Genomic DNA, 109,825 nt, shown 5'->3' with positions numbered 1-109,825 from the left:
GGCGCAGCCCCCTCAGTCGGCTTTGCCGACAGCTCCCCCGTAAACGGAGGAGCACCGGAGGCGAAGCTTACGCTCCTCCTCCCGCGAAGCGTGGTGGAGGGGGCGTCGGCCTAGATTTTTTCCGCGGGACTCAGCCGGTTGACGTGGCCCATCTTGCGACCGGGGCGCGTCTCCGCCTTGCCGTAGAGATGCAGGCGCGCGCCGGGCTCGGCGGCGATCTCGGCCCAGCGGGCGGCGTCGTTGCCGATCAGATTTTCCATCGTCACGTCGGAGTGGCGTTCGATGTCGCCGAGCGGCCAGCCGGCGACGGCGCGGATGTGCTGCTCGAACTGCGAGACGAGACATGCATCCGTGGTCCAGTGGCCGGAGTTGTGGACGCGGGGCGCGATCTCGTTGACCAGCAGCACGCCGCCGGGTGTGGAAAACATCTCGACCGCGAGGATGCCGACGTGATCCAGCGCCTCGCCGATCTTCTCGGCCATGGCGACGGCCTCGGCGGCGATCTCAGGCGTGACGGCGGCGGGGATCGTGGTGGTGGCGAGGATGCCGTTGATGTGGCGGTTCTCGCAGATGTCGTAGGCGCGCATGGCGCCGTCGCGGGTGCGGGCGAGGATGACGGAAATCTCGCGCTCGAAGGTGACGAAAGATTCCAGGATCGCCGGCTGCTCGCCGATCGAGCGCCAGGCGGCGACCAGATCGTCGCCGGAGCGGATGATCGCCTGGCCCTTGCCGTCGTAGCCCATGCGACGCGTCTTGAGCACCGCCGGGCGGCCGGTGCGGGCGAGCGCCGAGTATATGTCCTGCTGCGCGTTGACCGGCGCGAAGGTCGGCACCGCGATGCCGAGCTCGCCCATCAGGCGCTTCTCGTGGAAACGGTCCTGGGCGACTTCGAGGCTGCGCTGGCGCGGGAACACGGCGACGCGCTCGGCGAGGAAGCGCACCGTGGCAACCGGCACGTTTTCGAATTCATACGTGACGACGTCGACGGACTGCGCGAAGGCGGCGAGCGCGGCTTCGTCTTCGTAGGGCGCGACGGTGCGCGCCGCGGCGACGGCGAACGCCGGGCTTTTCGGATCCGGGCAATAGATGTGGCACGAGAGGCCGAGCTCGGCGGCGGCGGTCGCGAGCATCCGGCCGAGCTGGCCGCCGCCGAGGATGCCGATGGTTGCGCCGGGGGCCAGCATCCGTTCCGGGGCGTTCGCCATCAGCGCGGGTCGTCGGTCGGGCGTTCGCCGACGCTCGCCGATTGCGCGGCGCGCCACTTGTCGAGCGCGGCCGCGATTTTCGTATCGTGCAGCGCAAGCACGGCGGCGGCGAGCAGCGCGGCGTTGATCGCGCCGGCGCGGCCGATGGCGAGGGTACCGACGGGAACGCCGGCCGGCATCTGGACGATGGAGTAGAGGCTGTCCTGGCCGCCCAGCGCCTTGGTCTCGATCGGCACGCCGAACACCGGCAGCGGCGTCATCGACGCGACCATGCCGGGGAGATGCGCCGCGCCGCCGGCGCCGGCGATGATGACGGAGTATCCCGCATCGCGCGCGCCCTTGGCGAATTTCACCAGCCGCTCCGGCGTGCGGTGGGCCGAGACGATGCGGTTGTCGTGCCCGATGCCCAACGCATCCAGCGTGTTCGCCGTTTCCTTGAGGATCGACCAGTCGGACTGGCTGCCCATCACGATGGCGACGGGCGCTACCCGGGGGGCCTTCGCCGCCTTGGCGCGGGCAGGGCGAGGCGTCGTCTTCTTGGCCATCAACGATTCGCAATTCAACGGGTTGGGGCGGCGGAGCGCGGGATTATAGGTGCGGGGAGCCCTGCCGCAACCGGATCAGGCAATGATGTCGGGCAGCAGGCGGTCTTCCAGCGCCGAGATGCGGTCCTTCAGCACCAGCTTGCGCTTCTTCATGCGCTGAATCTGGATTGTGTCGGGCCTTACTGATTCCGCCATCGCCAGAATTGCGGCGTCGAGGTCGCGGTGCTCCTGCCGAAGCTCGGCAAGTTCCCGCCGCACCTCGCGTTCTTCCTCGTCGGTAAGCCGCCGCCCGCCTGAACTCATGGCCTGAAATTTCTACCACGCTTGAAGAATACGGGCGCCTTGCCCATGTCAAATTGAGGCCAAAGTTCCGGCTTTGGATAGTGGCCGCCGAAGGTTCGACACGCGGTTTTCGGTGTGTCACAGTAGCAAGTCTAGTCAACAGGGAGGCCCCGCTGATGGCTATGGAAATGCACCTTGCGGAACTTGAGCGTCGCCATCGCACGCTGGAGAAGCAGATCGAGGACGCGATGCACCACCCGGGCATCGACACGCTCGCGCTCACGGAACTCAAGCGCCGCAAACTGTTGCTGAAAGACGAGATCGAGAAGCTGAGGACCGAGTCGGTCCACTAGGCGTCGGGCAGGCGGGCGGCGCTACGCGGCTGCGCGCTTCGGCTCCGAGGCGAACGGACTGAGGCCCAGCCACGCCTGCATCGAATTGGCGACGGCCCGGTCGCCGGTCCACTTGAGATTGCCGGCGGCGGCTTCCTTCCGCACGGTGCTCAGCCCCATCCATATTTCCGTCATTGCGGTTAGCGACGCCTCGACGGTGAGGTCGGGATCGACGCCGGGATCCTCCTGCGTGATCTCGACGTCGCCACGCTCCACGATCAGCCACCAGCGCCGGCGCGCCGGCGTAAGCTCGGGATAGCGGACGTGGATGACGGCCTGCTTCTTGGGCATGTGGCCGGGGTCGACGTTGCGCTTCATGTCGAGCATCAGCAGGAACGGGTCGAGATTCTGCAGCGAGAGATGCTTGCTCATCCAGCGCTGGCCCCAGATGCCGAAGGCCTCGACGACCATGCGCAGATCGCGCCCGGCGTCGGTGAGCTGATAGGAGTTGCGGTCGGCGCCACGCTCGATGATGCCGGCAGCCTCCAGCTCGCGCAGCCGCTTCGACAACAGCGTCGGCGACATGCGCGAGACGCCCTTGCGCAAATCGTTGAAGCGGGTCGAGCCCGCGATCAGCTCGCGGAGCAGCACCACCGTCCAGCGCGAAGATAGGAGCTCAGCCGCCATGGCGACTGGGCAGAACTGACCGTATCCGGCTTGCGCGTTCATGTCGTGCCCTCCACCAAGCCCGGCAGCGTAGCGCTGCAGCCGTGGGGTGTACCAGTACATAAACTGTATCGCCTGTCCGGTACATAAAGTGGAGTTGTGGACGGTCCGGTGTCCGGCGAAGTCTCCGCCATTCGCTCGCGATCAGGCGAGCGGCCAACGACGGAGACGACGCATGACACTCAACCGCTACGTCATCGAGCGCATCATCCCCGGCATCGGCGGCTCCACCGAGGCGCAGTTCTGCGGCATCTCGGAGCAGTCGAACGCGGCGCTCGCCAAGCTGGCGCCCAAGATCCAGTGGGTCGAGACGTTCGTCGCCGGCGACCGCACCTTCTGCGTCTATCTCGCCACCGGCGAGGACATGATCCGCAAGCACGCCGAGATCAGCGGCTTCCCGGCCGACCGCATCATCGAGATCAAGACGATCATCGACCCGACGACTGCGGTCGCGGCCTGACCGCGACTCGATCCGACCTCACCCACGACACGGAGAACGAACATGAGCAGCCTCAAGCATGCATCAGCCTTCGCCGTCTTCTCCCTGATGGCGATCGCCACGGCGTCCGCCGCCGGCAATCCGCTCGCCGACGCCGTGCGAGTCGCCAACGATCGCTTCAAGGACGTGGCGGTCGCGGTCAAGGAAGGCTACGGCCCGATCCCCTGCGCCAGCGGCATCGACGGCGGCGCGATGGGCATCCACTACGTCAGCGGCGATAACCTCAAGGACGGCGTCATCGATATCGCCAAGCCGGAGGCGGTCATGTACGAGCCGACCGCCGACGGCAAACTGAACCTGATCGCGGTCGAGTACATCAGCTTCAAGGGGCCGGCGTCGCTCGACGGACACCTGTTCAGCTTCACCAATGCGCCCAACCGCTACGGTCTCGACCCGTTCTACGAACTGCACGTCTGGGCGTGGAAGCCGAACTCCATGGGCGCGTTCGCCGACATGAACATGGACGTCTCGTGCGATGCGATGCCGCCCAAATAGCCGGGCTTCGCATTTGGCATCAGATCGAAGCAAAGACGATCATCGGCCTGCCTCTGCGGCGCCGGCATGATGGTCGCAAGCGGCCCGGTCCAGCTCCGGGCCGCTTCTTTTCCGCGGCGTGCCAGCGCGGCCCGTATTGTAAAAGCACGCGCGGCGTGGCAACGCGGGCCTGATGTTCCAGCGATTCATCCGGAGCGGGGCGGCGGGCGGCATCGTGCTGATGGCGAGCGCGGCACTGGCGCTCGTCGTCGCCAACTCGCCGCTGGCGTGGGCGTACTTCGCGGCGCTGCGCGCCTACCTCGGTCCGCTCAGCGTCCTTCACTGGATCAACGACGCGCTGATGGCGGTGTTCTTCCTGCTGGTCGGGCTGGAGATCAAACGTGAGCTGGTGGTCGGGCAGCTTGCATCGTGGAAGGCGCGCGCGCTGCCCGGCTTCGCGGCGCTCGGCGGCATGGTCGTGCCGGCGCTGATCTATGTCGCGCTGAACGCGGGCTCGCCGGAGACGCTGCGCGGCTGGGCGATACCGGCGGCGACCGACATCGCTTTCTCGCTCGGCGTACTGGCGCTGCTCGGCGACCGCGTGCCGGCGTCGCTCAAGGTGTTCCTGACGGCGCTGGCGATCCTCGACGACCTCGGCGCGGTGGTCATCATCGCGGTGTTCTACACGGCCGATCTGTCGCTGTTGATGCTCGGTCTCGCGGCACTGGTGCTTGCGGCGCTCGTCGCGCTCAACGTCGCGGGCGTGCGCGCGCTGTGGGCGTATCTCGTGGCGGGCGCGGTGCTCTGGTTCTTCGTCCTGAAATCGGGCGTCCACCCGACCATCGCCGGCGTGCTGCTCGCCGCGACCGTCCCGATCGCCGGCGGCACGCTGGAGAAGCTGGAGCATCTGCTGCAGCGCCGGGTAGCGTTCCTCGTGCTGCCGCTGTTCGGCTTCGCCAATGCCGGCGTGGCACTGGGCGCCTCCGGCCTTGCGGCGCTGGGGCATCCGGTTGCGCTCGGCTCGGCGGTCGGGCTGTTCCTCGGCAAGCAGGTCGGCGTGTTCGGCGGCGCGTACCTGACGATCCGGGCGCGGCTTGCGGCGATGCCGGCCGACGCGACGTGGCGGCAGGTTTACGGCGTGGCGATTCTCTGCGGCATCGGCTTCACGATGAGTCTGTTCATCGGCCTGCTCGCCTTCACCGCCGACACCTACCATGACGCGACCAAGATCGGCGTGCTCGCCGGTTCGGTTGCCTCGGCGATCGTCGGTTGGCTGGTGTTGCGTTTTGCGGGCCGGCGTGCGCCTTAGGCCGACAACGTGCTGCCATCGAAATCGGGAACTGTCATGAAGCTTTACAACGCCAATAGCTCGCCCAATGCGCTGCGTGTTCGCCTGGTGATTTACGAACTCGGCATCGAGATCGAGAAGATCGACATTGACCTCCGCGGCGGCAACCGCACGCCCGAGTACCTGAAGCTCAATCCAAACGCCAAGGTGCCGGTGCTGGTCGACGGCGATCTCGTCCTCTGGGAGTCGCGCGCCATCAATGCCTACCTCGCCGGCAAATTTCCGGAGAAGGGGCTGTATCCCGCCGAGCTCAGGCATCGCGCCATCATCGACCAGTGGTCGTACTGGCAGGCGATCCATCTCGGCCCGGCGATGCAGAGGGTGGCGTTCGAACGGGTGATGAAGGCTGCGTTCGGGCGCGGTGCGCCGGATGAGGCGGTGATCGCCGCCGAGATGAAGAACGTCGACCAGTTCCTCGACGTGCTCGAGGTCGGACTCGGCCACGGCAAGGACTGGATCGCCGGCGCGCTCAGCATCGCCGACTTCGCGATCGCCACGACCTTCAACAATCGCGTCAAGGCGGGCATCTCGCTCGACACGCGGCCGAAGGTGGCGGCGTGGATCGGGCGGATGGAGCAACGGGCGTCGTGGCAGAAGGCGGTCGGCGAAATCCCGCCGCCGCCCACGCCCAAGGCCTGACCTCAGACGTAGGCCGCGATGCTTTCGACGGTGAGGTAGATGCCGAGCAGGAAGAACGCCGCGTAGATGATCTTGTAGAACGGCTCGGCCTCGACCTTCTTCACCAGCCAGACGCCGACGAACGTCGCCGGAATCGAGATCGGCAGCAGCACCGCCGATGCCTTGAGGTTCTCCGTGTCGAACTGGCCGAGGAAGAAGTACGGCACCGTCTTGAACGCGTTGATGATCGCGAAAAGCAGCACGCTCGTGCCGGCGAACACGCGCGGCTCGAGGCGGAGCGGCAGCGTGTAGATCTGGAACGGCGGCCCGCCGGCGTGGCTGACGAACGAGGTGAAGCCGGTGACGATGCTCCAGAAGGTGCCACGCACGGGATCCTGCCCGCGCGGCTCCGGCCGGTGACGGTGGCGGAACCACCAGTTCAGAGCGAAGGCGATCGAGGTGAGGCCGACGATCAGGCGCACCTCCGACTCGGTCACCCATGCGGCCGTCAGCCAGCCGATGAGCACGCCGACGACGGCGCCGGGCAGCATGATCAGCATCGTGCGGCGGTCGAAGACGCCCCAGTAGGCGATGACCGCGACGATGTCGGACAGCACCAGCACCGGCAGCGTGATGCCCGCCGCCTGCACCGGCGAGATGACCAGCGCCAGGATCGGCACCGCGATGAGGCCGACGGCGGTGAAGCCGCCCTTGGACAGGCCGAGGATGATCATCGCCGGCACGGCGGCGACGTAGAACCAGGGATTGTCGAGCATGGGGGCCGGCGCGTGTGGCGGGAGGCCGACAAACTAAGCCGGCGATGCGATTCCGGCAATGCGCGTCACCGTGTAGGATGGCCGCAGATCAATCGGTTCAAAGGGGAACAGGTTCCGTGCATCTGCTTGAAGACAAGGTCGCGATCGTCACCGGCGCGGCGCGCGGCATCGGCAACGCCATCGCGCGGCGTTTCTTGAGCGAGGGCGCGCGCGTCGTGGTCGCCGACGTCAACGACGAGGCGGGCGCGGCGGCGGTGAAGGAGATGGGCGCGCTCGGCAAGGACCTCGGCGCGCTGGGCTCGGTGCGCTACGTCAATTGCGACGTCGGCGATTCCGCCGCGGTCGCGCGGCTGCTGGCGGCGACCATCGAGGCTTTCGGCCCGGTCGATATTCTGGTCAATAACGCGGCGGTGCTGGCGGCGCGCGATTTCCTCGATCTCGAGGAAGCGGAGTTCGATCGCGTGCTGCGCGTCAACCTCAAGGGCGCGTTCCTGGTCGGGCAGGCGGTGGCGCGGCACATGGTCGAGCGCGTCAAGGCGGGCGAGAAGCCCGGCACGATCGTCAACCTGTCGTCGGTCAACGCCGTCTTCGCGATCGCCAACCAGGTGCCCTACTCGGTGTCCAAGGGCGGCATCAACCAGCTCACCAAGGTGATGGCGCTGTCGCTTGCCGAACACGGCATCCGCGTCAACGCCATCGGGCCGGGCTCGATCAATACCGAGATGCTGAAGGCGACGATGGCCGATCCGGCAGCGCGGGGCCGCATCCTGTCGCGGACGCCGATGGGGCGCATCGGCGAGCCGTCCGAGATCGCGGCGATCGCGGTGTTCCTGGCGTCCGACGAGGCGAGCTACATCACCGGCCAGACGATCTACGCCGACGGCGGCCGTTTGCCGCTCAACTACACGGTGCCGGTGAAGGGCTAGCCGAAGCTAGCCTTCGTCCTCGTCTTTCGGCGCCTTGTTCATCGACTTCAGCTTGGCGAACACGGCGCTTGCCTCGTCCGCAGCCTCGCGTTCCGCGCTCCGCTCGGGGCGGCTCGCGGCGGCGGCCAGCGCGGCGGCGGCAGCGGTCGTGGTCGTCTCGGAAGCCGGCAGCAGCGTCGCGCCTTCGGCCGGGGCCGGGGGCTGCGGCGAATTTTTCGCCGCCTTCTCGACCTCGAAATCGAGATCGATCTGCGAGCAGAGGCCCAGCGCGACCGGATCGGTCGGCTGCAGGTTGTTCGAGTTCCAGTGCGAGCGGCTGCGGATCGATTCGATCGTCGGCTTGGTGGTGCCGACGAGACGCATGATCGCCGCGTCCTTCAATTCGGGATGGTTGCGCAGGAGCCAGAGGATCGCGTTCGGGCGATCCTGACGGCGCGACACCGGCGTGTAGCGCGGGCCCTTGCGCTTCGACACCGGCGCGCGGACGCGCGGCTCGTGCACGCCGAGGCGAATGGCGGAATCGGCCTCCGCCTTCTCGATGTCCTCGCGCGTGAGCTGGCCGGTGAGGACCGGATCGAGGCCCTTGATCGACTGCGCGGCCTCGCCGTCGGCGATCGCCTGCACTTCGAGCGGATGCAGGTGGCAGAAGTCGGCGATCTGGTCGAACGACAGCGAAGTGTTGGCGACCAGCCAGACGGCGGTGGCCTTGGGCATCAGCGGGGTGGCGGTAGTCATTCTGCTAATTCTCTCCCGGTCGCTCACCGGGTTTTCCGCCCGGCGAACCCCAAACGTTGAGGATTTTGTTGTGGGATTGGCGTGTATATAGGGCGCTCACGGGCGGGACGCAAACCCAACCTTCGCCGTCGAGACCCTTTTGGGCACGCCTTCATATTGCGCAGTCCGGGCGCGGCGGCTTGTCATTCGAAGGCGTTCCCCCACCCTCCCCGCAAGGGGGAGGGAGGACAAACAACTCTGTCGGAGTTGGACGACCAGCCGGAGAAGCCGGAGCAGCCGGCCGGGTGGGGCGCGCGTTGTCAGCCTTGGAGTGCCTGCCGGATGGCGATCTCCACCGGCGAATACGCTCCGTCGGTGCGCGACAGCGACAACGGTTCCCTTGGCAGCAGCGGTGGCTGCGCCATGAAGCGGGGACGAGTGCCGCGATGTGGCTGGGCTGCATGCACCAGGAACGGGTGGCAGAGATAGACCGTGCCGGCATCGCCGGTCCCGAGCACCACCGGATGATGCGCCGTTCCGGCGAAGCCGTCGGCGGCGAGTTCGCGCAGCGTCAGGCCGGCCTCGCCGGCTGGCGCCAGTTGCCGCGCAATGTCGTGATGGGAGCCGACGCGAATGCGCGGCGGTGCATCGCGCTCGCCGACGTCTGAAAACAGGAACAGCATCAGCAAGGCGCGGTCGCGCGAGGTCACGTTCACGCGCCACGACATGAAGTCCGCCGCGTGCTCCTGCCAGCCGAAGCTGGCGTCGACGTGCCAGCCGTCGTCGCCTGGATTCTCCGCCGAGGGAAAGCGCACCGGGAAGGTGCCGAGCGCGCCGCGCGGCAGCCAGCGGCCCGCGCCGACCAACTGATCGAAGGCCTTGTGCAATACCGGCGTGTTGGCGGCGGCGCGGAAGGGGGGCTGGCTGTACTGGTTGAGGCGGATGACCGGCTTCGTCCACGTCGCCGGATCGTGCGGATCGCACCCGGTGTCGGCCCACAGGATGGCGCGGCCGGCGTCGGCAGTTTCGCGCGGGAAGGCGCCGTCGATGCGGACGTAGCCGTCGGAGATGAATTGATCGACTTGCGCTGGCGACAGCGCGCTGGACGGATCGGGCATGACAGCTCGCAATTTCGTATTCGCCGCGATGGACGGCAGAAGGGCCGGCGCGGCGCGCGGCTCGATGGCGTGCTCAGGGGCGACTAGGCGACGCGGAACACAGCGAAATGGAACGAACGCATCATCATGAGCCCGCGCAAATAGCGGTGGTGTCCGGCAGCGTCAAGCGTCAGGAAACCGTCAGGACGGTCTTGCCGAAATGCGCACCGTCCTCCATCCGTGCGTGGGCATCGGCGACGCGGGCAAGCGGATAGGTCGAGTCGATCACCGGCGCGATCTTGCGCGCCTCGAACAGCGGCCAGACGTTGTCGTGCACCGCCCGCGCCACCTCGGCCTTGAACGACACGGAGCGCACGCGAAGCGTCGAGCCGGTGTGGGTCAGCCGCTTCATCATCAGCACGTGGATCGGGACCACGGGCCGGCCGCCCAGTTGGGTCGCGATCTGGATGACGCGGCCATCCTCCGCCGCGGCCTCGTAGTTGCGCGCGACATAGTCGCCGCCGACGATATCGAGGACGACGTCGGTGCCGCGCCCGCCGGTGGCCTCCCTGACGCGGGCGACGAAATCTTCCGTGCGGTAGTTGACCGCGACGTCGGCGCCGAGCGTCACGCACGCAGCGCATTTCTCCGCGCTGCCGGCGGTGGTGATGACCTTCGCGCCGAAGGCCTTGGCGAGTTGGATCGCGGTCGTGCCGATGCCGGAGCCGCCGCCGTGGATCAGCGCCGTCTCGCCGGCGACGAGCCGTCCGCGCTGGAAAAGATTCGGCCACACCGTGAAGAATGTCTCGGGGATCGCGGCGCCTTCGATGAACGAGAAGCCGCGGGGGGAGCGGCAGCGCGTTCGTCTCATCGACCGCGACGAATTCGGCATAGCCGCCGCCGGCGACGAGGCCGACGACCGCGTCGCCGAGCGCGAAGCGCGCCGCATTCGGCCCCAGTGCCACCACCTCGCCGGCAAACTCCAGCCCAAGAATATCGGAGGCGCCGGGCGGCGGCGGGTACTTGCCCTGCCGCTGCATCACGTCCGGCCGGTTGACGCCGGCGGCGCGGACGCGGACGAGAATCTCGTCGTCGTGGGGAACCGGCAGCGGCCGCGTCTCGGCGACCAGCGCCTCCGGCCCGCCGGGAACGGGCGCGACGATCGCGGTCATGGTCGGGGGCAACGTCATCGTCCGGGTCTAGCGCATCGGCGCGACCCTCGGCTACTTTTCGGCCATGCCGCTGTTCGACGAAGAAGCGCCGAAAAAGAAACTCGCCCACGAGATCGGCGAGGACCTTTCCAAGCTGTCGCTCGATGAGCTCGCGGCGCGCGTCGCGGCGCTGAAAGCGGAGATCGCGCGGCTCGAGGCGGCGGCCGAGGCAAAGAAGGCCAGCGCGGCGGTCGCGGCGTCGTTTTTCAAGCGGTAGTGGCGGTCCCGCAACGGTACTGCGGCCAGGCAAAACGGCGCAATTTCAGGACATCCTCGGCAATTCCACTAAGCCCGTTAACCATTTCTTAAGCTTTACGCGGCTTAACTCATGCGTCCAGTCATCTGGATTTCGAGTGGCTCCGTCCACTCTGTTTGACGCCTCCCTGTTTAAACTTTCGAAGAGCCGCCTCGTGCGGCTCTCTTTTTGCGTGCTGCGCCCGTTCGCTGCTCGCGTTTCTTAATCATCCTGATGACGGCCTGTGGATTGCTGTGGACAGCCGTCCGCGCCTGGCTGGCCCGAGGCTTGCGCACTCCCTCCCATGGTGTTCCGATGCGGAACGCGAGTGGGGTGTGTGGCGTATGAGTGACGAGAGATCCAAGGCCGTTTCCGGGCTGCTTGGTCCGGAGCCGGTTGCCTTCGGGCGCCGGCTTGCGGCCTCCGATACCTTCAAGGCGATGTTCCGCGAGGGCATGGCGCTGGTCGAGGAGACCGCGACCTACCTCGACGGGGAAGGGCGCCGCCAATCGCATAACCTGCCGCGCGCGGTTTCGCTGGCCTACGCCACGGAATCCATGCGCCTGACGACGCGGCTGATGCAGCTTGCGTCGTGGCTGCTGCTCCAGCGCGCCGTCAACGAGGGCGACCTCAGCGTCGCCCAGGCCAACAACGAACGGGCGAAGGTGAAGCTCGGCGGCCTGTCGACGCAGACCGAGGGCGCCATCTGGGACGAGCTGCCGGAGCGGCTGAAGACGCTGATCGACCGGTCGCTGCGCCTGCAGGAGCGGGTCATCCGCCTCGACGAGGCGCTGCGCGACGGCGGGGCCGCCGAGACCGTGGAAAACAAGGTGCGCCTCGACCAGAGCCGCATCGCGGAAGCCTTCAGCGGCAAGTAGCAACGAAAAGCCCCGGCGCGATGGCCGGGGCTTGGAACTTCCAGCGCAGGGCTTTGCGCCTTACTTCGTCGTATCGATGAAGCCCTTGAACTTGTTCTTGAAACGCGACACGCGGCCGCCGCGATCGACGATGTGCTGGCCGCCGCCGGTCCACGCCGGATGCGTCTTCGGGTCGATGTCCAGCGTCAGCGTCGCGCCCGGCTCGCCGTAGGTCGAGCGGGTCATGTACTCGGTCCCGTCGGTCATCACGACCTTGATCTCGTGATACTCGGGGTGGATGTCTTTCTTCATGGCAGCCTCGGAAAACCGCGGATTTGTTGGGCCGGCCGCTTGAGCCGGCAGCTTGGGGCAGGGGTATAGCGTCGCTTGGCGCGGGTGGCAACCTCGCGGCCGCCGCGCGGAATGTGGCCGCTCCGTCGCAGCCCTTCACTGTCATCCTTCGGCGAGGCCGAAGGCCTCGACCGGAGGACCAGTCTCGGCTCACGTCGATCGGAGATGTTTGAAGCTGGTCCTCCGGTCGGCGCTTCGCGCCGCCGAAGGATGACAGCGGAGGCGAGGCGGCGACCGGGAAGCCGTTGCCGGCTCGGCGCGTGCTGCGGCACACCCCTCCCCAAACCGCCTTTGGCGGTTTGGCCCTCCCACAGGGGGAGGGCTCAACAAGCGGAGTCTGGGTCGGGCAACGGGATGAACTCTCCCCTTGTGGGAGGGTCAAAACTGCGAAGCGGTTTGGGGGATCTCTCCTCCGATGGACCTTCGCGCTGAAGGATGACAGCGGAGGGGAGGTGGCGCTTGGGAGATGCGTTCATCGAGCGTGCTGCGGCACACCCCTCCCCAAACCGCCTTTGGCGGTTTGGCCCTCCCACAAGGGGAGGGCTCAACAAGCGGAGTCTCGGTCGGGCAACGGGATGAACTCTCCCCTTGCGGGAGGGTCAAAACCGCGAAGCGGTTTTGGGGAGGGGTGTCTTTCCTCCGCGTCGAAGTCCTGCCTACCGCTCCGTCACCTTCAGCTCGATGCGCCGGTTCTTGGCGTAGGCCTCCGGCGTGTCGCCTTCCTCGAGCGGCTGGAACTCGCCGTAGCCGGCGGCGACCAGGTGCTGCGGTGCGATGCCCTTGGAGACCAGGAACTGCACGACCGAGATGGCGCGCGCCGCCGACAGGTCCCAGTTGGAGCGGAAGCGGCCGCCGGTGCCGGAGATCGGCTGCTTGTCGGTGTGGCCGTTGACCTGCAGCACCCACCCGATGTCGGCCGGTATCTCGGCGGCCAACTGGGCCACCGCGTCGGCGACCTTGGACAGTTCGTCGACGCCCTCCGGGCTGATCTGGTCGGAGCCGACCGGGAACAGCACCTCGGACTGGAAGACGAAGCGATCGCCGACGACGCGGATGTCGGGGCGGTCGCCGAGAATTTCGCGCAAGCGCCCGAAGAAGTCGGAGCGGTAGCGCGACAGTTCCTGCACGCGCTGCGCCAGCGCGACGTTGAGGCGCCGGCCGAGGTCGGCGATCTGCGTCTGGCTCTGCTTGTCCTTGTCTTCCGATGCAGCCAACGCCGTCTCGATCGCGGCGATCTGCCGGCGCAATGCGGCGATCTGCTGGTTGAGCAACTCGACCTGCGCCAAGGCGCGCTGGCTCACCTGCTTCTCGGCGTCGAGCTGGCCGGTCAGCGCTGTGATCTGGCCGCCGGCGCTCGCGGTCGCGGACGATTGCGCATCGAGCAGGCCTTGCAGGCGCGCCTTGTCGTTCTCGGCGGTTGCGAGGCTCGCCTGCAGGCTGACGAGGTTGTCGCTGACCTCGCTCTTCGACGCCTTCTCCAGCGCCAGCATCTCGGTCAGCTCGGCGATCTGGGCGTTGAGCTGCTGCAGCACGGTGTCCTTGCCGCTGATTTCGCGCGACAGCAGAAACTGAACGAGGGCGAAGATCGAGAGAAGGAAGATGAAAACCAGCAGCAGGTTCGTCAGCACATCGACGAAGCTCGGCCAGTAGTCGGCCCGCGGGTTGATGCGCCGGGCGCGGGCGGCCACGGGCTACTCCGCGGCCTGCGACGGCGGGGCGGGGGTCTGCAGGGCCTTGGCGATGGTCTCGAGCAGCGCGTGGACTTCCTTGTTCTGCTCGCTCTGCGTCTCGACCCAGCTCCGCACCACCTGCTGCTCGCTGCGCATGTGCTGGACGAGGCCCTGGATGCCTTCGGCGAGATTGGCCATCGCCGTGGTGGCGCGCTGGGTGCCGCCCGCGTCTCCCGTCGGCGGCGGCAGCTTGCTGCCCTCCTGGATGGTGCGTGACAGCCGCTCGATCGCGACACGCAAGTCTTCCGCGGTGGTTGTGCTGTCGCCGCGCGCGTCGAGGATCTCGGGGTCGAGGTCGGTGACCGTCGACAGCCAGTCCTCGAGGTCGTTGTAGAACATGTTCTGGCCCTGGCCGGCCTGCAGGTCGAGGAAGCCGAGGATCAGCGAGCCGGAGAGGCCGAAGAGCGAGGACGAGAACGCGACACCCATGCCGACCAGCGGTGCGGCGAGCCCGGCCTTGAGGTCCTCGAAGATGACGCCGGTGTTGGCCGACGACACATCGAGATTCTGGATCGTCGCGGCGACGGCGCCGACGGTCTGCAGGAGGCCCCAGAAGGTACCGAGCAGGCCGAGGAAGATCAGCAGGCTGGTGAGGTAGCGCCCCATGTCGCGGTCTTCGTCGAGCCGCATCTGGATCGAGTCGAGGATCGAGCGCATCGTCTGTGTCGAGATCGCCATGCGGCCGATGCGGTCGCCGAGCAGCGTCGCCATGGGCGCCAGCAGCACCGGAGGGCGCTCAACCTCGATGCCGGGCTCGGCGATGCGGAACGTGTTGACCCAGCGGATCTCGGGGAAGAGGCGGAAGATCTGCCGGTACGACAGGCCGATGCCGATGACGAGCACGGCGATGATGACGCCGTTGAGGCCGGGGTTCGCCTTGAAGGCGGTCAGGATCTGCGCGTAGAGGATGAGGGCGATGAAGGCGGCGATGATCAGGAAGATCGTCATCCGCCAGAGGTAGACCTGCGGGCTCGCAAGCTTGTACGGGTCGTACTCGCGCTGGCGGCTTCCAAAAAAGCGCAACGGTTGTGCCTCTCGCGTCCCCCGCGGCGAAGGTAGCGTGATTTGCCGGGCTAGAGAAACGCCAAAATCACCGGCGTCCCCGGCTACGCGCGCTTCGCTTCCTTGAGCTTGGCGCCGAGCGCGGCGTGGATCGTCTCGTTGGCGGCGAGGATCGAGCTTTCGTTGGCCATCTCGACGCTGCCGTCCGGCGTCGAGACCATGCCGCCGGCCTCGCGCACGATGACGATGCCGCCGGCCGTGTCCCAGTACGACAGGCCGTGGTCCCAGTAGGCGTCAAGGCGGCCGGAGGCGACCCAGGCGAGGTCCATGGCGGCGGAGCCGGTGCGGCGGATGCCGGCGACGGCGGTGCCGACGGTCTCGATCTCGGCGAGGGTGCCGCGGCTGCCGCTGATCGAGGGCAGGCCGGTCGAGACGACGGCGTCGGCGAGTTTCTTGCGGCCGGCAACGCGCAGGCGGCGGTCGTTGAGGAAGGCGCTCTGCCCACGCTCGGCGACGTAGAGCTCGTTGAGGATTGGATTGAAGATGACGCCGGCGACGAGCACGCCCTCGCGCTCCAGCGCCAGCGAGACGGCAAACAGCGGAATGCCGTGCAGGAAGTTGGTCGTGCCGTCGAGCGGATCGATGATCCAGCGGTTGGTCTTGTCCGTGCCGTCGATGACGCCGCTTTCTTCGGTGAGGAACGCGTAGCCCGGCCGCGCCTTCTGCAGCTCACGGACCAGCGTCTCCTCGGCCTTGTGGTCGGCGGCGGAGACGAAGTTGCCGGGTCCCTTCAGCGACACCTGCAGATTTTCGACCTCGCCGAAATCGCGCGCCAGCCCGCGCCCAGCCTTCAGCGCGGCGGCGACCATGACGTTGAGCAGTGCGGAGCGGGCCATTTCATTTTTCCGGCGGGAGGCGAGGGCGGCTTCTCCCACCACAGTTCGGGGGTGGGTTCAAGTCGCGGGCTGATCGGCGTCGGAGGCAAGGCCTAGCGCGTCGGCGAGGAGGAGAGACACCCCTCCCCAAAACCGCTTTGCGGTTTTGGCCCTCCCACAAGGGGAGGGCTCAAGCGGAGTTCGGTGAAGCGAGGTGTTTCACCAAGGATGAACCCTCCCCTTGTGGGAGGGTCAAAACGCCGAAGGCGTTTTGGGGAGGGGTGTCTTTCGGCTGGGAGCTAATCCGCCGCCGGCCAGCGCTGCGCCGCGGCCAGTGCCTGCTGGCGCTCGTCGTCCGTCAAACTGGCGACGACCTGGTCGAGCAGGGCGTCGTCCTTGCCGGCCTGCTTGGCGAGGAAGTGCCACTTGGCGGCGGCGACGTGGTCTTCCTTGATGCCGCGGCCGGTGGCGAGCAGGCGGGCGAGACGGTTCTGCGCGATCGGGCTGCCGACGTCGGCGGCCTGCTGGAACCACTTGGCGGCCGCCGTCTCGTCGGCCGCGGTGCCGACGCCGTTGAAGAGGCGGATGGCGTACTCGACCTCGGACGGAATCTGGCCGAGGCGCGCGGCCTCGGCGAACCACTTGGTCGCCGCGGCCTGGTCTTCCTTGACGCCTTTGCCCTCCTCGTAGAGCTGGGCGAGCACGTACTGCGCGTCGGCGTTACCGCCCTCGGCCGCCTGCTGGAAGAGCTGCGCAGCGCGCGACAAATCCTGCGGCCGGGCTTTGCCCTGGAGGTAAAGCAGCGCGAGGCTGTAGGTGGCGGAGATGTCGCCCTTGCCGGCGGCCTTCTCGAAATAATCGGCGGCCGTGGCGCCATCGGCCGGCACGCCGCGGCCGTCGAGATACATGTTGCCGAGCGCGAACTGGGCGTTGGCGTCGCCGCCGTCGGCGGCAAACTTGTACCACGACACCGCCTGCACGGGATCGCGCGGGACGCCGTAGCCGCCCTCGTAGATGAGGCCGAGCAGCGTCTGCGCTGCGGTGTCGCCGGCCTCGGCGCGCCGGATCGCGAGGCCAAAGGCGGAGAGATAGAAGCCGCGCTGGAAGGCGCCGTAGGCGCTGTCGACGCCGGGCGGATCGGGCGGCGCGGGGGCCGCGGCGGTGCCGCCCACGGTCGGCACGCCGGGCGGCGGTGCAGTACCGCCGGTGGTGACTGTCGGGATGGTCGGTATCGCGGGCGCCGCCGCGGCGTCCGGTGGCGCCGAGTCGGCGGGCGGCGGGGCCGGCGCGGTATCGACCGGCGGCGTGTCGCTCGGCGCGGGCGGGGTGCCGGCGCCGGCGGCGGTGTCCGGGCGGAGATGCGGCAGCGGCCAGTCGACCGTGCCGTCGGCCGAGCCCGTGTCGGTGCCGGCAGCGTCGGGGAAAAGCACGATCGGAGCCGGGCCGTTGTCGGCCGGCGGCGGTGCGGCGGCGGGGGCCGGCGTGGTGACGGCGGGCGCTGGCGCCACGGGTTGCGGCTTGGGCTTCGGTTTCGGCTTCACCGGCGTCGTATCGTCGGCGGGCGGCGTCAGCACCATCGGCCCATCGCCCGCGCTTTGCGCGTGCGCGGTGCCGATCGCGGCGCCGGCCGCCAGCAGCAGGGCGAGCAGGAGACGCGTCATGCCGCCGGCTCCACGACGCTCGCCAGCCGCTCGGCGACTTCCGCCACCGCGGCGGCGGGACCCTTGGCGTGCTCCCACACCGCGGCGGAGAGCGCGACGAACTCGATGCCGGCGCGCGATGCTTCATCGACGGAGGCGACCACGCGGCCGCCCATCACGATCGCCGGGATGACGGCGACCTCCGCCCACCACGCGGCGAGGTCGAGCGAACGCGGGAAAATTTCGTCGGTCATGTCGCCGTCGATGCGGCCGAAGAAAAGGTAGTCGGGCTCGGCCTCGGCCAGCTCCATCGCGTCGTGGCGCGAGGGAATATTGCCGGCGCCGACGATCTTCTTTTTGCGGAACGATTCCAATGCTGCTTGCACATCGCCAAGCCCGGTCTCGACATGGACGCCGTCGGCGCCCGTGCGCGAAGCGACGCGCGTATCGTTGAGGATGAGGGAGGCGACGCCGCGGTCGGCGGCGATCGGCACCAGCGCCTCGGCGTTGCGCTGCAGGTTGGTCGCGTCGCCGGTGACGATGAGGGAGGCGACGTCGCCGCCGGCCAGCGCGTCCGCCAATCGCGGCGCGAACGCAGCGGCGTCATAGACGGGCGGCGTCACGAGAACGAGGCGGGTGCGGACGTCAGGGTTCGGCATTACGGCACTTCACTTCCCGGTCGGCGGGGCCGGTCCGGTCGCCCAAGTCTCGTCGCCCGATCTGACCCAAGCTTGCCCGGTCCGGCACTCCAAATATAGCTGATATTTGAAGTTGTTGACCGGATTTATGCGGCCTGCTTCTCGAGGTCGGGCGCCCAGCGGCCGGATGCCGCAAGGCTGTTCATGCGGACGCGGTGGAGGAACGCCTTCTGCGCGGCCGGCACGTTCTCGGCCTTGCCGGCCCAGGCCTTGATCGCGGCGGCCTGCAGGGCGCGGCCGTACGAGAAGGTGAGGTGCCAAGGCAGCTTGCCGGCGTTGTTCATCAGCGACAGGTGCTCGGTCGCCTGCTGGTCGGACTGGCCGCCCGACAGGAACGCGATGCCCGGCACTTCCGCCGGCACCACCGCCTTCAGCAACTGCACCGTCTTCTCGGCGACGTCCTTCGCGGCCAGTTGCTTCGGCGAATTCTTGCCGGCGACGATCATCGACGGCTTCAGCACGATACCGCGCAGGTTGACGTTGGCGATCTTCAGCTCGTCGAACACGGCGCGCAGCGTCTTCTCGGTGACGGCGTAGGTCGTATCGGCGTCGTGGGTCGCCGGCGCGCCGTCCATCAGCACCTCGGGCTCGACGATCGGGACGATCATCGCCTCCTGGCAGAGGGCGGCGTAGCGGGCCAGCGCATGGGCGTTGGCGTGGATCGCGTCGGTCGAGGGCATGCCCGGACCGATGTTGATGACGGCGCGCCACTTCGCGAAACGGGCGCCCAGTTCGTAATATTCCTTGAGGCGGTCGCGGAGGCCGTCGAGGCCCTCGGTGATGACCTCGCCCGGGGCCAGCGCCAGCGGCTTGGTGCCGGCATCGACCTTGATGCCGGGGATCGAGCCGGCGTCAGTGATCAGCTTGACCAGCGGCGTGCCGTCCTTGGACTTCTGGCGCAGCGTCTCGTCGAACAGGATGACACCGGAGACGAAATTGCGCATGGCCTCCGCGGAGCGGAAGAACAGCTCGCGGTAATCGCGGCGCGTGTCCGGGGTCGACGGGATGCCGAGCGCATCGAAACGCTTGGTGCAGGTGGCGTTGCTCTCATCGGCGGCGAGGATGCCCTTGCCGGGGGCAACCAGGCGGGCGGCGATGTCTTCCAGGCGTTCGGCGGCCATGTACGCATTTCCCTCAAATGAAACCCGGCGGCTTTATAGACGAAGCGGCGGGGATTTCCATATCGGGATGGTGGCGCGGGGCGGAGGGCGCCCTGCCATCCTCTCCACTGTCATCCTTCGGCGAGGCCGCAGGCCTCGACCGGAGGACCAATTACCGCGAACGCGGAGGAGAGCGGTCCTCCGGTCGCGCTTCGCGCCGCCGAAGGATGACAGTGGAGGGGAGGCAGTGAATTAGAGGCGAAGGGTGAGGGGGCGCCGATCGCCCTTACAAATCTACCCGGTACTGGATGAACCCCGACAGCACCGCGACCTTGTCGTAAAGCGCCTGGGCCGTCTTGTTGGTCTCGTGGGTGTGCCAATAGAGCCGTTCGGAACCGGCCTCGCGGGCTTGCTCAACGACGGCGGCAATCAGGGCGCGGCCGACGCCGTGGCCGCGGGCTTCCGGCAGCACGAACAGGTCCTGCAGGTAGCAGCTATCGTGGATCGACCAGCCGGAGCGGTGGAAGAGATAGTGCGTGATGCCGACCAACTGGCCGCCGAGGAAGGCGCCCAGCGCAAACATCGGCTCCTCGGGATCGTGGAAGCGCGTCCATGTCGTGTCGGTGGTGACCGGCGTGAGTTCGGTCTCATAGAAGCGGAGGTAGCGCTGCCACAGCGGCTCCCATGCCGCGCGGTCGTCCGGCGTCAGCCGCCGGATGTCAGGCGCGGTCATGCCTTGCGGCGCAAAACTTCGACGCCGGGCAGGGCCTTGCCCTCGAGCCACTCGAGGAAGGCGCCGCCCGCCGTCGAGATGAAGCTGAATCCATCGGCGGCGCCGGCGTAATGCAGCGCCTGCACCGTCTCGCCGCCGCCCGCCACCGACAGAAGTTTCCCAGCCTTCGTGCGCTCGGCCGCGTGCTGCGCGGCGGCGACGGTCGCCTTGTCGAACGGCGGAATTTCGAATGCTCCGAGCGGGCCGTTCCACACCAGCGTCGCGGCGCGGTCGATCCATGCGTTGATCTCGGCGATCGACTTCGGCCCGACGTCGAGGATCATCTGGTCGGCGGGGACGGCGTCGACGCTGACCGTGGTTGCGGCGGCGCCGGCCTTGAACTCGCGCGCCACGACCGCGTCGACGGGCAGCACGATGGTCGAGCCGGCCTTGGCGGCGGCGGTGTTGATCCTGGCGACGGTGTCGAGGAGATCGGGCTCGGCCAGCGACTTGCCGATGGCGATGCCCTTGGCGAGCAGGAAGGTGTTGGCCATGCCGCCGCCGATGACCAGCGCATCGACCTTGCCGACGAGATTTTCGAGGATGGTGATCTTCGACGAAACCTTGGCGCCGCCGACGACGGCGACCACCGGGCGCTTGGGCGAGCCCAGCGCATTTTCCAGCGCCTCGATCTCGCGCTGCATGGCGCGGCCGGCGTAGGCGGGCAGGTGGTTCGCCAAGCCTTCGGTCGAGGCGTGGGCGCGGTGGGCGGCGCTGAAGGCATCGTTGACGTAGATGTCGCCGAGTTTTGCCAGTTCGGCGGTGAACAGCGTATCGTTCTTTTCCTCGCCCTTGTGGAAGCGGGTGTTCTCCAGGAGCAGCACGTCGCCGTCCTTCATCGCGGCGACCGCCGTCTCCGCCGGGAGGCCGACGCAATCGGCGGCGAAGGCGACCGGGAGACCCAGCACCTGCGCCACCGCGGGCACCACCTGCTGCAGCGAGAATTGCGGGTCGGGACCGTCCTTCGGCCGGCCGAAGTGGGCGAGCAGGATCGCCTTGCCGCCCTTCCTCGATATTTCCTGGATGGTCGGGGCGACGGCGCGGATGCGGGTGTCGTCGCTGACCTTGCCGTCGGCCATCGGCACGTTGAGATCGACGCGGACGAGGACGCGCTTGCCGCGGACGTCGACGTCATCGAGGGTGCGGAAGGCGGTGCTCATCTCAACTCTCCTCGGATGAACCGAGCCACTGAAGTTAGTTTGTCACCTCTCCCTGCAAGGGAGAGGGCTTCCGAATTTGGCGAGCCGTAGCGAGCCTAGGGAGGAAGGGCGAGGGTCGGGGCCCATCGCCTATAATTTCCGCCTCTGACCCTCGCCCCATTGGCAGCGTGGCAGCGACCTACAGCAGCTTGCCCATCGCGATGGCCGTGTCCGCCATGCGGTTCGAGAAGCCCCACTCGTTGTCGTACCAGGAGACGACGCGGACGAAGTTGCCGTCGATGACCTTGGTCTGGTCGACGGCGAACGTCGAGGAATGCGAGTCGTGGTTGAAGTCGGAGGAGACCAGCGGCTCGGCGGTCCAGCTCAGGATGCCCTTCAGCCGGTTCGTCTCCGAGGCCGTCTTGATCGCCTGGTTGATCTCGTCGACCGTGGTGGCGCGCTTGGCGACGAACTTGAAGTCGATCAGCGACACGTTCGGCGTCGGCACGCGCATCGAAGAGCCGTCGAGCTTGCCCTTGAGTTCCGGGATGACCAGGCCGATTGCCTTGGCGGCGCCGGTCGAGGTCGGGATGATATTGAGCGCCGCGGCGCGCGCGCGGTAGAGGTCCTTGTGCATCGTGTCGAGCGTCGGCTGGTCGCCGGTGTACGAGTGGATCGTGGTCATGAAGCCGTGCTCGATGCCGATCGCCTTGTGCAGCACCGACGCGACCGGCGCCAGGCAGTTGGTCGTGCACGAGGCGTTCGACACGACGACATGCTCCTTCGACAGCTTGTCGTCGTTGACGCCGTAAACCACGGTGAGGTCGGCATTGTCGCCGGCGGTCGAGATCAGCACGCGCTTGGCGCCGGCCGTGAGATGGGCCGAGGCTTTGTCCTTCGACGTGAAGATGCCGGTGCATTCCAGCGCGACATCGACGCCCAGCTCCTTGTGCGGGAGCTGCGCCGGATCCTTGACCGCGGTGACCTTGATCGGACCGCGGCCGATATCCATCGTGTCGCCCGCGACCTTCACGGGGTGCGGGAACTTGCCGTGCACCGAGTCATGGCGGAGCAGGTGGGCGTTGGTCTCGACCGGGCCGAGGTCGTTGATGCCGACGACTTCGATGTCCGTGCGGCCCGATTCATAGATGCCACGCAGCACCAGACGCCCGATGCGGCCAAACCCGTTGATGAAAACCTTGACGGCCATGTCTCTTCTCCAGACTCTAATCTTTATCCGTTGTGCTTCTTGGCGACGGCGTCGGCTACCGCTTCGGCCGTGATGCCGAAGTTGGCGTAGACGTCCTTGTAGGGTGCGCTCGCGCCGAAACTGTGCATGCCGACGAACAGGCCGTCGGAATTGATGATGGCGTCCCAGCCGAAACGGACCGCGGCCTCGACCGCGATCTTGATCGGTGCGTCGCCGATGACGGCTTTCCGCGCCGCTTCCGGCTGCTGCAGGAACAGCTCCAGCGACGGCACCGAGACGACGCGCGCGCTGATGTTGCGGGCGGCGAGCAGCTTCTGCGCGGCGATGGCGATCTCGACCTCGGAGCCCGAGGCGAAGATCGTGGCGCGGGCGGCGCCGCCGGCGGCGGGCGAGACTTCGTAGGCGCCGGTGGCGCAGAGGTTCGAGGCGTTCGGCGTGGTGCGCGCCGGCGTCAGGTTCTGGCGGGTGAGGGCCAGCACCGAGGGACCGTCGATACGCTCCAGTGCGAGCTGCCAGCACTCGGCCGTCTCGATGGCATCGGCGGGGCGGAAGACGCGCATGTTGGGCATGCAGCGCAGCGCCGCCAGATGCTCTACCGGCTGGTGCGTCGGGCCGTCTTCGCCCAGCCCGATCGAGTCGTGCGTCATGACGTAGACGACCGGGATGCCGGCGAGCGCGGCGATGCGCATCGCGGGCCTCGCGTAGTCCGTAAAGACGAGGAATGTCGCGCCAGCCGGCTGCAGGCCGCCGTGGATGGCGATGCCGTTCATGGCGGCCGACATGCCGTGCTCGCGGATGCCGTAGTGGATGTAGCGGCCGCCGTAGCGCGACGGCTGAATGTCGTCGAGGTTCTTGGTCTTGGTGTTGTTCGACGGCGTCAGGTCGGCGGAGCCGAGGATCAATTCGGGCATCGCCGGGGTGATGACCTCCAGCGCCAGTTCGCTCGCCTTGCGGGTCGCGACGGTGGGCTTTTCGGCGGCGAGCTTGTCCTTCAACGCAGCGATGGCCTTGGCCAGTTCCGGCGGACGTTTGCGGGCGAGGCGGCGTTCGAACTCGGCCTTCTTGGGCGAGGCGGCGAAGCGCTTGTTCCACGCTTCGTGCGCGGGCTTGCCGCGGGCGCCGGCGGCGCGCCAATCGGCGAGGATCTCGGCCGGGATTTCGAACGGCGGCGAGGTCCATTCCAGATTCTTGCGGGCGCCGGCGATTTCTTCCTCGCCCAGCGGCTCGCCGTGCGCCTTGGAGGTGCCGGCCTTCTTCGGGGCGCCGAAGCCGATGGTGGTCTTGCAGGCGATCAGCGTCGGTCGGTCGGAGTCCAGCGCCGTCTCGATGGCGGCGGCGATGGCGTTGTGGTCCTGGCCGTCGATGCGGCTGGCGTTCCAGCCGGCGGCCTTGAAGCGCGCGACCTGGTCGACCGAGTCGGAAAGCGTCAGCGGGCCGTCGATCGAGATGCCGTTGTCGTCCCAGAGGAAGATCAGCTTGTTGAGCTTGAGGTGGCCGGCGAGCGCGATCGCCTCGTGGCTGATGCCTTCCATCAGGTCGCCGTCGGAGCACAGCACGAAGGTCTTGTGATCGACGACGTCGTCGCCGAACTCGGCGGCGAGGATGCGCTCGGCGAGCGCCATGCCGACCGATGTGCCGACACCCTGGCCGAGCGGGCCGGTGGTCGTCTCGACGCCGGGCGTGACGAAATTCTCGGGGTGGCCGGGAGTCTTGGAGTGCAGCTTCCGGAAATTCTTCAATTCATCGATGGTCATCGCCTCGTACCCGGTCAGGTACAACAGCGAATAGAGCAGCATCGAACCGTGGCCGGCGGAGAGCACGAAGCGGTCGCGGTCGGGCCACTTCGGATCGGTCGGGTCGTACTTCAGATATTTGGTGAAGAGCACCGTGGCGACGTCGGCCATGCCCATCGGCATGCCGGGGTGGCCGGACTTCGCGCGTTCGACGGCGTCCATCGCAAGCGCGCGGATCGCGTTTGCCATGCGCGTATGCTTCACGAGATCGTTCATGTGGTGGATCTGCCGGCCGCCGGAGTGAAACTGCCGCAAAGCGGCCGGTGGCAGGGAATAAGGACATGGGTTGAACGAGTCAATTGAGTTGCGCCCCTCATTGCCGGCCTTCGTGCAGTTGGCACATTTCCGCATGTGCAGTTGACGCCTTCACGACGCTCCGCCTAGTCTGAAAACAGTGTCAGTTGAGGCGTCTATGGCGGAGTCTTTATCCATCGAGGAAGCATTGCGCCGGGTCGACGCGGCGCTGGCCAAGATCGAGGATTCGCTCGACCGCAAAGTCGAGGGGCTGGCGCAGGTTTCGGGGCTGGAAGGCGAGCTGCATCGTCTCGGCACCGATCGCTCCCGTCTCGCGCAATCTCTTGATTCCGCGGAGGCAAAAGCCGCGCGCCTGGAAGACGCCAATGTCCAGGTGTCGCATGGGCTGGTCGCTGCCATGGAAACGATCCGCGACGTCCTCTCCCGGCACGGCGCCTGAGGCATGGCCCAGGTCAACGTCACCATCAGCGGCAAGACTTACCGGATGGCCTGCGACGACGGCGAGGAGGAGCACCTCACCAGCCTCGCCGAGCGGCTCAACCGGTCGGTCGAGCAGTTGCGCGCCCGCTTCGGCGAGATCGGCGACCAGCGGCTGACCGTGATGGCGGCGATCACGCTCGCCGACCAGCAGGCGGAAACCGAAAAGAAGCTCAGGCAGGCGGAGGCCGAGATTGCGGCACTGGAAGATGCCCATGCCGATCTCGTTGGCCGGCACGAAGCGGCGCAGGCTGATGTCGCGGGTTCCATCACCGCGATCGCCGACCGGCTGGAGGACATCGCCGAGCGGATCGACGCGGCCGGCGAGCGTTAGGGCGCTGGCGTGGGGGGCCCCGCAGTCCTATATGTCCAATCGGCGAAGCTGCGGGGTGCGACAGGAGAACAGTACTCCCGGGGCTTATCGATCCAAACGGGAGCTGTACCTAGCCAGGCCCGTGGGCTTGGTTACACGGCGCCCACCTACTGTGTAGGTCTCCGGGGTCGATTTCTCCACCGGCCGTTGCGGCTTCGCTCCTATCGTTGACGGCATGATCGCACCCACCACTGACATCCCCTCCAAGGCGACGCTGCGCGCTGAGGCCATGGCGCGGCGCGATACGCTGACCACCGGCGTGCGCGAAGCCGCCTCCGTCGCGATCGCGCATCGGGTGGCGCAGTTGCCGGAGATGGCGCGGGCGCGGACCATTGCTGCCTACATGCCGATCTGGAGCGAGGTCGATCCCAGGCCGATCATCGCATGGGCCTTCGAGCACGGCGCCGACGTCGTGCTGCCGGCGGTCATCGGCGGCACGGCAATGGAGTTCCGCCGCCACCGCGCCGGCGATGCGCTCGTCGCCGGCCGCTTCGGCACGATGATGCCGCACGCCGATGCCGAGGTCGTCGATCCGGATGTGGTCGTGTCGCCGATGGTCGCGTTCGACCGGCACGGGACCCGTCTCGGCCACGGACGCGGGTTCTACGATCGCGCCATCGCGCTGTTGCATGCCAAGGGCGCGCGGCCGCTGCTTGTCGGGGTCGCCTTCGCGGCGCAGGAGGTTGCGGCAATTCCGACCGAGCCGCACGACGTCCGCATGGATATCATCGTCACCGAGCGCGAGACGCTCACGTTTCGCAAAGGGTAATCAGTTGCGTCTTCTATTTCTCGGCGATCTCGTCGGCCGCTCCGGCCGCAACGCGGCGGTGGCGAAACTGCCCGGGCTCATCGCCGACCATCATCTCGACTTCGTCATCGTCAACGGCGAGAACGCCGCCGGCGGCTTCGGCATCACCGAGGAAATTTTGCGCGCCGTGCTCGATGCCGGCGCCGACGTCGTCACCACCGGAAACCACGCCTTCGACCAGCGCGAGGCGCTGCAGTTCGCGAGCCGGCAGGATCGGTTCCTGCGGCCGTTGAATTATCCGGCGGGCACGGCCGGGCGCGGCGCCGGCCTCTACATGGCGCGGAACGGGATGCGCATCCTCGTCATCAATGCGATGGGCCGCGTCTTCATGGAGCAGCTCGACGATCCCTTCACGGCGATCGATCGCGAAGTCGCCGCCGCGCCGCTCGGCGAGCAGGCGGACGCCATCGTCGTCGACTTCCACGCCGAGGCGACGAGCGAGAAGCAGGCGCTCGGGCATTTCCTCGACGGGCGCGTGACGCTGGTCGTCGGCACGCATACGCATGTGCCGACCTCGGATTATCACATCATGCGCGGCGGGACGGCGTTCCAGTCCGACACCGGTATGTGCGGTGACTACGATTCGGTCATCGGCATGAACCACGAGGAGCCGCTCCGCCGGTTTCTCGAGAAGGTGCCGGGCGAACGGTTCACGCCGGCCGACGGCGAGGCGACGCTCACCGGTATTGCCGTCGAAGTCGACGAAAGCACGGGCCTGGCAATGGCGGTCGAGCCGTTCCGCATGGGCGGGGTGCTCTCGCCGCACCTGCCGTCGTTCTGGCTGGAATAGGCCCCCTTCTGGTCTCAGGGCGGGGTTGATAAGGTCCGCCCGCGCCTGCCGGGAGACTCATGAAGCCGCCTCTGCTGTTCATTCACGGTGCCTTCACCCGGGCGAAACGTTGGGAGCCGTGGCTCGACTATTTCCGCGGGCAGGGGTTCACGTGCGCGGCGCCTTCCTTGCCGGCGCACGATCCGCCCGACATGGCGGCGCTCGCCCGCCTCACCTTCCGCGACTACGTCGATGCCATGATCGCCGCGCACGCCGCGCTCGGCGCGCCGCCGGTGATCGTCGGATCGTCGATGGGCGGACTGGTGGCGCAGCACGTTGCGGCGGAGACGAAGTCGGCCGGGCTGGTGCTTATCTCGTCGGCGCCGCCGTGGCGTGGCGGCGGCAAGCTCGCGGCCCTGCAATACGCGCTGGAATACACGCTGCCGGTCGCCGCCGGCTGGCCGCTCCGCGGCAACAAGGCGGCGGCGCGGAAGCTGGTGCTGCACGACCTGTCGCCGGAGGAGCAGGATTTCTTCCTCGCCATCTTCGCGGATGAATCGGGCAAGGCCTACCGGACGATGGTCACCGGCGGGGCGCCGGTGGCGCGGGGCGCGGTCAAATGCCCGGTACTGGTGCTGTCGGCCGAGGGCGACCGGCTGTTCAAGCCAAGCGTGGCGGAGGGAATCGCGGAGTTCTACGGCGCCCGGCATCTGGTGTTCCCCGGGGGCCATACGCTGGCTTCCGCGGCGCTGCTCAAGCCGATCGGGGATGCGATCGTGGCGTGGATCGAGGAAAGCGCGACCTAACGAGCTCCATACCTCCGCTCATCCCCGCGAAGGCGGGGATCCAGGTGCCTGAGTTTGCCCTCGGCCGGCGGATACATGCTGATCCTCCTGGGTCCCCGCCTTCGCGGGGAAAGCGGAGAGGGGCTTGGCGGGAACGCGTGTAGCGGCGGCAAAGCCGCGACTTCGTCGCCTTCCTTTCGGCCGGGCGCAATCGTATAAACCCGGCCGGTTTTTCACCCGAGGTTGGATATGGCCGGGCATTCCCAGTTCAAGAACATCATGCACCGCAAAGGTGCTGCCGACGTGCGGCGGTCGAAGCTTTTCTCGAAGCTGGCGCGCGAAATAACCGTTGCCGCGAAGCTCGGCGTGCCCGACCCGAACATGAACGCGCGCCTGCGCCTCGCCATCATCAACGCGCGCGCCGAGAACATGCCCAAGGACAACATCGAGCGCGCCATCAAGAAGGCGGCCGGCAACGACGGCGAGAATTACGAGACCATCCGCTACGAGGGCTACGGCCCGGGCGGCGTCGCGATGATCGTCGAGGCGCTCACCGACAACCGCAACCGCACCGCCGGCGCGGTGCGCTCGTACCTCAGCAAGAACGGCGGCGCGCTCGGCGAAACCGGCTCGGTCGCCTTCATGTTCGATCGGGTCGGGCAGATCGTCTACAAGCCCGAGGTCGGCAACGCCGACAAGGTGCTGGAAGCCGCGATCGAAGCCGGCGCCGACGACGTGCAAAGCACGGCCGACGGGCACACCATCACGACCGCGTTCGCCGACATGAACGAGGTGGCGAAGAAACTTGAAGCGGCGCTCGGCGAGGCGGAGACGGTCAAGGCGATCTGGCGGCCGCAGACGACCACCAGCCTCGACGAGGACAAGGCGGCCTCGATGCTGAAGCTGATCGACATCCTCGACGAGGATGACGACGTGCAGGAAGTCTACGCCAACTACGAGATCCCGGACGCGGTCTTGGCGAAGCTGACGGCGGCCTAGCCGCCCGGCTTCATCGCCTTCAGCGCATTCACCTTCATGCCGCCCGGCATGATCATGTCGCCGGGCGCCATGCCCGCGGGACAGGCGCCGACGTAGGTGGCGTTCTGCGTCATCACGGAATGCTTCGGCATCGCGGCGGGGCCGCCTTCGACGTCGGACGTGATCTTCATGGTGTAGCTCGACTGGAAGTCGCCGCTGATCACGGTGTGCGATTTCGTCTTCATGCCGCCCATGTCGCAACTGCCGTCGAAGGCGATGCCGCCGGCTTCCTGCGTCGGCGCGCTGCTGGTGCACTGGCCACCGGCCATCGCCGCCCCGGCTTGCATCAGCGACTTGTCGGTCGCGGCATCGAGGCAGAGCTGGAAGGTCACTGCCGGCACGGCCTTCGCCGTCTCGGGCACCATCTCGATCTTCCATTCGCCCGCCTTGCGGGCCGGGATGTCGATGCTCTGGGCCAGCACGGGCAAGGCCGCGCAGCACGCGGCGAGCGACAGCGCGACGGTCAACTTTCGCATTTGAGTTAACTCCTCCGAATGCCCCGCCCGGTATTCTGGCAACCTAGGCCGAACGGGATTACCGGTGTGTGATGGCGGTCACGATTCGCATTCTCGGCATCGACCCCGGCCTGCGCCGCACCGGCTGGGGCGTGGTGGCGGTAACCGGCAACACGCTGTCGTTCCTGGGATCGGGCACGGTGCGGGCGCCGCTCGACGGTGAGCTCGCGCCGCGTCTGGTCGCGCTGCATGTCGGCCTGACGGAAGTCATGGGCGCGTGGACGCCGGACGAGGCGGCGGTGGAGCAGACCTTCGTCAATCGCGACGCATCGGCGACGCTGAAGCTCGGCCAGGCGCGCGGCATCGCGATGGTCGTGCCGGCGCTGGCCGGACTGGCGGTCGCCGAATACGCGCCGAACGCGGTGAAGAAGGCGATCGTCGGCGCCGGTCACGCGGAGAAGGCGCAGATCCGCGCGATGGTGAAGGTGCTCCTGCCGCGTGCGACCTTCGACAGCGACGACGCGGCCGATGCGCTGGCGGTCGCGATCTGTCACGCGCACCATCGCCAGTGGGCGCGCACCCTCGCCAAGGCCGGTTAGCGGAATTTATAGAGGTCCGCGTCCGGATCGGCCTTGCCGGCGAGCGCGGCGGCGACGATGTCGGCCGCGATGCGGCTGTAGGTGATGCCGTTGCCGCCGAAGCCGAGGATCGCCCAGCAATTCTTCTTGCGCGGGATGGCGCCGATGAGCGGCAGGCCGGTGCCGGTGGTGCCGAACGATCCCGCCCACTGGAACTCCGGCGTCACGTCGAGGGAAGGGAACAGCCGCTGCAATTTGCGCCCGATGGCGGCGGCTTTTTTGCCGATAAGCGCATCGCGTTTCTCGTCGTCGGCGAAGTCTTCGTCCTCGCCGCCGCAGATGACGCGGCCGTCCGGCGTCGTGCGCATGTAGAGGTAAGGATCGGACGCCTCCCAGATCAGCGCCTCGCCCGGCCACAGGTTGCGGCGCTGCGGGCGCGTCGCGATGGCGAAGGTCGAGGCGATGCGGTGGCCGTCGCCGGGCACGAATTTTGGCACCTCGTAGCCGGTGGCGAAGACGACATGGCGGGCGCGGATCGTCGGCCCGGCCTTGGTCAGCGCCGTGACGCCGCCGCGGTGCGTCTCGACGTCGGTCACCTCGACCGGCGCGTATAGTTTCGCGCCGTTGGCGATGGCGGCGCGGAGGTAGCCGCCGGTGAGCCGGCGCGGGTCGAGGGTGAAGTCGCCGTGCGACAGCAGCGCGGCCGGGCGTTCGATGCCGAAGCGCGATTTCAGTTCGGCGCGGCGCAGCAGTTCGGTCTCGATGCCGATAGCGCGCCGGGCGGCGCGTTCTTTCTCCAGCCCATCGGCATCGAGCACATTGCCGGCGAGGTAGAGCGTATCGCGCCGCGCGATGTCGCACTTGATGCCAAGCTGGCGCGTGCGCGCGGAGAGCGAATGGAGTGCGAGATGCGACCGCCGCCAGGCGCGCGCGGCGTCGTCGGCGCCGATCTGGCGGGCGAGTTTGGTCAGCGGCGTGTCGATCTCGTATTCGACCAGCGCCGTGCTCGCCGGGGTCGATCCCTTCGCCGCGCCGCGCCGGTCGACGATGACGACGCGATGCTCGCCGGCCAGCGCCTCGGCGACCAGCGCGCCGGATATGCCCGCGCCGACGACCAGCACATCCGTCGCGATATCGCGCGTCAGCCGTGCCGACGGGACGCGCGGCATCGGGCGGCTTTGCCAGTAGCTGACGCCGGTGCGGAGATCGCGGTGAGGGCTGAGCATCCGGCCACAACGCACGGGGCGCGGAATCGGCTCAATATTGCCAATGTTTATGTAATGTTCTATTTCTTACTTCACGAAGTAAGAATTGGAGGCGGCTGTGCGCGTCACGTCCAAGGGACAGGTCACCATACCGAAGGCGATACGGGATCGTGCCGGCATGAGCGCCGGAAGCGAAGTCGAGTTTCGCGTTGAGGGAGATGGGATCGTCATCGAGCGGGTGCGGAGCCGCAAGCGACCGGGGATGAGCCGCGGCGACAAAGTCGTGCAGGCGCTGAAAGGCACGCGCACGCGCAATCGCGAACTGTCTACCGACGAGTTGATGAAGCTGCTGCGCGGCGATGAGTGATACGCTCGTCGATACGAACGTATTGCTTGACGTCAACGGCGAGCCGTCGGAGTGGCAGGCCTGGTCCGAGCGGCAGATCGCGGAGGCGGCCGAGGATGGCGGCCTCGTCATCAATCAGGTGATCTATTCCGAACTGGCGATCGGATACGGAGCGCGCGAAGAGCTGGAAGAGATCATAGAACGCACGCGGTTGATGCGCGAAAATCTGCCTTGGGGCGCTGCCTATATAGCCGGCCATGCGTTCGTGAATTACCGGCGGCGCGGTGGCAGCCGTGCGTTGCCGCTCCCCGATTTCTTCATCGGCGCGCACGCCGCTGTCCGCGGTTACACGCTGCTGACGCGCGACCGCGGTTACTACGCGACATATTTCCCGACGCTGAAGATCATCTCGCCCGAGACGCAGCCATGATCGGCAAGCTCAGCGGCGTCATCGACTCGTACGGCGACGATTGGGTGATCGTCGACGTCGGCGGCGTCGGCTATCAGGTGCATTGCTCGGCGCGGACGCTGCAGGCGCTGCCCGCCGCCGGCGAGCGCGCGACGCTGTCGATCGAGACGTACGTGCGCGAGGACATGATCCGGCTCTACGGCTTTTCGAGCGATCTCGAACGCGAGTGGTTCCGCCTGCTGCAGACGGTGCAGGGCGTTGGCGCCAAGGTGGCGCTCGCCGTGCTCGGCACGCTGAAGCCGGGCGACCTTGCCACGGCCATCGCGCTGCAGGACAAGGCGGCGCTGTCGCGGGCGCCGGGCGTCGGGCGCAAGGTGGCGGAGCGCATGGTGACGGAACTGCGCGACAAGGCACCGGCCTATTCCAGCGCCGATCCAATGGTGGTGCGCCTGCAGGCGGAACTCGACGACAAGCGGGCGCCGCGCCCGGTTGCCGATGCGGTGTCGGCGCTGGTCAATCTCGGCTACGCGCAGATACAGGCGAGCGCCGCGGTCGCCGCCGCGTCGCGCGCCGCCGGTGAAGCGGCGACCGCGGAGCAACTGATCAAGCTCGGGCTGAAGGAACTGGCGCGATGAGCCGCGTCGTTGCCCCCGAGGCATTGTCGGACGATGCGCGCGATACGGTGCTGCGGCCGCAGACGCTGTCCGAGTTCGTCGGGCAGGCGCAGGCGCGCGACAATCTCAAGGTGTTCATCGATGCGGCGCGCGGGCGCAACGAGGCGCTGGATCACGTCCTGTTCGTGGGGCCGCCCGGCCTCGGCAAGACGACGCTGGCGCAGATCGTGGCGCGCGAGCTCGGCGTCAATTTCCGCTCGACCTCGGGGCCGGTGATCGCCAAGGCCGGCGACCTTGCCGCGCTGCTGACGAATCTCGAGGAGCGCGACGTCCTGTTCATCGACGAGATCCACCGCCTGTCGCCGCAGGTCGAGGAGATTCTGTATCCGGCGCTGGAGGATTTTCGCCTCGACCTGATCATCGGCGAGGGGCCGGCGGCGCGCTCGGTCAAGATCGAGCTGGCGCCGTTCACGCTGGTCGGTGCGACGACGCGGCTGGGGCTGCTGACGACGCCGCTCCGCGATCGTTTCGGCATTCCGATCCGGCTCAATTTCTACGAGGTGCCCGAGCTGGAGCACATCGTGCGGCGCGGCGCCCGCATTCTCGGCGTCGAGCTCACCGCCGACGGATCGACCGAAATCGCGCGGCGCTCGCGCGGCACGCCGCGGATTGCGACGCGCCTCTTACGCCGCGTGCGCGACTTCGCTGCTGCCGCCGGCACGACCGCGATCGACGCCAAGAGCGCCGACCGCGCGCTGCAGCGGCTCGAGGTCGATGCGATGGGATTCGATGCGCTCGACCGGCGCTACATGCAGTTGATCGCGGAAAGCTTTGGCGGCGGGCCTGTCGGCATCGAGACGATCGCCGCGGCACTGTCGGAGCCGCGCGACGCGATCGAGGAGATCGTCGAACCGTTCCTGATCCAGCAGGGCTTCGTCCAGCGCACGCCGCGCGGGCGCCTGCTGACCGGCAATGCGTTCCGGCATCTCGGCCTCGAGATGCCGAAGCGCGACGCGACGGTGCAGATGCCGCTGTTCACAGAAGACGACGAGGGATGAGCGCGCCGATCGCCATCGTCGCCGCCGTCGTCCGCGATGCCGACGGCCGCGTGCTGCTGGTGCGCAAGCACGGCACCGCGGCGTTCCTGCAGCCGGGCGGCAAGCGCGAGGCGGGCGAGGGCGACATCGCGGCGCTGGCGCGGGAACTCGGCGAGGAACTCGGCTGCGGCATCGTCGCCGGCTCGGCGCGGCCGGTCGGCGCCTTCAGCGCGCCGGCGGCGAACGAAGCCGGCCGCGAGGTCGTGGCGCACGTCTACGCGGTCCGCCTCGACGGCACGCCGGTGGCGTCGGCGGAGATCGCGGAACTGGCGTGGGTCGATCCGGCCGCGCCCGGCGATCTGGTGCTGGCGCCGCTGACGCGCGACGGCATCCTGCCGGCGCTGGCCGGCGAAGGAGCGATGGCGCGATGAGCGAGTGGCCGGACCTCGCGGGGCGCATCGACAACGGCGTCCACATCCTGCCGGTGCGCATCTATTTCGAGGACACCGATTTTTCCGGCGTCGTCTATCACGGCAGCTACGTGCGCTTCCTCGAGCGTGGGCGGACCGATTTTCTGCGCGTGCTCGGCATTGGCCACGATGCGCTGGACAAGGGCGAGCACGGCGAGCCGCTCGCCTTCACCGTGCGGCGCATGACGCTCGAATTCATCAAGCCGGCGCGGATCGACGACGTCGTCGTGGTCGAGACGCGAGCGGGCGAACTGACCGGCGCACGCGGGGTGCTGGCGCAGACCATTCGTCGCGGCGCCGAGGTGCTGGTGACGGCGGAGGTGACCGTCGCGATGATTAACGCTGAGGGCAAGGCGCGGCGCTGGCCCGAATCGATCCTAAGGATGATCGCGCTTTCATCGGATTGAGCCGGCCACCGCGGGCGATTAGCGGGCAGGTGTTGCAGGGATGCTACGTATCCGCAGGCTCGCCGCTGATAGCCTACGCCACGGATTTGGCTTGGAGATTCGGTGATGCGGTTTGCTGTGTCGGCACTTTTGCTGGCTGTCGCTGTGACCCCCGCGATGGCGGGGCCGTCGAAGATCATCGGCTATGGCGACGTCGGCGCCGGCGGGCAGACGCTGAGCGACAGCAACGGCAACTGGGGTATGCCGCGGTTCGCCGGTGACGCGGCGGTCAACATCCCGATCAGCGAACGGTTCAACCTCGAGTTCGAGGCGTGGGGCGATACGCAATACGGGCAGTACTACTACTTCGGCCATGCGGCAGCCGGAACCTTCGTGCACGCCTATGCGCGCAGCGAGGCCGGCTCATTCGGTGCGTTCGGAGGCTACACGAACCTGGAGTTCGGCGGCTACGAGCACGGCGACATGTTCACCGGCGGCGTTGAGGGGCAGGGCTATTTCGGCAACCTGACGTTATACGGCCAGGTCGCCGGCCTGACCTCGAAGGGGCGGGAAAACGATATCCTCCTGACGTTCAACGGCTGGCTGGCCCGCGGCACCGCGCGCTACTTCGCCACGCCTGACACCAGACTGCAGTTCGACGCGCAGTGGATGTCGCTGTCGCTGCCCACCGGTCACGGCGACGTGCTGTCGCTGGTCGGGACTGCCGAGCACCGCTTTGCCGCGACGCCTTTCTCCGCGTTTGTCAGCGGACGCTGGGATCGGGTGAGCCACGATCCGTTCAACTTCTCGGCCGCGCAGGTGACTTTCGGTGCGCGCTTCTATTTTGGCGGCAACGCGTTCGAGAACGACCGCAGTGGCGCCACCATGGACACGTTGCCGATGCCCGCGCTGTGGCTGCGGCCGATTACCTAGCCGCATCGTCGCTCGACCGAGACCGAGGTGAACCCGGCGGTTGCCAGATGGCGATGACGTGCGGGCGCGCGCGAAGTGACAGTCGCGCTTATGCCGATGCGGGACATTTGCGACGGTCGGCCCTCCGTGATTTTCGCAATCCGATCATCGTGGTGTGAGCCGCCAGATACGCTACGGCTCTGCCCTTGCTGCCACGCATGTCGGTGGTCTCCGGTGCTATCTTTTGGCGAATCAAGCTGCAGGTGAAGCCATGCGCATCCTGTTGTCTGCCATCGCTGCAGGTGGCTTGGTATTGGCCTCTGCCGTTGCCGGCGAGGCTGCCGAGAAGATCACCGGCACCGCCGAGGTTGCCGTCGGCCAGCAGTTCCCCGATCGGACAGACTTGGGCATGCTCGCCTCCTTCGCCGGCGCGGGTGAGGTGAATATCTCGCTCTCCGAGCGTTTCAATCTTGAGTTCGAGGGACGCGCCTCGACGGTCGGGACGACCAGCCCCTATGCGCAGGCCGCGACGGTTGCGCACGCGTTCTGGCGCGATCCGCAGACTTTTGCGTTCGGGGCGTTCGGCGGCTTTGCGTCGCTCGAGATGGCGCCCCAGCGCGGCAACATGTTTCTCGGCGGCGTCGAGGGGCAGGCGTATCTCGGCAATCTCACCCTTTACGCGCAGGCCGCGGCGATAACCGCGTCGCAGAACTCGCCGGGCTCCTGGCTTCACTTCGGCGGCTATTTCGCGCGCGGTGCGGCGCGCTATTTCGTGACGCCGATGACGCGGCTTCAGTTTGACGCGCAATGGACCTCGTTCAGCAACACCGACGACTGGACCAACGCGCTGATCCTCGCGGGCACCGTCGAGCACCAGTTCGCCGCGACGCCGTTCGCCGGCTTCGCCAACGTTCGCTGGGATCATCTGGAGCACGGCGGCAACCGGCCGCTCACCGCGACCGCGGTCACGTTCGGCATCCGCGCCTACTTCGGTGCCGGCTCGACACTCGACAACGACCGCAACGGCGCGACGATGGACGTGCTGCCGATGCCGATCCTGCTGGGGCTGAACTTCGGCTAGCCGCGGTTCCTCCGTAAATTAACCCATCGTTAACCCCGCAAGCCCTACGAATCCTTGGCGTTTCCGAGGGTCGCCGGGGTGCCTGCGCCCTCATTTGGTCAAATTGAACGGCAACAAAGCCGGCGCAAAAGCGTAGCCCAGCCAAAGACTTGCCAGGTCGCCTGTTGCGCCGTATGCCGCCTTCGGGGCGAGCGACACCGAAGCTAGGGGCGGGACTTGTGATGAACGACGCGGTGACGAATGTCGTTCTGGCGCCGCCGAGCGCCGACTTTTCGCTGCTGGCGCTCTTCTATCAATCGCACATCGTCGTGAAGTGCGTGATCATCGGGCTGCTGCTGGCCTCGGTGTGGAGCTGGGCGATCATCGTCGACAAGACCTTCCTCTACCGGCGCGTCCGCAAGTCGATGGACCGCTTCGAGAAGGTGTTCTGGTCGGGCCAGTCGCTCGAGGAACTCTACCGCTCGCTCTCCGGCCGCACGCCGACCGCGATGGCCTCGGTTTTCGTCGCCGCGATGCGCGAGTGGAAGCGCAGCTTCGAGGCGGGCGCGCGCTCTCCGGTCGGCCTGCAGACGCGCATCGACAAGGTGCTCGACGTTACCATCGACCGCGAGACGGAGCGGCTGGAGCGGCGCTTGCTGTTCCTGGCGACGGTCGGATCGGCGGCGCCGTTCATCGGCCTGTTCGGCACGGTGTGGGGCATCATGTCGTCGTTTCAGGCGATCGCGGCCTCCAAGAACACCGCGCTCGCCGTCGTGGCGCCGGGCATCGCCGAGGCGCTGCTCGCGACCGCGCTCGGCCTGCTCGCCGCCATTCCGGCGGTCATTGCCTACAACAAGCTGTCCAACGATTCCGGCAAGATCAGCCAGCGGCTGGAAGGCTTCGCCGACGAGTTCTCGGCGATCCTGTCGCGCCAGGTCGATGAGCGGGTGAGCTAGGCGATGGCCGGGCCGCTCGGAGCGACGGTAGGGCGGCGCAAGCACAAGCGGCAGCGCCGGCGGCCGATGAGCGACATCAACGTGACACCGTTCGTCGATGTGATGCTCGTGCTGCTCATCGTCTTCATGGTGACGGCGCCGCTTCTGTCGGCCGGCGTGCCGGTCGACCTGCCGCAGGCGCAGGCAAAGCCGCTGGCGCTCGAAAAGGAACCGATCACGGTGACCGTCGATACGCAGGGCCGCGTCTTCATCAAGGACGATGCCGTGGCGATGGAGGACCTCGTGCCGAAGCTCACCGCCGCCGCGGCGAGCAACCTCGACGAACGCATCTACGTGCGCGGCGACAAGGCCGTCAGCTATGGCCAGATCATGCAGGTGATGGGCGTCATCTCCAGCGCCGGCTTCACCCATATCGGCCTGGTGGCGCTGAAGCCCGATGGCTGACGGATCGCGCACCGCGGGGATCGTCGTCTCGGCGGTGGCACACGCCGCGCTGATCGCGTGGGGTGTCTTCTCGCTGCCGTCGGCCAAGCCGCTGGATACCAGCGACATCGAGCAGATCCCGGTCGACTTCATCGAGATGGCCGACGACACCAAGATCAACAAGGGCGTGCAGACCGCGGCGCTAGTACAGGAAGTGCCGGTGCCGGAACCGGCGCCCAAGGTTGCCGACGAGCCGCCGCCGCTGCCGAAGCCCGATCCGGCGCCCGAGCCCGATCCGGCGCCGCCTTTGCCGCCGCCTCCGGCGCCAGCGCCGCCGCAGCCGACGCCGCCCGACCCGACACCGCCGCCGCCCGACGTGACGCCGCCCGTGCCGGCGGAACCGACGCCGCCTCCGCCCCAGCCGACGCCCGATGCCGAGCCGCCGCCGCCGACGACGGCCTCCATCACGCCGCCGCCGATGAAGGACGTGCCGCTGCCGCGCCCGCGCCCGACCCAGCCGCAGAAGCCGAAGGTGGCGCCGCCGGACGCGACCTCCGACATCGACCAGATCACGGCGCTGCTCGACAAGCACAAGCTGCAGCAGCTCGCCTCGGCCGAGCCGCCGCCCGACGCCAAGCCGACGGTCGGGTCGCAGACCGGCGCGGCTTCGGTTTCCAGGATGACGGCGAACGAACTCGACGGGCTGCGCGCGCGCCTGGCGCAGTGCTGGAGCCCGCCGCTCGGCTGGACCGATCCGGCCGAGGTGCGCGTCGTGCTGATGCTCGACCTAAACCAGGACGGCACGGTCGCCGGCACGCCGGCGGTCCTAGAATCGCCGCAAGGTGCCTATTCGAATACCGCACCCGAAAGCGCGCTCCGGGCCGTGCGCCGCTGCGCGCCGTTCGATCTTCCGGCGGCGAAGTACGACGCGTGGCGGCAGGTGAAGGTCACCTTCGATCCGAAGGACATGGGTGGCTGAACTGGGGCGGGTGGACTGGGGCGGCTTAAATTGGGGCGGCTTGGATGGGGCGGCTGAGATGCGGTGGGAATCCATGAAGAAATCGGCGCTCCATTTCGTGCTCCGCGTATTGGCCGCGGCATTTGCCGCCGGCGTGGCCGTGCCGGCGCACGCGCTTGTCGAGATCGACATCACGCGCGGCAACATCGAGCCGCTGCCGATCGCCATCCCGAATTTCCAGGGCGGCGGGCAGGATGCGAAACTCGGCATCGACGTCGCGGCGATCATCACCGCCGACCTGAAACGCTCCGGCCTGTTCCAGCCGATCGATCCGGCGACCTTCACGCAGCCCAACATCGGGCCGAACGACACGCCGCGGTTCGCCGACTGGAAGGTGCTGGCGGCGCAGGCGCTGGTCACCGGCGGCGTGCAGAAGCAGCCGGACGGGCGGCTCAGGGCCGAGTTCCATCTCTGGGACGTGTTCGCCGGGCAGCAGATGGCCGGGCAGCAGTTCTTCACAAGCCCGGACAACTGGCGGCGCGTCGCGCACATCATCGCCGACGCGATCTACGAACGGCTGACCGGCGAGAAGGGCTACTTCGATTCCCGCGTCGTGTTCGTCGACGAGACCGGGCCGAAGGACAATCGCGTCAAGCGCCTCGCCATCATGGATCAGGACGGCGCCAACGTGCGCTACCTCACCGACGGCAAGAGCATCGAGCTGACGCCGCGCTTCTCGCCGTCGAGCCAGGAAATCACCTACATGTCGTACGCCGGCGACGCCGGGCCGAAGGTCTATATCCTCAACATCGAGACGCAGCAGCGCGAGCCGGTCGGTGATTTCCCCGGCATGACGTTCGCGCCGCGCTTCTCGCCGGACGGGCAGAAGGTGATCATGAGCCTGCAGCCCGGCACCAACGCCAACATCTTCACGCTGGATCTTCGGTCGCGGCGCACCACGCGGCTCACCGACGACGCAGCCATCGACACAGCGCCCAGCTACTCGCCGGACGGGAAGCAGATCGTGTTCGAATCCGACCGCGGCGGACAGCCGCAGCTGTACGTCATGGGCGCCGACGGCTCGAACCCGCACCGCATCACCTTCGGCAACGGCTCCTACGACACGCCGGTGTGGTCGCCGCGCGGCGATCTGATCGCCTTCACGCGGCGGGCGAACGGGCAGTTCGCCATCGGTGTCATCAAGCCGGACGGCTCCGGCGAGCGCATCCTGACGGAAGGCTTCCACAACGAGGGGCCGACGTGGTCGCCCAACGGCCGCGTCATCATGTTCTTCCGCAACACGCCTGGCGCGAACGGCGGGCCGCAGCTCTGGACCATCGATCTCACCGGCTACGGCGAGTACCGCGTGCCGACGCCGGCGTTCGCCTCCGACCCGGCGTGGTCGCCGCTCCTCAACTGACTTGCCCTATGGAATCGCGAAGGCTAGCTTGCCCTCGGGGTAGGGTGGCGCGCACGGCTGATTTGTTCAGGCGAGCGAAGACTGGGCGGTGACTGAGCCAGGTCCGTTAACCACCTTCCTGAACCGCTGTTTAACCACCCGCGGCTAGACCAAACCCAAGCAGGTTTGGTGCATGAGGAGTTACCCTTGATGGTGAATTTTCTGAAGGTTTCGCGGAGCGCGGGTTTGATCGCGACGATCGCGGTCGCCTTGCTGCTCGCGGCATGCGCCAAGAATCCGAGCGAGCCGGGTGGTCTGGGTCTCGGCGTCGCCGGTGGCGCTGGGGCGGCGACGCCGGGTTCGACGCAGGATTTCGTCGTCAACGTCGGCGACCGCGTCTTCTTCGAGACCGATTCGCCGGAGCTCACCGCCCAGTCGCGCGCCACGCTCGACCGCCAGGCGCAGTGGCTCAACCAGTATTCGCGCTACACCTTCACCATCGAGGGCCACGCCGACGAGCGCGGCACGCGCGAATACAACATCGCGCTAGGCGCGCGCCGTGCCACCACCGTGCAGGACTACCTGATCGCGCACGGCGTCGCGGCTAACCGCATGCGCACGATTTCCTACGGCAAGGAGCGGCCGGTGGCCGTGTGTGACGACATCTCGTGCTGGTCGCAGAACCGGCGCGCGGTGACCGTCATCAACAACGCCGGCACCTGACGCTAAGCTTGAATTACGGGGCGTTGCGAGCGGCGGCCTTCGGGCCGCCGCTTTCGTTTCCGGCGCCCAAATTTGGCCGAACTGGGCTGCGCTATGCTAGGAAACTCCCATCCGGGCGGGAAAGTGAACCCATGTTTCTGATCTCTTCGGCCTTGCCGAAATCGCTGGTGGCCGCGGCCGCTGCGGCGTTTCTCCTCTCCGCCGCGTCGAGCGGCCAGGCGGCCGGGTGGCCGTGGAGCAAGCCGGCCCCGGCGCCTCAGGCGGCCGCTGACGACGGCGCGGTGCAACTGGCGCAGGCCGGCGGCGATGCCGAGCGGCTCAATCGCGTCGAGCAGCAGATGCGCGATCTCAATGGCCAGATCGAGGTGCTGACACATCAGCTCCAGGTGCTGCAGGACCAACTGAAGAAGATGCAGGACGACAACGAGTATCGCTTCAGCGAGCTCGAAGGCGGCGCGGCGAAATCCGCGCCGGCCGTCGCGCCGCCATCCAATGCGCAGGCGAACGCCGCGCCTGCGGCCGCGGTGACCAAGCCGGCCGCCGTTGCCGCTGCTCCCGCCTTGCAGACGCCGGCTGCGCAGGCCGTCGCCGCGGCGAAGGTGCCCGCCGACACCACCGGGCTCGGCGCCCCGCCGAAGGCGCTCGGGCAGCTCACGCTTGACGCTCCGCCGGTGATCGATGCGCCGCCTGCGGCCGCCCAGCCGCTCGACCTGTCGTCGCTCGCCGGTGGCGCCGATGCCAACGGGGCGCCGGCGACGGCGCTGCCGCCGGCCATCGGCGACACGACGCAGGTCGCGTCGATCGCGCCAACTGGCGATGCGCGGGCCGACTACGACCAGGCGTACAAGCTGGTCACTGCCGGGCGCTACGACATCGCCGAGACGGCGTTCCGCCAGTTCCTCACGGCGTACCCGAGCGACGAGCTGGCGCCCGACGCCCAATACTGGCTGGGCGAGAGCCTCTATGCGCACGGCGAATACGCCGCGGCCGCCGAGGAGTTCAAGGCGGGCTACACCAAGTATCCGAAGAGCAAGCGCGCGCCGGACTCGCTGCTGAAGCTCGGCCTGTCGATGGCCGGCCTCGATTATCGCGATGAGGCCTGCAAGATGTACGCGCTGGCGCTGAAGCAATACCCGACGATGTCGAACGGGCTGCGCTCGCGCGTCAAGGCCGAACAGGCCAGTGCGAGCTGCTAGGCGGCCATCTGCCGACGACGCACCGCTCGCCGACGAGGAACTCGATTCACTTTTCGCGCCGCTTGCCGGCGCCGGGCTGATCGCGCTCGCCGTTTCCGGCGGCGCGGACTCGCTGGCGCTGCTCGATGCAGTCGATCGCTGGCGCGGCAAGCGCCGCGTCGTCGTGCTGACGGTCGATCATCGCCTGCGCAAAGGCTCGCGCGCCGAGGCGGAGGGCGTCGCGAAAATCGCGAAGGCGAGGGGGCTCGATGCCCGCATCCTCACGCGCGCCGGCGCGCGCCCGACCGGCGATATCGAGGCCGCCGCCCGCGCCGCGCGCTACCGCCTGCTGCTCGACGCATGCCGCGATATCGGGGCGACGCATCTCGCGGTCGCCCATCATCGCGACGACCTTGCCGAGACTTTCCTGCTGCGGCTCAGGCGCGGCTCCGGCGTCTTCGGCTTAGCCGCGATGCGGCCGGTGCTGGAGGTTGGCGGCGTGACCATCGTGCGGCCGTTCCTCGGCGTGCCGCGCTCGCGGCTCGCGGCGGCCACGGCCGCGGCGAAGCTGACGCCGGTGGTCGATCCGATGAACGACGATCCGCGCTTCGACCGAGCGCGGATGCGCCGGCTGCTTGCCGGCGAGGGGATCGACGCCACGGCGCTGGCCGCCACGGCGATACGGCTGGCGGATGCCGCCGACGCGATCGATGCGGCGGCGTCGGCGTTGCTTGGCGACGTCGATGCGTGGGGGATCGCATGGCTGGAGCCTGCGGCCCTTGCCGCGGCGCCGCGCGAGGTCCAGCTCCGGGCGGTGACGCGGCTGTTGCTCGCGGTCGGCGGCGACGATTACCCGCCGCGCCATGAGCGGCTGGCTGCGCTGGTTGACGCGATGCTGGCGGGGCCGGCCCGGTTCAAGCGGACGCTCGCCGGTGCGGTCGTCGAGTTGAAATCCGGCCGCTTCGCCTTCAGCCGGGAGGCCGGGCGCGATGGCCTGCCCACATTGCCGGCAAAACCGGGCGCCCCCGTCGTCTGGGACGGGCGCTATGCCATCGCCGTCACAAGCGAGGCGCCGTCGGGCCTCAGCGTCGGTCCGCTGTCCGCAACCGCACCGTTTCCGGCGCTGCGGCGCCGCGGCAAGGTGGTCGCGGCGCTGGCGCCGGGCGCGGAGGCGCTGCCTGCCTGGGTTTCGATCCGCCCGCTCGTCGCCGAGCGGCTCCGGCGGCCGCCGCTGTTTCCGGACTTCGCCGCCGCCCGATAAGTTCGTTCACCTAGCGCGGAAGCGGCGGTTTCGCCCCATTCCGGTCGTGATACGGTGGGACACCTGTTTTTATTGGCTTCGTAACGCCGAGCACCTATCTTAACTGAAGCTTCAGCCTGACATCTGGTGTTGGCGGCTCCTCCAGCCGCCTCCCGAGGGATAATATGAACGCGAATTTCCGCAATTTTGCGCTGTGGGTGATCATCGGCCTGGTGCTCATCGCCCTGTTCAATCTTTTCCAGAACACGGGCACCCGCACCGTCGGCCACGATGTCGCCTATTCGCGGTTCATCAGCGATGTCGATCAGGGCCGCGTCCGCGATGTCACCATCGCCGGGCCGCAGATCACCGGTACCTACTCGGACGGCTCGGCCTTCCAGACCTTCGCGCCGGACGATCCGGACCTGGTCAAGAAGCTCGAGGATCGCGGCGTGTCGATCGCGGCCAAGCCGCCGACCGAAGCGGGCACCTCGCTGGTCGGCATGCTGCTGTCGTGGTTCCCGATGTTCCTCATCCTGGCGGTGTGGATCTTCTTCATGCGCCAGATGCAGGGGACGGGCGGCAAGGCGCTCGGCTTCGGCAAGTCCAAGGCCAAGCTTCTGACCGAGGCGCACGGTCGCGTGACGTTCGAGGACGTCGCCGGCGTCGATGAAGCCAAGGAAGACTTGCAGGAGATCGTCGAGTTCCTGCGCGACCCGCAGAAGTTCCAGCGCCTCGGCGGCCGTATCCCGCGCGGTGTGCTGCTCGTCGGCCCTCCGGGCACGGGCAAGACGCTCATCGCGCGTGCGGTGGGCCGGTGAAGCCAACGTGCCGTTCTTCACGATCTCGGGCTCCGACTTCGTCGAGATGTTCGTCGGCGTCGGCGCTTCGCGCGTCCGCGATATGTTCGAGCAGGCGAAGAAGAATGCGCCCTGCATCATCTTCATCGACGAAATCGACGCGGTCGGTCGCCATCGCGGCGCCGGTCTCGGCGGCGGCAACGACGAGCGCGAGCAGACGCTCAACCAGTTGCTGGTCGAGATGGACGGCTTCGAGACCAACGAAGGCATCATCCTGATCGCGGCCACCAACCGGCCCGACGTGCTCGACCCGGCGCTCTTGCGTCCCGGCCGTTTCGACCGGCAGGTCGTGGTGCCGAACCCCGACGTCGTCGGTCGCGAGCGCATCCTCAAGGTGCACGTCCGAAAGGTGCCGATGGCGCCGGACGTCGACCTCAAGGTCATCGCGCGCGGCACGCCGGGCTTCTCCGGCGCCGACCTGATGAACCTCGTCAACGAGGCCGCGCTGCTCGCCGCCCGCCGCGGCAAGCGGCTGGTGACGATGGCCGAGTTCGAGGACGCCAAGGACAAGGTGATGATGGGTGCGGAGCGCCGCACGCTGGTCATGACCGAGGACGAGAAGCGGCTGACCGCCTACCACGAGGCCGGCCACGCCATCGTCGCGCTCAACGTTGCGGCGACCGATCCGGTGCACAAGGCGACGATCATCCCGCGCGGCCGTGCGCTCGGCATGGTCATGCAGTTGCCCGAGCGCGACAAGCTGTCGATGTCGCTTGAGCAGATGACCTCGCGCCTCGCCATCATGATGGGCGGCCGCGTTGCCGAGGAGATCACCTTCGGCAAGGAGAAGGTCACCTCGGGTGCGGCTTCGGACATCGAGCAGGCGACGCGCCTGGCGCGCATGATGGTCACCCGCTGGGGCCTGTCCGACGAGCTCGGGCCGGTCGGCTACGGCGAGAACCAGGAGGAAGTCTTCCTCGGCCATTCCGTCTCGCGGACGCAGAACGTCTCCGAGCAGACGGCGCAGAAGATCGATTCAGAAATCCGCCGCTTCGTCGATGCCGGGCTGATCGAGGCGCGCCAGATCCTGACCGCGCACGCTGCCGACCTAGAGAAGCTGGCGCAGGGCCTGCTCGAATACGAGACGCTGTCGGGCGACGAGATCCGCGGCCTGCTGGCCGGCAAGCCGCCGGTGCGCGAGACGCAGGAGGAGGCGGCCTCGACCAAGTCGTCGGCGGTGCCGCTGACCAAGAAGCCGCGCCGGCCCTCGGGCGAGCCTGATACCGGCGGGCTGGAGCCGCAGCCTTCGGCGTAGCTGTTTCCATTTTTACGATTTGAGACGGCGGGATTTTTTCTTGCCGTTTTCGTTTGTGGCAGTGCGCTTCGTCACTTGTTGAGGCACACCCCTCCCCAAAACCGCGATGCGGTTTTGGCCCTCCCACAAGGGGAGGGCTCAAGTGGAGTCCGGGTCGCGCAACAGGATGAACCCTCCCCTTGTGGGAGGGCCAAACCGCCGAAGGCGGTTTGGGGAGGGGTGTCTCTCGTCCTCCAAGCCGCGAATACCGGGTGCTTGCCGCCGTTTACTTTCCGTTAAGGTAAAGAGACGTGGTTAAGCGACGTAGTTAAGCGCGCTTTAAGTTTTTTCCCTCAAAGTCTCGAGCATCGACCCGCGGCCGGTTCAGTTCCGCGCGTAAGCGGGGGCCACGAAGGAAAGGACTTTGTCATGGGCCGTTCGAAGATTTACGCGCTGCTCCTCGGAGCTTCCGCGATCGTTCCTGCCGCGAACGCGTTCGCCGCCGATATCCCCGAGGTTCCCCCGCCGGTGCAGTTTCACGGCGGCTGGTATCTGCGCGGCGACATCGGGTTCAGCAACCAGCACGTCGGCAGCCTGTTCAACATCCTCTACGACGACGTCGACAGCGTCACCAACGTCAGCAAGGATTTCAGCGCCGCGCCGTTCTTCGGCCTCGGCATCGGCTTCCAGCACAGCGACCACCTGCGCTTCGACCTGACCGGCGAATATCGCGGCGGCTCGACGTTTCACGGCCTCGACATCTACACGGACCCGGATCCGGCGACGGACGAATACACCGCCATCAAGTCGGAGTGGACGTTCCTCGCCAACGGCTACTGGGACATCGGCACGTGGAAAGGCTTCACGCCGTTCGTCGGCGCCGGCCTCGGCGTCAGCTACAACACGATCAGCGGCTTCACCGACGTCAACACGCCGTTGCTCGGCGTCGCCTACGGCGCCACCGCTTCCGAGTGGAACTTCGCCTGGGCGCTGCACGCCGGCCTGTCCTACAAGGTCAACGATCGCCTGACGATCGAGGCGGCCTACCGCTACCTCGACCTCGGCAACGCGCACACGGGTGACCTCGTCACGTTCGAGGGCGACAACGACGTGCCCAACAACCCGATGGAGTTCCACCACCTCTACTCGCACGACATCAAGGTCGGCTTCCGCTGGGCCTTCGATGCTCCGCAGCAGTCGTACTACCCGCCTGTCGTAAAGTACTAACTCTCCGCGCCTCCTCGTCCCGAAACGCCGCCTGCCACCCAGCAGGCGGCGTTTTTCGTTTCAGGCGAGGCGTTCTTTCAGCGCCGCCAGCATCGCTGCGATCACCGGCGGCCAGTCGGCTGCCGTCGCCTGACGGAAGAGCCGCATGGTCGGATACCACGGCGTATCGCTCTGCCCGCGCAGCCACCGCCAGTTGGCGTCGGCCTTGAGGCCGACCCAGACGGGGACGCCGAGCGCGCCCGCGAGATGCGCCGTCATCGTGTCGGAGCAGACGACCAGATCGACCGACTGCATCGCGGCGGCGATCTCGGCGATGCCGTCGGGGTTGGATTCGATTCTCGGCCCGAGCCGCTCGACGCTCACCCCGGCCAGTTCGTCGAGGCCGGTCATTCCCTGCAGGCTGATCAGGCGAATCTCCGGGCGGTAGGCGAGGGCGGTCAGCGCGGCCAGCGGCAGCGAGCGCTCGTCGTCGCGCGAGCGGCCGGCGCTGCCCTGCCAGGCGATGCCGATTTTCGGTCCGCGCTCGCCGATGACGGCGCGCCAGTGCGCGACCTTGTCGGCGGCCGGCCCGATGTAGGGGACCTTCGCGGGGATCGTGTCGGCCGTGGTGCGCAGGAAGAACGGCACGCTCAGCATGTCGACGCGGAGATCGAACGGCGCCGGCGATTTCGTGTCGCTGGTGACGGCGACGGACGGATCGACGCTGGCCACGAGAGAGGCGAGGGGAGGCTGCACCATCGCCGTCACCTTTGCGGCCATGGCGGCGAGGATCGGCAGGTAGCGGCAGAACTGGACGGTGTCGCCGAGGCCCTGTTCGGCGACGACGAGGAGATGCTTGCCGGCGAGGCTCTCGCCGCTCCATGGGCGCACGTCGCGGCGGATCGTCGGCCGCGCGCGCTGCTCGTAGTCGGCCCAGCCGCGCGCGAAGTCGCCCAGCGCGAGGCGGTGCCGGCCGAGGATGACGCGGAGGTGCGCGTCCCTGGGCGCGAGTCTTGTCGCCGTCTCCAGCGCGGCGATCGCCGGCTCGGTCCGGTCGACCTGCCAGAGCGCACGGAAGCGCAGGTACATCTGCTCCGCCGTCGGTGCGCCTGCGGCGATGGCGCGGTCGATCGTTTCCATCGCCTCGTCGTTGCGGCCAAGTTCGAGCAGCGCGAATGCCTGGAGCGTCAGCAGCGTCGGGTCGCTGTCGGCGCGCATCGCGGCGGCCTCGGCTTCCGCAAGCGCGTCGGCGTAGCGCCGGGCGCCCAGCAGGCCGCGGATTTTCTCGATGCTCTGGCCCGGCGTCACGCGCGATCCTTGCCCCCGTATCCGGCGGCGCGAGGCTAGCAGAAGCGACGGCGCGACGGAGTGGCACGCTTGCGTTTTTCGCGCGCTCTGGTATCTCCGCCGGCGGGACACCTCCCCCCAACGGGAGGCCAGCTATCTGAGAGGATAGACAGATGACGACCGCCGTTCCGGGCAAGAAGCCCACCAATCCCAATTTTTCATCCGGACCCTGCGCCAAGCGACCTGGCTGGTCGCTCGATGCGCTGAAGGGTGCAGCGCTCGGCCGTTCTCACCGCGCCAAGATCGGCAAGCAGAAGCTCAAGGCCGCGATCGACCTGACGCGCGAAGTGCTCCAGGTGCCGGCCGACTATCTCATCGGCATCGTGCCGGCCTCCGACACCGGCGCGATGGAAATGGCGCTGTGGTCGCTACTCGGTGCCCGCGGCGTCGATGTGCTTGCCTGGGAGTCGTTCGGCCTCGGCTGGGTCACCGACGTGGTCAAGCAGCTCAAGCTGCCGGACGTGCGCACCATCAAGGCCGACTACGGCAAGCTGCCCGACCTGAAGCAGGTCGATTTCAAGCGCGACGTCGTCTTCACCTGGAACGGCACGACGTCGGGCGTGCGCGTGCCGAACGGCGACTGGATCGCGGCCGACCGCGAGGGCCTGACGATCTGCGACGCGACCTCGGCCGCGTTCGCGCAGAACCTCGCCTTCGACAAGCTCGATGTCGTCACCTTTTCCTGGCAGAAGGCGCTCGGCGGCGAGGCGGCGCACGGCATGCTCGTGCTTTCGCCGCGCGCCGTGAAGCGGCTCGAGACGTACGTGCCGGCGTGGCCGATGCCGAAGCTGTTCCGCATGACCAAGGGCGGCAAGCTGATCGACGGCATCTTCGTCGGCGAGACGATCAACACGCCGTCGATGCTGTGCGTCGAGGATTATCTCGATGCCCTCAACTGGGCGAAGCAGGTCGGCGGGCTCAAGGGCCTCGCGGCGCGCGCCGACGCCAACTTCAAGGTGCTCGCCGACTGGGCGGCGAAGACGCCGTGGATCGACTTCTTCGCCGAGGATCCGGCGGCGCGTTCCAACACGTCGATCACGCTCAAGATCGTCGATCCGGACGTGGCCCGCCTCGACGTCGCCGGACAGGAGGCGTTCCTCAAGGCGATCTCCGCGCGTCTCGACAAGGAAGGTGTCGCCTACGACATCAACTTCCACCGCGATGCGCCGCCGCACTTCCGCATCTGGGGCGGGGCGACGATCGAGGCCAGCGATCTCGCGATCGTCACCGAGTGGCTCGACTGGGGCTATGCGGCCGAGAAGGCGAACCTCAAGGTCGCGGCCTAACACCGTCTGTCATGCCCGCGAAGGCGGGCATCCGGTACACGCCGCTCCGTCAGCGGATACTGGGTCCCCGCCTTCGCGGGGACGACAACAAGGCAAGCCGCTCCGACAGATAGAAACTCCAACGCAGGCAAAAACCATGGCCCCGCGCGTCCTCGTCTCCGACAAGCTTTCCAAGACCGCCGTGCAGATCTTCTCCGACCACGGCATCGAGGTCGATTACCAGCCCGATCTCGGCAAGGACAAGGAGAAGCTGCTGGCGATCATCGGCAACTACGATGGCCTCGCCATCCGCTCGGCGACCAAGGTGACCGAGAAGCTGCTCGGCGCGGCCGGCAAGCTGCGCGTCATCGGGCGGGCCGGCATCGGCGTCGACAACGTCGATGTGCCCGCGGCGAGCGCGCGCGGCATCATCGTGATGAACACGCCGTTCGGCAATTCGATCACGACGGCCGAGCACGCCATCGCCATGATGTTCGCGGTGGCGCGGCAACTGCCCGAGGCGAACGCCTCGACGCAGGCAGGCAAGTGGGAAAAGAACCGCTTCATGGGCGTCGAGATCACGGCCAAGACGCTGGGCGTCATCGGCTGCGGCAATATCGGCTCGATCGTCGCGGCGCGCGGCGTCGGCCTGAAGATGAAAGTGATCGCGTTCGATCCGTTCCTGTCAGAGGAGCGGGCGTCGCAGCTTGGTGTCGACAAGGTTGAGCTCGACGAACTGTTTCGCCGCTCCGATTTCATCACGCTGCACACGCCGCTGACCGAGAAGACCAAGAACATCATCGACGCGGCGGCGATCGCGAAGATGAAGAACGGCGTGCGCATCATCAATTGCGCCCGCGGCGGGCTGGTGGATGAAGATGCGCTGGCGGACGCGATCAAGGCGGGCAAGGTCGCCGGCGCCGGTGTCGATGTGTTCGTCACCGAGCCGGCGGAGTCTTCGGTTCTGTTCGGGCTGCCCAATGTCGTCTGCACGCCGCATCTCGGCGCGGCGACGACCGAGGCGCAGGAGAACGTCGCGCTGCAGGTGGCCGAGCAGATGTCGGACTACCTGATCAGCGGCGCGGTCGCCAACGCGCTCAACATGCCGTCGATCACGGCGGAAGAGGCGCCGCGGCTGAAGCCGTTCGTGCGCTTGGCGGAGAACCTCGGCTCGTTCGCCGGGCAGCTCACCGAGACGCACATCACCGGCGTCACGATCGAGTACGCCGGCGACGTCGCCGAGATGAACACCAAGGCGCTGACCGCGGCGCTGCTCGCCGGGCTGCTGCGGCCGATGCTGTCGGAGATCAACATGGTCAACGCGCCGATCGTGGCGAAGGAGCGCGGCATGAAGGTCGACGAGGTGCGGCAGTCGCAGCGCGGCGCCTACGGCACCTACATCCGCCTGACGGTGCGGACGGAAAACATGGAGCGTTCGGTCGCCGGCACGGTGTTCTCCGACGGTCGGCCGCGCATCATCCAGATCAAGGATATCGGGCTGGAGGCCGGCTTCGGCGCCAACATGCTCTACGTCACCAACAAGGATAGGCCGGGCTTCATCGGCCGGCTCGGCACGCTGCTCGGCAATGAGAAGGTGAACATTGCGTCGTTCAATCTCGGCCGCTCGGCGGCGGGGCAGGACGCGATCTCGCTGATCGAGGTCGACGGCGCGATCGGCGATGCGGTGCTTGCCAACGTGGCGAAGCTCGAGGGCGTCATCCAGGCGAAGCGCGTCACGTTCTAGCGGCAGCCATCGACAAACACGGCAGGCGGCGCGCTGGGAACGGTGAACACGCCGAACGTGTCGATGACGCTGTCGCCTGTCTTGCGCAGGATGGTACCGACGCGGACGGCGCCCGGATAGCAGCCGGCAACGCCGTCGGGATTGGCCGAGACGATCAGGCCGGGCTCGGCGGCAAGCGCAGGATCGGGCAGGGGGCGGTAGCCAAACCGCAGGCGGCCCTCGACAGGAATCACTGGGACGGTGCCGGCGAGCCGGTAGGAGAGTTCGGAGACGACGCCATAGGCGCCGGCGCCGATCCATTTCGCATCGCTTTGACGCCGGAAGGCGTCGGTCTCGGCGGCGACCGCCTCCCAGCCGCGGTTCGGGCTGGCGGGATCGAGGGCGAGCGGCACGATGCCGCCCGGGTTGCCGGACAGCACCAGGCCGATGACGATCAGGATGGCGCCGACGGGAAAGGCCAGAATGCGCCAGCCGTCCCAGCGCGGCGGCGCGCTGCCGGCGGCGGCCGCGGCCATCAGCACCAGCGTCGAATAGACCGGGGTCGGCCAGTTGGCCTGCACTTCCTGATGTAGCGAGTGGAACGCCATGTAGGCGACGAGCGGCAGCGCGGTCCACGCGAGCAGGCCGATGCCGTCGGTCGGGTAGGCCGGTAGCCGCCGCACCCAGGCGACGACGGCCAGACCGACAAACACGGCGACGAACGGGTTGAGCAGCGCGAATTGGCCGGCGACGAATTCGGGCGGCTTCAGCGGCACCAGGTGGCCGGCCGTGACGCGGCTGAACTGGCTGGCGAAGGTCACCCAGCCGTGGCCGGCGTTCCAGGCGACCAGGGGCGCGACGATGGCGGCGGCGAGGACCACGCCTGCCCACGTCCACGGATTGATCAGCCAGTGGCGGAGGTCGCGGCGGATCAGCAGCGGCAGCAGCAGGCCCGGAAGGAGGAAGAGATCGGTCAGCTTGGAAACGATGCCAAGCCCGGTGGCGGCGCCGACGAGCAGCCACCAGCGTCCGTCGCCGGTGCGCACGACCAACAGGAAGCCGAGCAACGCCGCCGTCCAGAATACCAGCGAGGGCGCGTCCGGCGTCGCGATGAAGCCGCCCACGCCGACGAGGAGTGTCGCGTTCAGCCACAGGGTGCCGCGGGCGGCGATGGGACGATCGAAGAGGACGCGCCCGCAGGCGTACATGAGGGCGAAGATCGGGATCGCGCTGAGGACGGTCAGCGCGCGGATGCCGAACGGTCCGGTGCCGAAGACGGCGGTGCCGGCCGCAATCCACCAGGCCACCATCGGCGGATGGTCGTAATAATCCCAGCCGGGGAAAGCGCGACCAGTCGAAGTAATACGTCTCGTCGAAGCTCAACGTGACGAACTGCGCGGCGAGGGCGCGGGCGACCATCAGCAGCACCGTCGCCGCGACGACGAAGCGCAGGTCCAGGCGTTCGGCTTTCAGCATGTCGTAAGCAGATTCCCCCACCGCGATTCACGCCGGACCGGCCGCCGCCGAATCTCCGCAATCCGGGCCTTGGCCAAACACAATCGCGGGTTATCGAAGCTACCGCGCGGGTTTGGGCGGGCCAAGCGGGGAATTCACTCTCATGTCCAGAATGTCTTTGGGCGCCGGGCTGATGCTTGGCGTGTCCGTCGTCGTGCTCGCCGCCACCGGCGCCGTCGCCGACGAGTTGCGCGCCACCAGCAAGATCGACTCGGTCACCGCCTATCCGACCGGTGCAACGATTGTCCGCACGGCGGCGGTCGCGTTGCCGGAGGGCGCCACCACGGTGCTGCTCGACGACCTGCCGTCGGAGCTCGATGCTAACAGCCTCAAGGTCGAGGGGACCGGCGACCACGCCTTCGCCATCGCCTCGGTCGATACGCGCGTCGTGCCGGCCGACGAGGCCACCGATCCGGCGCGCGTCGCGCTCACCAGGCAGATCGAGGAAATCGACGACGGGATCGCCGCGATCGGCGATCGGCTCGACGCCCTCGACGGGCGCAAGCGGTTCCTCGAGCAACTGATCGAGTCCGCGCCCACCGGTTTTGGCAAGGCGCTGGCCGATGGCGCCGGCGACATCGCCGACTGGAACACCGCCGCCGCAACCATAGGCGACGGCCTCGCCGCGGTCGCCGACGCGGTGCGCGCCGCGCACCTCGAGCAGCGCGACCTCAGCCGGCAGCGCGACGTGCTGTCGAAGTCGCTCGCCGACCTGCCGGCGCCGCGCGACCATATGGCGGTACGCATCGCGCTCGCGGCTGATGCGGCCGCAAAGGGCACACTCACCGTCAGCTACCACACCGCCTCGGCGCGCTGGCTGCCGACCTACGATGCGCAACTTGCGACCGGCGAGGCGGGCGCAGAGCCGTCGCTCGCCATCGTGCGCCGCGCCGAGGTCACGCAAGCGACGGGTGAAGACTGGGACGGCGTGCGCCTGACGCTGTCGACCGCGCCGGTCGAGGGCGGCACCGCCGTGCCGCAACTCGATCCCTATCTGGTCAGCCTGTTCGACCCGGACTCGTATTCGGCGCCGAGCGAAGCCGCGCCCGCTCCGCCGGCGACCGCCGTCGCGCGCGATGCGGCGCGGATGGAGTTCAGGGCGGGTGGTCTTGCCGCCAACATTGCTGATGCACCGGCCAAGGTCATCGAGGCCGCTGCCGACTTCGGCGACTTCCGCGCGGAATATCGCGTGCCTGGCCTCGTCTCGGTCGAAAGCGACAAGGGTGCCCGTTCGCTGCAGATCGCGACCGAGCATCTGACGCCGCACCTCGGCGTCCGCGCCGCGCCCTCGGTCTCCGAAACGGCGTACCTGCAGGCGAAGTTCACCGCCGCCGACGGCGCGCCGCTCGTCGCCGGCAAGGTGGCGCTGTTCCGCGACGGCACCTTCGTCGGCAACGGCACGATGCCGTTCACCAGTGCCGGGGCGGAGGTCGATCTCGGCTTCGGCGTCGATGACCGCGTCCATATCGTTCGCGCGACGCTCGACCATCAGTCGGGCGAGGCGGGCATCCCGATCATCGCCAGCCGCAAGACCGATACGCGGACCTACAAGACCACGGTCGAGAATCTCCACAGCCGGCCGATGGAGATCACCATTCTCGACCGCATGCCCTATGCGGAGAACGAGGACATCGCGGTCAAGCGCCTCAATGCCTCGACCAAGCCGACGGACGAAGACGTCGACGACAAGCGCGGCATCCTTGCCTGGACCTATACCTACGCGCCGGGCGAGAAACGCGACGTCGTCAACGCCTATGAGGTTAGCTGGCCGGCCAATCAGTCGCTGGTTTCGCTGGACTAGCGCTGCTTCCCTCTCCGACGAGAGGAGAGAGGAGTTCCGTGCGACGATCGCGTCAGGGTCAAACCGGTCGCGCCCCCCGGCGCCAGCCGCTATAGTCCGCCCGCTTTTCGCCCCGGCTCCGTGCCGGGGCGATTCTGTCGGGGACAGGTCGCATGGCAAACGTGGTCGTCGTCGGTTCGCAGTGGGGCGACGAGGGCAAGGGCAAGATCGTCGACTGGCTGTCGGAGCGCGCCGACATCGTCGTGCGCTTCCAGGGCGGCCATAACGCCGGGCACACGCTGGTCATCGACGGCGTCTCCTACAAGTTGAGCCTGCTGCCGTCGGGCGTCGTGCGGCCGGGCAAGATGTCGGTGATCGGCAACGGCGTCGTGGTCGATCCGTACGCGCTGGTCGATGAGATCGCGCGCCTCGCCGGGCAGGGGATCGCGGTGTCGCCGGCCAATCTCGCCGTCGCCGAAAATGCGCCGCTGATCCTGTCGCTGCATCGCGAGCTCGACGCGGCGCGGGAGAATTCCAACTCCGGCACGCGGCTCGGCACGACGCGGCGCGGCATCGGTCCGGCCTACGAGGACAAAGTCGGGCGGCGGGCGATCCGTCTCATGGATCTCGCCGACCCGGCGACACTCGCCGGCAAGGTCGAGCGGCTGCTGGCGCATCACAACGCGCTGCGGCGCGGCCACGGCGAGAGCGAGATCGACGCGAAGGCAATCCTCGCCGAACTCACCGCGGTGGCGCCGAAGGTATTGCCCTATGCGGCCACGGTCTGGCGGCTGCTCGACATGGCGCGCCGCGACGGCCGCCGCATCCTGTTCGAGGGCGCGCAAGGCGGGCTGCTCGACATCGACCATGGGACGTATCCGTTCGTGACGTCGTCCAACACGGTGGCCGGACAGGCGTCCATCGGCTCCGGCGTCGGCTCCAACGCCATCGATTATGTGCTGGGCATCACCAAGGCCTACACGACGCGGGTGGGCGAGGGGCCGTTCCCGACCGAGGACAAGGGCGAGGACGGCGAGCGTCTTGGGCGCGTCGGCCAGGAGTTCGGCACCGTGACCGGGCGCAAGCGCCGCTGCGGCTGGTTCGATGCGACGCTGGTCCGCCAGATGGTGCGGGTGAACGGCATCAACGGCATCGCGCTCACCAAGCTCGACGTGCTCGACGGGCTGCCGCGCATCAAGATCGCCATCGGCTACAAGCTCGACGGCAAGAAAATCGACTACTTCCCGGCGGCGGAAGGGGCGCAGGCGCGGGTCGAACCGGTGTACGAAGAGGTCGAGGGGTGGGCTGATTCGACGGCCGGCGCGCGCACCTGGGCCGATCTTCCGGCGCAGGCGATCAAGTATGTGCGCCACGTCGAGGAGCTCATCGGAGCGCCTGTAGCCTTACTTTCGACAAGTCCCGAGCGTGACGATACGATTCTTGTTCATGATCCTTTCCAGACCTGCTTTTAGCGGCTAATAGGGGACTCTGCAGAGCAGGGAAATGGCCGAATATTACGCCGTACTAAGCAAAGCGGTCGCGGGTCTGGACGGAAACAGCGCCGATGCTCGGCGGGCCGTTTATGACAAGGCGCGCAACGCCCTCATCGGCCAGTTGAAGGCGATCGATCCGCCGCTGCCGACCGCCGAAATTTCCCGCCAAAGGCTTGAGCTGGAAGAGGCGATCCGCCGCGTCGAGCGCGAAACCTCGACCGTGCCCAACGGCTCGCCGGTGCGTGTTGCCGGCAAGCGGCCGGACCGGCCACCGGCGCCTTCGCCGCAGGACGTTTTCCGCCGCGCCATCCAGGAGGCCGAGAGCACCGGCGATTCGCAGCGCGTCGATCGTGCGCCGGTCGCAGCGCGCGCCGACGACTGGTCGATCGACCGCCCGCCGCCGCCGAAGCCGGCGCCGCAGTACCTGCCCTCGCAGGGCTACGTCGAGGAGAAGCCGCGCGCCGACGAGCCGCGCCTCGCCCCGGACTACGATTACGATTGGGACCCCAAGCAGGCACCGCAGCCCTCGCCGCGGCCGACCGCCGTCGCGCCGGTGGTGGAGAGCCGCGACCGCGACCGGGATCGTCTTCCCGCTTCCGCCGGCAAGGTGAAGGGCGAGAAGCGCGGCAAGACCCCGCGCCGTGGCGACATGCAGGAGGTGATGGATCGTCCGGTGCGGCCGTCGCGCCTGCCGATGATCCTGCTCCTCATTCTCATCATCGCGATGATCGGCGGCATCGGCGCCTTCGCGTACGCCAACCGCGTGCGGCTCGCCGAGGTGATCCATTCCTTCGACGGTGGCAGCGCGACCACGGCGACGCCGGTTGCCGATACGACGCCGGCGCCCGCGGCCGACGCCAGCGGCAAGGACACGGACCGGCTGCTGCCCGGCCAGCAGGGTGCGCCGGCGAGCGATGCGCGCGTCGTTGGCGCGCAGCAGTCGAACGACACCACGGCGGCGCCGGCCGGCGGCTGCTCCCCGACTCTACTTCCGGCCAGCAGGCAGCGGCGGCGCCGGCGGACCCCGACTCGCTGGTCGCCCAGCACGCCACGCTCTACGAGGAGCCGCTCAACCAGGCGGCGGCCGCCAACGGCGTCGTCGCGATCAACGCGGCGGTGACGTGGAGCTTCGTCGCCTCCGGCCCGGCCGGTCCCGAGATCGTCGGCAACATCGACATCCCGGACCGCAAGCTCAAGGTCAAGCTGACCATCCGCAAGAACAGCGACCAGTCGCTGCCGGCGAGCCATGTCGTCGAGGTGGTGCTCACCGTGCCCAGCACTTTCCCGGGCAAAGGCATTCGCGATGTGCCGCGCGTCGTGCTGAAGCCGGCGGAGGACGCGCGCGGCCAGCCGCTCATCGGCGCCTCGGCGAAGATCGACGACGGCTTCTTCTGGATCGCGCTTTCCGGCGAGCAGCAGGACGTGACGGCGAACCTCAAGCTGCTCAAGGACCGCGACTGGTTCGACCTGCCGCTGCTCTACGAGAGCGGCCAGCGGGCCATCATCACCTTCGAGAAGGGCACGCCGGGCGAGCGCGTCTTCGACAAGGCGCTGACCGCCTGGGGCGGCTAGCAGCCATTCCGAAATAGACTTGCCGGCAGGCGCTTAGCCTGCGAAATTATCGCCAATTCCGAGGGGAGCTCCGTACGGAGCTGAGATGGCCATGGCGGCCGAACCCTTCGAACCTGATCCGGGTCATGCCGGCGAAGGGACGGATATATGGTTCTGGCAGCATTCTCTCCATGCACTCCGCTTTACCTCCCCCTTGCGGGAGCGGAGCAGCACGCTTCGCTTTTCCTCCCCCTCGCGGGGAGGTCGAAATTCGCGCTCGCGAATTTCGGATGGGGGGCGCGGTGTTCGAACAAGGCTGCCCCCACCCAAAATCGCAGCGCGATTTTGACCTCCCCGCAAGGGGGCGGTAAGGCACCGGCTGCTTGGCAGCGCCGGCCGGCTACACTTGGCCGGCGTGATCCCCTCCCAGCCTCCCCCTTTCGGGGGGAGGGGCTCACCCAGTCCCGCGTCGCGCGCCGAAGTTTCAATAAGGGGCGTTGCCCTCCCCCTGAAAGGGCGAGGATCAAGGTGGGGGTCGCCATCCTCCCCGTGGTGTCAGCATGATCGCGCTCCGCGCCCTCGGCGTTGCCATCGGCCTGATCCTGATCTGGCAGGCGGTCATCCTGATCTTTGCCCCGCCGCCGTATTTCCTGCCGTCGCCGCTGGCGGTGCTGGTCGCGCTCCGCGACCGGCCCGATCTCTGGCGCGTCGATGCCGTGACGACGCTGATCGAGACGGTCGCCGGCCTCGCCATCGGCACCGTCGTCGGCGCGGTGCTGGCGCTGGCGATGAGCTACCTGCCGATCAGCAAGCGGCTGCTGCTGCCGGTGCTGGTGGTCAGCCAGGCGATCCCGGTGTTCGCCATCGCGCCGATCCTGGCGCTGTGGTTCGGCTTCGGCGTCACGTCGAAGATCGTGATGGCAACCATCGCGATCTTCTTCCCGGTCACTTCGGCCTTCGCCGATGGGCTGGCGCGCACCGATGCCGGCCTCATCGATCTCGCGCGGCTCTATCGCGCCAAGCGCTGGCAGGTGGTGACGGTGCTACGCGTGCCGAACGCGCTGCCCGATCTCGTCACCGGCATCCGCCTCGCCGCGGTCTATGCGCCGGTCGGCGCGCTGATCGGCGAGTGGGTCGGGTCAACCTCCGGGCTCGGCTACGCCATGCTGTTCGCCAATGCGCGCTCGGAGACGGCCGTCGTCTTCGCCGCGCTGTTCCTCGTCGTCGCCATGTCGGTGGCGCTGCGCGCCGCCGTCGATCTTGCCACGTCGCGACTGACGCCGTGGGCGCCTGAAATCCGCTGATCCAGAACCAAGAGGAAGACCCAGATGAAACGCCTGTTGCTCGCCGCCGCCCTGGCGCTCTTCGCCGCCTCGCCGGCCTTCGCTGCCGACAAGCTGACGCTGCTGCTCGACTGGTACATCAACCCGGACCACGCGCCGATCGTGATCGCGCAGGAGGGCGGGTACTTCGCCAGGCACGACCTCGACGTCGATATCCAGGTGCCGTCGGACGCGTCGTCGCCGCCGAAGCTGGTCGCCGCCGGCAAGGCCGACGTCGCCATCTCCTACCAGCCTGACCTGATGCTGCAGGTGAAGGCCGGCGTGCCGGTGGTGCGCTTCGGCACGCTGATCGACTCGCCGCTCAATTGCCTGATCGCGCTCAAGGACGGGCCGATCCAGTCGCTGGAGGACCTGAAGGGCAAGACCATCGGCTACTCCGCCGCCTCGTTCCAGGGCGCCTACCTCAATGCCATCCTCGGCACCGTCGGCCTCAGCGAGAAGGACGTGAAGACCGTCAACCTCAACTACAATCTCATCCCGCCGCTGCTCGCGGGCCAGGTCGATGCGATCATGGACGGCTATCGCAATGTCGAGCTGATCCAGCTTGAGCAGGACGGCCATCCGGTGCAGGCGTGGTTCCCCGAGCAGAACGCCGTGCCCGCTTACGACGAGCTGATCTACGTCGCGGCGGCGGACAAGGTGAACGACCCGCGCCTGCCGCGCTTCCTGGCGGCGATCGCGGAAGCGACGGCGTTCATCCACGAGCATCCGGACGAGGCGCTGGCGCTGTTCGTGAAGTCGCACACCGATCTCGACAACGATCTGACGCGGAAGCAGTTCGCGGCCACGGTCGACTACTTCCCGGAGAATCCGGGCGAACTCGACAAGGCGAAGTATCTCGGCTTTGCCGGCTTCCTGACGATGAACGGATTGCTGGATAAGCAGCCGCCGCTGGATACGTTTGCGGTCGAGTTGCCGGCGGCACAGTAGGGCTGGAGCGAGGGAAGGAGAGACACCCCTCCCCAAAACCGCAAATGCGGTTTTGGCCCTCCCACAAGGGGAGGGCTCAAGCGGAGTTTGGTGGAGCGTGGTGTTTCAATAAGTGTGAACCCTCCCCTTGTGGGAGGGTCAAGCGGCCGAAGGCCGCTTGGGGAGGGGTGTCTCTCCTCCCTGCAGCCCTGGAAAGCTAAGGCGAAGCAGGAGCCGCGAGTTCCGCCCGCGGCTTCTCCAGTTCCTTCGCGCCCTTCTTTACCGCCTTCTGCACCTTCTCGAAGGCGCGGACCTCGATCTGGCGGACGCGCTCGCGGCTGACGCCGAACTCGGTCGACAGTTCCTCGAGCGTGATCGGGTCCTCGGCCAGGCGGCGAGCCTCGAAGATGCGCTTCTCGCGGTCGTTGAGGCCGCCCATCGCGTCGCGCAGCAACTGGCGGCGCGACAGGGCTTCCTCGCTTTCGGCCAGCCGCGTCTCGGCGCTCGGCGTCTCATCGACCAGCCAGTCCTGCCACTCGCCGGACTCCTGGTCGGCGCGGATCGGCGCGTTCAGCGACGAGTCGCCGCCGAGGCGGCGGTTCATCGAGATCACGTCTTCCTTGCTGACGCCGAGCTTGGTCGCGATCTTCTCGACGTTCTCGGGGCGGAGGTCGCCTTCCTCGAACGCCTGGATCTGGCCCTTCACCTTGCGCAGATTGAAGAACAGTCGCTTCTGGCTGGCGGTGGTGCCCATCTTCACGAGGCTCCACGAGCGCAGGATGTATTCCTGGATCGAGGCGCGGATCCACCACATGGCATAGGTGGCGAGGCGGAAGCCCTTCTCGGGCTCGAACCGCTTCACCGCCTGCATGAGGCCGACGTTGCCTTCGGAGATGACCTCGCCGATCGGCAGGCCATAACCGCGGTAGCCCATCGCGATCTTGGCGACGAGACGCAGATGGCTGGTCACCAGACGATGGGCGGCGCCGCGGTCGTCGTGCTCCTTGTACGCCTTGGCGAGCATGTACTCCTCGTCAGGCGCGAGCATCGGAAACTTGCGGATTTCGGACAGGTAGTGCGAGAGGCCGCCTTCACCGGCGGCGATTGCTGGCAGACTGGTACGGGCCATGACTTTGTAGCGCCCCTTTCTCTATTCCCCGGACCCCTGAATGGCGGTCCCGGCCGCGGCTAGAGCCCGCGGCTTGGTGCTTTATATGGGTACGATTTGGCCGGAAACACGACCTATCTTGCGATATATTAAAAGCCTAGCGATCACAGATACTTGAGGGCATCGCGGAGTTCCGCCATGTCGTCGGGGAGGGGGCTTTCGAAGCGCATTTCCTCCCCCGTTTCCGGGTGCTCGAACCCGAGCAGGAAGGCGTGCAGCGCCTGCCTCGGGAAAGCTTCGGCGATCGCCCGGACAGGTTCCGGCAGCAGCGTCGCCTTGGTGGCGAAACCGGAGCCATAGGCGCGGTCGCCGATCAGCGGATGGCCGAGCGAGGCGAGGTGGACGCGGATCTGGTGGGTCCGCCCGGTCTCCAATTGGCACTCGACCAGCGCCGCCACCGGCGGCTTACCCTTGGCGCCGTAAGTCTCCTCGATGCGGTAGTGGGTGATCGCCTCGCGCCCCGCCGCCGCCGCGCTTCACCTCGATCTTCTCGCGGTTGCGGGTCGAGCGGCCGAGGGCGGCGCTGATGGTGCCGACAGGCCTATCCGGCGCGCCCCAGGTGATGGCCATGTAGCCGCGCTCCAGCGGGCCCGTGCGGCCATGGTCGGCGAACTGCTCGGCCAGCTTGCGGTGCGCCTTGTCGGTCTTGGCGACGACCATCAGGCCGGTGGTGTCCTTGTCGAGGCGGTGGACGATGCCCGGCCTTGCGACGCCGCCGATGCCGGAGAGCGAGGCGCCGCAATGGGCGATCAGTGCGTTCACCAGCGTGCCGGTGTAGTGGCCGCCGGCGGGGTGAACGACGAGGCCGGCCGGCTTGTCGATGACGATCAGCGCGTCGTCCTCGTAGACGACGTTGAGCGCGATCGCTTCGCCCTCGGGCTCGGCCTTCTGCACCGGCGGCAAGTTAACGATGACCGTCTCGCCCGGTTTGACCGGCCTTTTCGCCTCGCCTATCGTCCGCCCGCCGATCGCGACGTGACCGTCGAGGATCAGTTGCTTGGCGCGGTTGCGGCCGAGGTCGGGCAGGGCGCCGGCGAGCCAGGCATCAAGGCGCGTGCCGGCCGCCTCGTCGGCGACCGCCAGCTCCACCCGCCGCGCAGTTTGTACCTCCGAAATCCGGGGCACTTCCGAAACCATGGCAAGACAATCCTTCGAGAGTGCGGCCTTCGACGGCGACGACGACAAGCCCGTCGACCCGACGTTCCTGCGCGTCCAGGCACGCCTCCGCCGCCTGATGCTGATCGGCGGCCTGACCCTCGGCCTCGGGATCATCGCCGTCTTCGCGGCGATCCTCTACCGGATCGCGACCTACGATACCACCGGCAAGGCCGTCGCCCCCGACGCGGCGGTGCCCACGCTGTCGCTTTCGGCAATGGGCTTGCCGGCCGACGCGAAGCTGGTTTCCACGGCCCTCGACGGCAACCGCATGGCGCTGACCTACGAGGCGGGGGGCGGCGACACGATCGTGGTCATCGACCTGCGCACGGGCGCGGTGGTCGCGCGAACCGCGATCGGGCGCTAGCCGGCGGCTTTTAATCGACGCATCATCGGTTCGGTTGATTGCCCGCCGATGTAGCGGCAGGATGCGGGTGCGCCCCGCCGAGGCTGTGATCGTGATGCTCCGCCTGACCACCGCCGTCCTCACCGCCCTCGCCGGTGCAACTGCGCTGGCGACGCCGCTGTTCGCCGCGTCGCAGCCGCCCGGCCGTCACATCGCCATCGGCACGCTCACGATGACCGGCCAGTCGCCCGATGTCTCATATGACGTCGGCACCCTCGAGATGACCGGCCTGCCCGGCGGCAGCGCAAGCTACGACGTCGGCACGCTGGAACTCACCGGGCTCATCCCGGGAAACGTCAGCTACGACGTCGGCACGCTCGCGCTCACCGGTCTCACTCCAGGCAACTCCAGCTACGATGTCGGTACGCTGCAGTTCACCGGCCTTACTCCGGGGAACGCCAGCTATGACGTCGGTACCCTCCAGCTCACCGGCATGCTCGCCGGGCCCGCAAGCTTCAATGTCGGCACGCTCAACATGACCGGGCGGGCCAGCAAATGACCAGCAAAGCCACCGCAAGAAAGGCAGATCCCATGAACCTTCGAAACGCGATCGCGGCCGGCCTCGGCGCCATGTCGCTGTCGGCCTTGTCGTCGGCGGCGCTTGCCGCGACCAGCGTGCCGGTAACTCTCAACGTCGTGGTGAAGGTCTCCAACCTGATGCCCGAGGTCACCGACGTCGCGGTCAAATGCGTGCTCAAGCCCGGCGACGGCCCGGCCCTCTCGTCCGGAAATGCGACCGGCGAGGGCAAAGCGCCGGTCACCGGCGGCGCCTTCGACGGCAAAGTCACGGTGCCGATCACCGGCGACTACACGCTGGCCACGCTCCAGCAGATCAACGAAAAGACCTACTGGGCGTGCGGGCTGTTTCTGATCAACGCGGACGGCAGCGAGGTGCGGGCCGGGGGCCCGAGCAGCCCGGTGTGGGCGCAGGGCGTGACGACGGCGCCGCTCGTCGCCGGAATCTACGGCGATTTTCCGCCGGGGAACGTTTCGTACACTCAAGGCGCCGACGGGAGCAGACAGGCGCTCCCGGCGCTGACGCCGTAGCCGCGTGATGACGGACATCGCCTGATGCGACGTTCAGGGCTGACAGCGGCAGTGTTTCTCGCGATGGCGCTCGCCGCGGCGGCTGCCTCCGCCGAAGACCTGACCATCGACGTCGCCGTCGATGCGGTCGGCCTGTCGCCAGACGTGCGCGCCGCGGAGGTGCAGTGTCAGGTGTGCACGGCCGACTGCGAGACGGCGAGCAGCAAGCAGATCGTCGGCCAGGGTTCGGCGCTTCAGTCTTTCGCTCCCGGCGGTCGCCCGACATTTCAAGGCTCGCTGAGCGTGCCGGTGCACACCGCCAAGGCAAACGCGACGGACTACATGTGCACGCTCCACGTCGTGAACGCGGCGCACGAGTCGGTGCTCGCCGGGACCGGCGACGCCTGGACCCTGCCGGCGCCGGACACGACCTTCGTCCCGATGCTCAAGGGAAAGCTGCCGGCGTCGAAGGCACCGGTCGCAACCCGATGCGCCAACGGCGGCGAGCCGATCAACGGCAAGTGCCCGAACGCCGGCAACGTCGCCTCGACTCCGCCGCCGGGCAAATGCCCCGACGGCCGCGCGATGCCGGCCAACGGCAATTGCGGCTTCGTCGGTCCGGCGGTCGATCTCGGGGGTATCTTCAAGCTGTTGACGCCACCACCCGGCCAGCCGGCGCCGGTCGCCAATGCTCCCGCCACCAAGCTGACGGTCCAGCCGTGCAAGAACGGCAAGCCGCACCTGGCCGACGGCTCATGCCCGGTAACGGTGCCGTTAAACCTGAACCTCGGCAAGTTCTTCGCAATACCGCCGCCGGTCGAGGCGCCGCGCTAGGCGTTGGCCGTCCTTGCCTCCCGCCAGCGGGGCGGCTATAGACCCAAATCCGCCAACGGCGGCCCGCTCCCTTCGTCTAGCGGCCCAGGACGTCGCCCTCTCACGGCGAAAACAGGGGTTCGATTCCCCTAGGGAGCGCCAATACCGCCGGGCCGGAATATTAGAACCCAACAGAGGAGACTGAGGTTGGCAAAGAATGCGACAGCTAAGGCGGCGCCGGCATTGCGTCCTGTGAAAGAGACCCTGACCAAATCCGCGCTGGTCAACCTGATCTCGGAGCAGAACGGAATCTCGCGCGAGGCGGCCAAGGGTGCGCTGGCCACGATCGAGAGTGCGCTCCTGGGTTCGGTTCATCCGCGCGGCGCCGGCGAGTTCACGCTGCCCGGCCTGCTCAAGGTGACGCTGCGCAAGGTGCCCGCCCGCAAGGCCGGCACGATGATTCGCAATCCGGCGACCGGCGAGATGATGGCGGGCGCCGCCAAGCCGGCGAGCGTGCGCGTAAAGGTGCGCGCCCTGTCCAAACTCAAGACGGCCGCGATCTCGTAACGCGTCCCCAAGTCCCGGCGCAGCGGGAGCCGGTTGTGCGGCTCCCGTCCGCCTACTTCGTCATCGCGATCAGCGCCTTCATGTAGCCGACCGTGTAGGCATGCGCCGCGTGCCACGGCGCGGCGCAGTTGAGGTCGGGCACGTGGTCGGGGATGAGCACCCCCTCGTAGCGCTCGTCCTTGAGGATGCGGATGAGGTCGGCCATGCGCACATCGCCGTCGTCGATGAACGTCTCCTGATATTTCGGCACCTTGCCGCGCACGTTGCGGAAGTGGACGTAGGCGATCTTCTTCGCCCGCGCGAAATGCCGCGTCGTCTCGTAGACGTCGCCGCCCGGCATCTCCTGCAGCGAGCCGACGCAGAACTCGAGCGCGTTCGCCGGGCTGTCGATAATGTTGACCAGACGGTCGTACTTGGCGTGCTCGTTGACCAGGCGGGCGGTACCGCGCAGCGTCGGCATCGGCGGATCGTCGGGATGGGCGGCGAGGCGGACGCCGGCTTCTTCGGCGACCGGCACGAGCTCCTTCAGGAACCACGTCAGCCGCTCCCATAGCTCGACGTCGGATACCGTCACCGGCGCCGCACCCGGCCGCGCATCGCGGACGCGCATGTTCCAGACGACGCCGTCGGGCAGGGGCTCGTCCGGATCGAAGGCCGAGGCATCGAAGGCGATGGTCACGGCGCCGCCGCGGCCGAGCGGCTTCTTCATCCAGCCCCAGACGCCGACGATGGAAAAATTGTAGCCGATGACCGGCACGCCGGCCTTGCCGGCATCGCGCACCAGCTTCTTGAGGTCGTCCATCTGCTCGCGCTTCTGCGGCCCGTCGAGCAGCACGTCGGACCAGAAGTTCGGCGCGAAATTTTCGAGCGCCGCGAGGCGGAGATTGTTCCGCCCGAGCATCGCGATCAGGCCGTCGAAATCTTCGCGTGTCCACAGCTTGATGCCGCGGGCGTCGCCGTAGTTCGGTCCAGCCGCCTGGCCGGCGAGAAACGCGGTCTGGTCGCCGCCGGCGGCGTAGTTGGTCATGTGGACGACGACGTCGCCGACGCCGAGCTGCGCGGCGAATTTCGCGGTGTCCTCGTTGAGCTGTTCCCCGGCGAGCGTCAGGCCGACGCGCATCCCTTCCGTCTTCAGCGGCGCGTTCAGCTTGAGCCTCCCCAGCTTCGTTCAAATATGAACGACGAATGTTCTTTTCTGGATGATAGGAGAGCGGTAGAAAGCAAGTCAATCAACTCCAGCCGTGTGCCCTCATGAACGACATGGTCAGCCCCGCCGCCCTCGCGCGGCATCGCATTCCCGTCATCGACCGCATGGTCGACGTGCTCTTCCTGCTCGAGAAGCGGCCGAACGGCGCCACCATTCGCGATCTGGTCGAGCAACTCCGCCTGCCGCGCACGACCGTCTACCGCATCCTCAACACGCTGCAGCTTCACGAGATCGTCCGCCGCTCGTCCGACGGCACGTACCGGCTCGGCTCGCGGCTGCTGACATTGGCGGCGCGCGCGGTGAACGAGAGCAAGGACTACGACCTCGCGGCGATCTCCGTGCCGCACCTGCGGCGGCTCGCGGCGCAGACGGGCGAGGGGTGCAAGGTGTCGATCGTCGACGGCAACGAGATTCTGGTGATCGCCGCGGTCGACGGGCAGCGCGAGTATGCGCTGTCGGTGGTGCCCGGCCAGCGTCTGCCGATGCATGCCGGCGCGGCGTCGAAGGTGCTGCTCGCCAACCTGCCGAAGGAGGAACTCAGCGAGCGGCTCGGCGGCCATCTCGTCCGCTACACCGGCAAGACGCAGACCGACGGCCGCCGCCTGTCGGCGGAGCTGGCGCGCGTGCGTCGCCAGGGCTGGGCCGAGGACAAGGGCGAATACGCGCCGAGCATCTACGCCTTCGCCGCGCCGATCCCCGACCGTAACGGACGCATCATCGCAGCGCTGAGCGTGCCGTTTCTCGCCGGCGCCGATGCGGCGCATGCCGAGAAGATCCGCGCCGCGGTGATTGCCACGGCGGGCGCGATCGCCGCCGACCTGCCGTCGGTGCAGCGCGCGGCCTAGAGCGCCGCCATCAGCAGCGCGCGGTAGTCTTCCGCGGTGGCGGCGCGCGGATTGGTGGCGTGGCTGTGGTCGGCCAGCGCGCGCTCCACGACCCAGTCGAAGACGTCGGCCTTGACGCCGAGCTCGCCCAGAGTCTTGGGGATGCCGAGTTTCCGGTTCAGCACGTCGAGCGCATCGGCAAGATCGCCGCGGACGCCCATGGCCGCGGCAAGCCGGGCCAGCTTGTCGCCGACCTCGCCGGCGTTGAAGCGCACGACGCCCGGCATGAGGATCGCGTTCAGCGTGCCATGATGCAGCACCGGCGCCTTGAGGCCGCCGAGCGCGTGGCTCAGCGCATGCACCGCGCCCAGCCCCTTCTGGAACGACAGGCCGCCCTCGAGCGCGCCCATCATCATCGCCTCGCGCGCCGCGATATTTTTCCCGTCGGCGCACGCCGTCTCGATGTTGCGCCAGATGCGGCCGGCGCCGTCGAGCGCGATCGCCTCGGCCGGCGGATTGACGCGCGGCGAGAGGAACGTCTCGATGCAATGCGACAGCGCGTCGAGCCCGGTCGCGGCGGTCAGCGACGGCGGCAGGCCGAGCGTCAGTTCCGGATCGCAGATGGCGCGTTTGGGGATGAGGTGCGGGCTGATGAAGCCGAGCTTGCGGCCGTCGGCCAGCGTCAGCAGCGCGGCGCGGCCGACCTCGGCGCCGGTGCCGGCCGTGGTCGGGATCGCGATCACCGGCGCCACCGGCCCGATGCGGTCGAGGCCGCCGTAGATCAGCGCGAATTCCTCCAGCGGCCCGGCGTTGGTGGCGGTGAGCGCGACGCCCTTGGCGAGGTCGATCGGCGAGCCGCCGCCGATCGCCACGAGGCCATCGCAGCCGTTGCCGCGATAAGCGGCGAGCGCCGCGTTCACCGCCGCTTCGGTCGGGTTCGGCGGCACGTCGAGGAAGACCGCCGCGTCCTTCGGGAGGAGGGCGGTCGCCCGCTCCAGCAAGCCGGCGCCGGCGATGCCGCGGTCGCTGACTACGAGGGGCCGGCGCATGTTCAGCGCCGCCGTGAACTCCGGCAGCTTGGCGATCGCGCCGGGGCCGAATTCGATGGTCGTGAGATACGCGATCGCCGCCATGTCAGTCGAAGAAGCCGGCGTCGTCGGCGGCGAGATATTTTTTTGCCTTCGCCGGGTTGAGCTCGATGCCCATGCCGGGCCGGTCCCACACCTCGATCATCGAGTCTTTCACGATCGGGTTGGGCAGGCCATCGACGATGTCGTACCACCAGTCGGGATCGCCCATCGGATACTCGAAGGCGATGAAATTTGCCGGCAGCGCCGCCGACATCTGCACCAGCGCGGCGAGGCCGAGGAGGCCGTTGCCGGTGCCGTGCGGCGCCATCAGGATGCCGTGCAGGTCGGCGTATTCGGCGATCCATTTCAGTTCGGCGATGCCGCCGACGTCGGCCGGATCGGGGCCGAGGATGTTGACCGCGTGGCCCTCGATCAGCGCCTTGAAATTCTGGCGGAGATAGATCTGCTCGCCGGTATGGATCGGCGTCGAGGTGGCGCGCGTCACCTCGCGGAAGACGTCGGCGTTGACATAGGGCGTGTAGTCGCCGGTGATCAGGTCCTCGAGCCACATCAGGTGGAACGGCTCGACGGCCTTGGCGAAGCGGATGGCGTCCGGCACCGTCCAGCCGGGGCCGCAGTCGAGCGCGAGGCCGACCTTGTCGCCGAGCACATCTTTCATCGCCGCGACGCAGGCAACGGCGTGCTTCAGCCCGGCCTCGGTGAGCAGGCCGCGGTCGGTCGCGCCGCCGTGGATGTGGGCCGGCGAGACGTCGCCGTAGGTGAAGTCCGGGATCACCCGCTTCATCTCGGAATGGAAGCCGATGCCCTGCTTGACGATAGTGAAGCCCTCGCTCCGCGCCATCATCTTCCGGCAATTCTCGGCGTAGTCTTCCGGCGTGTAGGTGGTCAGCGGCGGGCGATAGGCGCCGTTGTAGACGCGCACCTTGTCCCGCACCTTGCCGCCGAGGAGCTTATAGACCGGCACGCCCGCCGCCTTGCCGGCGACGTCGAACAGCGCGTGCTCGATGGCGCTTACCGCCGAGCCCCACGGCTTGAAGGCGCCGCGGTTGCGGATCTTCAGCATCACGCGCTCGACGTTGGTCGGGTCCTCGCCGATCAGCGCGTCGCGGAGCGCCAGCACGTGCGGCTTGAGGTACGGCTTGTACGACTCGGCCGCGCCGTAGCCGCTGATGCCCGCGTCGGTGACGATGCGCACCACCGGATTCCTGCCGATGATCGCGCACTTGAGGTCGGTGATCTTCACGCCAATTCTCCGTTGAACCCGCGCCGCGCGCGAAGTTTCGCCTCCGCTCGGATAGCAGGTGAGGCGCGGTTCTGGCCAGCCTCGGCGCGCCGATCAATGGCGCGTGAACGCGGCGCCTCGTCGCTGGCGGCCCTGCGGCGCACGCGCTAGCATCTTCCCCGGGCGGCTGGACATTTCGAGCGCGAGAGGCTTCAGCGCATGGGTCGGCTTGTCCTTCTGGCATCGCTTCTGACACTTGGGCTCACCGTGCCGCCGGCGTCGGCTGCCGACACCGAGGTTGACCTCGAGCTGGTGCTCGCCGTCGATGTGTCGCGCTCCATGGACATCGGCGAGCAGCAGTTGCAGCGCGACGGCTACGTCGCCGCCTTCCGCCATCCGGAGGTGATCCAGGCGATCCAGTCCGGCGCCGTCGGCCGCATTGCGGTCACCTACTTCGAATGGGCCGGCCCGGGCTTTCAGGTGATGATCGCGCCGTGGACGGTGATCGCCAACGCCGCCGACGCGGAGACTTTCGCGCAGAAGCTTTCCGCCGGCTCCATCAGCCGCGAAACCGGCACCTCGATCTCGAGCGGCCTCTATTACGCCGCCGGCCGCTTCGACAACAACGGCTTCACCAGCTACCGCCAGGCGATCGACGTCTCCGGCGACGGACCCAATAACGCCGGCCGCCCGATCGAGCCGACGCGCGACTGGGTGGTCGGCCGCGGCATCACGATCAACGGCCTGCCGATCGTCATCCGCCCGAGCTTCACGACCAGCGCCTTCGGCATCCCTAACCTCGACCAGTACTACGAGGACTGCGTCATCGGCGGCCCCGGAGCGTTCATGATCGCGGTCACCGACGCCGCCAATTTCGAGACCGCGATACGGCGCAAGCTGGTGACGGAAATCTCCGGCCTGCCGGCGAAGGTGATGAACGCCGCGGACGTCGCCGGCGGCGGCCCCAAGGCCGACTGCACGGTCGGGGAGAAGACGCGGCCGGGGTTCATGCTGGATTTCCGGTAGGCGCGGGGCGCGTCGCGAGCAGGAGAGACCCCTCCCCAAAACCGCGATGCGGTTTTGGCCCTCCCACAAGGGGAGGGCTCAACAAGTGGAGACTCGGCCGTGCCGCGGGATTGAACCCTCCCCTTGTGGGAGGGTCAAAACGCCGAAGGCGTTTTGGGGAGGGGTGTTGCGCAGCGTGCGTTGCCGACGGCCTAGTGCCGCGTGCCCGCCCGCTGCACTGCGCGCAGGCGATCCTTCAGCGATCCGCCGTCGGCGGATTCGGCGGCCGCGGGACGCGTCTCGGCCGGGGCGGCCGCTGCCGGCGTGTCGCTCGCCATCGCCTGCGTCAGGCGCACGACGCCGGCGGCGATCTCGTTCAGGCGTTCGCGCAGGCGCCGGTTTTCCTCGCGCTCGCTTTCCCACTCGGCGCCCGCGACCTTGCGGAGCTCGGTGTTCTCGGCGCGGAGCGCGGCGTAGTCGTCTTCCAGCGCCGAAAGCCGCAGCGCCAGGTCCTGCTTCTCGCTGTCGTTCGCCGCCATCGCCTTGCGGTAGTTGTCGCCCTCGGCCATGACGTCGGCCTGGTGGCGTTCCTTGAGCGCCTCGGCCTCGGCGTGCGACTTGGCGAGCGCCGCCTCGGCGGTGGTCAGCACCTGGCGGAGTTCGTCGTGGCGGCCTGACTCGGTCGCGAGGCGCACGTTCAGCTCGGCGATCTGGCTGGCGCGCTCGGCAAGTTCGGCGCCGACCCGGCCGCGCTCTTCCTTGATGCGCTCGATCTCGGCGGCGAGCGCCGCGCGCTCGGCCCGTCCGCGCGCCATGTCCTCTTCCATCGCGGCCAGCGCGGCGACCCGGCGCTGCAGTTCGGCGCTCTGCTCGCCGTGCGCGTTGCGGGCGCCGTCCAGTTCGCCGGCGACCTTGCCGTGCTCGGCCTTGATGCGTTCGATCTCGGCGGCGAGCGCCTCGCGCCGCGTCCGTTCGCCGGCGATGTCCTTTTCCAGTGCGGACAGCGCGGCCGCGCGGCGTTCCAGTTCCGTGCCGTGCTGGTTGCGCTCGGTGCGGACGCCGTCGAGTTCCGCAGCAAGCGCCTCGCGGCGACCCTGCTCGGCGGCGATCGTGGCTTCCAGCGCCTTGATGCCGGCGACGTGTTTTTCGATGTCGGCTTCGCGCGCCGCGCGGTCGGCGGCGAGTTTCTCCATCTCGCGCGCCATCGCCTCGGCGCGGCTGCGCTCGGCGGCAATGTCGGCCTCGCGCGCCTTGATCTCGGCGGCCAGCGCGACGCGCTGCTTCTCCTCGCCGGCGATGCGGGCTTCCAGCGCGGCGAGCGTCGCCGTCTGGCGTTCGATGTCGCCGGCGCGGACGGTGCGTTCCGCCTTCAGCGCCTCGCCCTCGGCCGACAGCGCCTCGCGGCGCATCTTCTCGGCGGCGAGGTCGGCTTCCAGCACCTTCATCTGGGCGGCGGCGCGCTCGAGGTCGGCGATGCGTCCGCCGCGCTCCGATTGCAGCGCCTCGAGGCCGGCGGCGAGGCCCTCGGCGCGCTTCTGCTCGGCGATCAGGCGGTCGCGCTCCAGCGCGATCTCGGCGGCGAGCTTGTCGCGCGCGGCGGCGGTGTCGGCTTCGGCTTCCGTCATCGCCGCAAGGTTATCGGTGAGCTGTTCGATGTCGGCGGCGCGGGCGGCGAGCTCGAGACGGTGCTCCTCGGTGCGCGCCTGGCTGGCGCCGAGGCTGACCTGGATGGAAGCGAGCGCGGCGGCGCCTTCGGCAAGTTTCTGGTCGCGCGCCGCGATCTCGACGTGGGCAGTGGCGAGCTTGGCCTCGCTGGTCGCGAGCGCGCCGGTCAGCTCCGCGACGCGCTCCTCGAGGCCGGCGACCGAGTCGGTCAGCACCGCTTTGTTGCGGGTCAGGATGGCGATCTCGTCGCGCCGCCGGTTGACCTCGATGATCTCCTCGGCGAGCTTTTCCTTGAGCCGCCCGGCGTCCATTTCCAGGCGCCGGTTGGCAATCGCGAAATTGGCGCGGAGCTGGTCCTTGTCGGCCTCGATCTCGGCGCGGGTCATGGGCACCGTCGCCTCGACCCGGGCGCGCGTCAGGCGCGCGGCGCGGCGGAGAATCGCCGGCGTGACCAAGAGCGCGAGCAGGCCTGCCGTCAGCAAGCCGAGCGCGAAATACATTGCCGCCTGGATCACTTAGCCCGTCTCCCAGCCCCAATAGCAACGCGAGGCCGCACCTGACCATCTCACCAATTGGTGAAAATTCCCATGCCGCCGAAGATTAATTTCGGTGGGCGGCGGGAGGGTGGCGCCGGCTTAGCCGGCTTCCGTCTAAAACGGGTTCCAGGTCGGGTGATCGGTGAACTTCAGGTAGGACAGATTCACGCCGAGCCGTGCGCCGACGCCGGAGACGATCGGCACCACGAAGATGTTGCGGCTGGACAGCACCGTCATGCCGAAGCCGGCGACGACGTAGGCCGAACCGGCGACGCCGAAGAAGCGGGTGTAGAGGGCGCTGACGTCGGGCAGATTGTAGACCAGCATCATGACGCGATCGCCGTTGCCGCCGAAGTCGGCGCCGATCGACGGGCCCTGCCAGAAGACGTTATGGGAGCCGGCGTTCTTGGTGTTGAGCAGGCCCTCGCCGTAGCGCAGGCCGCCGACGAAGGCGCCGGAGCCTTCCTGCCCGAGGATGTAGCCGTTGGGGAGACCGTACCTCGACACCGCCTTCTCGACGATCGAGGCGAGGCCCTGGCTGACGCCGCCGAAGAAATGATGGCCCTCGGCGACCAGCTCGTCGGCCGAATACTGGCCGGCGGCGGAAGCGGGCGCTGCCGCTCCGGTGAGAGCGAGGAAGGCAAAGGCGAGAGCGGCAAGCGCGCCGAGCGGTCGGGTCATGGTTTGGCTCCGGGCCGGGGGAAACGATTCGAGGCTGCCATTCTAGCGAAAATGAAGGCAGACGAATGTCCGCTGGGAGACACAATTTCCCGTGGTTGGCAGGGCGAAAACCCCAGTGTATGCCCGGCAATACCAGCTACATCCGCGATTCGGAGGGGACGAAATTGGCCGACAAGGTCGAACTCGAGGCGCTCGATCTTGCAGCGCTCCTCTGCAGCCGGGTCTGCCACGACATCATCTCGCCGGTCGGCGCCATCATCAACGGGCTTGAGGTGCTGGACGAGGACAACGGCGAGGAGATGCGCGAGTTCGCGTTCACGCTGATCCGCAAGAGCGCTACCCAGGCGTCGGCCAAGCTGCAGTTCGCCCGCCTTGCGTTCGGCGCAGCCGGGTCGGCCGGGGCCGAGATCGACCTCGCCGATGCCGAGAAGGTGGCGCGCGGCTACATGCAGGGCGAGAAGGCGGAGTTCGCATGGGAATCCCCGCGCGTCCTGATGCCGAAGAATCTGGTCAAGCTGCTGCTCAACCTGATCCTGCTCGCCGCCACCGCCATCCCGCGCGGCGGCCTGGTCAAGGTGACGGTCGAGGGCCACGCCCCGCCGAAGTTTATCCTGCGCTCATCCGGGCCGTCAGCCCGCGTGCCGCCGGCGTTCGAGAAACTGGTGCCGGGCGATATTGCCGGCGTGCCGGTCGATGCCCAGTCGGTGCAGGCGTACTACACCGGCGCGCTGGCGCGGGTGTGCGGCATGGCGATCAGCGCCAAGCTCGACGGCGAGGACGTGGTGGTGGAGGCCAATTTTATCGCGGCGGCGGCGGCGGCGTAGCGCGACGACACAGTGGAGGAGAGACACCCCTCCCCAAAACCGCTTTGCGGTTTTGGCCCTCCCGCAAGGGGAGGGCTCAAGTGGAGTTCAGGTCGCGCAGCGGAACGAACCCTCCCCTTGCGGGAGGGTCAAAACGCCGAAGGCGTTTTGGGGAGGGGTGTGCCTCATCCTTCCGCAAGCGGGAAGTCGGCAACCAATCCTTCAATCCCCGTTAACAGTTGCGGCATAGGCTCGGCGGGCAATTCGCGAAGGGGTTCGCCATGCGCCATTGCCTGATCGTCGACGACTCCAGCGTCATCCGCAAAGTGGCGCGGAGGATCCTCGAAGATTTCGATTTCTCCGTCTCGGAGGCCGAGGACGGCCGCGCGGCGCTGGAAGCCTGCCGCCGCTCGATGCCCGACATGATCCTGCTCGACTGGCACCTGCCGGTGATGGACGGGCTGGAGTTCCTGGCGAGCCTCCGCCAGATGGACCTCGGCCGCCAGCCCAAGGTCGTCTTCTGCGCCTCGGAAGCCGACGTCGCCCAGATCGCCCGTGCGCTCCGGGCAGGGGCCGACGAATACATCCTGAAGCCGTTCGACCGGGTCGCGGTCGAGACGAAGCTTCACGAAGTCGGGATGCTGTAGGACAGGGCAGTCGCCAGCAGGCAATCGGCAATCGGAAAACGAAAAGGCAGCCGAACCTGCGTTCGACTGCCTGATGCCGATTGCCGAATGCCTCGGCTACGCGCTTTCGCGTATCTCCGCGCCGTCCGGTTCGCGCAGCACGTAGCCGCGGCCCCAGACCGTCTCGATGTAGTTCTGGCCACCCGTCGCCGCCGCGAGCTTCTTGCGCAGCTTGCAGATGAACACGTCGATGATCTTGAGTTCGGGCTCGTCCATGCCGCCGTAAAGATGGTTGAGGAACATCTCCTTGGTCAGCGTCGTGCCCTTGCGGAGCGAGAGCAGCTCCAGCATCTGGTATTCCTTGCCGGTGAGATGGACGCGCTGGGCGTTCACTTCGACGGTCTTGGTATCGAGGTTCACCGTCAGGTCGCCGGTGGTGATGACCGACTGGGCGTGGCCCTTCGAGCGGCGGACGATGGCGTGGATGCGGGCGACCAGCTCGTCCTTGTGGAACGGCTTGGTCATGTAGTCGTCGGCGCCGAAGCCCAGGCCGCGCACCTTGTCCTCGATGCCGGCGAGGCCGGAAAGGATCAGGATCGGAGTCTTGACCTTGGCGACGCGGAGCGTGCGCAGCACCTCGTACCCGCTCATATCGGGGAGGTTCAGGTCGAGAAGGATGATGTCGTAGTCGTAGAGCTTGCCAAGGTCGACGCCCTCTTCACCGAGGTCCGTCGTGTAGACATTAAAGTTTTCGGACTTGAGCATCAGTTCGATGCTCTGCGCCGTGGCGCTGTCGTCCTCAATCAGAAGCACTCGCATGCCAATCCCCCTGGCTCTCCCGAGCGTTGAACTAGCGGCGCCAGACGCCGCGACAACACCCGGTTAACCCCGATTCGCCAAGTTACTCGCCAGTGGTTAACAAACTCTGATTCCACAGGACAAGCGAATTAATCGAAAGTCTAGGCGAACCTTCATACTTGTTTGACCAAGCGGCTATTTCTGTCACGCAACTGGCTCTTAACCAGCTTGAAGAAACTCCGCTAAGCGATTCACAGGACTCGGGGAAATCCTACCGAGATTGTCGGCGCGGATTTACCTCGAATTAAGCGATCGAGGCCCATGATTAACGCTAGACGTAAATGAAAGGTTACCGGCGGCGCGCCTCTCTTCATGAAAAGCGCGTGAACGCCGGTAATCCCGCGGAAATTCGGAAGTCGCGTAGCCGGGCGCTGTATCCGTCCGGTCCAGAGTAGGGAGTAGGGTGCGATGAAATCGCGCGAGGGCACGCTTCGGCTGAAGCGTTTTCAGGTCGAAGAAAAGCGCCGCCAGGTGACGCAGATCGAAGCCATGATCGGCGAATTCGACCGGATGGCGAAGGAACTGAACGACCAGGTGATGGCGGAGCAGGAGCGGAGCGGCATCCACGATGCCGGGCACTTCGCCTATCCGACGTTCGCCAAGGCGGCGACGCAGCGCCGCGACAACCTCACTGCGTCGGAGCGCGCGCTGAAGGATCAGCTCGCCGCGGCCAAGGCCGCCCACGACGAGGCGGTGGCCGAGCTCGAGAAGGCGGAAGCCATTGCCGAGCGCGACCAGGCGAACGACGCCAAGCACACGCCGCATGGCGCGGCGGCGCACGCGTAGCGGCGGCATCCGGCAATAGGCGACACGCTGCTTCGATTGCCGAATGCCTACGGCCGATTGCCTATCAGCGGAACGTGCGGGCCCGCGGTGACCGGCAGGTGGCCGGTCCTGCGGGGATCGTCCGATACTTCGATCGCGAATTTGTAGGGACGGAAGCCGTTGCGGCGATAGAAGCCCAGCGCGCGCGGGTGGTCGAAGGTGCACGTGTGCAGCCACACGCGCGCCGCGCCGCCGCCGAAAATCCGCGCCAGCGTTCCCCCCATCATGATCTGCGCCGCGCCGGTGCCCATCGCCTCCGGCACCACGCCGAAGGTGACGATCTCGACGTCGCCCGGCACGGAATAATCCAGCTCCACCAGCCCGATCGCGGCGCCGTCTTTTTCCAGCGTCAGCATCTCGGTCGTCGGCAGTGCGAGCAGCGCGGCGAGCTCGGCGGGCGGCATCGCGGCGCGCGAGGTCCACAGCCAGGTTTCGCCGATGCGCCGGTAGAGCGCGAGAAACGCCGCCGGGTCCGGCCGCCGCGCTACAGCCACCGCGAAGCCGGCCGGGGCAGTGACGGTCGCCGGCGGCTCCGTCATCTCCAGGAACGTCACGACGTTGGCGATCTTGCCCGGCGGGAGGTCGGTGTAGCCGTCGAGCAATACAGGGAAGGTCGCGCTCATAGGCCGTCGTCCTCCGGCGCCAGCACGCGTCGCGCGGCGGCAACATCAGTAGGTGGCACATTGGCATAAGCTGCGAATGCCAGCAGTGTCGGCTCGTGCCCTAGGAAATAATCAAGCACGCCGGCAAGAAATCCGGGCTCGGCGGAAGCGGCGCGCAGCATGTGCGGCGCCAGCCCCGTCAACGCGAGGAAGCGGTTGAGGTGTTCGGGGTCCTCGGCCACGAACATCAGGCCGGTCGCGGCGAGTTCCCCGGCTGCCTCAAGACTTAACTGCCCCCGTTTTTCGGGCTTCATATTTGCCTTTCCGCAATGAATCGCATCTACGTTTCAGGTCTCAGGACGCGCGCCCTGTGGCGACTAGAATTTGGGCGCCCGATCCCCGGAAACCAAGCAATGGCGAAGACCGTCCTTGTCGTGGAAGACAACGAACTCAATATGAAGTTATTCCACGATCTGCTCGAGGCGAATGGCTACAACATCGTCCAGACCCGCAACGGCCTGGAGGCGATCGACCTGGCGCGCGAGCATCATCCCGACCTGATCCTCATGGACATCCAGTTGCCGGAAGTGTCCGGGCTGGAAGTCACCAAGTGGATCAAGGAAGACGACGACCTGCGCACGATCCCGGTCATCGCCGTCACCGCCTTCGCGATGAAGGGCGACGAGGAGCGCATCCGCCAGGGCGGCTGCGAGGCGTATCTCTCCAAGCCGATCTCGGTCGCCAAGTTTCTCGACACCGTCAAGCAGTATATCGGGGACTGACGGCAAGATGACCGCCCGCGTTCTTGTAGTCGACGATCTCGTCGCCAACATCAAGCTGCTCGAGGCGCGTCTCGCGGCCGAATACTTCGAGGTCGTCACCGCGATGAACGGTCCGGCGGCGCTCGAGATCTGCGCCCGCGGCCAGTGCGACATCGTCCTGCTCGACGTGCTGATGCCTGGCATGGACGGCCACGAGGTCTGCCGGCGGCTCAAGGGCAATCCGCGCACGGCGCACATTCCCGTCGTCATGATCACGGCGCTCGACCAGCCGGCCGACCGGGTCGCGGGGCTGGAAGCCGGCGCCGACGATTTCCTGACCAAGCCGGTGAACGACATCGCGCTCATCACGCGCGTCAAGAGTCTCGTGCGCCTCAAGATGCTGACCGACGAGCTGATGATGCGCGTCTCGACATCGACCGAGATCGGGCTCGACGACGCCTTCGATCCGGCGACGCTCGGCGGGGAGGGCGGCAAGGTGCTGCTCGTCGACGACAGCCCGTCGACCACCGACCGCGTCAAGACGATCCTGTCGCCGCACCACACCGTCGACCACGAACCGGAGCCGCAGGAGGCGCTGTTCCGCGCCGCCGAGGGCGACTACGACCTCGCCATCGTCAGCCTCAACCTCAAGCAGATCGACGGCCTGCGTCTCTGCTCGCACCTGCGCTCGCTCGACCGCACGCGCCTGTTGCCGATCCTGGTGATTGTCGATCCGGACGACAACGTGCGGCTGCTCCGCGGTCTCGATCTCGGTGTAAACGATTACCTCGTCCGCCCGGTCGACCGTAACGAGATGCTGGCGCGCGTGCGCACGCAGGTGCGGCGCAAGCGCTTCTCCGATCGGCTGCGCGACAACGTCCAGATGACCATCGAGATGGCGGTCACCGACGGCCTCACCGGCCTGCACAACCGCCGCTATCTGGAGCGCCACCTGGTGACGCTCGTGCAGCAGGCGATCGCCCGCGAGAAGCCGCTGTCGGTGCTCGTGCTCGACATCGATCATTTCAAGGCGATCAACGACGGCTTCGGCCATCTGGTCGGCGACGACGTGCTGCGCGAATTCTCGCGCCGGGTCCGCAAGGCGGTGCGCGGCATCGACCTTGCCTGCCGCATGGGCGGCGAGGAATTCGTCATCGCCATGCCCGATACCGATGCGGCGCTGGCGCTGCTGGTCGGCGAGCGCCTGCGCCAGAAGATCGCGGTCGAGCCCTTCCGCATACCGGAAAGCCAGGAGACGCTCGAGGTCACCGTGTCGATCGGGATATCGTCGCTGGTCGGCGCCGAGGATACGCCGGAGACACTACTTAAACGGGCAGACGAGGCCCTTTACGAGGCGAAACGGGCAGGGCGCAACCGGGTGGCAGCCGCGGCGTGACACTTATAGGTTGCGATGGCTGCCGCGGTTAATTATTAAAATTAGCTAAACGCCTAGATGCAATGGACTTTTGGCGACTTACCGTTTGCTAACGCTCTCCGGGACGGTAAGGTTTGGACGGTCGTTTCAACGAGGAGAGCAAGCGGCGCGTGTGAGAGCGAATCAGCGGCGACTGTCACATCCCCGTCCTGATCGCAAGATAGTTCATGATTCAGATACCCTGCGGAGTGCTCAGGTCCGCCGCATCTCCTGGGTCCGTAGGGTAGGCCGGCTCCAGAACGGATTGAGTGGCCTCCTCGTACAAACCCGTTCTGGGCCGGCCACTAATTAGGCCGCCAGAGGCCAAAACGAAAAAGCACCGCGAAAGCGGTGCTTTTTTGTTGCCCGAACGGCGGCGGGATTACTTGATCTTGGTCTCGCGGAATTCGACGTGCTTCTTGGCGACCGGGTCGTACTTCTTCATGACCATCTTGTCGGTCTTGGTGCGCGAATTCTTCTTGGTGACGTAGTAGAAGCCGGTGTCGGCAGACGACAGCAGCTTGATCTTGATGGTGGCGGATTTGGCCATGGCGGAACCCTTGAAAAGCGCCGGGAAATTGGCGCGGACATTACGAGCGACGCTCGCGATGTCAAGCAAAAGCGCCGTGATCCTCACGCTTCTGGCAGGGACGGCGGTGGCGACCGACGCCGACCGCGTCGTCATCAACCCGCAGTCGGCCTACCCGGAAGGGCCGACCACCGCGCACGGCGCCATCTACTACGCCGAGATGGGCGACGATCGTGTCATGCGCTGGAACGGCACCGAGAATGTGCCGGTGTGGTCGCGCGAGGGCTGCGGGCCCACCTCGGTAGCGCGCGGCACAAACGATACCCTCGTCATTCTCTGCGACCGCGAGCAGGTGCTGGTGCGCATCACACGCGACGGCAAGAACGTCGAGGTCATCGACCACGACGCGACCGGCCGCCAGTTCCTGACGCCCAACGCGTCGATCAACGACGCCAACGGCGGCATCTTCTGGTCGGCGTCCGGGCTGTTCTCCCCGACCGCGCCGATCGAGGGCGCGGTGATGTATCTCGACAAGAGCGGCAAGCTCCGCCGCGTCGCCGAGGGCATCCATTATTCCAACGGCGTGGCGCTCTCTCCGGACGGCAAGATCCTGTACGTCTCGGAGCACCTGTCGCGGCGCATCCTGGCTTACGACGTCGGCGACAACGGTGCGCTGTCCGGCACGCGCGTCTTCCTCAATCTCGATGATGTGGTGGGCAAGGATCCCGAGCGCGACTGGGACGTCGGGCCCGACGGGCTCGCCATGGATCACGCCGGCAATCTCTACATCGCAGAGTACGGGGGAGGGCGGCTGATCCTGGTCAACAGCCACGCCAAGCTCGAGGCGACAATCTCGTTCGCCGAAAAATACGTCACGGCGCCGCTGCTCATCGACGGCGAGAAACGCATCTTTGTAACGGCGCCGGTGTCGTTCGAAGACCCGCAAGCCTACGGCGAAGTCTATTCGGTGGTGAACCCGCTGTACGGCAAGGACTGAGCGTCGTCGTCGCCGCGGCCGTCGAAGCCGTGCATGCGCAGCGCCCACTGCAGCGCGATGATCGCGCCCTTGACCGGCTGGAGCAGACCGACGGTCAGGATGCCGGTCAGCGGCAGCCATATCATCAGGTGCTGGGCGACGGTGAGCTGGGTCGTGAGCTGCACGGCGAGCAGCACCGGCACGAGCAGGTGGCCGACGATGACCATCGTGAAATACGGCGGCGCGTCGTCGGCGCGCTGGTGCGTATAGTCCTCGCCGCAGACCTCGCAGTGCGCCACGGGCTTCAGGAATTTGCCGAACAGGTGGCCCTTGCCGCAGTTCGGGCAGCGGCCGAGGAAGCCGCGCAGCATCGCCTGAAACAGCGGGCGGGGCTCGACGATTTCGGGAACGATGTCATGGGCGATTGCCATGCCGGAAACATGGGCTCCGAAGCCTGCTTCCGCAATGCGTTTCATTGCCACGGCAGGCATGTCCGGCGCGCAACGGTCGGCCGGATTCGGGCCGGCCGTATCGCCAATACCGCCGGTTAAGCATAGGTTCCGCGCCCATGCCGCAAAGTGGAACGCCGAGATACGCCGTCGCGATGGTCGCCGATCAGGCGATGATCCCGGCCGCCGCCTATCTCGCGAACCGGCTGGCGGCGCTGAACTACCGCGACGACACCGAGATCCTGATCTTCTCCGATTCCATGGAGGGCCTCACCGCCGCCAAGGCGTTCGGCGTGCCGGCCGGGCTTCGCTACGTCGATTTCTCGGGCAAGCTGCCGCGCGTCAACGACCGCGTTTCTGGCGCCACGTTCTTTCGGCTGTTCCTGCCCGACGTCGTGCCGGCGAGCATCGAGCGCATCCTCTATCTCGACACCGACATCGCCATCGAAAACGCGCTCCTGTTCCGACTCTTCGATCTCGACATGGGCGGCCACACCATCGCGGCGGTGCGCGACCTGCTGGCGATACTGGAGCCCTCCGCCAACGTCCGGCGCGAGGTCGCGCGGAGCGGCGACGGGCGCTACTTCAACGCCGGCGTCGTGCTCATCGATCGTGCGGCCTACGTTGCGGCGCGGAGCAGCCGCGCGCTGGTCGCGGTCGTGGCGCGCGAGCGCACGCACGATCAGGCGGCGCTGAACACGGTGTTTTCCCGCCGCTGGCTCGAGCTGTCGCCGGCCATGAACACGATGATGGCGATCTGGAATTCGTTCGTGCGGCGCGTCTTCCCGCCGGTCGTCGTCCACTTCGCCGGCACCGCGAAGCCGTGGCAGGCGGGCTTCGTCGAGGACCATCCGGTGCGTGCCGACATGGTCAGCTATTTCCGCAACTCGCCGTGGCCGGGTTTTGTCCGCGCGCCGGAATTCGCGACCGTCTGGGGCGCGATGCAATCCGGGCCGCGGCCGTCGGCCGGCCCGTTGCCGGCGAAGGCGGTGCTGCCGCGGACGACAGACGCGCCCGCGCTGGCGGCGCTCCTGCCGACGCTCCGTTTCGCCGACGTGGAGCAGGGCATCACGCCCTTCAACAGGGACGCGATGCCGCCCGGTTAGGCTCGCTGCCCAACGCCGCCGCTTATCGCGATCCGGCGAGTTACGGATACGTCGCGCCCGGTGTCATCGAAATTGTCGGCGGTGACGCAGTATTCGAAGAAATAGCTGAACGACATGGGCCCCCGGGAATCGCTTCTGCGGGTCCTTATGCTAGCGCCGCCGCCCACGATCCGGCACGCGGCTGCGCGAGCCCGGGTGCCGGTGCTGGTCGGGCGAGGGGCGGTCCTTGCGGGGCAGCACCTTGCCCTCCGACAGCAGCTCGAAGCGGAGCGCGCCGGCCAGGGGCGCGGCCTCGACCAGCTTCACCTCGACCTTGTCGCCGAGGCGATGCATCTCGCCCGAGCGCGAGCCGATGACCGCGTGCTTGGCCTCGTCGAAGACGAAGAATTCCGAGCCCAGCGTGCGCATCGGCACGAAGCCGTCGGCGCCGGTCTCGTCGAGTTTCACGAACAGGCCGGCGCGGGTGACGCCGGAAATGCGGCCGCGGAACTCGGCGCCGACGCGGTCGGCCAGCCAATGGGCGACCAGCCGATCGACGGTGTCGCGCTCGGCCGCCATGGCGCGGCGCTCGGCCTGCGAGATCTGCGTCGCGATCTCGACCAGATGTTCCTCGATCCCGTCCGGCAATCCGCCCGGTCCGAAGCCCAGCGAGCGGACCAGCGCGCGGTGGACGATCAGGTCGGCATAGCGGCGGATCGGCGAGGTGAAGTGGGCGTAGCGGCGGAGGTTGAGGCCGAAGTGCCCGATGTTGTCGGGGCTGTACTCGGCCTGCGCCTGCGTGCGCAGCACGACCTCGTGGAGCAGCGGGCCGTGCTCCGAGCCCTCCGCCTTGTCGAGGATGTAGTTGAAGTTCGAGGGACGCAGGTTGCCGCCCTTCGGGAACGACAGCTCGATCGACTTCAGGAAATCGCGCAGCGCCTCCTGCTTGGCCATCGAGGGCTGGTCGTGGATGCGATAGACCAGCGGCGACTTCTTCGCCTCCAGCGTCTCGGCCGCGGCGACGTTCGCCTGGATCATCATCTCCTCGATCAGGCGCATGGCTTCCAGCCGCACCGGCACGACGATGCGCTCGATGCCGCCGTCCTTGCCGAGGACGACCTTGCGCTCCGGCAGGTCGAGGTCGAGCGGCTCGCGGGCGTCACGTCCGCGCTTGATGATTTCGTAGCCGGCCCAGAGGTTTGCGAGCGCAGTCTTCACATTTTGATTCAGGTCGGTCGGGCGGCCGTCGAATTCGTCCTGCGCCTTCTGGTACGACAGCTTCGCCGCTGAGCGCATCATGATGCGGTGGAAGCGATGGTTCAGCTTCCGGCCCTCGGCGTTGAAGATCATGCGGACGGCGAGCGCCGGACGGTCCTCCAGCTCGCGCAGCGAGCAGAGGTCGTTCGATATGCGCTCGGGCAGCATCGGCACGACGCGGTCGGGGAAATAGACCGAGTTGCCGCGCTTCAGCGCCTCGCGGTCGAGCGCCATGCCGGGGCGGACGTACCAGGCGACGTCGGCGATGGCGACGGTGACGATCGTGCCGCCCGGATTGTTCGGATCGGGATCGGGCACCGCCATGACGGCGTCGTCGTGGTCCTTGGCATCGGGCGGATCGATGGTGACCAGCGGCTCGTCGCGCCAATCCTCGCGGTGCTCCATCGTCGCGCGCCGGGCATCTTCCGCCTCGGCGAGCACGTCGGCGGGGAAGACGTAGGGAATATTGTGCGCGTGGATGGCGATCATGGAGACCGCCTTCTCGTTACTCACCGAGCCGAGATTCTCGACGATGTTGACGCGCTCGACGCCGAAGCGGCCCGAGGTCGTGACCGACAGGGTGACGAGGTCGCCGTCCTTGGCCTTGCCGACGTCGGCCTGGTCGAGGTGGAGCATCTTCGATTTCTTGTCGATCGGGTCGATGGTGGCGCCGCGGACGACGCCGAGCACTGTCGCCGGGCGCTTCTCCAACACCTTGATGATGCGCGCTGAGTAGTCGGCGCCGCGTCGGGACAGGCGGGCCAGCACGCGGTCGCCGATGCCGGGGGCAGGGGCGTCCTTCGAACGCGTACGTTCGATTTCGATGCGCGGCGGCTCGCCGTTCTCGGCCGACCAGTCGACGAGGCGGGCGATCACGTCGCCGTCGCGGTCGCGGCCGGTGATCTCCAGCACGGTGACTTCGGGGATGTCGTTCGGCCGCTTGAGCTTGCGGTGGCGGCTTTCGACCGCGCCTTCCTGGGCGAGGTCCTTGAGCAGTGCCTTGAGGGGGATGCGTTTTGCGCCGGTGATGCCGAAGTGGCGCGCGATCTCGCGCTTGCCGGTCTCTCCGGGATGTTCGGCGATAAAGGCGAGTATCTGCTCGCGAGTGGGGAGTTCCTGGCCTTGCGGCTTCTTGCTCTTCTGTTTCGGTTTCTTCTGTTCAGTCAATTTCGTTTCGATTCTGGTTCCTCAGCCGTCCACGGGTTCGGGTACGGCCGGTTTCTTCTTTGATTTGGGTTTCGCCTTGGCCTTGGTCTGGGCCTTCGGTTTGGCCTCGGCGTCGGATCTTGCGGGCGCCGCCTTCTTGGCGCGCCCACGTGTCGGTTTCTTGCCGGCGCGGGCGGCGATGAGTTCCAGCGCCTGCGCCACGGTAACTTCGGTCGGCACCATGTCCTTCGGCAGCGTCGCATTGACCTTGCCGTGGTTGACGTAGGGACCGTACTTGCCGTCGCGGACAGTGATCTTGCCGCCGCCATCGGGATGCTCGCCGAGATCCTTCAGCGCCTTGGGCGTGCCCCGTCCGCCGCGCCGTCCGCCGCCGGCAGCCTTCTCGGCGATCAGCGTCACCGCATGATTCAGGCCGACGGTGAAAACATCGTCGACCGATTCGAGGTTGGCGAACGTGTTCTCGTGCTTCACGAACGGGCCGTAGCGGCCGATGCCGGCGGTGATCGGCCGGCCGGTCTCGGGATGGACGCCGACCTCGCGCGGCAGGCGGAGCAGCGACAGCGCCTTGTCGAGGTCGATGTCGTTGAGGTCCCAGCCCTTGGGGATGGACGCGCGCTTCGGCTTTACTTCCTTGTCCTCGCCCTGCTCGCCGAGCTGCAGGTACGGACCGAAACGGCCCGAGCGCAGCGTGACGTTGACGCCGGTATCCGGATCGGTGCCAAGCAGCTTGCCGTCGGCGCCGAAGTCCGCGCCGCCTTCGCTGACCGCGAGCTGGCGGGTGTAGCGGCACTCGGGATAGTTCGAGCAGCCGATGAAGGCGCCGAACTTGCCGAGCTTCAGGGACAGGCGGCCGGTGCCGCAGTTCGGGCACTGGCGCGGGTCGCCGCCGTCGGCGCGGGCCGGGAAAACGTGCGGACCGAGTAGCTCATTCAGGACGTCCAGCACCTCGGAGACGCGCAGCTCCTTCGTCTTGTCGACGTCGGAGGAGAATTGCGCCCAGAAGTCGCGGAGCACGTCCTTCCACTTCAGCTCGCCGTTCGAGATGCGGTCGAGCTTGCCTTCGAGATCGGCGGTGAAGTCGTACTCGACGTAGCGGTCGAAGAACGACTGCAGGAACGCCGTTACGAGGCGGCCCTTGTCCTCGGGGATGAGTTGCCGCTTCTCGAGCTTCACGTAGCCGCGGTCGCGGAGCACGGAGAGGGTGGCGGCATAGGTCGACGGGCGGCCGATGCCCAGCTCTTCCATCTTCTTGATCAGCGTCGCCTCCGTGTAGCGCGGCGGCGGCTCGGTGAAATGCTGCTCGGTCTCTATGCCGTGCTCGGTCAGCTTGTCGCCGACGGCCATCGGCGGCAGGCGGCCGTCGTCGTCGCCTTCCTCGGGGCGCGACTGGGCTGGGGCTTCCTCGTCGCGGCCTTCCTGGTAGAGCGTCAGGAAGCCGTCGAAGCGGACGACCTGACCGGTGGCGCGGAGGTTGACCGGCTGGGCGACGCCGGCGGCGATCTCGACCGTGGTGCGCTCCAGTTCCGCCGATGCCATCTGGCTCGCGGTCATGCGCTTCCAGATCAGGTCGTAGAGCCGCGCCTGGTCGGCTTCCAGCGAACGGCCTGCATCGTCCGGATGGTTGTGGAGGTCGGTCGGGCGGATGGCCTCGTGGGCCTCCTGCGCGTTCTTGGCCTTGGTCTGGTACATGCGCGCCGTCTCCGGCACGTACTGCTGGCCGTAACGCTTGGCGATGGCATCGCGGGCAGCGGCGATCGCCTCGGGCGCGGACTGCACGCCGTCGGTGCGCATATAGGTAATGATGCCGTCCTCGTAGAGGCGCTGGGCGACCTGCATCGTGCGGTTGGCGGCGAAGCCCAGCTTGCGCGAGGCTTCCTGCTGCAGCGTGGAGGTCGTGAACGGCGGCGGCGGATTGCGCCGGACCGGCTTCGCCTCGACCGAGGTGACCTTGTGGGCGCCGGATTTCAGCGCGGCCTCGATGCGGCGGGCGGTGGCCTCATCCGGAATATCAAGACGGCCGAGCTTGTCGCCGTTGAAGCCGACGGCGCGGGCGACGAAACGGCCGCCGTTCGGCGGCTCCAGCGTCACCGCGACCGACCAGTATTCGCGCGGCTTGAAAATCTCGATCTCGTTCTCGCGTTCGCAGACGAGACGGAGCGCGACGGACTGCACGCGGCCGGCGGAGCGGGCGCCGGGCAACTTCCGCCACAGCACCGGCGAGAGGGTGAACCCGACCAGATAATCGAGGGCGCGGCGGGCGAGGTAGGCATCGACCAGCGGCGCATCGATCATGCGCGGGTGCTTCATCGCCTCGAGAATGGAGTCGCGCGTGATGGCGTTGAAGACGACGCGCTCGACCGGCTTGTCGCCGATCACCTTGCGGTTGCGCAGGACCTCGAGCACATGCCACGAGATGGCCTCGCCCTCGCGATCCGGGTCGGTCGCTAGAATCAGGCGGTCGGCGCCCTTCATGGCGTCGGCGATGTCGGCGAGGCGCTTCTTGGCCTTGTCATCGACCTCCCAGAGCATGGTGAAATCATGCTCCGGATCGACCGAGCCGTTCTTCGACGGCAGGTCGCGGACGTGGCCATACGACGCAAGCACCTGGTAGCTGGGCCCCAGGTACTTGTTGATCGTTTTGGCCTTGGCCGGGGATTCGACGATTACGAGATTCATTCCGTGCCGCGCGTTCGCAAGACTGGTTTTCCCCTCGGAGAGAGGGCCAGACCGCATTGAAAATCCGCTAATTCCGCCGGGGTCGACGCCGTTATCGCGCCTCTGACCGCCGGTCCGAACGGGGTGGGGACATTCCAGAAATCGCCCATGGCTGTCAAATCGCAGCCTGTCCCGCCGGCGGTCAATGCGCCCCTTCGAGCATTGGCAATTTCGCGGATGCCATTGATTTCACAGTAGATGGGACGGCGAAAGCGGCTTTGCAATGGCCGCGGGACGCTTGCTTATGCTGCCCGCCAAGGTTAGCATGAATCCATAGTACCAATTGTAGGTTGTACTCGAAACCGGCCGGCGGGGCGATCCCGCGACTGCCGGTTGGTGCGGATGGCATGTTGAAACCCACAAAATCGACGGCGGTAGAAACCGCCCAGTACATCGGCGGCATGGCGCGCGAGCTGCGTGCGCTGGCGGCCAAATCGGATCTCGGATTTCTCGCCTACCTTCTTTCGATGGTCGAGCAGGAAGCCGACCTCGAGGGCAGGGACAAACCGTCCGATGCCGGGAAGAAGATGGGCAGCGGCTGACTTCACCCGATCAACGAGACGCGCCCGCCCGGGTGGCGCTCCAGCCGCCCGGCCAGGTCGAGCTCGATCAGCACCAGGCGCACGACCGCGGGCGACAGGCCGGTGAAGCGGATGATCTCGTCGATCTCGACCGGCGTGGTGCCCATCGCGCCGACGATCCGCGCGCGGTCGCCATCGCCGGCGTCCGTCGCGACCTCCTCGCGCTCGCTCTCGCGCGCGGCGGGCGGCGGTGGATCCTGCCCGAGCATGGGTCGGACCTCGGCGATGATGTCGTCGATGGCGGTGACGATGCTGGCGCCATCCTTGATCAACTGATTGGTGCCGCCGGCGCGCGGGTCGAGCGGTGAGCCGGGCACGGCGAAGACGAGGCGGCCCTGCTCGGCGGCCAGCCGCGCGGTGATCAGCGAGCCCGAGCGCAGCGCCGCCTCGACCACGACGACGGCCAGCGACATGCCCGAGATGATGCGATTGCGGCGCGGGAAATCCTTGCCGCGCGGCGTGTGGCCCATCGGCATCTCGCTGACGTGGGCGCCGCCCTTGGCGACGATGCTCTCCGCGAGGTCGATGTTGTCGACGGGGTAGGGCCGGTCGAGCCCGCCAGCGAAGACCGCGATCGTGCCGCTTGCCTCCGACGCGGCATGCGCGGCGGCATCGATACCGCGCGCCAGGCCCGACACCACGGCGAAGCCGGCGTCGGCGATGCCGGCGGCGACCTGCATCGCGAATTTCCGCCCGACGATGGAGCAGTTGCGCGAGCCGACGACCGCGATTGCCGGCCGCGTCAGGATCGAGCCGGGGCCGCGCACGGTTATCAGCGGCGGGGCGCCGTCGATGGCGCGGAGCCACGGCGGGTAGTCGGCCTCGCCGATGGCGACAATGCGGGCGCCCATCGCTGTCGCGGCTGCGATCTCGCGCTCGGCCTCCTCGACGGTGGCGAGACGCAGCGGACGGCCTCCGCGGCGCGAGAGATCGGGCGCGCCTTCCAGCGCCGCCGTGGCGCTGCCGAAATGATTGACCAGGGCGCGGAAAGTGACCGGGCCGATGCCTTCGGTGCGGATCAGCCGAAGCCAGGCGATGCGCTGCTCGTCGGTGAGGGCGGCAGCGGTGGCCGTCATTTGGCGCCGATGCGCTTCTCGGTGCCGGCCATCAGGCGGCTCAGGTTTTCGCTGTGGCGCCACCACAGCACGACGGTGAGCACGGCGAACAGCAGCGCCATCGGCCAGCCGGCGAACCATGCGACGACGAACGGCGTCAGCAAACTCGCGGTCAGTGCGCTGGCCGAGGAGATGCGCGTGACGACCGCCGTCGCCAGCCACGCGAGGCAGAAGAAGATCGCGCCGGGCCACCACAGGCCGACGAGGATGCCGATGTAGGTGGCGACGCCCTTGCCGCCCTTGAAGTTGAGCCAGACCGGAAAAAGATGCCCGGCGAAGGCGCCGAGGCCGGCGGCGATCGCGGCGGCCGGTCCGCCGACGAGGCCGCCGAGCAGCACCGCAACGGTACCCTTGGCGCCGTCGCCGATCAGCGTGCCGGCGGCGATCGCCTTGTTGCCGGTGCGCAGCACGTTGGTGGCGCCGATGTTGCCGGAGCCGATGGCGCGGATGTCGCCGAGGCCGGCGAGGCGCGTCAGGATCAGGCCGAAGGGAATCGTGCCGAGGAGGTAGCCGAGGACAAGCGCGGCGAGATCCGCCCAAGGATTGCCCCACGTCATCGCTCGTTCGCCCCGGTTGTTTCGCGCAGGCTATGCGGACGTTGGGCAGGGGGCAACTGTGCGTTGATGCGGTGGCGGCGCCCCCTCGCCCTTCCTCCCTAGGCTCGCTTCGCTCGCCAAGTTCGGAAGCCCTCTCCCACGGGGGGAGAGGGGACACACGGACAATGCAGCATATTCCCTCTCCCCTAGTGGGAGAGGGCTGCGCCTCTTATGAGCGAAGCGAATAAGAGGCGGAGGGTGAGGGGGACTTTCCCCCTCGCGCATCACGCGCGTTTCTTGCCGCCGCCCTTGTCGCGGTAGCCGGCGGCCACGGCATCTTCCTCCGTGCGGAAGAAGACGGTGTCGGCGGTGACTTCGTCGGCGCCGGCAGCGTGGAATTCGTGTTTGCGGCTGTTGCCGACCACGGCGGGTTCGGTGTCCGCCTCGCAGTAGATGCAGCGCAGGCGCGGATGGCCGTCGGCGTTCGGCAGCAGCCAGAATTTGTTGCGCGTGTAGTGCTTCTCGAGCGGATCGTGGACGATGCAGTTGTCGTTCGAGCAGCGCATACCGACGTTGTTCGGCCGGTCGTAGAGCGGGCGCACCGCTTCGCCGAAGCCTTCGGCGTATTGCTCCAGGCCATCGCCGCGGCTGGTGAGCAGATCGATCAGCGCCATGCGGACCGGCACGCCATACGATGCCTGGCGGAAGTATACGGCGCGGGCGTCGCTATCCAGCGCGGTATCGAGCTCGCCGACGCGCGGCAGGGGGTGCAGCACACTGGTGTCGGCGTACTTCGCTTCCTTGAGGAATTTGGAATCGATCTTGGGGTAGTCGCCCTTCGCTTCCGCCCAGCGTTCCTTCTGGAAGCGCGTGACGTAGAAGACATCGACCTTCTTGCGCAGCTTCACGACTTCCGGGTCGACGTTCGGGATCAGCGAAAGCTGGTGCGGCTCCTGCGGCGTGACGTAAAGCGCGTCGATGGCGGCGTTGTCGTGCTCGTACTGCTCGCGCGGTACGGTGCGGCAGTTGAATTCCTCGCGGAGCCGCGCATCGACGTGGGCGGGCAGCTCCATGCCCTTCGCCGGCATCATCATGATGTTGGCGCCGAAGCGGGCCAGCGCATAGACGAACGAATGGATGGTGCGGCTGCCGCGGAGGTCGCCGGAGACCGCGACGTTGAGGTCGCGCAGTTTCTTGTTCTCGCGGCGGAGCGTGAAGATGTCGCAGAGCGTCTGGGTCGGGTGCTCGTGGGCGCCGTCGCCGCCGTTGATGATCGGCACGGTGGCGTATTCGGCGGCAAGGCGGGCGGCGCCGTCGCGCGGATGGCGGAGCACGATGATATCGGCGTAGTTCGAGACGACGCGGACGGTGTCGGCGAGGCTTTCGCCCTTGGCGACGCTGCTGGTCGCGGGATCGGCGCTGGTTACGATCTGGCCGCCGAGGCGCAGCATGGCGCTTTCGAACGACAGGCGGGTGCGGGTCGAGGGCTCGTAGAAAAGGCTGGCAAGGATGCGGCCTTTGGCCTTGTCCGTGCTCTCGCCGATACGGTGCTTGTGGGCGGGATCGCCCAGCGAATCGAGATAGCCATCGGCGACCTCGAAGACCCGCTCAATCTCGCGGTTGGTGAGGTCGTTGATCGAGGTTACGTGCCGTACGCCGGACGATGCCATTAAAGGCACGCCTATAGGCGGAGTCGGGGGCCGCGGCAAGCGGCGCGGAACCCGGCATGGTACGCTCGCCCACAGGCGAATCGCCGGCCCATGGCCCGCGATTGGGAGGAGCAATTTGGTTTCGGCTGCCGATACGCACGAAGTCTTCAACCAAACGCCGCCCTTCGCTGGCCTGAACCTCTTCACCTCCGACCCGGCGCTGGGGGCGCTGGTCGAGGGGGCGCCGCAGGTGGTCGTCGATCAGCTCGTCGAGCACGGGCAGCAGTGGGGGACGCCGGAGACGTTCGAGCTCGGGCGGATCGCCAACGTCGCGACGCCGGTGCTGCGCAATTTCGATGCGAACGGCACGCGCATCGATTCGCTCGAGTTTCATCCGGCCTACCACGCGCTGATGCGGCGGAGCGTTGCCGTCGGGCTCCAGTGCTCGATCTGGGACGCGTCGGGCGAGGAGGCGAACGTGCGCGCCGTCGCCCGCGCCGCGCGCCTCTACATGAGCGCCGAGGTGGAAAGCGGGCATCTCGCCGCGATGACCATGACCAACGCCACGGTGGCGGCGCTGGCGCACGCGCCTAACCTCGCCGACGTCTGGCTGCCGCGCATCCGCACGCGGCGCTACGACAGCGGGCAGCGCTCGCTGACGGCGAAGGCCGGTGCGCTCATCGGCGTCGGCTTCACCGAGAAGCAGGGCGGCACCGATCTCGGCTCGAATACGAGCGCGGCGGTGGAATCTTCCGACGGCATGTGGCGGATCACCGGCCACAAGTGGTTCGTCTCCGGCGCCGCGAGCGATGCGTTCCTGGTGCTGGCGCAGACCGTCGATGGGCTCACCTGCTTCCTCATTCCGCGCTACCTGCAGGACGGCGCGCTGAACGGCATCCGCCTGATGCGCCTCAAGGACACGCTCGGCCACCGCTCCAATGCGATCGGCGAGATCGAGCTCGATCATGCCGCCGCCTGGCTGGTCGGCGAGTCCGGCGGCGGGCAGGCGGCGATCGTCGACATGATGACGCTGATGCGGCTCGACGCGTCGGTCGCCGCCGCCGGCATGATGCGGCTGGCGCTTGCCGAGGCGGTGCATCATTGCCGCTACCGCAAGGCGGGCGGGCAGGTGCTGATCGAGCAGCCGCTGATGACGCGCGTGCTCGCCGACATGGCGCTCGACGCCGTCGCGTCGGCGGCGCTGGCGTTCCGGTTGGCCGAATCCTACGACCGCGCCGCCGACGATCCGGCGGAGGCCGCGTTCGCGCGGCTGATGACGCCGGCGGTGAAATACTGGACGTCGAAGGTCGCGCCTTCGATGATCGGCGAGGCGATGGAGGCGCTCGGCGGCAACGCCTACGTCGAGGAAAGCCGGCTGCCGCGGCTCTACCGCGACGCGCCGGCGAACTCGATGGGCGAGGGCACCGGCAACATCATGGCGCTAGAAGTCATGCGCGTGTTGCGCAAATCGTCCGAGCCGCTGGAGTCGGTGCTGGCCAACGTCGAGGACGCGCTCGGCAACACGGCGAAGTCGACGCTGAACGTGCTGCGTGCCGCCACTGCGGTGGCGCTCGCCGACGAAGGTTCTGCGCGCATCCTGACCGAGCAACTGGCGATGACGGTCGCCGCTGCGGCGCTCCGGCGGCGCTTCCCGTCGGTGGTCGCCGACGCGTTCCTCGAAACGCGGCTCGGCAAGCCGTGGCGCTCGACCTACGGCATGCTCGACTCGCGCTTCGATGCGCGGGCGTTCGTCAATTATCTTTGCCCGGTGGATTAGCGCGGGGGCGGACCCCCTCCCATCCTCCCCCTTTCAGGGGGAGGGGATCACGAGTGGTGCGCCTCCTCCCCCTGAAAGGGGGCGGGAGGGGGTCGACCTCCGCCTCCGTTACAACTTCTTCAGCCGATCCAGCACGCCCTGCAAAATGAATGCTGCCGCCATCTTGTCGACCAGTTCGCCCCGCCGTTTCCGGCTGGCGTCGGCGTCGAGCAGCGTGCGTGTCACGGCGGCGGTGGAGAGCCGCTCGTCCCAGAACAGCAGCGGCAGTTCGGTCAGCCCGGCGAGGCTGCGGGCGAAGGCGCGGGTCGCCTGGACGCGCGGGCCCTCGCTGCCGTCCATGTTGAGCGGCAGGCCGAGGACCAGTCCGGCGACCTGATGCTTCGCCGCCTCGGCGAGCAGGTCCTTGGCGTCGGCGGTGAATTTCGTCCGCGCGATGGTGCGCAGCGGCGATGCGATCTGGCGGCCGATGTCGGAGATCGCGAGGCCGATGGTTTTCGTGCCGAGATCGAGCCCCATCAGCGGCGCCTTCGGCGGCAGGGCGCGGGCGAAATCTTCGGCGGAGAAATCCGCCAGCGGCTTATTCATGGCGGCAGTATCGCACATTCGACGAGCGGAGATCGCTCATGGCCACGGTCGCGGCCCGCACCCGTTCCTAGCAGCGGCATAACAGCGGAGCCACCTTCCTCGGCGGAGGTCCCGCTCTACTATCCCCTCATCGCGGCACAAGCCGCACGGCAAACCAAACGCCAAGGGGATACGCATGAAGCTGACCTGGTACGGCCACTCGGCCTTCCGCATCGAATACGCCGGCGCGGTGATCCTGCTCGATCCGTTCATCGCCAACCCGACCTTCAAGGGCGACGTGAAGGCCGCCTACCAGGGCGCGACGCACGTGCTGCTGACCCACGGGCATGGCGACCACGTCGGGCTCACGGTCGAGATCGCCAAGGCGACCGGCGCGGTGGTCGTCGCCAATCCCGAGGTGTCCGGCTACCTCGCCAAGCAAGGCGTCAGCAACATATCGCCGATCAACCACGGCGGCGAACTGAACCTTGGATCGTTCACCGCGGGCTACGTCCCGGCATGGCATTCGTCGTCGGCCGACGACGGGACGTATCTCGGCAACCCCGGCGGCTTCGTACTGATGGCGCCTGGTGAGAAGACGGTGCTGGCGATGGGCGACACCGGCATCTTCGACGGCATGAAGCTGATCGGCGAGATCTACCAGCCGAAAGTCGGGCTGGTGCCGATTGGCGATCGCTTCACGATGGGCGCGCGGCTGGCGGCGCTCGCCTGCAAACGGTTTTTCGATTTCGAGACGGTGGTGCCCTGCCACTACGGGACGTTCGGCCTGCTCGACGCGACGCCCGATAAATTCATCGGCGAGATGAAGGGCGGCAAGGCGAAGGTGGTGGTGCCGGAGCGTGGGACGGCGGTGACGCTGTAGGCAGCGGGCAATCGGCAGTGGGCAATCGGCAGTGCAGGCGTTGGCGATTGCCGGCCGCCTGTTGCCGACTGCCGGCTTGCTACGGCCGATACTGCTGGATGCGCGTCGTGCGCAGGCCCGCGAGGCCGTGCGCGTCGATCGACTGCTGCCAGGAGAGGAATTCCTCCACCGTCAGCGTGTAACGGGCGCAAGCTTCCTCGAGGCTCAAGAGGCCGCCGCGCACCGCGGCGACCACTTCGGCCTTGCGCCGGATGACCCAGCGCTTGGTGTTGCGCGGCGGAAGATCCGCAATAGTTAGCGGGCTGCCATCGGGTCCGATGACATACTTCACGCGCGCACGGATCTGTTCGGTCATTCGACTCTCGTACAAAAACCTGACCTGACGAAGCGCCACCGTACCCGCCACGCCTTAAAATTCGGCTAAGCGAAGCCAAACAAAACCCTAAGATTTCCGGGCGATTTCGCTGCTTTTGCTAGCTTTTCCAAGGGGCGATTAACCTTGAAGACGGCGCCGCCGCCTCTATAGTCACCGCCAATCCATGAAGGGGCGGTCTCCGCCGTTACGAATGCTTCCAGACCTCGATCTCTCCGGCGACCGCAAGTCCACGCGCGTCGTCGTCGCCATGTCGGGCGGGGTCGATTCCTCGGTCGTCGCCGGGCTTCTGACCCGCGCCGGCTATGACGTCGTTGGCGTCACCCTGCAGCTTTACGACCACGGCGAGGCGACCCACCGGAAGGGCGCGTGCTGCGCCGGGCAGGACGTGCAGGACGCCCGCCGCGTCGCCGAGACGCTCGGCATTCCGCACTACGTCCTCGATTATGAAAGCCGCTTCCGCGACCAGGTGATCGACAGCTTCGCGGCGAGCTACATCGCCGGCGAGACGCCGGTGCCCTGCGTCGCCTGCAACCAGACGGTCAAGTTTGCCGATCTTCTCGGCACGGCGAAGCAGCTCGGCGCCGCCGCGCTCGCCACCGGCCACTACGTCATGTCGAAGGCGGAGGGCAACCACCGCGCCCTGTTCCGCCCGGCCGACATCGACCGCGACCAGAGCTACTTCCTGTTCGCGACGACGCAGGAGCAGCTCGATTTCGTCCGCTTCCCGCTCGGCACCATGACCAAGCCCGAGGTGCGAGCGGCGGCGCGCGAGTTCGGCCTGTCGGTCGCCGACAAGCACGACAGCCAGGACATCTGCTTCGTGCCGAACGGCAAGTACACCGACGTGATCGAGCGGCTGCGCCCCGATGCGGCGGCCGGCGGCGACATCGTGCACATCGACGGGCGCATTCTCGGCCGCCACGCCGGCATCATCCACTATACGATCGGCCAGCGGCGCGGCATCGGCGTCGCCACCGGCGAGCCGCTCTACGTCGTGCATCTCGATCCGGCCGGGCGGCGCGTCATCGTCGGCCCGCGCGAGGCGCTGGCGACGCGCCAGTTGCATCTGCGCCAGGTCAACTGGCTCGGGCAGGGGAGCCTTGCGGAAATTCCGGCCGAGGGCATGGACGTCTTCGCGCGCGTGCGCTCGACCCGGGCGCCATCGCCGGCGCGTCTCGTCAACAATAACGGCGCCATCGCGGTCGATCTCAGCGACGGCGAAGCGGGCGTCGCGCCCGGCCAGGCCTGCGTGCTTTACGAAGGCGACGGCCCCGGCGCCCGGGTGCTCGGCGGCGGTTTCATCGAGAAGGCCGAGCATGCGCGCGAGGCGGAAACTGCGTTGCGGCGGATCATCGCGCAGCCCGTCGTGGCGGCGCTGGCTTAGACGGGTTTCCTCGCCCTTCGCCTCTAATTCGCTTCGCTCACAAGAGGCGAAGCCCTCTCCCCTTCGGGGCGAGGGGGCTGAGGCGGTTATTCGTCCCCTCTCCCCAAAGGGGAGAGGGCTTTTTCTCTTGGCGAGCGCAGCGAGCCTAGAGAAAGAGGGTGAGGGAATGCTGCCGTCTTGCTCCCCTCCGCCGCAGCAATGCTATAGCTGCCTCGATCTCGGGAGGGGTTCATGGCGGGGCGTCTGTTTCTGGGCATCGACGGCGGCGGCAGCACGACGCGGGCGCGCATTCGCGACGACGACGGAAACCTGCTCGGCGAGGGCAAGGCCGGCCCCGGCAACGCGCGCCTCGGCGATCTCGCCTATGCCGAAATCATGAAGGCATGCCGCGCGGCGCTCGCCGCGGCCGGGTTCGCGGAGCGCGACTTCGAGCGCATCCATGCCGGCTTCGGGCTCGCCGGCGTGCAGCAGGACGAGGACCGCGACCAGATACGCAACCGGCCCTATCCCTTCGCCTCGCTGATCATCGATACGGACGCCTACACCGCGTACATGGGCGCGTTCCGCGGCGAGGACGGCGCCATCCTGATCCTCGGCACCGGCTCGGGCGGGCTGGCGACGATTGGCGGCAAACGCCTCAACGTCGGCGGCTGGGGCGCCGACATCGCCGACGAGGGCAGCGGCCTGTCGATCGGGCGCCTCGCGATCCGTAAGTCGCTGTGGGCGCTGGAGGGCATGGCACCGCTGACGCCGCTGGCGGACTCCATCTTGAATGAATTCGACCGCAGCCCGCCGAAGGCGGTGATCTGGGCGGGCAAGGCGATCCCCGGCGACTTCGCCAAATTTGCGCCGCGCGTGTTCGACTACGCCAAGCGGGGCGACGTGCTCGCGATCGACATCATCGACGAAGCGGCGCGCGGCGCGACGATGCTGATCAACCGGCTCATCGAGCTCGGCGCGCCGAAGGTGGCGATGATCGGCGGCATCTTTCCGGTGCTCCATCCGTGGCTGGCGCCCGAGGTGCAGGCGCGGCTGATCTGGCCGGCGGGCGATGCGATGGATGGCGCGATCCAGATGGCGGAACGCTGGCTGCGCGGCGTCGGGACCGGCCGGCCGTGACCACCGCACTCACCGGCGCGCGCATCTTCGACGGCACGCGCATCGTCGATGGCTACGCCGTGATCATCGACGGCGAGCGTATCGCGGCGGTCGTGCCGGAGCGCGAGGCGCCGGCGGGGGCGCGCAAGGTCGCGGGCCTGATCGCGCCGGGGTTCATTGACGTGCAGATCAATGGCGGGGGCGGCATTCTTTTCAACGACGCGCCGACCGTTGCGGGCATCGCCGCGATCGGCGCGGCGCATCGCGCACACGGCGTCACCGGCTTCCTGCCGACGCTGATCACCGATACGCGCGAGCAGATGAGTGCGGCGATCGCGGCTGCGCGCTCCGCGATTTCGGCCAAGGTGCCGGGCGCTCTCGGCATCCATGTCGAGGGGCCGTTCATCAGCCTCGAACGCAAGGGCGTGCATGCGGCGCGTTTCATTCGCGCGATGGAGGCGGAGGATATCGCGATCCTTTGCCAGCCGACCGGCGGCAAGACTCTGGTGACGCTGGCGCCTGAGGTCGTGCCGCCCGCGACGATCCGGCAGCTCGCTGCGGCGGGCGTCATCGTCGCCGCCGGCCACACCGCCGCGTCGTCCGAGCAGGTCGCGGCGGCGCGGGCGGCCGGGCTCACCGGTTTCACCCATCTCTACAACGCCATGCCGCCGCTGGCGGGCAGGGCGCCGGGTCCCGTCGGCGCCGCGCTTGACGACGCCGAGGCGTGGGCGAGCATCATCGCCGACCTGCACCATGTCTCGGCGCAGGCGTTGCGGGTCGCGATCGCAGCGCGCGGATGGCAGCGGACGATGCTGGTCAGCGACGCCATGCCGACCGTCGGCGCCGACCTCGCCGAGTTCACGCTGCACGGCCGCACGGTTCGCCTCGCCGGCGGCAAGCTGACCACCGAGGACGGTGGGCTTGCCGGCGCGCATCTCGCGATGGACATGGCGGTGCGGAACGCCGTCGCTGGCCTCGGCCTGCCGCTCGAGGCGGCGCTGGCACATGGCGTCGCGGGCGCCGGCCGAGTTCCTCGGCCTCGGCCATCGCTACGGCCGCGTCGCGCCGGGCTACGCCGCGTCGCTGGTGCTGCTCGACGACGATCTCGCCGTGCGCGAAACCTGGATCGACGGCGCCGGCTAGTCGAGGTAGCGGAAGTGCTCCATCTCGTAGCGGTGGGCTTGCAGGATGCGCAGCGCCTGCGCCTCGCTCAGCCGCTCGCGCCACGCTCCGGCCTTGCCGGAGACGAAGAAGCGATCGGCGTGCACCGAGCGTTCGCGGAAGGCGCTCTCTTCTTCCTGGCGCTTGAGCTTGTCGAACGACGACAGCTCGATCGCCTCGCTGAGTTGCTCGGGCGTCGGCTCCTGGCGAAGGTGCGCGGCGATCGCGCCGAACGTCTCGGTCGGCTTCGCCAGCATGTCCTCGTAGCGGACGACGAGAATGGTCGGGCTCTTGACGGTCGTCCAGCCGCGACGTGCTCGCTCCAGCTTCCCCAGATCTCGAAGGCCGTCTCCTGCGAGTTTTCGGTGGCGAAGCCCGGCGTCGCCATCACCTCGATCGCATCGTCGATGCTGCGGCCGATGTGTTTCGCCAGCGAGGGGGCGACGTCGCGCGGGTCGCGGACGATGTAGATAGCGCCGATCGAGGCGCGCGCATTGACGGTCGACAGGCCGCCCAGATCGCCAAGGCAGATTGTGCGTCTTGAGCATGGCGACGTTGGGCATGCGCTCGGCAACGGTCATCTGCACCTGGGCGCGGACGCCCATGACCTCGGCGCGCGAGGCCTGGTCGAGCGGCTTGCCGAGATACTGCTGGAACAGGCCGAACAGCTTCGCCTCGTAGCCCGAGGCGCGGTCGAGCTGTTCAGCTCGTCCTCCTCCCGCGGGAATCCGTTCTGGATACGCACGAGCTGGTAGAGGAAGGCGCGCAGCCACGTATTGCCCGATTTCGGATACGAGGCGAGCCAGACAAGGCCGCGCGGATCGTTCGGGTTGCTGTTGATCATTCCTTCCCCCAGATAGGCGCCGCGGCGGCGGACCATAGCCGAAGTCCGGACCGCTCCGCCTCCCAAAAATCGGCCTCAGCCTTGAGGCTTTTCTAGGCGGCGACGGCCGAAATGGCCTCGACCAGCTCGTCGACGATGCGGGCGATGACCGCCCGCGTCGTCGCCCTCGGCCATGACGCGGATCACCGGCTCGGTGCCCGAGGCGCGGATGACCAGGCGGCCCGAGTGGGCGAGGCGCAGGTTGGCGTCGTCGATGATCTCGCGCACGCGGCCGTCTTCCAGCGCCTTGCGGCTCGGCGTGCGCACGCTCTTCAGCACCTGCGGCACCGGCTCGAAGCGATGGCAGACCTCGCTCACCGGCCGGCCATGCGTCTTCACCAGCGCCAGCAACTGCAGCGCGGCGACGAGGCCGTCGCCGGTGGTGGTGAAGTCGGTCATGATGATGTGGCCGGACTGCTCGCCGCCGAGATTGAAGCCGTGCTCGACCATGGCCTCGGAGACATAGCGGTCGCCGACCGGGGTGCGCACGACGCGGAGGCCGATCTCGTTGAGGAATCTCTCCAGCCCGAGATTGGACATCACGGTCACCGCCACGCCGGCGCGGGCGAGGGCGCCCGTCGGCCGACCACGATTCGGCGATCGCGGCGATGAGCTGGTCGCCGTCGACCAGCTCGCCCTTCTCGTCGATGACGACGACGCGGTCGGCATCGCCGTCGAGCGCGATGCCGATGTCGGCGCCGGTCTCCAGCACCTTGGCGGCGAGCGCCTGCGGCGCGGTCGAGCCGACGCCGGCGTTGATGTTGAAGCCGTCCGGGTCGACGCCGATGGCGATGACCTCGGCGCCGAGTTCCCACAGCGCCGCGGGGGCGACCTTGTAGGCGGCGCCGTTGGCGCAATCGATGACGACGCGCAGGCCGGCGAGCGACAGGTCGCGGGCGAGCGTGCGCTTGGCGAACTCGACGTAACGGTCCTGCACGCCGTCGATGCGCTGGGCGCGCCCAAGCTCAGTGGGCTTCGACAGGCGGGAGCCCAGATCGACGTCGATCAGGTCCTCGATGCCGGCCTCGACGTTGTCGGACAGCTTGAAGCCGTCCGGGCCGAACAGCTTGATGCCGTTGTCGGCGTAGAGATTGTGCGAGGCGGAGATCATGACGCCCGATGTCGCAGCGCATGGAGCGCGTCAGCATGGCGATGCCGGGCGTCGGTATCGGCCGGTGAGCAGCACGTCCATGCCGACCGAAAGGGAAGCCGGCGGTCAGCGCGTTCTCGATCATGTAGCTCGACAGGCGCGTGTCCTTGCCGACGACGACGCGATGGCGGTGGGCGCCGCGCTGGAAGACCAGCCCGCGCCGCCATGCCGACCTTCAGGGCGATGTCGGCCGTCATCGGAAAGGTATTCGCCTGCCCGCGGATGCCGGTCGGTGCCCGAAGTATTTGCGCTTCCGTGCCCAAGCCGGCCCTATCCCCTCGAATCGCCAAGGCTTTTCATACCGCGAAGCGGACGGCAGAGGAGGTGAAAAATGACGACCAGCGGCAAGGCGGCGTGATGGAGGTTAACGGCGGCCGCAACCTCGCGACCGAAAGAGCCGACCATCATTGCAGGCGAAGATTGGTAGCGGAGCCCGGATTTGAACCGGGGACCTCCGGATTATGATTCCGCTGCTCTAACCAGCTGAGCTACTCCGCCCCAAGAGGCGTGAGCCGGATATAAGGAAGGGGTGGAAAGGGTGTCAAGCGAGCCTTTGGCCTCCGCTTGAGCGCGGCACCAAAACCTGCGCACTCTTTATCGATGGGGAAGGCCGACGCAATTGCTGTCGGCGGGGGGGTGGCCGGGGCTGCCTTCGCGCTGGAACCTGGCACGGAACGGCGCTCGCGTCGTCGTGCTCGAGCGTTCGCGCGCGGCCCATCTCAAGGTGTGCGGCGATTTCCTCAGCGCCGAGGCGCTCGACCTGCTGGACTATCTCGGCATCGATACCGCGGCGCTTGGCGCCACCCGCGTAGGGCGGCTGACGCTTGCGACCGGCGGCAAGGCTGCGGGGCGCGCCGTTGCCGTTCGGCGCCGGCGGCTTGTCGCGCCTGGCGCTGGATGAGGCGCTTATCCGCGCTGCCGGCGAGGCCGGGGCCGAGGTCGTGCGGGGCGTGTCGGTGACGGCGATGCGGGTCGACGGCGACGGCGCGGCAGTGACGACGGACGGTGCCGATCACGCGCGCCGCATCTGGCGCTCGCCACCGGCAAGCACAATCTTCGCGGTTGGCCGCGGACGCCGGGCGCGGGTGACCGGCTACAAGATCCAGCTTGGCCTAGGCGCGGCAGCGCGTGCCGATCTCGCCGGCCGCGTGCATCTCACGCTGTTCGACGGCGGCTATATCGGCGCTTGTCTGGTCGAGGGCGATCTCGCCACGCTCTGCTGGCAGATCGACACCGAGGCGCTGAAGCGGGTGGGGCCGGACTGGCGGGCGCACCTCGATGCGTTCTCGCGCCAGTCGCCGCCACTCGGCGATCTGCTTGCCGGCGCCAGGCCCGCTAGCGAGAAGCCGGCAACGATCTCCAATCTTCCCTTCGGCTACGTTCGTCGCGCGGGCATTGCGGGCGGGCGTCTTCCCAGTCGGCGACCAGATGGCGGTCATCCCGGCGTTCACCGGCGACGGCACCTCGATTGCGCTCGCTTCGGGGATCGGCGCGGCGCGGGCGGTGCTTGCCGGGGAATCGGCGCTCGCGTTCCAGCAGCGGTTTGCCGGTGCGCTCAGCCGGCAGTTTGCGCTCGCCCGCGCGGTCAACGCGACGCTGCGGGCGCGCCTGACGCGCGGGCTGACGGTGGCGGCGGTCGGCGCGCTGCCGCAGCTCGCGACGCTGCTGGCGCGCGCGACGCGGCTGTCGGCGCTCGCCGTCTACAGGTCGAGCACCATGAAATATGCCGAGAATCCGGGGCCGAACGCCGCCAGCACGTAGCGGCCGTGGAGGCCGTGGTCGAAGGCGTATTTCAAGATGAACATCGCGGTCGCCGACGACATGTTGCCGTATGTGCGGAGAATCTCGCGCGACGGCTTCAGGCCCTCGGGCGGCAGCGCCAGCACCTTCTCGGCGACGTCGAGAATCTTGCCGCCGCCGGGATGGAGCAGGTAGCCGTCGATGTCATCACGCGTCAGTTCGTGCTTGGCGAGGAACTGGTCGAGGGCAGGGGCAAAGCGCTCCTGCACCAGCGAGGGCAAGGTCGGCGACAGGACAATGCCGAAGCCGTCGTTCTTGATGTCCCAGCCCATGATGCCTTCGGTGCCGCCCCAGAAGTGCTCGCCCATGGCGGCGACCTTCGCCTGTCCGCCACCGCCGTCGGTGCCGCCGGTGTTGCGCAGCACGATCGCGGCGGCGCCGTCGCCGAACAATGCGGTCGCGACGAACATCGTGATCGACGGATCGTTGATGCGCAGGCACAGCGTGCAGAGATCGACGGTGAGGAACAGCACGTTGCCGCCCGGCATCGATTGCGCGATGCGCGAGGCGCGGGCGAGGCCGGCGACGCCGCCGCCGCAACCGATGCCGAAGATCGGCAGGCGCTCGGTGTCGGGCCGGAAGGGAAGCCGGTTCATCAGCTTGGCGTCGAGGCTCGGCACAGCGAGGCCGGTGATGGTGTTGACGACGATCGCGTCGATCTCGCCGATCTCCATTCCGGCTTTCGCGACTGCCTCGACAGTCGCCTGCTCAAGCAACGCCAGCGCGTTGCGCTGGAAGACCGCGGTGCGTTCCTCCCAGGTGCGCGGCTGGAGGTACCATTCCGCCGGCTCGCAGACGTAGCGCTGCTCGATGCCGGTGTTGGCGTAGATGGAATCGATGCTGGCGAATTGCGGGTAGGAGACCCGGGCGCGCTGGCGCATCTCCTCCTGGCTGATCGCCTGATGCGGGACGGCGGTCGCGACGGCCGCGATTTCGACGTCAAAAGTAGCGCTCCGCCGCTTGTCGCGCGCGGCGGTTTCGACCTTATCGAGCATCGCATACCCCCGGACTGCTCACTTTACCCCGGCCGACTATGGCCGCGATCGGCGGCCGCGTCATCCTTGGAATGTGATGACGGTCACGGATGAGCGACGATGGCTGCATGGCAAAGGACCTGCGCTTGCCACCCGGCATCGGTAAAAACACCCGGTGGCCGGTATCTATTCGCGCCGCAGCGATGCCTGTCCCTTTTGGCCGTCGCACGGGCCGTCTAGTGTCGCGCCATGATTCTCGGCTGGGCGCACGTTCTCGTTGTCCTCGTCGCCCTGCAACGTCTGGGCGAGTTGCTGTATGCCCGCCGGAACACGGCCGCGTTGCTCGCCCGCGGCGCGCACGAGGTCGGCGCCGGCCACTATCCGGCGATGGTGTTGCTGCACGCCGGCTGGATCGTCGCGCTGTTCGTGCTGACTGCGCCCAACCCGGCGCCGCAGTGGGCGTGGCTCGCGATATTTGCCGTGTGCCAGGCGCTGCGGCTTTGGGTGCTCGCCAACCTCGGTCCCTACTGGACGACGCGGATCATCGTCATGGACGGCGCGCCGGCGGTCCGGACCGGGCTCTACCGCTACGTCCGCCATCCGAACTATCTGATCGTCGCGATCGAGATACCGGCGCTGCCGCTCGGCCTCGGCATGCCGATGACGGCGCTGGTTTTCGGTATCCTCAATCTGGCGGTGCTCGCCTGGCGGGTGCGGGCGGAGGATGCAGCGCGGCGCGGGATCGACTAGGGTCGCGCGCATGGCACGCCCTCCCTTCGACTGGTCCGATCCGCTCCGCCTCGACGACCTGCTCTCAGAGGAAGAACGGCTCATCCGCGACGCCGCGCGCGACTACGCGCAGGGAAAACTCGCGCCGCGCGTCCTCTCCGCCTTCCGCGAGGAACGGTTTGACCGCGAGATACTGACCGAGTTCGGGGCGCAGGGGATGCTCGGCGCGACCGTGCCGGAGGCCGACGGCGGGGCAGGGGCCTCGTACGTCGCGTACGGCCTGATCAACCGCGAGATCGAGCGTGTCGATTCCGGCTACCGCTCGGCGATGAGCGTGCAATCGTCGCTCGTCATCTATCCGATTCATGCCTATGGCAGTGACGCGCAGAGGCAGAAGTATCTGCCGGGCCTGATCAGCGGCGAGAAGGTCGGCTGCTTCGGTTTGACCGAGCCTGACCACGGCTCCGACCCCGGCGGCATGGTGACTCGCGCGGTGAAGATCGACGGCGGCTATCGCCTTAACGGCGCCAAGACGTGGATCACCAACGCGCCGATCGCCGATGTGCTGGTCGTGTGGGCGAAGTCGGCGGCGGACGGCGACGCGATCCGCGGCTTCATCGTCGAGCGCGGCGCCAAGGGCCTGTCGACGCCGGTCATCGAGGGCAAGGTGGCGCTCCGCGCGTCGATCACCGGCGAGATCGTGCTCGATGGCGTCGAGGTCGGCGACGACGCGATCTTGCCGAATGCGTCGGGGCTCGGCGGGCCGTTCGGCTGCCTCAACCGGGCGCGCTACGGTATCGCGTGGGGCGCGATGGGCGCGGCGGAAGACTGCTGGCACCGGACGCGCGACTACACGCTGGCGCGCAAGCAGTTCGGTAAGCCGCTGGCAGCGACGCAACTGATCCAGAAGAAGCTCGCCGACATGCAGACCGAGATTGCGCTCGGTCTTCAGGCGGTGCTCCGCGTCGGCCGCCTGTTCGACGAACACCTCGCGACGCCCGAAATGGTCAGCCTGGTGAAGCGCAACAACGCCGGCAAGGCGCTCGATATCGCGCGGGCGGCGCGCGATATGCACGGCGGCAACGGCGTCGCGGATTCCTTTAATGTCATCCGGCACATGGTCAATCTTGAGGCTGTGAATACCTACGAGGGTACGCACGACATTCACGCGCTCATTCTCGGTCGGGCGCAGACAGGTATTGCCGCGTTCTGATCTGCCCAAGAAAGCCGCAAACCTGCCCATCTCTTGAGCGGATTGTCATAACGGCGCAATGTTTCTCTGCGGTGATTCGCCACGGAGGACTGGCATGTCAGCAAAAATGGCTGCGATCGTACTTGGAATAGTGTTCGTAGTGATTGGGTTGCTTGGCTTCGTCAATAACCCGGTGCTCGGCCTGTTTCAGGTCAACATCTGGCATAACCTGATCCACCTGATCAGCGGTCTGGTTCTTCTTGCCGGTGCTTACTCCAGCCTCGGCAGCGGCATGGCACTGAAGATCATCGGCGTGGTCTACGCGCTGGTCGCGATTCTCGGATTCTTCCTCGTCACTTCCGACGGAATGCTGCTCGGCTTCATCGCGATGAACGATGCCGACAAGTGGCTGCACGTCGTGCTCGCCGTCGTCATCCTCGTGGCCGGCTTCGGCCTGCCGGACGACGACGCCAAGATGGCGATGTAGCCGCCAACTGTTCGTTCGACGAATGCCGCGGGCGCTGAGAAGCGCTCGCGGCATTTTGCATTGAGGCAGCCGCTTGCGGATGCCGGCCTCTCGTGCACTCCCTCGCGGCATGTCGAAAACAGCTCCGCTTGCCGGCCTCAAGGTCGTTGAACTTGCCCGCGTGCTTGCCGGTCCCTGGGCCGGCCAGCTTCTCGCCGATCTCGGCGCCGACGTCGTCAAGGTCGAGAGTCTCGCCGGCGACGACACGCGCCACTGGGGCCCGCCCTTCGTCGAGAATGCCGACGGCACGCACGCCGCGGCCTACTACCACGCCTGCAACCGCGGCAAGCGCTCGATCGCGGTCGATTTCGCGAAGCCGGAAGGGCGTGAGGTCGTCGCCAGGCTGGTGGCGGAAAGCGACGTGGTGCTGGAGAATTTCAAGGTCGGCGGGCTGGCGAAATACCGGCTCGACTACGACAGCCTGCACGCCGCCAATCCGCGCCTCGTCTACTGCTCGATCACCGGCTTCGGGCAGGACGGGCCCGACGCGCCGCGCCCGGGCTACGACTTCATGATCCAGGCGATGGGCGGCATCATGGATCTCACCGGCGAGGCGAGCTACCCGCCGCAGAAGGTCGGACTGGCCTTCGTCGACATCTTCACCGGCGTCTATGCCGTGGTCGCGATCCAGGCGGCGCTGGCGCATCGCGACAAGACGGGCGAGGGGCAGCGCATCGACCTCGCGCTGCTCGATACGATGACCAGCGTCCTGTCGTACCAGGCGATGAACTACCTCGTCTCCGGCACGGCGCCGACGCGCATGGGCAACGCGCACCCGAACATCGTGCCCTATCAGGAGTTCGCGACCAGCGACGGCCATCTGATCGTTGCGGTCGGCAACGACAGCCAGTTCCGGCACTTCACCGCCGTGATCGGCGTGCCGGCGCTCGCCGACGATCCGCGCTTCGCGACCAACGAGGCGCGCGTGGTCAACCGCGCGGTGCTGGTGCCGCAGCTCGCCGAGGGCGTGCGGCGCTTCCGCCGCGACGACCTCCTGGCGGCTCTCGAGGCGGTGAAGGTTCCGGCCGGCCCGATCAACAACGTCGCGCAGGTGATGGCCGAGCCGCAGGTCGTGCACCGCAAGATGCGGATCGACGTGCACGCCGGCGACGGCAGCACGGTGCCCTCGATCCGCAGCCCGATCCTGATGCCGGCCTCACCGCTCGCCTACGATCGCGCCTCGCCGCGGCTGGGGGAGCACACGGCCGAGGTGCTGGCGCAGTTGGGATATGCGGCGGGAGATGTCGAGCGGCTGGTGGCGGCGGGGATTGTTTCCGGAGCCTGACCTGCGCGGGCAAAGCGGAGTGGAGGCTACATCGACGCCAGCAATCCGCCATCGACGTAGATCACCTGCCCGTTGACGAAGCTCGACGCGTCCGACGCCAGGAAGACCGCCACGCCCTTCAGCTCGTTGATGTCGCCCCAGCGGCGTGCCGGCGTGCGCTGCTTCAGCCAGTCGGTGAACTTCGGGTCCTCGAACAGGGCGCGGTTGAGCTCGGTCCTGAAGTAGCCGGGGCCGATGCCGTTGACGTTCAGGCCGAGCGGCGCCCATTCGGTCGCCATCGCCTTGGTCAGCATCTTCACCGCGCCCTTGGCGGCGGTGTAGGGGCCAATCGACGTGCGGGCGATCTCGCTGGTCGCCGAGCACGTGTTGACGATGCGTCCGCGGCCGCGCGCGATCATCTTGCGCGCCGCCGCCTGGCCGACGTAGTGCACCGCGTCGAGGTTGGTCGTCATGATCTCGCGCCATGTCTCGGGCTTGAAGTCGACCAGGGGGCCGCGGCGCTGGATGCCGGCGTTGCTGAAGACCGCGTCGAGCGGGCCGATGTCGGTTTCGATCTTGTCGATCGCCTGCTCGACGGCGCGGGGATCGGTCACGTCGAACGACAGGGCGTGCGCCGCGTGGCCGGCGGCGGCGAGGCGGGCGCGCGCCTCCTCCAGCTCCTTGCCGTTTCGCGCGTTGAGCACGACCGCGGCGCCAGCCTCGGCGAGGCCCTCGGCAATGGCGTAGCCGATGCCCTTGCTCGAGCCGGTGACCAGCGCCAGGCGTCCGGTGAGGTCGAAGGGATTGACAGGCATCGCGCGTCTCCATCGTTCGCATTTGGAACGGGCGCCGGGCTTGCCGCGCGCGCCGATCGGTTTAGGTTGCCGCCCGGATTACACGATAATCGGGGAGCGGCAACGCATGACGTACCTTCCGTCGGAAACGCGCTACGAAAAGATGCAGTACCGGCGGACGGGCCGCAGCGGGTTGAAGCTGCCGGCGATCTCGCTCGGCCTCTGGCACAACTTCGGCCACGCCTCGAATGCCGCCACGGCGCGGGCGATGTGCCACCGCGCCTTCGATCTCGGCATCACGCACTTCGACCTCGCCAACAACTACGGCCCGCCGGCGGGCTCGGCCGAGGCTCTGTTCGGCGAGATTCTGTCGGAGGACCTCGGGCGCTATCGCGACGAGCTGATCATCTCGACCAAGGCCGGCTACAACATGTGGCCGGGGCCGTACGGCGAATGGGGCAGCCGCAAATATCTCACCGCCAGCCTCGACCAGAGCCTCAAGCGGATGAAGCTCGACTACGTCGACATTTTCTATTCGCACCGCTTCGATCCGGAGACGCCGCTGGAGGAAACGATGGGCGCGCTCGATGCAGCGGTGCGCGCCGGCAAGGCGCTCTACGTCGGCATCTCCTCCTATTCCTCGGAGCGCACGCACCAGGCGGCGAAAATTCTGCGCGAGCTGGGCACGCCGGCGCTGATCCACCAGCCGAGCTACTCGATCATGAACCGCTGGACGGAGGAGGATCAGTTGCTCGACGCCACCGACGCCGAGGGCATGGGCGTCATCGCCTTCTCGCCGCTGGCGCAGGGGCTGCTCACCGACAAGTACCTGAAGGGGGTGCCGGAGGGGAGCCGCGCGGCTTCCGGTGCACAGTCGTGGAACAAGAATTTCCTCAACGACAAGAACATGGCCGCGGTCACCGCCTTCAACAAGCTCGCCAAGAAGCGCGGGCAGACGTTGGCGCAGATGGCGATCGCCTGGGTGCTGCGCGATCCGCGCATGACCTCGGCGCTGATCGGCGCCTCGCGTGTCGAGCAGATCGAGGACGCCGTCGGCGCACTCGACAATCTGGCATTCACCAAGGCGGAGCTTGCCGAAATCGACAAGCGCACGGAAGAAGCCGGCATCAACCTGTGGAAGCGGTCGTCGACGGCCTAGAGGTAGGCCTCGAAGCGATCGTCTCTCGGGGCGTTGAGCACGTCACGGCGTACGACATCGGGGTCTATCCCGAGAGTCGCCGTAAGCACGGCCGAATAGAGCGAGCGCATGTCGATGGTCGCCTTGAGGTCGCGGCCCTCGAACAGATCGGCTGCCTTTAACCCCGGCCAGTCGGTGACGACGCCAGATTTCCTCAGCGCCCCGCCGACCACGAAGGCGCAGCTCGCCCAGCCGTGATCGCTGCCCCACGACCCGTTCTCGGCAACGGTGCGGCCAAACTCCGTGACCGTGACGATCAGCGTCTTCCGCCAGATGTCGTCAGGCAAGCCCTTGCGGAGTTCGGCTATCGCCTGATCGACGTCCCGCAATTTGTCGGAGTGCTCGCCGGGCTCGCTGGCGTGCGTGTCGAAGCCGACGTGATCGAGCACGGCGACGCGCGGTCCGTTGGATCGCGCCAATTGCTTCGCGGCGACCTGGGCAAGGCCGCTCAACTGGGCGTCCTGGCCCATGCCGATATAGCCGGTCATCCGCGGCTGGCCGGCGGCGGCGGCGAGTTGTGCGCCGTATTCCGCCGTGTCGGCGTCAGCCGACCAGATGCGGCCGAGTCCCTCGTACACCACGGGGGGCGGCGTGCTGATCCAGGTGGGGAAGCGGCTTTCGACGACCTGCCTGCCGCGCAGGATGAGCGGAACGGGAAGCGATATCGCGACGGACGTGTAGCCGCTGATGTCGAGGGCGCGGCCAAGCCAGCCCGTTTGTAGCGCGTAGGGCTGATCGGCGCCCGTCTCCATCAGGTTCTGGCCCTGGAAATGCGATCGGCCGGTGTAGCCGTTCGATGTCGCGTGCACGATCACGGCTTGTCCGGCGCGATAGAACTGGCTGATGTTGGACAACGAAGGATGGAGCGCGAAAAGGCCGTCGAGCTTGGTCGTGCCGTCCGGCACGAGATGTCGCCGCTTGCCCTTGAGGCTCGGGTCGCCGATGGGAGGCACCGCGAACAGTCCATCCATGCCCCCGCGAAGCAGGATGACGACAAGCCGACCGTCGCCGGGGGTGGCGGCAAAGGACATTTCCGGCAGGGCCGCGAAGGTGAGAATTGCCGAGGCCCTGAGGAAGGACCGTCGGCTGATCGACTCGGCGCATTCAAAGCTGGAGGTCATGCCGGCGCCTCACGTCTTCAGGAACTGGGGACTTGCGAGAAGATACGCGACGGCGACCGCTTCGGATTCCGCCCGCTGCACGAGCCGGGTCAGCGGCGAGTCTGTGCCCGCAAGCCGGCCGGTGTATTCGGTAAGCGCCTCGACCGTGAGATTGCGAACCGTGCTGCCGATGCGATAGGCCTGCCGTACGCGCCGGTCGAGCAGTTCCTTCGACAGCCAGTCCGACTTGAGAGCCGAGTATCCGTCCGGTTGCGGGCAGCCCTCGAGCGCCTGGCCAAGTTCCTTCAGCGTCCAGGGAAGGGACTCCAGGCTGCCGTTAGGCTCGTTCAGCGGAACCGGAGCGCCGGTCGTGCGGTACGATTCGAGCAGCCACTGGTCGGGTGTCGTGAACTTCGGATATTGCGG

The 109,825-nt window shown here is 67.7% G+C and carries 112 protein-coding genes, 2 tRNA genes, 1 other RNA gene, 5 pseudogenes and 1 riboswitch (1 of these 121 only partly in view); of the genes and pseudogenes, 71 read left to right on the top strand and 49 right to left on the bottom strand.

What is annotated here, in order from left to right; genetic code table 11:
* Positions 1–110 precede the first annotated feature (110 nt).
* The 3 genes from WDM94_14110 to WDM94_14100 all read right to left on the bottom strand — a co-directional run bounded on the left by WDM94_14110 (position 111) and on the right by WDM94_14100 (position 2,053).
* On the bottom strand, positions 111–1,205 hold the full coding sequence (locus WDM94_14110) for a 5-(carboxyamino)imidazole ribonucleotide synthase (GenBank protein ID MEJ0013720.1): 1,095 nt from the start codon (positions 1,203–1,205) through the stop codon (positions 111–113).
* A complete protein-coding gene (purE, locus tag WDM94_14105; GenBank protein MEJ0013719.1) occupies positions 1,205–1,672 on the bottom strand; it encodes a 5-(carboxyamino)imidazole ribonucleotide mutase in 468 nt (155 codons plus the stop codon). Before purE ends, WDM94_14110 begins: the two co-directional genes overlap by 1 nt.
* 153 nt (positions 1,673–1,825) lie before the next feature.
* Entirely contained in the window at positions 1,826–2,053 is a 228-nt protein-coding gene (locus WDM94_14100; protein MEJ0013718.1) for a DUF465 domain-containing protein, read from the bottom strand.
* Positions 2,054–2,208: 155 nt separating this feature from the next.
* On the opposite strand from WDM94_14100, the gene WDM94_14095 reads away from it, so the two are divergent.
* Positions 2,209–2,385, top strand: a complete 177-nt coding sequence (locus tag WDM94_14095; GenBank protein ID MEJ0013717.1) for a DUF465 domain-containing protein — start codon at positions 2,209–2,211, stop codon at positions 2,383–2,385.
* Positions 2,386–2,406: 21 nt separating this feature from the next.
* Here the strand turns inward: WDM94_14095 and WDM94_14090 are convergent, their stop codons facing one another.
* The gene (locus tag WDM94_14090) at positions 2,407–3,093 is read right to left on the bottom strand and encodes a helix-turn-helix domain-containing protein (protein ID MEJ0013716.1); all 687 of its coding nucleotides are present in this window, start codon (positions 3,091–3,093) and stop codon (positions 2,407–2,409) included.
* A gap of 172 nt (positions 3,094–3,265) precedes the next feature.
* On the opposite strand from WDM94_14090, the gene WDM94_14085 reads away from it, so the two are divergent.
* The 4 genes from WDM94_14085 (at position 3,266) to WDM94_14070 (ending at position 6,050) form a co-directional block, all read left to right on the top strand.
* Positions 3,266–3,550 (top strand): DUF4242 domain-containing protein, encoded by a 285-nt coding sequence (locus WDM94_14085; GenBank protein MEJ0013715.1) that lies wholly within the window; start codon positions 3,266–3,268, stop codon positions 3,548–3,550.
* A gap of 87 nt (positions 3,551–3,637) precedes the next feature.
* Positions 3,638–4,084, top strand: coding sequence for a hypothetical protein (locus WDM94_14080; protein ID MEJ0013714.1), 447 nt, complete (start codon positions 3,638–3,640; stop codon positions 4,082–4,084).
* A gap of 172 nt (positions 4,085–4,256) precedes the next feature.
* The gene (gene nhaA, locus WDM94_14075) at positions 4,257–5,372 is read left to right on the top strand and encodes a Na+/H+ antiporter NhaA (protein ID MEJ0013713.1); all 1,116 of its coding nucleotides are present in this window, start codon (positions 4,257–4,259) and stop codon (positions 5,370–5,372) included.
* A gap of 36 nt (positions 5,373–5,408) precedes the next feature.
* On the top strand, positions 5,409–6,050 hold the full coding sequence (locus WDM94_14070) for a glutathione S-transferase family protein (GenBank protein ID MEJ0013712.1): 642 nt from the start codon (positions 5,409–5,411) through the stop codon (positions 6,048–6,050).
* A gap of 2 nt (positions 6,051–6,052) precedes the next feature.
* Here the strand turns inward: WDM94_14070 and WDM94_14065 are convergent, their stop codons facing one another.
* Positions 6,053–6,805: a sulfite exporter TauE/SafE family protein gene (locus WDM94_14065; protein ID MEJ0013711.1), complete on the bottom strand. Its 753-nt coding sequence runs from the start codon at positions 6,803–6,805 to the stop codon at positions 6,053–6,055.
* A 116-nt stretch (positions 6,806–6,921) separates the two neighbouring features.
* Here WDM94_14065 and WDM94_14060 point away from each other — a divergent pair, with 116 nt between their 5' ends.
* Positions 6,922–7,731: an SDR family oxidoreductase gene (locus tag WDM94_14060; protein ID MEJ0013710.1), complete on the top strand. Its 810-nt coding sequence runs from the start codon at positions 6,922–6,924 to the stop codon at positions 7,729–7,731.
* 6 nt (positions 7,732–7,737) lie between these two features.
* On the opposite strand, the gene WDM94_14055 is transcribed toward WDM94_14060, so the two are convergent.
* The 3 genes and pseudogenes from WDM94_14055 to WDM94_14045 all read right to left on the bottom strand — a co-directional run bounded on the left by WDM94_14055 (position 7,738) and on the right by WDM94_14045 (position 10,714).
* On the bottom strand, positions 7,738–8,466 hold the full coding sequence (locus tag WDM94_14055) for a cell cycle transcriptional regulator TrcR (protein ID MEJ0013709.1): 729 nt from the start codon (positions 8,464–8,466) through the stop codon (positions 7,738–7,740).
* A 299-nt stretch (positions 8,467–8,765) separates the two neighbouring features.
* A complete protein-coding gene (locus WDM94_14050; GenBank protein ID MEJ0013708.1) occupies positions 8,766–9,563 on the bottom strand; it encodes a phytanoyl-CoA dioxygenase in 798 nt (265 codons plus the stop codon).
* Positions 9,564–9,732: 169 nt separating this feature from the next.
* Positions 9,733–10,714 (bottom strand): annotated as a pseudogene (locus WDM94_14045) (NAD(P)H-quinone oxidoreductase).
* A gap of 64 nt (positions 10,715–10,778) precedes the next feature.
* Between WDM94_14045 and WDM94_14040 the strand changes: the two are divergent.
* Together WDM94_14040 and WDM94_14035 are read left to right on the top strand one after the other, a co-directional pair.
* Positions 10,779–10,970: a DUF1192 domain-containing protein gene (locus WDM94_14040; GenBank protein MEJ0013707.1), complete on the top strand. Its 192-nt coding sequence runs from the start codon at positions 10,779–10,781 to the stop codon at positions 10,968–10,970.
* 362 nt (positions 10,971–11,332) lie between these two features.
* Positions 11,333–11,866 (top strand): DUF1465 family protein, encoded by a 534-nt coding sequence (locus WDM94_14035; GenBank protein ID MEJ0013706.1) that lies wholly within the window; start codon positions 11,333–11,335, stop codon positions 11,864–11,866.
* A 60-nt stretch (positions 11,867–11,926) separates the two neighbouring features.
* On the opposite strand, the gene rpmE is transcribed toward WDM94_14035, so the two are convergent.
* The 11 genes from rpmE to tkt form a co-directional block, all read right to left on the bottom strand.
* Positions 11,927–12,157, bottom strand: a complete 231-nt coding sequence (gene rpmE, locus WDM94_14030) for a 50S ribosomal protein L31 (GenBank protein ID MEJ0013705.1) — start codon at positions 12,155–12,157, stop codon at positions 11,927–11,929.
* Positions 12,158–12,852: 695 nt separating this feature from the next.
* Positions 12,853–13,884, bottom strand: a complete 1,032-nt coding sequence (locus WDM94_14025; GenBank protein ID MEJ0013704.1) for a peptidoglycan -binding protein — start codon at positions 13,882–13,884, stop codon at positions 12,853–12,855.
* A 3-nt stretch (positions 13,885–13,887) separates the two neighbouring features.
* Positions 13,888–14,874 carry a flagellar motor protein MotA gene (locus WDM94_14020; GenBank protein ID MEJ0013703.1) on the bottom strand — a complete coding sequence of 329 codons (987 nt, stop codon included), beginning with the start codon at positions 14,872–14,874 and terminating at the stop codon, positions 13,888–13,890.
* Positions 14,875–15,032: 158 nt separating this feature from the next.
* Positions 15,033–15,824 (bottom strand): inositol monophosphatase family protein, encoded by a 792-nt coding sequence (locus tag WDM94_14015; protein ID MEJ0013702.1) that lies wholly within the window; start codon positions 15,822–15,824, stop codon positions 15,033–15,035.
* Positions 15,825–16,102: 278 nt separating this feature from the next.
* On the bottom strand, positions 16,103–17,464 hold the full coding sequence (locus WDM94_14010) for a tetratricopeptide repeat protein (protein MEJ0013701.1): 1,362 nt from the start codon (positions 17,462–17,464) through the stop codon (positions 16,103–16,105).
* Positions 17,461–18,102, bottom strand: a complete 642-nt coding sequence (locus tag WDM94_14005) for a thiamine phosphate synthase (GenBank protein MEJ0013700.1) — start codon at positions 18,100–18,102, stop codon at positions 17,461–17,463. Before WDM94_14005 ends, WDM94_14010 begins: the two co-directional genes overlap by 4 nt.
* Positions 18,103–18,227: 125 nt before the next feature.
* Positions 18,228–19,262 (bottom strand): class I fructose-bisphosphate aldolase, encoded by a 1,035-nt coding sequence (locus WDM94_14000; protein MEJ0013699.1) that lies wholly within the window; start codon positions 19,260–19,262, stop codon positions 18,228–18,230.
* Between the two features lie 265 nt (positions 19,263–19,527).
* Complete coding sequence (locus tag WDM94_13995; protein MEJ0013698.1) at positions 19,528–19,974, bottom strand: GNAT family N-acetyltransferase; 447 nt, start codon at positions 19,972–19,974, stop codon at positions 19,528–19,530.
* Complete coding sequence (locus WDM94_13990) at positions 19,971–21,173, bottom strand: phosphoglycerate kinase (protein ID MEJ0013697.1); 1,203 nt, start codon at positions 21,171–21,173, stop codon at positions 19,971–19,973. The genes WDM94_13995 and WDM94_13990 overlap by 4 nt, the downstream gene beginning before the upstream one ends.
* A 178-nt stretch (positions 21,174–21,351) precedes the next feature.
* Positions 21,352–22,362, bottom strand: a complete 1,011-nt coding sequence (gene gap / locus WDM94_13985; GenBank protein ID MEJ0013696.1) for a type I glyceraldehyde-3-phosphate dehydrogenase — start codon at positions 22,360–22,362, stop codon at positions 21,352–21,354.
* A 23-nt stretch (positions 22,363–22,385) separates the two neighbouring features.
* Positions 22,386–24,371, bottom strand: a complete 1,986-nt coding sequence (gene tkt / locus WDM94_13980) for a transketolase (GenBank protein ID MEJ0013695.1) — start codon at positions 24,369–24,371, stop codon at positions 22,386–22,388.
* A gap of 196 nt (positions 24,372–24,567) precedes the next feature.
* On the opposite strand from tkt, the gene WDM94_13975 reads away from it, so the two are divergent.
* The 7 genes from WDM94_13975 to WDM94_13945 all read left to right on the top strand — a co-directional run bounded on the left by WDM94_13975 (position 24,568) and on the right by WDM94_13945 (position 28,621).
* Positions 24,568–24,849 (top strand): DUF4164 domain-containing protein, encoded by a 282-nt coding sequence (locus WDM94_13975; GenBank protein MEJ0013694.1) that lies wholly within the window; start codon positions 24,568–24,570, stop codon positions 24,847–24,849.
* Positions 24,850–24,852: 3 nt separating this feature from the next.
* Complete coding sequence (gene zapA / locus WDM94_13970) at positions 24,853–25,221, top strand: cell division protein ZapA (protein MEJ0013693.1); 369 nt, start codon at positions 24,853–24,855, stop codon at positions 25,219–25,221.
* 42 nt (positions 25,222–25,263) lie between these two features.
* A non-coding RNA gene (gene ssrS / locus WDM94_13965) (6S RNA) lies at positions 25,264–25,420 on the top strand.
* Positions 25,421–25,435: 15 nt separating this feature from the next.
* Positions 25,436–26,029 carry a 5-formyltetrahydrofolate cyclo-ligase gene (locus tag WDM94_13960; GenBank protein ID MEJ0013692.1) on the top strand — a complete coding sequence of 198 codons (594 nt, stop codon included), beginning with the start codon at positions 25,436–25,438 and terminating at the stop codon, positions 26,027–26,029.
* Positions 26,030–26,033: 4 nt separating this feature from the next.
* A complete protein-coding gene (locus WDM94_13955; GenBank protein MEJ0013691.1) occupies positions 26,034–26,858 on the top strand; it encodes a TIGR00282 family metallophosphoesterase in 825 nt (274 codons plus the stop codon).
* 59 nt (positions 26,859–26,917) lie between these two features.
* A complete protein-coding gene (locus WDM94_13950; protein ID MEJ0013690.1) occupies positions 26,918–27,643 on the top strand; it encodes an alpha/beta fold hydrolase in 726 nt (241 codons plus the stop codon).
* A gap of 228 nt (positions 27,644–27,871) precedes the next feature.
* Complete coding sequence (locus WDM94_13945) at positions 27,872–28,621, top strand: YebC/PmpR family DNA-binding transcriptional regulator (GenBank protein ID MEJ0013689.1); 750 nt, start codon at positions 27,872–27,874, stop codon at positions 28,619–28,621.
* Here WDM94_13945 and WDM94_13940 read toward each other — a convergent pair.
* Complete coding sequence (locus tag WDM94_13940) at positions 28,618–29,136, bottom strand: DUF3617 family protein (protein MEJ0013688.1); 519 nt, start codon at positions 29,134–29,136, stop codon at positions 28,618–28,620. The two genes, WDM94_13945 and WDM94_13940, sit on opposite strands and share 4 nt — an antisense overlap.
* Positions 29,137–29,207: 71 nt before the next feature.
* On the opposite strand from WDM94_13940, the gene ruvC reads away from it, so the two are divergent.
* Positions 29,208–29,714: a crossover junction endodeoxyribonuclease RuvC gene (gene ruvC, locus WDM94_13935; protein ID MEJ0013687.1), complete on the top strand. Its 507-nt coding sequence runs from the start codon at positions 29,208–29,210 to the stop codon at positions 29,712–29,714.
* On the opposite strand, the gene WDM94_13930 is transcribed toward ruvC, so the two are convergent.
* Positions 29,711–30,919 (bottom strand): FAD-dependent oxidoreductase, encoded by a 1,209-nt coding sequence (locus WDM94_13930; protein ID MEJ0013686.1) that lies wholly within the window; start codon positions 30,917–30,919, stop codon positions 29,711–29,713. The two genes, ruvC and WDM94_13930, sit on opposite strands and share 4 nt — an antisense overlap.
* 97 nt (positions 30,920–31,016) lie before the next feature.
* On the opposite strand from WDM94_13930, the gene WDM94_13925 reads away from it, so the two are divergent.
* The 17 genes and pseudogenes from WDM94_13925 to WDM94_13845 all read left to right on the top strand — a co-directional run bounded on the left by WDM94_13925 (position 31,017) and on the right by WDM94_13845 (position 46,327).
* Positions 31,017–31,265 carry an AbrB/MazE/SpoVT family DNA-binding domain-containing protein gene (locus tag WDM94_13925; protein ID MEJ0013685.1) on the top strand — a complete coding sequence of 83 codons (249 nt, stop codon included), beginning with the start codon at positions 31,017–31,019 and terminating at the stop codon, positions 31,263–31,265.
* Complete coding sequence (locus WDM94_13920; protein MEJ0013684.1) at positions 31,258–31,674, top strand: type II toxin-antitoxin system VapC family toxin; 417 nt, start codon at positions 31,258–31,260, stop codon at positions 31,672–31,674. Before WDM94_13925 ends, WDM94_13920 begins: the two co-directional genes overlap by 8 nt.
* Positions 31,671–32,288: a Holliday junction branch migration protein RuvA gene (ruvA, locus tag WDM94_13915; protein MEJ0013683.1), complete on the top strand. Its 618-nt coding sequence runs from the start codon at positions 31,671–31,673 to the stop codon at positions 32,286–32,288. Before WDM94_13920 ends, ruvA begins: the two co-directional genes overlap by 4 nt.
* A complete protein-coding gene (gene ruvB / locus WDM94_13910) occupies positions 32,285–33,325 on the top strand; it encodes a Holliday junction branch migration DNA helicase RuvB (GenBank protein ID MEJ0013682.1) in 1,041 nt (346 codons plus the stop codon). The genes ruvA and ruvB overlap by 4 nt, the downstream gene beginning before the upstream one ends.
* Complete coding sequence (locus tag WDM94_13905; protein ID MEJ0013681.1) at positions 33,322–33,735, top strand: NUDIX domain-containing protein; 414 nt, start codon at positions 33,322–33,324, stop codon at positions 33,733–33,735. The genes ruvB and WDM94_13905 overlap by 4 nt, the downstream gene beginning before the upstream one ends.
* A complete protein-coding gene (locus WDM94_13900; GenBank protein ID MEJ0013680.1) occupies positions 33,732–34,181 on the top strand; it encodes a YbgC/FadM family acyl-CoA thioesterase in 450 nt (149 codons plus the stop codon). Before WDM94_13905 ends, WDM94_13900 begins: the two co-directional genes overlap by 4 nt.
* Positions 34,182–34,286: 105 nt before the next feature.
* The gene (locus tag WDM94_13895) at positions 34,287–35,093 is read left to right on the top strand and encodes a hypothetical protein (protein ID MEJ0013679.1); all 807 of its coding nucleotides are present in this window, start codon (positions 34,287–34,289) and stop codon (positions 35,091–35,093) included.
* A gap of 292 nt (positions 35,094–35,385) precedes the next feature.
* Positions 35,386–36,153, top strand: a complete 768-nt coding sequence (locus WDM94_13890) for a hypothetical protein (GenBank protein ID MEJ0013678.1) — start codon at positions 35,386–35,388, stop codon at positions 36,151–36,153.
* Between the two features lie 233 nt (positions 36,154–36,386).
* On the top strand, positions 36,387–37,088 hold the full coding sequence (tolQ, locus tag WDM94_13885; protein MEJ0013677.1) for a protein TolQ: 702 nt from the start codon (positions 36,387–36,389) through the stop codon (positions 37,086–37,088).
* 3 nt (positions 37,089–37,091) lie between these two features.
* The gene (tolR, locus tag WDM94_13880; protein ID MEJ0013676.1) at positions 37,092–37,532 is read left to right on the top strand and encodes a protein TolR; all 441 of its coding nucleotides are present in this window, start codon (positions 37,092–37,094) and stop codon (positions 37,530–37,532) included.
* Positions 37,525–38,490 carry a hypothetical protein gene (locus WDM94_13875; GenBank protein ID MEJ0013675.1) on the top strand — a complete coding sequence of 322 codons (966 nt, stop codon included), beginning with the start codon at positions 37,525–37,527 and terminating at the stop codon, positions 38,488–38,490. The genes tolR and WDM94_13875 overlap by 8 nt, the downstream gene beginning before the upstream one ends.
* A 73-nt stretch (positions 38,491–38,563) precedes the next feature.
* Entirely contained in the window at positions 38,564–39,889 is a 1,326-nt protein-coding gene (gene tolB / locus WDM94_13870; protein ID MEJ0013674.1) for a Tol-Pal system beta propeller repeat protein TolB, read from the top strand.
* 189 nt (positions 39,890–40,078) lie between these two features.
* Entirely contained in the window at positions 40,079–40,591 is a 513-nt protein-coding gene (gene pal, locus WDM94_13865) for a peptidoglycan-associated lipoprotein Pal (GenBank protein MEJ0013673.1), read from the top strand.
* A 131-nt stretch (positions 40,592–40,722) separates the two neighbouring features.
* Positions 40,723–41,787, top strand: a complete 1,065-nt coding sequence (gene ybgF / locus WDM94_13860) for a tol-pal system protein YbgF (protein MEJ0013672.1) — start codon at positions 40,723–40,725, stop codon at positions 41,785–41,787.
* Positions 41,774–43,027, top strand: a complete 1,254-nt coding sequence (tilS, locus tag WDM94_13855; GenBank protein MEJ0013671.1) for a tRNA lysidine(34) synthetase TilS — start codon at positions 41,774–41,776, stop codon at positions 43,025–43,027. The genes ybgF and tilS overlap by 14 nt, the downstream gene beginning before the upstream one ends.
* 164 nt (positions 43,028–43,191) lie before the next feature.
* Positions 43,192–45,121 (top strand): annotated as a pseudogene (ftsH, locus tag WDM94_13850) (ATP-dependent zinc metalloprotease FtsH).
* Positions 45,122–45,529: 408 nt separating this feature from the next.
* Positions 45,530–46,327: an outer membrane protein gene (locus WDM94_13845; protein ID MEJ0013670.1), complete on the top strand. Its 798-nt coding sequence runs from the start codon at positions 45,530–45,532 to the stop codon at positions 46,325–46,327.
* Between the two features lie 60 nt (positions 46,328–46,387).
* Here WDM94_13845 and WDM94_13840 read toward each other — a convergent pair whose 3' ends face one another.
* Complete coding sequence (locus tag WDM94_13840) at positions 46,388–47,614, bottom strand: tetratricopeptide repeat protein (protein MEJ0013669.1); 1,227 nt, start codon at positions 47,612–47,614, stop codon at positions 46,388–46,390.
* A 152-nt stretch (positions 47,615–47,766) separates the two neighbouring features.
* Between WDM94_13840 and WDM94_13835 the strand changes: the two genes are divergently transcribed.
* Positions 47,767–48,939 carry a phosphoserine transaminase gene (locus WDM94_13835; protein MEJ0013668.1) on the top strand — a complete coding sequence of 391 codons (1,173 nt, stop codon included), beginning with the start codon at positions 47,767–47,769 and terminating at the stop codon, positions 48,937–48,939.
* Between the two features lie 136 nt (positions 48,940–49,075).
* Positions 49,076–50,662: a phosphoglycerate dehydrogenase gene (gene serA / locus WDM94_13830; GenBank protein ID MEJ0013667.1), complete on the top strand. Its 1,587-nt coding sequence runs from the start codon at positions 49,076–49,078 to the stop codon at positions 50,660–50,662.
* Here the strand turns inward: serA and WDM94_13825 are convergent.
* Positions 50,659–51,951 carry a glycosyltransferase family 39 protein gene (locus tag WDM94_13825; protein ID MEJ0013666.1) on the bottom strand — a complete coding sequence of 431 codons (1,293 nt, stop codon included), beginning with the start codon at positions 51,949–51,951 and terminating at the stop codon, positions 50,659–50,661. The two genes, serA and WDM94_13825, sit on opposite strands and share 4 nt — an antisense overlap.
* Before the next feature lie 308 nt (positions 51,952–52,259).
* Here WDM94_13825 and WDM94_13820 point away from each other — a divergent pair, with 308 nt between their 5' ends.
* The 6 genes from WDM94_13820 (at position 52,260) to WDM94_13795 (ending at position 59,253) form a co-directional block, all read left to right on the top strand.
* Complete coding sequence (locus WDM94_13820) at positions 52,260–53,957, top strand: mucoidy inhibitor MuiA family protein (GenBank protein ID MEJ0013665.1); 1,698 nt, start codon at positions 52,260–52,262, stop codon at positions 53,955–53,957.
* A 152-nt stretch (positions 53,958–54,109) separates the two neighbouring features.
* The gene (locus WDM94_13815; protein MEJ0013664.1) at positions 54,110–55,408 is read left to right on the top strand and encodes an adenylosuccinate synthase; all 1,299 of its coding nucleotides are present in this window, start codon (positions 54,110–54,112) and stop codon (positions 55,406–55,408) included.
* 31 nt (positions 55,409–55,439) lie between these two features.
* On the top strand, positions 55,440–56,549 hold the full coding sequence (locus tag WDM94_13810; GenBank protein ID MEJ0013663.1) for a hypothetical protein: 1,110 nt from the start codon (positions 55,440–55,442) through the stop codon (positions 56,547–56,549).
* Entirely contained in the window at positions 56,546–57,001 is a 456-nt protein-coding gene (locus tag WDM94_13805) for a hypothetical protein (GenBank protein ID MEJ0013662.1), read from the top strand. Before WDM94_13810 ends, WDM94_13805 begins: the two co-directional genes overlap by 4 nt.
* A gap of 51 nt (positions 57,002–57,052) precedes the next feature.
* Positions 57,053–57,158, top strand: a riboswitch (TPP riboswitch).
* A 382-nt stretch (positions 57,159–57,540) separates the two neighbouring features.
* Positions 57,541–58,284 carry an ABC transporter permease gene (locus tag WDM94_13800; protein MEJ0013661.1) on the top strand — a complete coding sequence of 248 codons (744 nt, stop codon included), beginning with the start codon at positions 57,541–57,543 and terminating at the stop codon, positions 58,282–58,284.
* Positions 58,285–58,308: 24 nt separating this feature from the next.
* A complete protein-coding gene (locus WDM94_13795; GenBank protein ID MEJ0013660.1) occupies positions 58,309–59,253 on the top strand; it encodes an ABC transporter substrate-binding protein in 945 nt (314 codons plus the stop codon).
* A gap of 196 nt (positions 59,254–59,449) precedes the next feature.
* Here WDM94_13795 and rpoH read toward each other — a convergent pair whose 3' ends face one another.
* Both rpoH and WDM94_13785 read right to left on the bottom strand, forming a co-directional pair.
* Positions 59,450–60,361 carry an RNA polymerase sigma factor RpoH gene (gene rpoH, locus WDM94_13790; protein ID MEJ0013659.1) on the bottom strand — a complete coding sequence of 304 codons (912 nt, stop codon included), beginning with the start codon at positions 60,359–60,361 and terminating at the stop codon, positions 59,450–59,452.
* Between the two features lie 143 nt (positions 60,362–60,504).
* Positions 60,505–61,537: pseudogene (locus tag WDM94_13785) on the bottom strand (RluA family pseudouridine synthase).
* On the opposite strand from WDM94_13785, the gene WDM94_13780 reads away from it, so the two are divergent.
* The 6 genes from WDM94_13780 to WDM94_13755 all read left to right on the top strand — a co-directional run bounded on the left by WDM94_13780 (position 61,536) and on the right by WDM94_13755 (position 64,367).
* Positions 61,536–61,922: a hypothetical protein gene (locus tag WDM94_13780; GenBank protein ID MEJ0013658.1), complete on the top strand. Its 387-nt coding sequence runs from the start codon at positions 61,536–61,538 to the stop codon at positions 61,920–61,922. The pseudogene WDM94_13785 and the gene WDM94_13780 overlap by 2 nt on opposite strands.
* 61 nt (positions 61,923–61,983) lie before the next feature.
* On the top strand, positions 61,984–62,460 hold the full coding sequence (locus WDM94_13775) for a hypothetical protein (protein MEJ0013657.1): 477 nt from the start codon (positions 61,984–61,986) through the stop codon (positions 62,458–62,460).
* A 32-nt stretch (positions 62,461–62,492) separates the two neighbouring features.
* Positions 62,493–63,008: a hypothetical protein gene (locus WDM94_13770; protein MEJ0013656.1), complete on the top strand. Its 516-nt coding sequence runs from the start codon at positions 62,493–62,495 to the stop codon at positions 63,006–63,008.
* 24 nt (positions 63,009–63,032) lie between these two features.
* The gene (locus WDM94_13765) at positions 63,033–63,821 is read left to right on the top strand and encodes a hypothetical protein (protein ID MEJ0013655.1); all 789 of its coding nucleotides are present in this window, start codon (positions 63,033–63,035) and stop codon (positions 63,819–63,821) included.
* Between the two features lie 65 nt (positions 63,822–63,886).
* A tRNA-Glu gene (locus tag WDM94_13760) sits at positions 63,887–63,962 on the top strand.
* Positions 63,963–64,052: 90 nt separating this feature from the next.
* Positions 64,053–64,367, top strand: coding sequence for an HU family DNA-binding protein (locus tag WDM94_13755; GenBank protein ID MEJ0013654.1), 315 nt, complete (start codon positions 64,053–64,055; stop codon positions 64,365–64,367).
* 52 nt (positions 64,368–64,419) lie between these two features.
* Here WDM94_13755 and WDM94_13750 read toward each other — a convergent pair whose 3' ends face one another.
* Positions 64,420–65,487 carry a mannonate dehydratase gene (locus WDM94_13750; GenBank protein MEJ0013653.1) on the bottom strand — a complete coding sequence of 356 codons (1,068 nt, stop codon included), beginning with the start codon at positions 65,485–65,487 and terminating at the stop codon, positions 64,420–64,422.
* Between the two features lie 131 nt (positions 65,488–65,618).
* Here WDM94_13750 and WDM94_13745 point away from each other — a divergent pair, with 131 nt between their 5' ends.
* A complete protein-coding gene (locus WDM94_13745; protein ID MEJ0013652.1) occupies positions 65,619–66,419 on the top strand; it encodes an IclR family transcriptional regulator in 801 nt (266 codons plus the stop codon).
* Here the strand turns inward: WDM94_13745 and WDM94_13740 are convergent.
* Together WDM94_13740 and WDM94_13735 are read right to left on the bottom strand one after the other, a co-directional pair.
* Positions 66,416–67,531 (bottom strand): iron-containing alcohol dehydrogenase, encoded by a 1,116-nt coding sequence (locus WDM94_13740; protein ID MEJ0013651.1) that lies wholly within the window; start codon positions 67,529–67,531, stop codon positions 66,416–66,418. The two genes, WDM94_13745 and WDM94_13740, sit on opposite strands and share 4 nt — an antisense overlap.
* A 1-nt stretch (position 67,532) precedes the next feature.
* Positions 67,533–68,732, bottom strand: coding sequence for a mandelate racemase/muconate lactonizing enzyme family protein (locus WDM94_13735; GenBank protein ID MEJ0013650.1), 1,200 nt, complete (start codon positions 68,730–68,732; stop codon positions 67,533–67,535).
* 198 nt (positions 68,733–68,930) lie between these two features.
* Here WDM94_13735 and WDM94_13730 point away from each other — a divergent pair, with 198 nt between their 5' ends.
* Positions 68,931–69,737, top strand: a complete 807-nt coding sequence (locus tag WDM94_13730; protein ID MEJ0013649.1) for a DUF1194 domain-containing protein — start codon at positions 68,931–68,933, stop codon at positions 69,735–69,737.
* A 191-nt stretch (positions 69,738–69,928) separates the two neighbouring features.
* Here WDM94_13730 and WDM94_13725 read toward each other — a convergent pair whose 3' ends face one another.
* Positions 69,929–71,896, bottom strand: a complete 1,968-nt coding sequence (locus tag WDM94_13725; GenBank protein MEJ0013648.1) for a hypothetical protein — start codon at positions 71,894–71,896, stop codon at positions 69,929–69,931.
* 135 nt (positions 71,897–72,031) lie between these two features.
* Positions 72,032–72,598 carry a DUF1134 domain-containing protein gene (locus tag WDM94_13720; GenBank protein ID MEJ0013647.1) on the bottom strand — a complete coding sequence of 189 codons (567 nt, stop codon included), beginning with the start codon at positions 72,596–72,598 and terminating at the stop codon, positions 72,032–72,034.
* 119 nt (positions 72,599–72,717) lie between these two features.
* On the opposite strand from WDM94_13720, the gene WDM94_13715 reads away from it, so the two are divergent.
* Together WDM94_13715 and WDM94_13710 are read left to right on the top strand one after the other, a co-directional pair.
* Positions 72,718–73,422: a histidine phosphotransferase family protein gene (locus WDM94_13715; GenBank protein ID MEJ0013646.1), complete on the top strand. Its 705-nt coding sequence runs from the start codon at positions 72,718–72,720 to the stop codon at positions 73,420–73,422.
* 260 nt (positions 73,423–73,682) lie between these two features.
* Entirely contained in the window at positions 73,683–74,048 is a 366-nt protein-coding gene (locus WDM94_13710) for a response regulator (protein ID MEJ0013645.1), read from the top strand.
* 96 nt (positions 74,049–74,144) lie between these two features.
* Here WDM94_13710 and WDM94_13705 read toward each other — a convergent pair whose 3' ends face one another.
* Entirely contained in the window at positions 74,145–74,846 is a 702-nt protein-coding gene (locus WDM94_13705; GenBank protein MEJ0013644.1) for a response regulator transcription factor, read from the bottom strand.
* A gap of 447 nt (positions 74,847–75,293) precedes the next feature.
* On the opposite strand from WDM94_13705, the gene WDM94_13700 reads away from it, so the two are divergent.
* Positions 75,294–75,671 (top strand): flagellar export protein FliJ, encoded by a 378-nt coding sequence (locus WDM94_13700; protein MEJ0013643.1) that lies wholly within the window; start codon positions 75,294–75,296, stop codon positions 75,669–75,671.
* Between the two features lie 47 nt (positions 75,672–75,718).
* Here WDM94_13700 and WDM94_13695 read toward each other — a convergent pair whose 3' ends face one another.
* Positions 75,719–76,333 carry a GNAT family N-acetyltransferase gene (locus WDM94_13695; protein ID MEJ0013642.1) on the bottom strand — a complete coding sequence of 205 codons (615 nt, stop codon included), beginning with the start codon at positions 76,331–76,333 and terminating at the stop codon, positions 75,719–75,721.
* Positions 76,330–76,626, bottom strand: coding sequence for a DUF3572 domain-containing protein (locus tag WDM94_13690; protein ID MEJ0013641.1), 297 nt, complete (start codon positions 76,624–76,626; stop codon positions 76,330–76,332). Before WDM94_13690 ends, WDM94_13695 begins: the two co-directional genes overlap by 4 nt.
* A gap of 99 nt (positions 76,627–76,725) precedes the next feature.
* Between WDM94_13690 and WDM94_13685 the strand changes: the two genes are divergently transcribed.
* Together WDM94_13685 and WDM94_13680 are read left to right on the top strand one after the other, a co-directional pair.
* Positions 76,726–77,094, top strand: a complete 369-nt coding sequence (locus WDM94_13685) for a response regulator (protein ID MEJ0013640.1) — start codon at positions 76,726–76,728, stop codon at positions 77,092–77,094.
* 7 nt (positions 77,095–77,101) lie between these two features.
* The gene (locus tag WDM94_13680) at positions 77,102–78,469 is read left to right on the top strand and encodes a PleD family two-component system response regulator (protein MEJ0013639.1); all 1,368 of its coding nucleotides are present in this window, start codon (positions 77,102–77,104) and stop codon (positions 78,467–78,469) included.
* A 400-nt stretch (positions 78,470–78,869) separates the two neighbouring features.
* Here WDM94_13680 and rpmG read toward each other — a convergent pair whose 3' ends face one another.
* Positions 78,870–79,037 carry a 50S ribosomal protein L33 gene (gene rpmG / locus WDM94_13675; protein ID MEJ0013638.1) on the bottom strand — a complete coding sequence of 56 codons (168 nt, stop codon included), beginning with the start codon at positions 79,035–79,037 and terminating at the stop codon, positions 78,870–78,872.
* A 76-nt stretch (positions 79,038–79,113) separates the two neighbouring features.
* On the opposite strand from rpmG, the gene WDM94_13670 reads away from it, so the two are divergent.
* Positions 79,114–80,013, top strand: coding sequence for an SMP-30/gluconolactonase/LRE family protein (locus tag WDM94_13670; GenBank protein ID MEJ0013637.1), 900 nt, complete (start codon positions 79,114–79,116; stop codon positions 80,011–80,013).
* Here WDM94_13670 and WDM94_13665 read toward each other — a convergent pair.
* The gene (locus WDM94_13665) at positions 79,977–80,423 is read right to left on the bottom strand and encodes a DUF983 domain-containing protein (GenBank protein MEJ0013636.1); all 447 of its coding nucleotides are present in this window, start codon (positions 80,421–80,423) and stop codon (positions 79,977–79,979) included. The genes WDM94_13670 and WDM94_13665 overlap by 37 nt on opposite strands.
* A gap of 137 nt (positions 80,424–80,560) precedes the next feature.
* Here WDM94_13665 and WDM94_13660 point away from each other — a divergent pair, with 137 nt between their 5' ends.
* Positions 80,561–81,547, top strand: a complete 987-nt coding sequence (locus WDM94_13660; GenBank protein MEJ0013635.1) for a glycosyltransferase — start codon at positions 80,561–80,563, stop codon at positions 81,545–81,547.
* 150 nt (positions 81,548–81,697) lie between these two features.
* Here WDM94_13660 and rnr read toward each other — a convergent pair whose 3' ends face one another.
* Positions 81,698–83,950: a ribonuclease R gene (gene rnr / locus WDM94_13655; GenBank protein ID MEJ0013634.1), complete on the bottom strand. Its 2,253-nt coding sequence runs from the start codon at positions 83,948–83,950 to the stop codon at positions 81,698–81,700.
* Positions 83,951–83,971: 21 nt separating this feature from the next.
* Entirely contained in the window at positions 83,972–86,626 is a 2,655-nt protein-coding gene (gene topA / locus WDM94_13650) for a type I DNA topoisomerase (GenBank protein ID MEJ0013633.1), read from the bottom strand.
* A gap of 386 nt (positions 86,627–87,012) precedes the next feature.
* On the opposite strand from topA, the gene WDM94_13645 reads away from it, so the two are divergent.
* A complete protein-coding gene (locus tag WDM94_13645; protein MEJ0013632.1) occupies positions 87,013–87,207 on the top strand; it encodes a hypothetical protein in 195 nt (64 codons plus the stop codon).
* A gap of 2 nt (positions 87,208–87,209) precedes the next feature.
* Here WDM94_13645 and dprA read toward each other — a convergent pair whose 3' ends face one another.
* The 3 genes from dprA to WDM94_13630 all read right to left on the bottom strand — a co-directional run bounded on the left by dprA (position 87,210) and on the right by WDM94_13630 (position 90,567).
* Entirely contained in the window at positions 87,210–88,322 is a 1,113-nt protein-coding gene (dprA, locus tag WDM94_13640; protein MEJ0013631.1) for a DNA-processing protein DprA, read from the bottom strand.
* On the bottom strand, positions 88,319–88,918 hold the full coding sequence (gene plsY, locus WDM94_13635; GenBank protein MEJ0013630.1) for a glycerol-3-phosphate 1-O-acyltransferase PlsY: 600 nt from the start codon (positions 88,916–88,918) through the stop codon (positions 88,319–88,321). The genes dprA and plsY overlap by 4 nt, the downstream gene beginning before the upstream one ends.
* Positions 88,919–89,181: 263 nt before the next feature.
* Positions 89,182–90,567, bottom strand: a complete 1,386-nt coding sequence (locus WDM94_13630) for a hypothetical protein (GenBank protein ID MEJ0013629.1) — start codon at positions 90,565–90,567, stop codon at positions 89,182–89,184.
* A 115-nt stretch (positions 90,568–90,682) separates the two neighbouring features.
* Between WDM94_13630 and WDM94_13625 the strand changes: the two genes are divergently transcribed.
* Complete coding sequence (locus WDM94_13625; protein MEJ0013628.1) at positions 90,683–92,323, top strand: acyl-CoA dehydrogenase family protein; 1,641 nt, start codon at positions 90,683–90,685, stop codon at positions 92,321–92,323.
* Positions 92,324–92,431: 108 nt separating this feature from the next.
* On the opposite strand, the gene ruvX is transcribed toward WDM94_13625, so the two are convergent.
* Positions 92,432–92,908, bottom strand: coding sequence for a Holliday junction resolvase RuvX (ruvX, locus tag WDM94_13620; protein MEJ0013627.1), 477 nt, complete (start codon positions 92,906–92,908; stop codon positions 92,432–92,434).
* Between the two features lie 175 nt (positions 92,909–93,083).
* On the opposite strand from ruvX, the gene WDM94_13615 reads away from it, so the two are divergent.
* Positions 93,084–93,770 (top strand): metal-dependent hydrolase, encoded by a 687-nt coding sequence (locus WDM94_13615; protein MEJ0013626.1) that lies wholly within the window; start codon positions 93,084–93,086, stop codon positions 93,768–93,770.
* Positions 93,771–93,849: 79 nt separating this feature from the next.
* Here WDM94_13615 and WDM94_13610 read toward each other — a convergent pair whose 3' ends face one another.
* Positions 93,850–94,125, bottom strand: a complete 276-nt coding sequence (locus WDM94_13610) for a DUF1153 domain-containing protein (GenBank protein ID MEJ0013625.1) — start codon at positions 94,123–94,125, stop codon at positions 93,850–93,852.
* A 211-nt stretch (positions 94,126–94,336) separates the two neighbouring features.
* Here WDM94_13610 and mnmA point away from each other — a divergent pair, with 211 nt between their 5' ends.
* From mnmA to WDM94_13585, 5 genes and pseudogenes are all read left to right on the top strand, one after another.
* A complete protein-coding gene (gene mnmA / locus WDM94_13605; GenBank protein MEJ0013624.1) occupies positions 94,337–95,530 on the top strand; it encodes a tRNA 2-thiouridine(34) synthase MnmA in 1,194 nt (397 codons plus the stop codon).
* 231 nt (positions 95,531–95,761) lie between these two features.
* Positions 95,762–96,649 (top strand): BadF/BadG/BcrA/BcrD ATPase family protein, encoded by an 888-nt coding sequence (locus tag WDM94_13600; protein MEJ0013623.1) that lies wholly within the window; start codon positions 95,762–95,764, stop codon positions 96,647–96,649.
* A pseudogene (gene nagA, locus WDM94_13595) lies at positions 96,535–97,566 on the top strand (N-acetylglucosamine-6-phosphate deacetylase). Before WDM94_13600 ends, nagA begins: the two are co-directional and overlap by 115 nt.
* Positions 97,567–97,633: 67 nt before the next feature.
* Positions 97,634–97,771 (top strand): amidohydrolase family protein, encoded by a 138-nt coding sequence (locus WDM94_13590; protein ID MEJ0013622.1) that lies wholly within the window; start codon positions 97,634–97,636, stop codon positions 97,769–97,771.
* Between the two features lie 512 nt (positions 97,772–98,283).
* Positions 98,284–98,544, top strand: a complete 261-nt coding sequence (locus WDM94_13585; protein MEJ0013621.1) for a hypothetical protein — start codon at positions 98,284–98,286, stop codon at positions 98,542–98,544.
* A gap of 181 nt (positions 98,545–98,725) precedes the next feature.
* On the opposite strand, the pseudogene glmM reads toward WDM94_13585, so the two are convergent.
* Together glmM and WDM94_13575 are read right to left on the bottom strand one after the other, a co-directional pair.
* Positions 98,726–100,096 (bottom strand): annotated as a pseudogene (gene glmM / locus WDM94_13580) (phosphoglucosamine mutase).
* 147 nt (positions 100,097–100,243) lie between these two features.
* A tRNA-Met gene (locus WDM94_13575) sits at positions 100,244–100,320 on the bottom strand.
* Positions 100,321–100,513: 193 nt separating this feature from the next.
* On the opposite strand from WDM94_13575, the gene WDM94_13570 reads away from it, so the two are divergent.
* Positions 100,514–100,723, top strand: coding sequence for a hypothetical protein (locus WDM94_13570; protein ID MEJ0013620.1), 210 nt, complete (start codon positions 100,514–100,516; stop codon positions 100,721–100,723).
* A gap of 211 nt (positions 100,724–100,934) precedes the next feature.
* Here the strand turns inward: WDM94_13570 and WDM94_13565 are convergent, their stop codons facing one another.
* On the bottom strand, positions 100,935–101,261 hold the full coding sequence (locus WDM94_13565; protein MEJ0013619.1) for a hypothetical protein: 327 nt from the start codon (positions 101,259–101,261) through the stop codon (positions 100,935–100,937).
* Here WDM94_13565 and WDM94_13560 point away from each other — a divergent pair.
* On the top strand, positions 101,251–101,583 hold the full coding sequence (locus WDM94_13560) for a hypothetical protein (GenBank protein MEJ0013618.1): 333 nt from the start codon (positions 101,251–101,253) through the stop codon (positions 101,581–101,583). The two genes, WDM94_13565 and WDM94_13560, sit on opposite strands and share 11 nt — an antisense overlap.
* Here the strand turns inward: WDM94_13560 and WDM94_13555 are convergent.
* A complete protein-coding gene (locus WDM94_13555) occupies positions 101,523–102,617 on the bottom strand; it encodes a type III polyketide synthase (GenBank protein MEJ0013617.1) in 1,095 nt (364 codons plus the stop codon). The genes WDM94_13560 and WDM94_13555 overlap by 61 nt on opposite strands.
* A gap of 228 nt (positions 102,618–102,845) precedes the next feature.
* Between WDM94_13555 and WDM94_13550 the strand changes: the two genes are divergently transcribed.
* From WDM94_13550 to WDM94_13535, 4 genes are all read left to right on the top strand, one after another.
* Entirely contained in the window at positions 102,846–103,346 is a 501-nt protein-coding gene (locus tag WDM94_13550) for an isoprenylcysteine carboxylmethyltransferase family protein (GenBank protein MEJ0013616.1), read from the top strand.
* Positions 103,347–103,356: 10 nt separating this feature from the next.
* Positions 103,357–104,538 (top strand): acyl-CoA dehydrogenase, encoded by a 1,182-nt coding sequence (locus WDM94_13545; GenBank protein ID MEJ0013615.1) that lies wholly within the window; start codon positions 103,357–103,359, stop codon positions 104,536–104,538.
* Between the two features lie 58 nt (positions 104,539–104,596).
* The gene (locus tag WDM94_13540) at positions 104,597–105,004 is read left to right on the top strand and encodes a DUF4383 domain-containing protein (protein MEJ0013614.1); all 408 of its coding nucleotides are present in this window, start codon (positions 104,597–104,599) and stop codon (positions 105,002–105,004) included.
* A 109-nt stretch (positions 105,005–105,113) separates the two neighbouring features.
* Positions 105,114–106,328, top strand: coding sequence for a CaiB/BaiF CoA-transferase family protein (locus WDM94_13535; protein ID MEJ0013613.1), 1,215 nt, complete (start codon positions 105,114–105,116; stop codon positions 106,326–106,328).
* Positions 106,329–106,354: 26 nt separating this feature from the next.
* On the opposite strand, the gene WDM94_13530 is transcribed toward WDM94_13535, so the two are convergent.
* Positions 106,355–107,122, bottom strand: coding sequence for an SDR family oxidoreductase (locus WDM94_13530; protein ID MEJ0013612.1), 768 nt, complete (start codon positions 107,120–107,122; stop codon positions 106,355–106,357).
* A gap of 106 nt (positions 107,123–107,228) precedes the next feature.
* Between WDM94_13530 and mgrA the strand changes: the two genes are divergently transcribed.
* Positions 107,229–108,260, top strand: coding sequence for an L-glyceraldehyde 3-phosphate reductase (gene mgrA / locus WDM94_13525; protein ID MEJ0013611.1), 1,032 nt, complete (start codon positions 107,229–107,231; stop codon positions 108,258–108,260).
* On the opposite strand, the gene WDM94_13520 is transcribed toward mgrA, so the two are convergent.
* Entirely contained in the window at positions 108,257–109,420 is a 1,164-nt protein-coding gene (locus WDM94_13520) for a DUF1501 domain-containing protein (protein ID MEJ0013610.1), read from the bottom strand. The genes mgrA and WDM94_13520 overlap by 4 nt on opposite strands.
* A gap of 9 nt (positions 109,421–109,429) precedes the next feature.
* Positions 109,430–109,825 carry the end of a DUF1800 family protein gene (locus WDM94_13515; GenBank protein MEJ0013609.1) on the bottom strand. The gene runs 1,068 nt beyond the window's last position, so 396 of the gene's 1,464 nt are visible here — the last part of the coding sequence; its start codon lies off the right edge, out of view; it ends in the stop codon at positions 109,430–109,432.

Source organism: Bauldia sp., from assembly GCA_037200845.1.
Classification (GTDB): Bacteria; Pseudomonadota; Alphaproteobacteria; order Rhizobiales; family Kaistiaceae; genus DASZQY01.
Note: the sequence above shows the minus strand (reverse complement) of the source record. Positions and strands in the feature narration are given on the sequence as shown.

What these genes read in the sequence shown, in the direction of transcription:
- WDM94_13565 (MEJ0013619.1), bottom strand. Translation starts at nt 101,261, where the DNA reads ATGACCGCCATCTGGTCGCCGACTGGGAAGACGCCCGCCCGCAATGCC.
- WDM94_13825 (MEJ0013666.1), bottom strand. Translation starts at nt 51,951, where the DNA reads ATGGTGGCCTGGTGGATTGCGGCCGGCACCGCCGTCTTCGGCACCGGA.
- WDM94_13745 (MEJ0013652.1), top strand. Translation starts at nt 65,619, where the DNA reads ATGAACGACATGGTCAGCCCCGCCGCCCTCGCGCGGCATCGCATTCCC.
- WDM94_13995 (MEJ0013698.1), bottom strand. Translation starts at nt 19,974, where the DNA reads ATGACCGCGCCTGACATCCGGCGGCTGACGCCGGACGACCGCGCGGCA.
- WDM94_13945 (MEJ0013689.1), top strand. Translation starts at nt 27,872, where the DNA reads ATGGCCGGGCATTCCCAGTTCAAGAACATCATGCACCGCAAAGGTGCT.
- WDM94_14080 (MEJ0013714.1), top strand. Translation starts at nt 3,638, where the DNA reads ATGGCGATCGCCACGGCGTCCGCCGCCGGCAATCCGCTCGCCGACGCC.
- dprA (MEJ0013631.1), bottom strand. Translation starts at nt 88,322, where the DNA reads ATGACGGCCACCGCTGCCGCCCTCACCGACGAGCAGCGCATCGCCTGG.
- WDM94_13900 (MEJ0013680.1), top strand. Translation starts at nt 33,732, where the DNA reads ATGAGCGAGTGGCCGGACCTCGCGGGGCGCATCGACAACGGCGTCCAC.
- topA (MEJ0013633.1), bottom strand. Translation starts at nt 86,626, where the DNA reads ATGAATCTCGTAATCGTCGAATCCCCGGCCAAGGCCAAAACGATCAAC.
- WDM94_13665 (MEJ0013636.1), bottom strand. Translation starts at nt 80,423, where the DNA reads ATGGCAATCGCCCATGACATCGTTCCCGAAATCGTCGAGCCCCGCCCG.
- WDM94_13905 (MEJ0013681.1), top strand. Translation starts at nt 33,322, where the DNA reads ATGAGCGCGCCGATCGCCATCGTCGCCGCCGTCGTCCGCGATGCCGAC.
- WDM94_14095 (MEJ0013717.1), top strand. Translation starts at nt 2,209, where the DNA reads ATGGCTATGGAAATGCACCTTGCGGAACTTGAGCGTCGCCATCGCACG.
- WDM94_13835 (MEJ0013668.1), top strand. Translation starts at nt 47,767, where the DNA reads ATGACGACCGCCGTTCCGGGCAAGAAGCCCACCAATCCCAATTTTTCA.
- WDM94_13545 (MEJ0013615.1), top strand. Translation starts at nt 103,357, where the DNA reads ATGGCACGCCCTCCCTTCGACTGGTCCGATCCGCTCCGCCTCGACGAC.
- WDM94_14040 (MEJ0013707.1), top strand. Translation starts at nt 10,779, where the DNA reads ATGCCGCTGTTCGACGAAGAAGCGCCGAAAAAGAAACTCGCCCACGAG.
- WDM94_13610 (MEJ0013625.1), bottom strand. Translation starts at nt 94,125, where the DNA reads ATGACCGAACAGATCCGTGCGCGCGTGAAGTATGTCATCGGACCCGAT.
- WDM94_14065 (MEJ0013711.1), bottom strand. Translation starts at nt 6,805, where the DNA reads ATGCTCGACAATCCCTGGTTCTACGTCGCCGCCGTGCCGGCGATGATC.
- WDM94_13770 (MEJ0013656.1), top strand. Translation starts at nt 62,493, where the DNA reads ATGAACCTTCGAAACGCGATCGCGGCCGGCCTCGGCGCCATGTCGCTG.
- tolR (MEJ0013676.1), top strand. Translation starts at nt 37,092, where the DNA reads ATGGCCGGGCCGCTCGGAGCGACGGTAGGGCGGCGCAAGCACAAGCGG.
- WDM94_13750 (MEJ0013653.1), bottom strand. Translation starts at nt 65,487, where the DNA reads ATGCGCGTCGGCCTGACGCTCGCCGGGGAACAGCTCAACGAGGACACC.
- mgrA (MEJ0013611.1), top strand. Translation starts at nt 107,229, where the DNA reads ATGACGTACCTTCCGTCGGAAACGCGCTACGAAAAGATGCAGTACCGG.
- WDM94_13765 (MEJ0013655.1), top strand. Translation starts at nt 63,033, where the DNA reads ATGCGACGTTCAGGGCTGACAGCGGCAGTGTTTCTCGCGATGGCGCTC.
- WDM94_14050 (MEJ0013708.1), bottom strand. Translation starts at nt 9,563, where the DNA reads ATGCCCGATCCGTCCAGCGCGCTGTCGCCAGCGCAAGTCGATCAATTC.
- WDM94_13705 (MEJ0013644.1), bottom strand. Translation starts at nt 74,846, where the DNA reads ATGCGAGTGCTTCTGATTGAGGACGACAGCGCCACGGCGCAGAGCATC.
- WDM94_13990 (MEJ0013697.1), bottom strand. Translation starts at nt 21,173, where the DNA reads ATGAGCACCGCCTTCCGCACCCTCGATGACGTCGACGTCCGCGGCAAG.
- WDM94_13940 (MEJ0013688.1), bottom strand. Translation starts at nt 29,136, where the DNA reads ATGCGAAAGTTGACCGTCGCGCTGTCGCTCGCCGCGTGCTGCGCGGCC.
- ybgF (MEJ0013672.1), top strand. Translation starts at nt 40,723, where the DNA reads ATGTTTCTGATCTCTTCGGCCTTGCCGAAATCGCTGGTGGCCGCGGCC.
- WDM94_13630 (MEJ0013629.1), bottom strand. Translation starts at nt 90,567, where the DNA reads ATGGCATCGTCCGGCGTACGGCACGTAACCTCGATCAACGACCTCACC.
- WDM94_14070 (MEJ0013712.1), top strand. Translation starts at nt 5,409, where the DNA reads ATGAAGCTTTACAACGCCAATAGCTCGCCCAATGCGCTGCGTGTTCGC.
- WDM94_13775 (MEJ0013657.1), top strand. Translation starts at nt 61,984, where the DNA reads ATGCGGGTGCGCCCCGCCGAGGCTGTGATCGTGATGCTCCGCCTGACC.
- WDM94_13950 (MEJ0013690.1), top strand. Translation starts at nt 26,918, where the DNA reads ATGAAGCCGCCTCTGCTGTTCATTCACGGTGCCTTCACCCGGGCGAAA.
- gap (MEJ0013696.1), bottom strand. Translation starts at nt 22,362, where the DNA reads ATGGCCGTCAAGGTTTTCATCAACGGGTTTGGCCGCATCGGGCGTCTG.
- WDM94_14020 (MEJ0013703.1), bottom strand. Translation starts at nt 14,874, where the DNA reads ATGACGATCTTCCTGATCATCGCCGCCTTCATCGCCCTCATCCTCTAC.
- WDM94_13600 (MEJ0013623.1), top strand. Translation starts at nt 95,762, where the DNA reads ATGGCGGGGCGTCTGTTTCTGGGCATCGACGGCGGCGGCAGCACGACG.
- rpmG (MEJ0013638.1), bottom strand. Translation starts at nt 79,037, where the DNA reads ATGGCCAAATCCGCCACCATCAAGATCAAGCTGCTGTCGTCTGCCGAC.
- rpoH (MEJ0013659.1), bottom strand. Translation starts at nt 60,361, where the DNA reads ATGGCCCGTACCAGTCTGCCAGCAATCGCCGCCGGTGAAGGCGGCCTC.
- rpmE (MEJ0013705.1), bottom strand. Translation starts at nt 12,157, where the DNA reads ATGAAGAAAGACATCCACCCCGAGTATCACGAGATCAAGGTCGTGATG.
- WDM94_14110 (MEJ0013720.1), bottom strand. Translation starts at nt 1,205, where the DNA reads ATGGCGAACGCCCCGGAACGGATGCTGGCCCCCGGCGCAACCATCGGC.
- purE (MEJ0013719.1), bottom strand. Translation starts at nt 1,672, where the DNA reads ATGGGCAGCCAGTCCGACTGGTCGATCCTCAAGGAAACGGCGAACACG.
- WDM94_13780 (MEJ0013658.1), top strand. Translation starts at nt 61,536, where the DNA reads ATGGCAAGACAATCCTTCGAGAGTGCGGCCTTCGACGGCGACGACGAC.
- WDM94_13535 (MEJ0013613.1), top strand. Translation starts at nt 105,114, where the DNA reads ATGTCGAAAACAGCTCCGCTTGCCGGCCTCAAGGTCGTTGAACTTGCC.
- WDM94_13815 (MEJ0013664.1), top strand. Translation starts at nt 54,110, where the DNA reads ATGGCAAACGTGGTCGTCGTCGGTTCGCAGTGGGGCGACGAGGGCAAG.
- WDM94_13690 (MEJ0013641.1), bottom strand. Translation starts at nt 76,626, where the DNA reads ATGAAGCCCGAAAAACGGGGGCAGTTAAGTCTTGAGGCAGCCGGGGAA.
- WDM94_14000 (MEJ0013699.1), bottom strand. Translation starts at nt 19,262, where the DNA reads ATGGCCGCCGAACGCCTGGAAGACATCGCCGCCCGCCTGGTTGCCCCC.
- WDM94_13590 (MEJ0013622.1), top strand. Translation starts at nt 97,634, where the DNA reads ATGGCGTCGCGGGCGCCGGCCGAGTTCCTCGGCCTCGGCCATCGCTAC.
- WDM94_13555 (MEJ0013617.1), bottom strand. Translation starts at nt 102,617, where the DNA reads ATGCTCGATAAGGTCGAAACCGCCGCGCGCGACAAGCGGCGGAGCGCT.
- WDM94_13660 (MEJ0013635.1), top strand. Translation starts at nt 80,561, where the DNA reads ATGCCGCAAAGTGGAACGCCGAGATACGCCGTCGCGATGGTCGCCGAT.
- tolB (MEJ0013674.1), top strand. Translation starts at nt 38,564, where the DNA reads ATGAAGAAATCGGCGCTCCATTTCGTGCTCCGCGTATTGGCCGCGGCA.
- WDM94_13520 (MEJ0013610.1), bottom strand. Translation starts at nt 109,420, where the DNA reads ATGACCTCCAGCTTTGAATGCGCCGAGTCGATCAGCCGACGGTCCTTC.
- WDM94_13680 (MEJ0013639.1), top strand. Translation starts at nt 77,102, where the DNA reads ATGACCGCCCGCGTTCTTGTAGTCGACGATCTCGTCGCCAACATCAAG.
- WDM94_14090 (MEJ0013716.1), bottom strand. Translation starts at nt 3,093, where the DNA reads ATGAACGCGCAAGCCGGATACGGTCAGTTCTGCCCAGTCGCCATGGCG.
- WDM94_13920 (MEJ0013684.1), top strand. Translation starts at nt 31,258, where the DNA reads ATGAGTGATACGCTCGTCGATACGAACGTATTGCTTGACGTCAACGGC.
- WDM94_13695 (MEJ0013642.1), bottom strand. Translation starts at nt 76,333, where the DNA reads ATGAGCGCGACCTTCCCTGTATTGCTCGACGGCTACACCGACCTCCCG.
- WDM94_13845 (MEJ0013670.1), top strand. Translation starts at nt 45,530, where the DNA reads ATGGGCCGTTCGAAGATTTACGCGCTGCTCCTCGGAGCTTCCGCGATC.
- WDM94_14055 (MEJ0013709.1), bottom strand. Translation starts at nt 8,466, where the DNA reads ATGACTACCGCCACCCCGCTGATGCCCAAGGCCACCGCCGTCTGGCTG.
- WDM94_14100 (MEJ0013718.1), bottom strand. Translation starts at nt 2,053, where the DNA reads ATGAGTTCAGGCGGGCGGCGGCTTACCGACGAGGAAGAACGCGAGGTG.
- serA (MEJ0013667.1), top strand. Translation starts at nt 49,076, where the DNA reads ATGGCCCCGCGCGTCCTCGTCTCCGACAAGCTTTCCAAGACCGCCGTG.
- nhaA (MEJ0013713.1), top strand. Translation starts at nt 4,257, where the DNA reads ATGTTCCAGCGATTCATCCGGAGCGGGGCGGCGGGCGGCATCGTGCTG.
- WDM94_13795 (MEJ0013660.1), top strand. Translation starts at nt 58,309, where the DNA reads ATGAAACGCCTGTTGCTCGCCGCCGCCCTGGCGCTCTTCGCCGCCTCG.
- WDM94_13895 (MEJ0013679.1), top strand. Translation starts at nt 34,287, where the DNA reads ATGCGGTTTGCTGTGTCGGCACTTTTGCTGGCTGTCGCTGTGACCCCC.
- WDM94_14015 (MEJ0013702.1), bottom strand. Translation starts at nt 15,824, where the DNA reads ATGGCCCGCTCCGCACTGCTCAACGTCATGGTCGCCGCCGCGCTGAAG.
- WDM94_13800 (MEJ0013661.1), top strand. Translation starts at nt 57,541, where the DNA reads ATGATCGCGCTCCGCGCCCTCGGCGTTGCCATCGGCCTGATCCTGATC.
- WDM94_13710 (MEJ0013645.1), top strand. Translation starts at nt 73,683, where the DNA reads ATGCGCCATTGCCTGATCGTCGACGACTCCAGCGTCATCCGCAAAGTG.
- WDM94_13960 (MEJ0013692.1), top strand. Translation starts at nt 25,436, where the DNA reads ATGATCGCACCCACCACTGACATCCCCTCCAAGGCGACGCTGCGCGCT.
- WDM94_13560 (MEJ0013618.1), top strand. Translation starts at nt 101,251, where the DNA reads ATGGCGGTCATCCCGGCGTTCACCGGCGACGGCACCTCGATTGCGCTC.
- WDM94_13740 (MEJ0013651.1), bottom strand. Translation starts at nt 67,531, where the DNA reads ATGGCGGCGATCGCGTATCTCACGACCATCGAATTCGGCCCCGGCGCG.
- WDM94_14035 (MEJ0013706.1), top strand. Translation starts at nt 11,333, where the DNA reads ATGAGTGACGAGAGATCCAAGGCCGTTTCCGGGCTGCTTGGTCCGGAG.
- pal (MEJ0013673.1), top strand. Translation starts at nt 40,079, where the DNA reads ATGGTGAATTTTCTGAAGGTTTCGCGGAGCGCGGGTTTGATCGCGACG.
- WDM94_13550 (MEJ0013616.1), top strand. Translation starts at nt 102,846, where the DNA reads ATGATTCTCGGCTGGGCGCACGTTCTCGTTGTCCTCGTCGCCCTGCAA.
- WDM94_14005 (MEJ0013700.1), bottom strand. Translation starts at nt 18,102, where the DNA reads ATGCCGAACCCTGACGTCCGCACCCGCCTCGTTCTCGTGACGCCGCCC.
- WDM94_13730 (MEJ0013649.1), top strand. Translation starts at nt 68,931, where the DNA reads ATGGGTCGGCTTGTCCTTCTGGCATCGCTTCTGACACTTGGGCTCACC.
- WDM94_13540 (MEJ0013614.1), top strand. Translation starts at nt 104,597, where the DNA reads ATGTTTCTCTGCGGTGATTCGCCACGGAGGACTGGCATGTCAGCAAAA.
- plsY (MEJ0013630.1), bottom strand. Translation starts at nt 88,918, where the DNA reads ATGACGTGGGGCAATCCTTGGGCGGATCTCGCCGCGCTTGTCCTCGGC.
- WDM94_13700 (MEJ0013643.1), top strand. Translation starts at nt 75,294, where the DNA reads ATGAAATCGCGCGAGGGCACGCTTCGGCTGAAGCGTTTTCAGGTCGAA.
- WDM94_14010 (MEJ0013701.1), bottom strand. Translation starts at nt 17,464, where the DNA reads ATGACGCGTCTCCTGCTCGCCCTGCTGCTGGCGGCCGGCGCCGCGATC.
- ruvB (MEJ0013682.1), top strand. Translation starts at nt 32,285, where the DNA reads ATGAGCCGCGTCGTTGCCCCCGAGGCATTGTCGGACGATGCGCGCGAT.
- zapA (MEJ0013693.1), top strand. Translation starts at nt 24,853, where the DNA reads ATGGCCCAGGTCAACGTCACCATCAGCGGCAAGACTTACCGGATGGCC.
- WDM94_13615 (MEJ0013626.1), top strand. Translation starts at nt 93,084, where the DNA reads ATGAAGCTGACCTGGTACGGCCACTCGGCCTTCCGCATCGAATACGCC.
- WDM94_13930 (MEJ0013686.1), bottom strand. Translation starts at nt 30,919, where the DNA reads ATGCTCAGCCCTCACCGCGATCTCCGCACCGGCGTCAGCTACTGGCAA.
- WDM94_13645 (MEJ0013632.1), top strand. Translation starts at nt 87,013, where the DNA reads ATGTTGAAACCCACAAAATCGACGGCGGTAGAAACCGCCCAGTACATC.
- ruvX (MEJ0013627.1), bottom strand. Translation starts at nt 92,908, where the DNA reads ATGAATAAGCCGCTGGCGGATTTCTCCGCCGAAGATTTCGCCCGCGCC.
- WDM94_14085 (MEJ0013715.1), top strand. Translation starts at nt 3,266, where the DNA reads ATGACACTCAACCGCTACGTCATCGAGCGCATCATCCCCGGCATCGGC.
- ruvA (MEJ0013683.1), top strand. Translation starts at nt 31,671, where the DNA reads ATGATCGGCAAGCTCAGCGGCGTCATCGACTCGTACGGCGACGATTGG.
- WDM94_13875 (MEJ0013675.1), top strand. Translation starts at nt 37,525, where the DNA reads ATGGCTGACGGATCGCGCACCGCGGGGATCGTCGTCTCGGCGGTGGCA.
- WDM94_13685 (MEJ0013640.1), top strand. Translation starts at nt 76,726, where the DNA reads ATGGCGAAGACCGTCCTTGTCGTGGAAGACAACGAACTCAATATGAAG.
- WDM94_13820 (MEJ0013665.1), top strand. Translation starts at nt 52,260, where the DNA reads ATGTCCAGAATGTCTTTGGGCGCCGGGCTGATGCTTGGCGTGTCCGTC.
- WDM94_13975 (MEJ0013694.1), top strand. Translation starts at nt 24,568, where the DNA reads ATGGCGGAGTCTTTATCCATCGAGGAAGCATTGCGCCGGGTCGACGCG.
- tkt (MEJ0013695.1), bottom strand. Translation starts at nt 24,371, where the DNA reads ATGAACGATCTCGTGAAGCATACGCGCATGGCAAACGCGATCCGCGCG.
- mnmA (MEJ0013624.1), top strand. Translation starts at nt 94,337, where the DNA reads ATGCTTCCAGACCTCGATCTCTCCGGCGACCGCAAGTCCACGCGCGTC.
- WDM94_13810 (MEJ0013663.1), top strand. Translation starts at nt 55,440, where the DNA reads ATGGCCGAATATTACGCCGTACTAAGCAAAGCGGTCGCGGGTCTGGAC.
- WDM94_13715 (MEJ0013646.1), top strand. Translation starts at nt 72,718, where the DNA reads ATGCCCGGCAATACCAGCTACATCCGCGATTCGGAGGGGACGAAATTG.
- WDM94_13530 (MEJ0013612.1), bottom strand. Translation starts at nt 107,122, where the DNA reads ATGCCTGTCAATCCCTTCGACCTCACCGGACGCCTGGCGCTGGTCACC.
- WDM94_13720 (MEJ0013647.1), bottom strand. Translation starts at nt 72,598, where the DNA reads ATGACCCGACCGCTCGGCGCGCTTGCCGCTCTCGCCTTTGCCTTCCTC.
- ruvC (MEJ0013687.1), top strand. Translation starts at nt 29,208, where the DNA reads ATGGCGGTCACGATTCGCATTCTCGGCATCGACCCCGGCCTGCGCCGC.